Genomic DNA, 115,343 nt, shown 5'->3' with positions numbered 1-115,343 from the left:
AATAATATTCATAACTCCCCCTTTAAGCCATTCCCTTTAGTTTTGTCTCCAGAAACTTCATGTAGTAATTCAAGGGCAAAGTAATAATCAAATAAAAAATTCCTACAATAATATAAGAATTAAAACTATCAAAAGTCGTTGCAGCAACATTGTTCGCTGTGTACATCAGGTCGCCACCTGCCACAAAGGCCAAGATAGAAGAATTCTTAACGAGATTAATAAATTGATTACCCAATGAAGGGATAGCAATCTTAAAAGCCTGAGGGAGAATAATAATTCTTAAAGTCTGCCAAGAAGACAATCCATTGGCACGTGCTCCTTCGGTTTGACCAATTCCAACAGAATTAATCCCGGCACGAACGGTTTCGGCAATAAAAGCCGAAGTATAAAGCGTTAAACCAATCGTTCCAGCCGTGAAACCACCTATCTTAACAATTTTTGTGACCACTAGATAAAAGAACATAACAATGATTAAAAGCGGAATATTTCGGAAAACCTCTATATAAGCCCTAGCAATAACATTCGCCGTCTTGCTTGGAACAATCTGCAAAATCGCAAATAAGGTTCCCAACACAGTCGAAGCAATCAAAGCAATAATACTTGAAAGCAGAGTATAACCGAAAGCTACTAGAAAAGAATGAAAATTAGAAGTTAGTAAACTGATCATTTTTCAAGCGACCTCCAATCCAGTCCGGGAACACCCCGGAACCACTTTTTAATTAATTTATTATAGGTTCCATTTGCAATAATTGCTTTTAAAGCTTTATTGGTCTGTTTAACCATCTCCGGCTGATTATTATCAAAAGCGACTCCATATGGCTCCGATGTAAAAGTGCCGCCAACGACTGTATAACCAGGATTTTCCGTTGCAAGACCATAAAGTATTCCGTTATCAGTCGTAAGCGCCTGACCTTGACCAGCTTTCAAAGCAGCCATAGCCTGTCCATAATCCCCTAAAGCAAGAACTTTCGCTTTCGGAGCAAACTTTTTAACATTAATAACAGAATTAGAACCAGCGACACCAATAATGGTTGATTTGAAATTATTCAAATCTTTAATCGACTTTATTCCAGAACCTTTTTTAACAAGTATCGATTGCCCGGCTTTGAAGTAGGAATTAGAAAAATCAATTACTTTTTCTCTTTCCGGAGTAATTGTCGCCGTTGCAATAAAACCATCAATGTTCGCATTTTTTAAAAGCTGAATACGGGTATTTGAAGTAACAATCGTAAAATCAGCCTGCATCGGCACACCGGATTGCTTTGAAAGCTGAACCGTCAAGGCTTTGGCAATGTCAACATCAAATCCCTCCGGTTGGCCGGTTTTAGTATCCATTAAACCGAATAATTTTGTGTCAGCCTTTACTCCCCAGCGAATTTTGCCAAGTCGTTTAACACGTTCCCAAGTATCGACATGTTTAGAATTGTTTTCAGCAAGGGCGGATGCCGAAACCACGCCAAAAATAATTAACAAGGTCAAAATTATGGATGAAATTATCCCAATCTTTCTCTTTTTTGCCTTCTCCATAATTCCTCTCTTCTTTAATGATTTTGAACTTGATCAACAAATTGTTGCGCGCGGACACTTTTCGGTTTTTTAAAGAAATCACTCGTCTTTGAATCTTCGAGTACTTCTCCGTCAGCCATAAAAATAACTCGATTAGCAACGTTTTGGGCAAAATTCATCTCATGAGTAACTATCAAACTGGTCATATCGGAATCTTTTGCAATATTTTGAATAATTCTTAACACGTCGCCGATCATTTCCGGATCCAAGGCAGAAGTCGGCTCATCAAAAAGAAGTGCCGACGGCTTCATTGCCAGGCTGCGGGCAATCGCAACACGTTGTTTTTGTCCACCAGACAACATACTTGGCATTGAACCAGCTTTGTCTTTTAAACCAACGCGATCCAATAACTCCAAGGCATATTTTTCATTTTCTTCTTCCGGAATATGACTAACAATTCTCGGAGCAAGCATAACGTTTTCAATCACCGATTTGTTATTGTACAAATTAAAATGTTGGAAAACCATGCCAACACGTTTACGAATCTTGTTAATATCGGTTTTTGGATCATGAAGATCATATCCGTTAACAATCAAATGTCCTTCCTGAATTGGTTCCAATCCGTTTATCGCGCGAATTAAAGTTGATTTTCCCGAACCTGAAGGTCCGATTAAAACGACCGTCTCTCCCCGTTTGATCGTTAAATTAATATTTTTCAACGCATGGAAATGACCATAGTATTTTTCTACGTCCACAAATTGAATCATATTATCCTGATTATTTTCTACCATTGAAATCCTTTCAAAATTGTTTCTAATTACAAATAATTATACCGGCTTTCGATATTAATATTAAACAGAGACTAAAAAAGAAGTAAAGAAATCTTTTATTTCCCGGCATTTTCCATACTTTGCATCTTATAAAGGTCGTAATAATAACCCTTTTTGGCAAGTAATTGGCGATGAGTACCGCGTTCAACAACCGAACCTTTATCCAAAACAAGGATCAAATCGGCATCTTTAATCGTTGAGAGTCGATGGGCAATTGCAATAGTCGTTCGATTTGTCCGCATATTTTTTAAAGCCTTTTGAATTGCTGCTTCAGTCTGAGTATCAATATTGGCTGTTGCTTCATCAAGAATCAGAATTTTCGGATCACGAACAATTGTCCTAGCAAAAGAAATTAATTGTTTTTGACCGGCCGAGAGGGACGATCCGCCTTCCAAAACAGGTGTTTGATAGCCCTTTGGCAGAGATTCGATAAAATTGTCGGCATCGACAAATTTCGCAGCTGCTTTAATTTGCTGTTCGGTAATCGAGTCATCATACATCCTGATGTTGGAATTTATATCACCGAAAAACATAAAGCTGTCCTGCAGAACCAACCCTATTTTCTTGCGAAAATCATTTAATTCGATATCGCGAATATCATGACCGTCAATCAAAATCCGGCCCTTTTGAAACTCGTAAAAACGCATCAAAGCATTAATCGTCGAAGATTTTCCAGAACCAGTATGGCCAACCAGCGCAACGGTCTGACCGGGTTCGGCTGTAAAAGTCAAATCATGAAGAATCGTTGTTTTACCATCATAAGAGAAATCAACGTGCTGGAATTCGATTTTTCCTTTAGAAACCTCTTCAGCAGCTCCTTTATTTTGTGCCGGTTCGTAAGTCGTATCATCGAGAATCTTGCCGGCTCGATATCCAGCAACCATCCCATCTTGAAAAGTCGACAAATTTTGTTGAACATTGTTCAGAGGATTAAAAATGTTGGCAATCCAATTGGTAAAAGCATAAATTGTCCCGCCAGCTACTGCCGACGAAAAAGATTGATTACCCAAGTACCAAAGAATAAAGACAATCGACAAACCCAGGAGCAGTTGATTCATTGGGCCAAGCAAACGTGAATCCATCTTTACCATTTTAAATCGGGCATCAAAATATTCTTGATTTATAGATTCAAACTCGCCCATCATCCGTTGTTCCTGGCGAAAATTCTGAATTGTCTCGATTCCGTTGATCGATTCGGCTAACTTGGCATTTAAGGTTGATAATTTTGCACGCATATTTCGGTAGACACTGGAAGAGTATTTTTGATAAATCCAAATGGTAAATAAAGTAATCGGGATAATCAGAAGTAAACCAATCGATAATCCGGCATCGGAAAAATACATGAAGATATAAATACTGATGATCGAAATCACTGCATATAAAAGATTCAAAAAAAGCGTCCAAAAATCAAAAAAAGATTCTGTATCATTCATAACACGAGTGACCAAGGCACCGCCGGGAACCTGATCAAAATAACGCATGCCCAAGGAATGGAGTTTTAAATAAAGTTTTTTTCGAACATTATTCGAGGCTGTTTCAGAAGCCTGTGTATACCAAAAGTTTTGAAAATACAATAATATTGCCGAAAAAATTCGAATCGAACCAAAAATTAATGCAAAAGCGACAACTGTCTTTAATGGCGTACTAGGATCGTTAAGTTGCTTATTCATGAAATTTTCCAGAATATAGGGCAGGTAACCGTCGAAAACGATCGTAATAATTACAAAGAAAATCGAGCCACTAAAAAGCAGGTAAGAAGGCCGTGCCATTTTAATTAAACGCCAGACAACGGCAAGCTGGTCTCGAACTTTAATTGAATGAGCCCAAACACTGTTATTTTCAGTTGTTTCGGAAGTTTTTTTCTCTGCCATTAGTCACCTCCTGTCAATTTAGCTTCATAGTGAGAGGCCATTTCCTGCTGATGGAACGTCTTAGCATAGTAGCCATTCTGGGCTAAAAGATGGTGATGAGTTCCACGTTCGATAATTTTTCCGTGCTGAAAGACAAGAATTTCATCGGCATTGATAATTGAGGAAATTCTCGATGCCGAGATAATCGTCGTTTGGTCCCTGCTCTGATGCTGCAAGGCATTTAAAATATCTTTTTCTGTCCGTGCATCGACGGCAGAGAGCGCATCATCGAGAATTAAGATTGCCGGACTAACAATTAAAGCACGGGCGATCGCAACACGCTGCTGTTGGCCGCCGGAAAGACTAATACCGTTTTCACCTACTTCGGTATTGTACTGCTTTGGCATTTGCATGATATCATCGTGCAAGGCAGCCAATTTAGCAACTTTTTCAACTTCGTTCTGAGGCAGATCGGGGTCGGAAAAAGCGATATTTTTAGCAATGTTGGTTGAAAAAAGAAAATTATTTTGACTAACATAACCGATTTTTTTTAGATAAGAAGATAATCTGTAATCGCGAATATCATGACCGGAAAAATCTATTTCGCCATCATAAGAATCAAATTCACGCAAAAGAAGTCGCAAAATGGTCGTTTTGCCGGAGCCGACCGGTCCAACGAGCCCTAAGGTTTTTCCTTTGGGAACCTTGATATCAATATTTTTTAAAACAGCTTTTGGATCATCGGGGTAATTAAAGGACTTGATGCGGATATTCAATTCGCCCGCTTTAACAACGCTAACACCTCTTGGATCATCGTGAATCAGACTTTTTTCATTCATTAAATCCATTACACGATCATATGAGGCATTCCCACGTTCCAAAACATTAAAAAGTTGTCCCAGAGCAAACATCGGCCAAACCAGCTGACTCAAATAAGCCGTAAAACTGACCAATTGACCAATTGTGATCGTTTTGTGAAGGACAAATTCGCTACCAAGAATAATCATTGAAACGTAAGAAAAAGTCATAATAATAGTCGCTAAAGGATCAAACATCGAATCAACGCGAGCAACTCGCGCATTAATCCTGATTTGGCGATCTGTTTGTTCGTTAAAAGCCTGAATATCTTCTTTGGATTGACCAAGGGTTTTAATAACTTTCATACCGAGAAATGATTCCTGGGCATGGTCTGACATTTTGGAAAAACCTTCTTGGTACTGGGTAAAGGCTCTTCTTAATCGAGGCATAATCCACGAAACGCCAACTGCCAAAAAAGGAAGAGGCACAATCGCGATTAAAGTTAAACGCCAGTCAACAAAAATTATCATCGAAGCAACCACCAGCAGGATACTTACAGAAGAATCGAAAGCCATCAAAATCCCGCCGGAAGCGACTCTTTGAATTGCAGATAAATCATTTGACGCGTGACTCATTAAATCACCGGTACGATACTTTTGATAAAAAGGTGCGTCCATCTCCATATAGTGGTCGTAAAGACGCTTTCGCAAAGTTCTTTCTAATAGAGCTGCCCCTTTGATAATGTGGGTATTCCAACCATAACGAAATAAATAAGATAATAAATAAATTAAAGCCAGAATCGACAAAAAGACCAGCAAATAAATCCAGGTTAGTTTGCGATCGACCACTTCGTTAGTAAAAAGACCAATAATATATGGTGGAACCACATGTGAAAGGTCCGTTAGAAATAGCAATAACAATCCAATTGCATACATCCTCAAATTTTCTTTGAAGAACCATTTTAATTTTATAAAAATCCCCATAAAAATTCTTTCTCCAAAATAAAAAAAGCTGAGTAAACAACTTTTTAAATCAAATTAATTCCATCCTACTCTAAGATCCGGTCATTTACAAAGTCTCATACAGATAATCGGGATGGCGGGATTCGAACCCACGACCCCCACGTCCCGAACGTGGTGCTCTACCAAGCTGAGCTACATCCCGTAATTGTGATTACTCACAATAAACATTCTATCAGTCTCTGAGGTGATAGTAGTAAGAAGAAATCGTAATATCGTCACGAGAAACAAAAGCATTCCTTAATCTGAAAGCCGTCTGGTTGTGCATCGCGTTCTGCCACCAATGTTTTGGAACAAATTGCGGTACCATGACGGTCAATGACCAATTCCGTTTGGTTGCTTGTTTACTCATCGAATCAATAAATTCGCGAGCCGGTACAATCACGGAACGATAGCTCGAATGAATATCTACATAACGAATACCGGGAAAATATTTTTCAAACTCTTTAGCTGTTTTTCTTTCTCTTTTAATATCTGTATCAAAGGAAACATGCATTCCAATAACTTCATCGCCGATGGATCTTGCATAATCCATTGCTGAAATTGTAACACGAGTGACATTACCCATAAAAACAATCACCATCGCGCCATCGTAATCGTGACGGTGAACGCGCGCTTTGGCTGGTGTCAGTTTCAACTGTTTTGCAATACTGACATAATGAGAATGAACTCCATGGAAGAGACGCAAAAGCAAAGGCATAATAATCAAATAAGGCCAGACACCGGAAAAATGTAAAGTAAACATCGACACAACCAGGACCAGTGAGATCAATGCGCCGATAAAATTAATCAACGTTTTGAAAATCCAAAAACTGCCGCGCTCCCGCCACCAGTGAATTATCATTCCCGACTGGCTCAGAGTGAAAGGAACGAAAACTCCGACAGTATATAGAGGAATCAATGCTTCAACCTTACCGTCGAAAACCAATAAAAGAGCAATCGCACCAATTGAAAGACTGACAATTCCGTTTGAATAGCCAAGGCGATCGCCTTTATCCTTAAATAAATGCGGCATAAATTTATCATTAGCCATGTTGTATGCCAACATTGGAAAAGCAGAAAAACCTGTATTGGCAGCAACAGTCAAAATCAAAGCCGTTGCCAATTGAAAAACATAAAAAGCAATTCCGGTGCCGCCAAAAATAGCATCGGCAATTTGTGCCATAACAGTTGTCTGCCCGTTTGGAACAATACCAAGATAATAGCTGAAAAATGTGATCGAACCAAAGAAGAAACCAAGAATAAACACCAGAATCAAAAGTGTTTTAGAAGCATTTCGTTCTTTTGGTTTATTGAAATTAGGTACAGAATTCGAAATCGCTTCAACACCCGTCAAAGACGAAGAACCTGAAGAGAAAGCCTTCATAAACAAGAGAAAACCAATGGTCATCGTTGGCGATATTTTTTCAGCCAGTGTCGGCGCGTGATAAGCAATCTGCCCTAAGCCCATACGAACAAAACCGATAAGCAGCATAACAATCATCGCTGCTACGAAGAAATATACTGGAACCATCAAAAAATTGGCGGATTCTCGTAAGCCACGAAGGTTCATCAACATCAATAAAATAACAATTGCAATCGAAATAAGCAAAGAAAAATTATGAATTTCAGGAATTGCCGAACTAATTGCATCAGTTGCAGAAGCCGCCGAAACAGCGACGGTCAGCATATAATCAACCAGTAGAGAGCCGCCGGCAACCAATCCTATCCAATGGCCCCAATTTTGGGAGGCAACTGCATAAGCGCCACCTCCGGATGGGTAAGCACGAATAATCATCACATAAGATAATGCAATTGCAGCAAGCAAAATCAAAACCAGGCCGGCAATCGGCAACTGCAACCAAAGAGCAGCAGCACCGCCAGCCAATAAGGCCGTAGTGATCATTTCCGTTCCGTAAGCGACCGAAGATAGGGCATCCGAAGACAATAAAGCCAGCGCCTTGAAAATATTTAAACTTTGGGATCCGGTGTCATTCGTTTTTAGCGGCTTGCCAATCAGAACCCTTTTAACGTACTTCCACATAACTACATAATTATAGTAGCTAAATCATTTTTTTTCAAAAGAAATTGCAAATAAAATTTCTCACGAATAGTTATTGAGCGCCTTCCTTACCGACAATGATTTTTGTGATTTTAATTGCTTTCTTTGGTTCCGATTTCTCGGAAGTTACCGAATTGGTCTTAACGGCTGCAGAGGCAATCTTATCAACAACATCCATCCCGGAAATAACTTGTCCAAAGACAGTATAATTACCGTCCAGACTTGGCGTACCACCTTTTTTATATGCGTCGTAAATCTTGGTTGGATAAGAACTCTTATCGGTGATTTGCGATTGAACATTAGTACTACTTTGTTCGATAAAGAATTGAGAACCATTGGTATTGCTACCAGCATTAGCCATTCCAATTGCTCCTCGAATAAAGTAGAGGTTTGGGCTGATTTCATTTTTGAATCCCGATCCGGAATCGATTTTCTTATTCTTATGCGTGCCGGAAGCCCAAATAGATTTCCCGCCAAGACCAGTGTTATCCGGATCACCGGACTGAATCATGAAATCTTTAACAACTCGGAAGAAATCCAGATTATTGTAATAGCCCTCTTTAGCGTGGGTCAAAAAGTTTTCTGCTGCCAAAGGAGCATATTTGTTGAAAATTTTAGCAACAATTGTACCATCGGTCGTTTCGATTGTAACTTTCGTTTCTTCCGACCCGATAGTTGTCGAAAGTTGCGGTAGATCCAATTTATTTAACTCGCTCGTTGTATATTTTGCATTCAGAGTACTTGAAGAACTACTTGTCGAAGCCTGGCTGCTCGAACTAGAAGCAGCTTCGCTAGCTTGTTCCTGCTTAACCATAATAATGATTTCAAAAACAAAAAAAACCACCACTAATAAGCTTCCAATCCCAATTAAAATTTTATTTCTTTTAGTCATAACCCTTTTATCATACAGATAATAAAAAAAACTTTCATTAAACAAGAATAAAAAAATCAGTCAAGATTTAGACTGATTTTCAAAGCTTTGACAACATCATTTAAATTTTTTTCCTCAAGCGTATCAACGAAATCGTGTAATCGGCGTTTATCGATTGTTCTGATCTGTTCGAGCATAATAATTGATGGTTTTTTTAATTTCGTTGCACTTGCCGGAAGCCAAACGTGGGTGGGCAATTTTGTCTTGCCTAGTTTTGAAGTCATGGCCGCGATTATAACCGTTGGGGAATTAATATTGCCGGTATCATTTTGCAAAATCAAAACCGGCCGAACGCCTCCCTGTTCGGAACCAATAATTGGAGATAGATCAGCATAATAAATATCCCCGCGTTCAGGCACCTTTTTCCTAACCATAATTTGCACCGATTACTTCGGCTAAGTCGCCAGTATAAATCCTTTTGATCCGAGGTGCCAGAGTCGTCTGAATTTCATCAACGATTGTATGCGAATAATTAGCAACTTCCTCGACAGTGATTTGTTCGCCACCATCTTTCCCGATTAAAGTAACCCGCGTACCAATTGGATATTTACGATCCAATTTAACCATTGTCTGGTCCATTGTAATGCGGCCGATAATCGGCATTCTCTTTCCATTAATAATTACAGAACTCTTTTGCATTCGTCTCAACCAACCATCATTGTATCCGAAAGGTAATGTAGCAACGTAACCATCTTCAGGCATTCTTTCGCTGGCGCCATAACTCAAAGATTGATCTTTTTTAACAAAACGAACATCGGCGATCTCCGAACAAACAGAAAAAATTCTTTCCAAATGCAAATTCGGTGGCATTTTAAGTTCACCGTTACTTACATTAACACCAGAAATCAATTGGCCAGGACGAATTGCTGCAAAAGATATTCTTGGGTCGTCGTGATGCCAGATACAAGTGGCCGAATTGGCCATACTAAATAATGAAGGGTCGAATCCTTGATTAATGGTTAATTCCTGCCAACGCCGGAGCTGTTCTTCAAAATAAGCTTTGCTCTTTTCACCAGCTTCATCCGCTGTAGCAAAATGAGTATAAACAGAAAATAAATCCAGTTGAGGATTTTTATCGATAATTTTTTTGGCAGCTGAAATTTCGTCAGCTTTATCAAAACCAATTCGTGTCATTCCAGTATCGATCGCAAGACTGACTTTTAAGGTCCCCTCAAAATCAGGCAAGTTCTGCAGCCAAGCAAGACTTGGAATAGTAATGACAATATCATGGTCAATAAAAAGTTTTAAATCAGAATAATCCCAAGCTCCAAGTACCCAAATCGGCAAAGTCAAATCAGCCTGACGAAGTTCAAGTGCCTCATCCAAATTAGAAACAATCAGAGCATCTGCAGAAGCTGTTTCCTGAAAAGCTTTTGCTAACGGAATGGCTCCCAAACCATAACCATCCGCCTTTAAGACTGCATATACCTTTTTTGCTTTTGTCCACTCTCTAATCTCTTGTAAATTATGTGCGGCTGCGTCTAAATCGACGCTGACCCAAGTTGGTCTATGAATCGCTGTTACCATCTTCAACCTCAATTAATACTTCAGTAGCTACCAAATCTAATTTTATCTTATGTGAGATGGAAATTTGATAACTTTTTGCATTTAAAAAAAGAGACCTACCAGAAACTGAAAGTCTTGGTGCTCCATTTTCATCATCCAGGATTTCAATATCCGTGAAATTAACTTTGCTGCCAATTCCAAAACCAGTTGCTTTTGCGTAAGCTTCTTTAGAAGAAAAACGACCGGCCAAATAGGCATAGTATCCATTACCTTTACGACCAGCCAATTGCTTTTGTTCGGACTTCGTTAAAACCTTATCCAAGAATTGTTTATGCTTCTCGGCAGCAGCCTGAACATCACTAATTGATTCTATATCAATCCCAATTCGATAACTCATGACTTTTTGACAATTTTAAACTCACGTTTTTTCGGAGCCGCTTTCGCAACCCCTTTTGGACGTGCCTGAATTCGTTGATTGCGACGATCGGCCGGCTTATGGCCACGATCAATTACAAATTCTTTTTTAAATCCGCCACGACGACCACCGCGGTTGCCATTGCTATGACCATTGCGACCACGATTGCCATTAGAGCGTCCACTACGGAAGTTATGACCGTGGTCAGATGAACTATGACGACGCGGAAGAGGCTTTTCCTGTGCGATATCGACAGGACGAGTTCTTTCATCATCTTTGGACAGAGCGTGCAACAATGCAGCTGCGATTAACTTAGCATCGTATTGATTGGCAATTTCTGTTGCTTCGTCTTCGACGTTATCAATAGTTGTTTTACCCAAAACAGCATAAGTCTCTGCTTTGGCGTTCTTCAGACGGGCAATATGCGCTTCTTCAGCCGAAGGCGGCTTTAAAGCGGCCATACGCTTATTGATCAATTTTTCAATTGCCCGCAGATAATCAATTTCACCACGAACAACAAAAGTTACAGAAACACCATGGTGTCCGGCACGACCGGTACGACCGATCCGGTGAACGTAAGACTCGGGATCTTGGGGAACATCGTAATTATAAACATGCGTAACTCCGGAAATATCCAAGCCACGAGCCGCAACATCGGTTGCAACCAAGAACTGCAATTCTCCTTTTTTAAAGGAACGTAAAGTCCGCATACGGGCTGCTTGATCCAAATCGCCATGAATTCCGGCAGCTTTATAGCCACGGAGCTGCAAAGCTTTGGTCAATTCGTCAACCCGACGCTTTGTCCGACCAAAGACAATTGCCAGTTCAGGTTGTTCGACATCGAATAAGCGTGTCATCGCATCGAACTTTTCATATTCGCGAGTATTAACCAGATATTGGTCAACCAAATCGATAGTCAGACCCTTAGAAGCAATGTGGACTTCTTCGGGATCTTCCATAAATTTAACGCCTATTTTCTTAATGTCGTCAGGCATCGTTGCAGAAAAAAGTAAAGTTTGACGATCATCCGGCGTGTAATGAACAATCGTTTCGATATCTTCCAAGAAACCCATGTTTAGCATCTCGTCGGCTTCATCGATTACCAAAGTCTTAACTCCGCGAAAATCAATCGTATGACGATTCAAATGATCAATCAATCGTCCGGGAGTACCGACAAGGATTTGTGGATGTTCTTTTAAAGCATGGATCTGTCGGCGAATATCATACCCACCGAAAACAACTTGAGTTTTCACGTGTTTGTCGGAACCAAGCTTGTTGAGTTCTTCTTCGGTCTGCATAGCCAACTCGCGTGTTGGGCTGATAACCAAGGCTTGGATTTGTGGGTTCTTTGGATCCACTTCTTCTAAAATCGGCAAACCAAAAGCTGCCGTCTTACCTGTACCGGTCTGTGCTTGGCCAATGACATCAACTCCCTGTATAATCAACGGAATTGTTTTTTCCTGAATCGGGGTTGCTTCATCGTAACCATGCTTTTTGACCGCAGACAAAAGTTCTGGACTAAGTCCAAATTCTTCAAATTTCAATATTTTAATCTCCTAAATTTTGTAAAACGTATAAATGTGCCACTTGCAAAATCCGTTGCTCAAACGTAGCTAATCATTCTTCCTAAGTGTACGGGATTGTTAAACCTTTTGCAACTCAAATCAACGCTCGTTCTACTTTTTCTAAATGAATCCCGTGACTAGCTTTTAATAATACTACATCATTTTTAGACAAACTGCTTTGCAAATCACGGCTCAGGTCGGTTAAAAAAGCCTTATCATACCAGCGGGCCTGCATTTTCACAGCCAAACTTTTCATGATCGGACCAACAAGATAAACCTCATCAAAAGCCGCCCTTTCGATTGGAGCTTTTAAAGCAAGGTGCAAAGAAACTTCCTGGTCGCCAAGTTCAAGCATATCTCCCAAAACAAGAATCTTTTTTCCCTGGGTTGGGAAATCTTTTAAAATTTCAATCGCTTTAATAGCAGCGGTCGGGTTCGAATTATAGACATCGGAAATAATCGTTTCTCCTTTAGAACCAGTCAGCAGCTGCAAACGGTTTTTTGTGATTTGCAAATTATCAAAACCTTCCTGAATCGTTTTGCTGCTTAAATTAAATTCTTTAGCAACTGCCACGGCAGCAGCACAGTTGTCAGCATTAAACTTTCCTAAAAGATTTACCGAATAAGTCTCTTGGTTGACTTTAAAAGACAAGCGTTTTTTGTCTTCTATTTGGCTGACCCAAAAATTATTGGATTCTTTTTCGCCAAAAGTAACTTTTTCCCCGGAAAATAGATCGGCGCGTTCTTTTAAAAGAATCTCATCGCCATCGTAAATGAAAGTTCCGTCTTTTTTTAAACCTTTAATTATCTCCATTTTGGCGTCGGCTATTTTGTCTCTTGTTTTAAAAAACTCGATGTGAGCCTCTCCGATCATCGTGATCAGAGCGATGTTAGGTTCAAGCATTTTTGACAAAGCCGTTAATTGTCCCAGATGGTCCATCCCCATTTCAATAACCGCGATTTCGGTATCTGCCGGCATATTCAAAATTGTTGTCGGGACACCGATTTCGTTGTTATTGCTGGCTACAGTTCGGTGAACCTTGTATTTCCTTGATAAAACAGATGCAATCAGATCCTTGGTTGTCGTCTTGCCGTTGCTGCCGGTCACAGCAATTCGCTTGGGATTAATTTTATTCAAGTAATTTTTAGCTAATGCCCACAAGGCTAATTGTGTATCGGAAACAAGAATCAAAGGCAGACTCGTTTGGACAATATGATCGGCAAAGCTGGCAACTGCCCCGTTTTTCAAAGCAGAATTAATAAATTTATGACCATCCTTCTCGGCAATCGTATAATCCGAAAAGAGTTTGTGAACCGACGCATTATCATGGTCGGAAATCGGTAAAAACAAAGCGCCCTGTTTAATTTTTCGACTGTCGAAATCAAGACTGTCGACAAAAGTCTCATTAGCTTGCCGGTTGCTGATATTAATAAGTTTTCCATCAACAATTTTACAAATTTCCGCAATTGAATAATGCATTTTAATATTTTTTCCTTCTCTGTCCTAAATAAAATGAACGGTTCGAACCTGGAGATAGCTTGATTAATTTTTCTTTTCATAAAACTAACTAATCGGACTGGCGTATAATGATAGGCGCCAAGTGCAGCTGCAACATCTATTTTAATATACGTTCGTTGAAGCAGCGATCAAGCTTTTTTCTTTTCATTCATTTTAAAATCCGAAAAGACCATTTGGGCTTTAACCCAAGTTAATTTTTAATCAGCCAATACAATATCTGATTTCTTGAACAGTGCTGATCTTCATAAATTTGTCTCCGTTTAATAAATTATTTTAACCGGCAAGCCTCTGAATTATATGGAAGTTAGCAACTACTTTTCAAGTAATCAATTATAGATAATCGAAAAAAACGATTCGTTATCGACTGCTGATATTTTTTATTAAGAGGCAAACATGTTTAAAAAACTAAATGACCTGCCAAATTGGCAAAGAAATATATATATCCTGTGGTTCGGAACTTTCATGATTGGTGTCGGTTCCGGAGAGGTACTGCCCTTTTTAAGCCTTTTTACCGAAACTTTGGGAAACTTTACCAAAGCAGAAGTCAATCTTTACTCCGGAATTGCTTTTTCTTCGACCTTTTTAATGACGGCGATTGTCTCGCCGATTTGGGGAAAACTCGCCGATCGGGTCGGCCGGAAACCAATGTTGATTAGGGCAGCATTGGGAATGGCTGTCGTTTACACTTTGACCGGTTTTTCGACAAGTGTTTGGGTCTTAATCGGGCTAAGATTTTTAATGGGTTTTTTCAATGGTTATGTTTCCAATGCCAACGCTCTAGTCGCCAAAGACACACCAAAAATTTATTCCGGACACGCTTTGGGAATCGTTGTAACCGGTTATACGTCAGGCGCACTGATAGGTCCTTTATTAGGTGGGTTCTTGGCGAATATTTTTGGTTATCGGATGCCCTTTTTTATTACCGGGTCGATTTTCTTCCTGTTGACATTTCTAACTTTAATTGGCGTTCATGAAGATAAATCAACCCTGGTGACTGAAAAACCGACAGGAAAACAACCATCAGCTTTAAAATCGGCAAAATATCCAATGATGGTTTTTGGACTTTTCATTACCTCAATGATTGTTAATCTCGTGACGAATTCAATTAACCCGATCTTGTCACAATATGTCCGGCAATTGCTGGAACCAAATGAAAGCCATCTATCAATGATTGCTGGTTTAATTGCAGCGGCGCCAGGTATGACGGCGATAATTTTCGCACCCCGCTTCGGTCGTCTGGGTGATCGGATCGGATCGGAAAAATTGGTTATCGGCGGTTTTTTAATTGGGATTGTTTCAATGATACCGATGGCTTTCGTCTCAAATGTTTGGGTGCTGTTCGTTTTGCGTCTTTTCATCGGCTTGACAACGGCAGCAATGAATCCGGCCATCCAAGCAATTCTCGCTCACGAAACACCTCAAGAATTTACCAGCCGGATTTTTTCTTATAATCAAAGTTTTTTGGCAATGGGAAACGTCTTTGGTCCTTTATTGGGATCACTGGTAGCGAATATTTTCGACTACCGTGGAGTTTTCATTGTAAGTGGGATTATGATCATGATTAATTTAATTAGTTTCTTTACTTTTTCCAAACCGCTTCGGGTCAGTCGTTCAAATAGTTAACTGCTCAAAATCTGTGATTGTTTTTCAAAGAAGTCACTTTCTTCAAAGTGATGATTGAAGTTCGATTCAAATTGATAATCGGGCTGAAAATGCCTAAAATAAAGGTATGGACATTGCATATAAAACAATCTTAATTGCAACCGATGGCAGTAAAGAAGCAGGTGATGCTTTTAAAAAAGCCGTTACGATGGCTGCTGTTCATGGTAAAGAAACGAAATTGGTTATTGCGCACGTAATCGATACTCCTTCGCTCCAATCAATGGGAACTTTCGATGAGAAGTTCTTGGAGAAACTTACAAACGAGTCCTTGGACAGTTTGGAAAAATTGAAAAAACAGGCAATTGAATCTGGCGTTAAGAATGTTAAAACACATGTTGAGTATGGATCTCCAAGGCAACTGATTGCCTACAAACTTCCGGAGAAATTCAAAGCCGATCTTTTGATTGTCGGCGCTACCGGATTAAATAATATCGAAAAACTTCTAATTGGTTCAGTAACGTCCTTCGTTGTCAGAAATGCCAAGATTGATGTTCTGATCACAAAATAAAAACCTGCAATTTTATTTGCGGGTTTTTAATTTGCTTTTAAGGTCATTGCGTTAATTGCAACAATCACAGTTGAAAGAGCCATTAGAATTGCCCCGACAGCTGGAGACAGAATGATACCAATTGGCGCAAGCACACCGGCAGCCAAAGGAATCGCAATCAAGTTATAGCCGGCACCCCACCAGAGGTTTTCAACCAATTTTTTCATGGTCGATCTAGCTAATTTCAAAAAGCGCAAAATATCGAATGGATTTGATTTAACTAAAACAACATCAGCAGAATCGACCGCGACATCTGTGCCGGCGCCAATAGCAATACCGATATCGGCGCGTGTCAAACTGGGAGCATCATTAATTCCATCGCCGACCATTGCCAATTTGTTTCCTTTTCTAAGATAACTTTCAATTATTTTTTCTTTATCGTCAGGTAGTAATTGAGCGTGAAAATATTTAATGCCCAATTGATTGGCAACAGCTTTTGCCGAACCCTGATTGTCGCCGGTCAACATGACTACTTTAATATTTAAAGCTCCGATTCCAGAAATAAACCGTTTTGCTTCCGTTCTAATCTGATCTCCTTGCGCAACAAAACCTAAGACCCGATCTTGATAAATAAGATAGGAAATCGAGTTTCCTTCAGCAGATAAGCGATTATCTTCTTTTTTATCAAAGGAGATATGATGACTATTTAGATATCCACTCGAAACGAACAAATATTGTTTTCCATCGACGATGCCCTGCAAGCCGGCACCGCTAATATTTTTAACCTGATCGGCGGTTTTAAGTTTTAATTTTTTTCTGGTGGAAAAAGAAACAATACTTTTAGCCAACGGATGATTGGAATTTTGTTCCAAACTGGCAGCTAAAGTTAGTACTTGATCATTTGTATATTCTTTAACAGCAAAATTACCTTCAGTCAACGTTCCTGTTTTATCGATGGCCAAAATATTAATTTTCGGTGCATTTTCAATTGCCTGACGATTACGCACCAGTAAACCATTTCGAGCACCAATTGAAGTTGAACGAGCGATCACCAAAGGTATTGCCAAGCCTAAAGCATGTGGGCAAGCAATCACGAGTACAGTTACCAAACGTTCGATCGATGTACTGAAATCTCTTGTGATCGCATACCAGATTACAAAAGTAATCAAGCCAACAGCCAGAGCAATATAAAACAACCAAGAAGCAACTTTGTCAGCCAAGCTTTCCGATCGTGATTTTTGTTGCTGGGCTTTAGAGATCATCTCCATAACTTGAGAAACAAAACCAGAGTCTCCAGTGGCGGTGACCTTTATTTTTAAACTGCCATCCCCGTTCAGCGATCCGCCAATTACTTTGCTGTCGGTTTGTTTATTAATTGGCCGACTCTCGCCGGTGACCATCGATTCATTCACACTGGACTTTCCATCGACGACCCGGCCATCGACCGGTATCTTTTCACCAGCCTTAACAAGAACAACTTGGCCATTTTTAACTTCGGATAAGGGCATTTTCATCTGCATATCGCCATGCAAGACGGTTGCTTCGCTAGGCAAAAGCGCAGCCATCTCCTCAAAAGAATCACCGGCTTTAGCCGTCGCTTTTTGTTCAACCCAATGTCCTAACAGCATTATGTCAATCAAAGTTGTCAATTCCAACCAAAAATCCATTCCAACACCTGCGAAGGAAGTATAAATACTGTATAAGTAAGCGACGATGATTGCCATTGAAATCAAGCTCATCATTGCCGGTTTTTTCATTTGCAATTCCATTCGAGCGTGTTTGATAAAAATTCCGCCGCCGTAAAAGAAAATCACACTGGCAATAATGGCAGACAGCCAAACTGATCTTGGAAAACTGATAATCGGCTTACTCAATAAACCCATCAAATCAGACATAAGTAAAACTGGAATTGTCAGAACAAGCGAAACCCAAAACTTACTTTTAAAATCAGCTGACATCATCATATCTTCGTGACTCATTTGATGATCCATTCGAGAGGTTTCGTCCGACATTTTCATGTTTCCATGATCCATTTTCATGCCTTCCATGTTATCCATCTTCATATCCTTCATATCATCCATCTTCATTTACAGTCACCTTCTTCCCCAGGCAAACAGTTACAAGCAACCTCTTTGGCCGCATTCGGCAACTTTTTTTCCAAGGTTCCGATCATAATTTCAATATCCTTTTTAGATAGTTCCAATTCTTCAAGCAAATGGTTTAAAACCATACCATTTTTCATAGCGCACATTGAAGAAAACAGATTATCTCCAGCTTCGAGCATTGCCGAACTCTCGGAAATAAGAGCACTAAATTTTCTGCCTCGGCTGACCCCATCATCAGTCAAATACCCCTTCTTTTCCAAACGAAATACTAAAGTCTTAACCGTTGAAGGCTGCCATGTTTCTTTACGATTCAAATATTTAATTAACTCATTAGTTGTCGTTTGGCCAAGCGACCAGACGATTCTCATGACCTGCCATTCAGAATTGGAGATCTGTTCTTTTTTATAATCTACATTTGTCATCTACAAGTTATAGTCTACACTTGTAGACTTAAAAGTCAAGAAAAAACGCTCGAAAAAAGGAGCGTTGAAACTTTGAATAATTGATTTTTTTGTTTAGTCAGTAAAAACTCGGTTTAGCGAAGTTCGTGTTTGGTTCAACGACCCCATTTGACTCGCGAATTCCCAATTCAGGATTCTTAATCATATCAATTACGTATTGTGAAACTGCCTGACGAGTAACTTGAGCGCCAATCAAAGGTTGTCCCTTCTTTTGGGTTTCATAGTTGGTATTGCCGTCTTGGTCATAAAGCCAAGTCATTCGCATATAGGTATAATCCAAATCAGACTTCTCCAATTCGGTAACTGCTTGTTTATGTGGTAAATATCCGGAACCAATCATCATATTATTCCATTTACCAAAAGCACCGGCAACTTCATCGTAAACACCCAAAACACCGGCAACGATAAGACGTTTTTTCCCTAATTGGTCCATAACCTTGATAACATTTTTAACAGCCTCGGGATTGTCGAAATCCATGAAAACAACATCGGCATCAGTAATTGCTGTTTTAACATCACCGCTTTTGCTTGCATCTCCATCAACAATTCGAACTGTCGGTTTGGAATAATCAAGCAGGCGGCTGGTAGCATTCCGAGCGAATAAAGTTAATTCTGCATCGGTTTGTTTCTGTAACATTGGAATTAGAAAATGCGGGATTTGCCCGGCTGCACCAATAATTGTAACTTTCATTTTTTCCTCCTTAATCAGATACGAAAAACGTCGAACAAGACGTTCGACGTTTACAGATTTCAGAAATCAGCCCTGGTGGCTTTGAATTTCTTTTTTAGCATCAGCGTTTAAATTGTAGAAGGAATTTATTCCTTTATAAATCGAAACACCTTCTGGTTCGCCTTGGTTCAATTCATCTTCAATTCTCATTAACTGATTGTATTTAGCAATTCGGTCAGTCCGGCTCATTGATCCGGTCTTGATCTGACCAGCGTTAGTAGCAACAACCAAATCAGCAATCGTTGTATCCTCGGTTTCACCGGAACGATGAGAAACAATTGCAGTATAACCGGCTTCTTTAGCCATTTCGATCGCTTCAAAGGTTTCGGTTAAGGTACCAATCTGATTAAGCTTAATCAGAATTGCATTCGCAGCACCCATTTCGATACCGCGTTTGAGGTAATCAGTGTTGGTAACAAAGAAATCATCACCAACAATTTGGACTTTCTTTCCAAGCTCTTTTGTTACTTCAACCCAATCATCCCATTCGTTTTCATCCAATGGATCTTCGACGGAAACGATCGGATATTTAGCAACCAAGCCTTCAATATACTTCTCAAATTCAGGAGCCGTAAATTCTTCACCGGTAGACCACTTGAGTTTGTACTTCTTGGTATCTGCATCATATAATTCAGATGCAGCAACATCAGTTGCCAAAGCAATATCTTTGCCTGGTTTATAACCAGCAGCTTGAATAGCCTTAACTAAGTATTGTAGTGGCTCTTCATTATTAGCAAAATCAGGAGCAAAGCCACCTTCATCGCCAACACTGGTATTTTTGCCATCGGCTTCCAAAAGTTTCTTCAAATTATGGAAGGTTTCAGAACCCATTCGAATAGCTTCTTTAACTGTTTTGGCACCAACAGGCATAATCATAAATTCCTGAAAATCAACTTTATTGTCTGAATGCACGCCACCATTGATAACATTCATCATTGGTGTTGGCAAAACATAGGAATTAGGCCCGCCAAGATATTGATAAAGCGGCAAACCAGCTTCTTCAGCCGCAGCACGCGCTGTGGCGATCGAAACAGATAAGATCGCGTTAGCACCAAGCTTTCCCTTATTCGGCGTGCCATCCAAGGCAATCATCGCCAAATCGATTCCACGCTGATCAGCAACATCGAACTTGCCAATCAAGGCTTCAGCGATAGCTCCATTGACGTTGGCAACGGCCTTGGTAACTCCTTTGCCTAAATAACGACTTTTGTCGCCATCACGTAGTTCAACCGCTTCATGCTCACCGGTTGATGCGCCTGATGGGACAATTCCACGACCAAAAAAACCATCTTCAGAATAGACTTCAGCTTCAACAGTAGGATTTCCACGTGAGTCAAGAACTTCACGTGCGTAAATACTTGCAATTAATGACATTTATTTTCCTCCATGCAACAGTTAATATTTTAGCAGACCTAGACGGACTAGAATCTAAATGTAAATAAAAACACAATCAATTTAAAAATAGACTGTGTTTAAAAAAACGATTAATATTTTTCAGAAAACTTTTGTCCTTCCAGCGAGGTTCCCTTCGTATTGGCAACATCGGATTCCTGCCTCGTCGGACTTTTATAAACCTTCGCTTCCGGAGGAACAATTGCTAATTCTGTTATTGGATCGAAGAAATGAGCACTGGAAATCTGGAAAGTCAATTCAGCTTGATCCCCGGTCTGGGCAATTTCACGAGCACTGACCCGGGCAACGAACTGTTGATTATTAAGTTCAAAATAATACATCGTTTCAGCACCCAACGGCTCGACCAGATCCAATTTTACTTTGACTGTATCTCCCGGATAGGCATCTTTGGCAACTGATTCGGTATGAATGTCCTCGGGACGAATACCAAAAATGAGTTCCTTGTTTTCATAGCCCTTTTCCCTTAGAAACTTGGAATCTCCTTTAGGAATTTTCAGGTTGACTTTGCCATCCTTGGAAACTAGTTGGTCGCCCTTTAAAATTAGATTCAAGAAATTCATTGACGGTGAACCCATAAATCCGGCAACGAATTTATTACCCGGATTGTTATAAAGCTCTTCCGGAGATCCGACCTGTTGAATAACACCATGGTCAATCAAAACAATTCGGTCAGCCATCGTCATCGCCTCAATTTGGTCATGAGTTACATAAATGAAATTGTTGCCTAGTTCCTGATGAAGCTTGGCAACTGTTGAACGCATTTCTACTCGTAACTTGGCATCAAGGTTTGACAAAGGTTCATCCAACAACATCACTTTAGCATCGCGCACCATCGCTCGTCCAAGAGCGACTCGCTGACGCTGGCCACCGGACAGATTAGCTGGTTTACGATCCAAAAAATCCGTTAAACCCAATAATTCAGCTGCTTTGTCAACTGCTTCTTTGATTTTATCCTTTGGCTCTTTACGAAGTTTTAAACCAAAAGCCATATTGTCAAAAACCGTCATATGTGGATATAAAGCATAATTTTGAAAGACCATTGCAATATCGCGGTTTTTAGGCTCAGCATCATTCATGAGCCTGCCATCCATTTTGAATTCACCGGAAGTGATATCTTCAAGTCCGGCAATCATTCGCAAGACTGTCGACTTGCCAGATCCCGAAGGACCGATGAAAACCGTAAATTCTCCATCGTTAATTTTCAAATTGTAGTCAGGAATAGCAGCCACAATCTGGCCAGGATAAACCTTCCGAATATGTTCCAAAGACATTTCAACCATTTTTTCTCCTTGGGGAAGACATATATTTGCTAGCTGCGCCACCGCTTGGCAGCTTCCCATTCATCTCAGAGTTTTGCATTGGCAATTAATATGAACTTACAAGACTAAATGCTTGCTGCGTTGTGAAAGCTAATACCCTACAGCAGCTGTTTGTAAGCGATTTCATTATAGAGGAAAATTCAATTAATGTAAACGGTTTCATCGTTTCTATTAAAGCGAATTCTCAATAATTTCAACAAGTTCCCAAAAACTTTGAAAGTCCAAAGCAGCTTTACCGACTAAAACACCATCGATATCCTTTTGTTTGATTAAACTTTTTAAATTATCGCGATTCACCGATCCGCCATACAAAATTCTTGTTGAATCGGCGACATCGCTTCCATAGAGCTTTCTAACCGTCTTTCTAATTTGTTCGGCAACATCCTCGGCACCCTTAGTGCTGGCTGACATTCCGGTTCCAATTGCAAAGGTCGGTTCGAATCCGATGATAATTTGTTGCATCTGTTCTTCTGAAACACCTTCTAGGACCGGAGCAACCTGCTCCAGCTCCTCAACATCAACAATCACATCCATACCGTTATTCAAAGCTGTCCGAACTTTTAAATTAACAGTTGAATTAGTTTCGTTGAATAGTTCGCGTCGTTCAAAATGCCCAAGCATGACATAATCTACCCCAACATTGGCTAATGCTTTGGGAGAAGTTTCGCCCGTAAAGGGACCAAAATTTTCCCAATGAGCATTTTGAGCAACTATCGAAATGGGAGTATTTTCAGTTAGTTTAAGCAAATCAGTTAAAAAAAGATCCTGAGAAGCAATTCCAACTTCGATATTTTCTTTGTTACCAAGCTTTTTAATCAACTTTTTAACGTATAAATTAGCTTGATCGCGCAAAAAATTCATCTTCCAGTTTGCAATAATAATTGGTTTTCGCATAATTCCATTATAGTTGAGATATGAACTGGGTAACTCTAACTGATGAACCATGGATGCCGATCGGCGCTGATAAAGCCAAGGAAGATTTTGCAAAAATTGCTGAAAATATTGGTTTTGGAATTCTAAAAATAAATCGTGCGGAAAAAACAGTCGATTTATCGGTTATAAAACCAGGCGATTTGTTGGTTCATCAATATCCAAGTTATTTGGGTGATCAATGGGAATTGAATTTTCAAAAAGAGTTGAAAAAAGTAGGCAGTAGGACGGTAATTCTAATCCATGATTTTGAAACATTTAGAATTCATGATTATAAATCCAAAAAAATTGCTTTCCAAGTTTTATCAACAGCCGATTATCTAATTACTCATAATAAAAAAATGACAAATCGCCTTTTTCGAATAAATCAAAATATTTTCCAAATCGAATTATTCGATTATTTAAGTCCGGAAAAAAATAAAACGACAAAAATTCCGACTTCCTTGGTCTACGCGGGAAGCCTATCGAAATCATCTTGGATTAAAAATTACTCATTAAAAATACCAATAGATATTTTTGGCCGCCTGCCAAAAAAATGGTCGCTGGAAAAAAACGATTATCTGGTATTACACAAACCGATCATTCCCGACCAATTACCAATATTCTTAAACAATAAGTGGGGCCTAGTTTGGGATGAGGACCAAGAAAAAAATAAAACAAATTACCAAAATTATCAAAAAATTAATTCTCCGCACAAACTGAGTCTTTATCTGGCCGCGAATATTCCCGTCATTGTCTGGGAAAAATCAGCAATCACAAAATTTGTTTTGGAAAACAAAATTGGCATTGCAATTAATAACCTAGCGGAAATTCCGGACAAAATTAAAAAAGCCGAGATCGATTCCGATAATCTCGACAATTTATCAAAGAAAATTAGAGGCGGTTATTTTACAGAGAAACTGTTGAGGAAAATAATCAGCCTAGACGGTTGTCATTGAGAATCGCCTGCATTTCCTTTTGTATTTCTGGCGGTTTTTTCCATTCTTCCCATCTTTTCATTGAAAAACCGGGATCTGAATAATGATCATTGATATACCTCTCGACCTTCTCAACGTGATTTGAATGGGGGATGTTTAATTTCAAAATTCTAACTTGTTTGATGAAATTTTGTTCAGCTGCATATTCAGCTCGGCCGTTCATAACGATATTTCCCAATTCATCATAAACTGAGCCGTCTAAACGAGTGATCTCCTGAACGAGATCAAAAACCATATAATTAGCCATTACTTCCCTTCCGAACTGGAACTTGAACTTTTATTTGAACTCGAGCCGGTAATTGTTCGGGCCGTAATCGAAATTTCAACTGCCTTAGGGGTAATTTCATCGATTCCTTTTGGCAAAGACGGCTTAACCGTAATAACTCCGCCGGAAGTACTGATTTGGTTCATATCAACAGTTACCGGTACAGAATCGATCTTATCAACCGAACTTTTATCGCCGGTAATTTGAACACTCGAAGAACTTAAGGTGACATTATAATTCGACATTGATTTAGATCCGGTAAACTTAGGATTCAAAGAAACGGTCTTTGTTTCTTTACTACTATTTTTAACAGCAAACTCACTGGTAACGTCAAGCGTAGCAGCTACTGAACTGGGATTTATCTCAACCGAAACTACCGAACCGTTTTTATCGACAGCCTTCAAAGCAATATTTTTATTAATGCTTGATTGCGTATTCGCCGGAACATTCAGGCTCGTCGAGATATGATTGACAACTTTGACTAAATCCGAAGGACCAGTGACGGTTGCTTTTGTCTGTGAAATCTTGAAACCGGAAACAACATATTTGCTGGCGATGTTATCTCGATTATAAGTCGGAATAATCGGCACACTCTTGGAAATCTTCCTGGAAACATTAACAGTTAAACTTGATGGGTCGAGGGTCTTTGCCAATGTATCGGATAAGCCAGTTAATTTAAGTGAAACATTCTGAGAACCAATTTTCGGTTTCTCCAAATTAACTGTCGCCCGAATAGTTTGCGAATCTTGAGCCGCGGTAATTAATCCGGAAGGGCCGGTTATTTTGACTTTAATAGTTTGTGGGACTCCCGATACATAATATTTATTCTCATTCATATTGACATTAACCGGAACATTAATTTCGGTTGTTTGTGTTGTGATCAATTCATTTTGTTGACTTTTACTGCTTCGGACAGTGCCGGTTGTTCCGGTAACATACGCAAAAAGAACAATCGCCAAAATAAGGGTAACCAGTAGTTGGAACCATTTTTTCCGCAAAAGAGAATTAATGTACCTCATCAGAACCCGAGCCTCCCTTGGAATTATCATCATGGCGGTTGCCGTTTTTCTTTTTTGAGGAGCCGGCAACCCAACTGGCTAAATTAGCAAAAACATCACTATGATTTTTCTCGTTTTCTGTGATCAGTCGATCACGCAAAAATTGATCATATTTTTCCGGTTTGAGGCTACGATACAAAACACCCTTTTGAGCAATTGAAACTTCGCCGGTTTCTTCGGAAACGATGATAACAATCGCATCAGTTGATTCGGCTAAGCCCAATCCGGCTCGATGACGGGTACCTAAATCCTTGGAAGTTGACGGATTGCTTGAAAGAGGCAGATAAGCAGTTGCAGCGACCAAACGGTCGGAGCGAATGATAGCCGCTCCATCATGCAAAGGTGTATTGGGAATAAAAGTGTTAATCAAAAGAGCAGAGCTGACTTGAGCATCTAGGGTTATTCCGGTATCGATTATTTCGGCTAAGCTGGTCTCTTGTTCAATCGCAATTAAAGCACCGATTCGCCGACGGGACAGGTAAGGCAAGGCTTGATCTAAAGCTGTCATAACAATTTCTTCGGAAGGAACCGACGGCCCGGCAGGCCGGAAAAAGGATCTGGTACCTAAATTTTCCAAAGCCCGGCGAATTTCCTGTTGAAACAAAACAACCAAAGCAATCGGACCCCAGTTAATAACCTGATCCAAAATCCAGGAAACCGTATCAAGACCGATCCACCAAGCGATTAAACGAACGACAATTAGAATAACGATCCCGCGAACGAGCTGCATTGCCCGCGTTCCACGGACCCAATTAGCAATATTGTAAAGGACGAACCAAATAACAAGAATATCAATCAAATGAACGAGATTTTCATATGTAAAGATATCAATTAAGTTCATTGATTTTAGTATAACTTAACTACCGTTGTCCGAAAGCGCTGATATCTCGGCAAAATTTATTTCCTGCAATAATTTAATTCCCAAGTGACGAGGAATCCGTTTTGCTTCAAATAGTTGTTGAATTGAATCTCTTTCAGCATTGATTGCAATTAATGATAAACCCATCAAAGATGAATCGTAGCTCTTATTAAAAGTCTTGCTGGCTTTGATTCTCGCCAGCCAGCTTCGATAATTGATAATTATGTTGAAGGCTGCCTGGCGGCCGATATTATCGATTTTTTTGTTCTCTAAATGGGCAGCCAAAGTTTTGATGCCGGCCTTCGCTCTCGCCCGATGAACCATCAAATTTTGCTTTTTCGCTCGATTAGTTTTAACCCTTGTAACCCGCAACTCGACTAGTTGCAAAGTACGTCTAATCACACGCAAAAACCATTGAAAAGAGAAACTGCGCCGATGGCCGATATCTCTTAAGGACCATTTCACGCCCAACATATTCGCATGATAGACAGCTGGGGACAACTTTTTTTGTCTATACAAACCTTCGATTACCTCAATTTCAGCGTTTAAAGCGATCACTCGATAAGCCTGTTCTTTAGCAACCAATTTTTTAGCCCGTCGGTGATTAATTTTAACCTGTAAATCATTGATCTTCTGTTGACGTTCATAGACGAGATCGTAAACAGCCGCCTGGCGGGCATCGACAACCTCATCTCCAGCGGCAATATCGGTTAATTCTGATCGAAGAGCCTGAATACCCGATTGCAACTGAAAAATTCTGGCCGCTTCTTCGCTCATAAAATGAGTCTTCCTTTCAGTTTGGCCAAACTCGTTGATATTGAAATCGGATTCCTGATCGATCAGTTGAACATCGACTGGAAGATTGGAAACCGGCCCGGCCCGTTTTACTAAAATCGGCAACATGATCGAAGCAACGATTAAAGAAAGGATAACAACAACACCGGCAATAAAAACCATTAAATAATAATCAGGGAAAGTTTTCCCGGAAACAGACTGAATCGATAAAACGGCCGCCAGGGCAATTGCTCCACGGACTCCGGAAACAGCCATGATAGCTGATCCGATAATCGAAGGAGCGTTGGCATCTTTCGGATTTCGTTTGAAACTCAAATACTCGTTAGCATAAGTCCAGATGGCCCGGATAATGAAAACGACGAACCAAACCATAACACCATAAATAATTCCTCTAAAAAGATCCAAATCACCATCAATAATCGCATCCTTATAGACGTGTGGGAATTGCATCCCCAACAAAATAAAAATTGTGCCGTTAAGAACGAAAGCCAGCGTTCGCCGAATAGTTTCCGAAAGAACGTCAAACTCGAAACTGGAATTATAATCGGCATTGTTTCTCAAATTAGTTAAAATGCCGGCCACGACAACCGCGATAACTCCAGAAGAATGTTCGACATCTTCAGCAATATAAAATATCAAAAAAGGCACAAGCTCGTTGATAATGACCTGCAGAATCTCATCGCCGGCGCCACGCTTGCGAATAAATTCAGTTCCCCAATCAAGAATTGAAATCAGGATGAATCCGGTTAAAGCGCCAACCAAGGAAATATAAATAAAATTGAAAAAAGCATCATGCAGAACAAAAGAACCGAGCATTGTTGCCGAAACAGCATATTTAAAAGCAACCAATCCGGAAGCATCGTTCAATAAACTTTCTCCCATCAGTACGTGCAAAAGGTTTTGTGGAATTTTAATTCGTGAAAGAATTGTGCCAACAGCGACTGGATCGGTTGGTGATAAGGCTGCTGCTAAAGCGATACTAACCGGAAGCGGCAAAATCGGTATCAATAAATGAACCAGCCAGCCACCGCCGAGGACAGTTAAAAAAACAAGAATGATTGCATTGGCAATAATTGGTGCTTTCAGTTGCCAGAGTTCTCTTTTTGGAAATCTCCAGGCATCGTGGAAAAGCAAAGGGGCAATAAATAAAAGCAGAAACCATTCAGTATCCAGGCCGATACTTCCCTTAATATAAAAAGAAAGCCCAACTCCAAAAATAATTTGGAGCAGGCTTACCGGGATCAAAGGAAAAAAATGCGCGATTAAACTGCTAACAACAATTAAAGAGATAATAATTGGAAATAACAATAAGAGTTCCATTAATTCTCGGTAAATCCCTTTCCGATCATTTTTATTTCAAGTTCCATGTCGATACCATTTTTTTCTTTAATCGTATGTTTAACCAAATTAATTAAATTTAAATAGTCTTCGGTCTTGGCATGATCAATGTTAACAATAAAATTAGCATGTTTAGTTGAAAGTTGTGCACCACCGATCTGAACACCTTGCAACCCAGCATCGGAAACCAACTTTCCGGCATAATATCCGCTTGGACGTTTAAAGACTGAGCCATTCGATGGCAAATTCAAAGGCTGTTTATCAATTCTTCGTAAGTTGAATTCATCCATCCAGCGCCGAATTTCGTCCGGTTGATCGGGTTTAAGCTCAAAAGTAGCCTGAATAATATAATAATCATTCTTTTGAATTCCAGAATTTCGATAAGAAAAACCGAGTTTTTTCTTTGTTAAAACTGTTGGCCTGCCATTTCTGTCCAAAGCAACGACACTCTTAAGACAATCGGCTGTGTTACCGCCATAGGCGCCGGCATTCATATAGACAGCACCGCCAACAGACCCAGGCAGACCAGCTGCCCACTCCAAACCGGATAAAGCATGTTCATAGGCAAATTCGGAAACAGAAATCATATCAATCCCAGCCCCGGCAATAACATCGCGACCGTTGATTTCGATTTTCTTCATTTCGCTTGTAATAATTACCAATCCCTGAACTCCCTGATCGGAGATCAGCATATTACTTAACTGGCCCAGCACATGTACGGGAAGATCCTCATGACTAGCAGCAACTAATAACTTTTCCATTTCCTGTTCATTTTTTGGAAAAGCTAAATAATCAACTATTCCGCCAACTTGGGCAAATGCATATTCAGCGATCGATTTGTCCTTATATATTTCAATATTAGAAAATTGTTTAGTAAAGTCTTCGATATATTGATTTTATCATTGCTTGTAACCGTGATGGTTTAGACTAGCTTTATGAACTTTATTTCTTGGAATATCGATAGTCTAAACGCAGCTATTCAGCACAAATCTCCTCGAGGAGAACTCACTTATAAGACTCTTGAGAAAATTGCCGCTGCCAAACCGGATTTCTTTTCAATTCAGGAAACAAAACTGCCGGAAAACGGTTTAAACAAAAAGCAGGATGAAGTTTTAGAAGAACTTTTCCCCAACTATCTGCGTTTTGTCAAAAACAGCACTCCACCGGCAAAAAAGGGTTACGCCGGTGTAATGACTCTCGCCAAAGAGGCGCCGATCTCCTATGACAAACCAGTCATTGATGCGCCCGACACAATGGATCAGGAAGGGCGAATCGTTACTTTGGAATATCCTGATTTTTATCTATTGAATGTTTATACGCCTAATTCAGGTGACGGTTTGCGAAGACTACCGGCACGTGGAAAATGGGATGACCAATTCAGACACTATATAAGTGACTTGTCCGAACGAAAGATAGTTATTTTTTCCGGTGATTTAAATGTTGCCCATGAAGAAATCGATCTAAAAAATTCCTCAAGCAACCATAATTCGGCTGGCTTTACAGATCAGGAGAGAGAAAAATTCAGCAGGTTGTTATCTGCTGGCTTTATAGATACCTGGCGTTTACAGCACCCAAAAGAAATTGCCTACTCCTGGTGGAGTCAAAGAAACCAGCTTGCAAAAACAAACAACGCCGGTTGGCGGATCGATTACTACATTGTCAGCAACTCAGCCAAAGAAAAAATAGTTAAGACAGGAATGATCGACACAGGTACTCGTGCCGATCACGCACCAATTTATTTACAAATGAAGCTCTAATTGATTTTATGATCTTTTAAATCGCCAGTTGAATTACGATTATTCGAAATTCTTTTTAACTCTGATTTCATCTGGTCTTCCAGTTGCAATAAATCATTTTCTGCGCTGGCACGCCTTTCACGTCCATCGTTTTGAATCTGAATCGTTTGTTGAATCGTATCAATTAAATTCTGTTGAGATTTTTTTAAAGATCCAATATCAACCACGCCACGCTCACTCTCTTTTGCAGTTTCAAGAGAGGACTGTTTCAGCATTTCTGAATTCTGCTCTAATAAATGGTTGGTTGTCTCGGAAACAGCTTTTTGCGTATTGACAGCATCACGCTGTTTAAAAAGTGTCAGGGCAATCGCAATTTGATTTTTCCACAAAGGAATCGCTGTATTAATCGAAGATTGAATTTTTTCTGACAATTGACGGTTGGTTGTCTGAACCAGCCTAATTTGCGGAGCCTGTTGAATAGCAATCTGCCGAGTGAGTTTTAAATCGTAATTGCGCTTCTCCAAGGTCGTCAAAGTTTGATAAACATCTTGGACAGTCTGAGCATCCAACTGGTTTTGTGTCTTTGTAGCACGTTTTTGCGCTGCCGTTAGAATATTGTCGCGAATATCCTTTTCCTTAACCTCGGCTCCAGCGATGTACAAGTTTAATTGATTATAGTAATCAAGATTTTTTTGATAAAGACCTTCGAGCATTTTATTATCATTCATTAAGCCCTGCCACTGGCTGCTTAATTGAGTGGCGGCTTTATCAATTTGTTCGCCGACTTTTTCGTATTTTGCTTGAATTTCAAGAACCGAGCGACGCACACGACCAAAAATTTTCGAAATCAAGCCTTCTTTTTGTGGCGCCAACTCTTCCGGTTTACTTTCACCAATTGTTACAACCAAATCCCGCAAATTGTCGCCAATAGAACCAAGCTCTTTATTTGAAACTTGATTCAAAACATTTTGTGAAAAATCGGATATTTCTTTTTGAATATCAGAACCGTAATTAATAATCTGTTCCTGGTCGAGACCGTCCAATTGTTTAGATAATTCCCTGGCCTTCGCTTGTTGATCGGGACTTAAACTTGGCAAAATAGGTCTCTTCGGGTCAACTTGATTCGTTTCTCCAGTTCCGTTGTTTAAATTTGCCATTCATCCTCCTAAACGGTCATACTTTTATGTTTGCTATGCGATTTTAAAGTTTGAACTCGCAGGTATAATTTTTTGATTTCAAGTAGACTGATAAATTTCTGACCACTTTCGCTATCAGCAATCAAAAGATCTAAATCATATCCGTTGACTAGCTTCAAATTTAATTCTAACTGGCTTGGACGCTTTAAATCATCAACTTTAATATCACTTATATTTTTCCAAGGAACTTGGAAAATTTTCGTATCATTTTTTGAAATTATTAAGGGTTTGGAAAATTCAAATCCATAGGCAGTAAATTGACCAAAAGGTCGTTTACTTTTTCCTTTTTTCTTAAAAATGATAATCGGTGTTAAATCAATCGAAGTTCCCTCGTCGGCAAGCTTTGTTTGGTTTAAATATTCATCGAACTTATTTTTAGCAGTAGCTAGAATCGAATCGGTCGCGTCTAAGACCGAATCGGCAACATGATTTATTCCGCCAACAGTACCGCTATAATTATCATTTTGCTCATTCTCCCGGAAAATATCGGAATCATTCTTTGTCGTTTTTGATCGAATATACGAATCGACAATTTTCTTTAATTCGGGAATTGCAATCCCTTTTACATCGTTTTGTTTAATTGTAAAAGAACCGTCAAGAGTTGCAACATACAGTTGATAATTTAACCCCTCCGTAGAAACCTCGGTATAATAAATTCTCGACCAATCATAGATTAGTTTGTGACGAAAAAAATACTTGTGGTCAACGCGAACAAATCCAAAATCACTAATTTTCAAGTAGGTCCAGCGCCGAAAAGCTGTTATAAAAAAATATCCGGCAATCAGACAAAAAGTGAATATTAGTGTATAAGAAATCCAATTTGTCTGAATTTGAGCAAACCAGTAGAGCGGCAGAGCCGCCAAAAAAGAAATTATAAGTTTCCACCAATCGTGTTTGTATATCAAAACACCGGTTTTATTCTTGACTTTTCGGGCAATTCTCTTTGAAATCCGATTATGTCTTACTACCCCGCGATAGATTATATACAAAATGGTTAAAGGCACAATTAAAGAGAAAACTACTCCGAGCAGAGCCCCAAGTAGGTTGAAAAACAAATAGACGGCAACAATCCATAAGATAATTTTCCAAGGGTTCTTCATACCTACATTTTATCTGAATTTCAAGCACTTTTTTGGATCGTAATAAATAATAAACCCACTGTGTCCCAGTGGGTTTATTTATGCCTGCTTTTCTTTTTCGACATTTTCCTCTTCTTTTTTCTCGCTTAATTTAATTTTTGCAAAAAGACTATCCATGACCAAATCATCCCCATCAACATGAGAGGTACGAATCGACTCAAATTTTTCTTTTTTCTTTTTTGCCATATCATTCACCCGCATCTAATATAGTTTTAACTTGTTGACGAAAATCATCCATTGTTTTTCCGTAATATTTCCACCAATGCTCCGGATCTTTGTGATTAGTCGCGAGGCCAAGCAAAAACCTTCACGATGGCTAATAATTTTTGCCGGGTCAATTTGAAAGCGGCGACACAATTGAACCGAAAGCTGTATATCATTTTGCCATACTTTATTAAAATAGCTGGCAAACTTTTTTGGATCGTAAGCAATCAAGTTAAAGCTACCTACAGCATACTCAATTCCAGCTGGTTCGCAAGTCTCGATCCCAATACAATCATTATTTGCCGCTCCGCCGGCGTGCCAGCCACGCATGGTCCAGGGTAAATATTGAAAAACGCCTTTATCATCAACAAAAGCATGGACGGCAACTTCGCGGTCCATTTGTCCATGAGCAAAAGATTTGTTCCAAATCGAGAACCAATCGTCGGCCATAATTCCCGGTGTAGCAGTCGAATGAATCATTATTCCACTTGGTCGCAAAGGGTCGCCCTTTAAAAAACAATCATTTTTGATCATGTATTTTGTTGTAATTTTTAATGCCATTTTTTCGCCTAAACCAATTTAACAAAATCTTTCACTCGCTCTTCACCGAAATGTTCAATTTCATAGATAAGAATCTGGGCTGACGCCTGGGCATCATCGGATGCATTATGATGATGTTCCAAAAAAAGACCCAAATCGGAAACAACCGTATCAAGCTTGTGATTAACCATTCCCGGCTGGAACTTTCGCGAAAGAGAAACTGTGTCAAGGCTCAAATAACGCGGGGTTTTCAAGCCGTAATATTTTAGTGTTTGTTTTAAGACGTTGTTGTCAAAACGAACATTGTGACCGACTACAACTGGATAATCGTCATATAGATTCTTGATATCAGCCCAAACCTCGGTAAATTTCGGTGAATCGAGGACATCATCTGCAGTCAAACCATTAATTTCCGTATTCCAATAAGAAAAAGAAGTTTCCGGTTTAATCAATGAATACCAATTTTGTGCAATTTGATTATCACGAACAATTGTTAATCCTAATGAGACCGCCGACCACGGTTCACTACTGGCAGTTTCAAAATCCATTGCCAAAAAATTCATAGTTTCTCCAAAAGCTTCCTATAATGGTCTCCACTGGCCGAAATGGTAATGTCACGCTTATCCTTGTCGTAAACAAATTCGATTTTCAAATATTCACCAGGAAGAATATCAGCCATGAATTGCGGCCATTCAATTATAGTTAAACCATCACCGTTGATATAGTCCTCAAACCCCTGATCGGCAGCGCCAATATTCTCTAGACGGTAAGCATCAAAATGGTAGATTGGAAAAACTAGACCATGACCCTTATATTGCTGAAGAATCGTAAAAGTCGGCGAGTTAACAATGACATTTTTATCCGCCCCAAGTGCCTGCACCAGGGAACGAGTGAAGGCCGTTTTCCCGCTTCCAAGATCGCCATACAACAAAAGAAGGTCGCCAATCGACAAAAAAGCCGCCAAATTCTGAGCAAGCTTTGTTGTATCGGACAGAGATTGTTTTTCAAAAGTTAACATCGATTAAATTTTAGCTTATTTCAATCCGCTGTCAGCTTTTCCAAACCATTTTTCCTGCAAGGATTTCATTTTGCCGTTCTGTTGGAATTTTTTCAAAACAGTATTTACTTCTTCACGCAACTTTACATCGGATTTTCTAAAACCGACACCATTTTCGTCGGTAGGATAGCCACCATATATGATTTTGTAATCCTGTGAATCTGATAAGTGCTTAACATAATAACCGGCGTACATCGAATCAACCAGAATTCCCTGAATACGGCCGGCTTTCAAATCCATGAAAGCTTTGTCGAAAGTATCATATTTTTGTGGAGTTCCTTTAACATATTTTTTTAGAAGATTTTTGTATTGTTGAAATTGGGTTTGCGCTGTCGAACCGTTTTGAAGACCCAAAGTTTTTCCTTTCATATCTGCAAAAGAATTAATTTTATCTTTTGACAAAGTGACAAGTACCTGGGTACCTTTTTTATAGGGAATCGAAAAGGCCACCTTCTTTTTCCGCGCTGCGGAAATTGTATATCCATTCCAGATTGCATCGATTTGTCCATCATTTAAAAGCTGCTCTTTGGTTGACCAATTAATTGGTTCCCACTCAACCTTAATCCCAAGTTTTTTGAAGGTTGCATTCGCTAAATCAACGTCAAAACCAATTAATTTGCCACTCTTGTTTCTAAAACCCATTGGAATAAAAGTATCATCAAGCCCAATTTTAATTTCTTTGCTCTTTTTAATTCGATACCAATGATCGGAACTCTTCGTCTTGGTTTTGTTCGCAAAATATGTCCAGCCTCCGGCAATAATGGCAATTATCAAAACAATAATTCCGATATTTATAAAAGCCTTTTTCTTATCATTTGCAGTCATTTTGTTACTATCTCCTTTTTAAAATCAAATATTCGATCAGAAATTTTTTTAGCAAATGGCATGTCATGAGTAATGACCATCTGCGTAACCTCTCTTTTTTTTAATTCTTTGATAACTTCGACAACCTGACCAGTCGAAAATTCATCCAAAGCCGAAGTCGGTTCGTCGTAAGCAAGAATTTTTGGTTCCATTGCCAAAGCTCTGGCAATGGCTACCCGCTGCTTCTGACCGCCTGATAATTGATAAGGGTACAAATCAGCCTTATCTTCGATTCCAAGTTCATCCAAAATTTTTTTGGCTTTTGAATTCGCTTGATCAGTCTCGATATTTTTAACAATTCGAGGAGCAAGAGTGATATTGCCCAAGACGGTATATTGTGGGAAAAGATTGAAATCCTGAAAAATTACTCCGATTAAAGCGTTTTGATTTTTTTCAGTAACATTGATTTTCTGTCCGTCAATGACCATTTTTCCAGAATCAGCTCCGCAAAGACCGGCAATAATTTTTAATAAAGTTGTTTTTCCAATTCCTGAAGGGCCAACAATACTCAAAACCTCTCCATCGTTGATTTCTAAATTCAGCTCCTTAAAGACAACTTTATTCTCGTAACTTTTTGTTAGATTTTCGATTTTAAGCACTATTTCCACTCCCGATAATTAAATTCAATCCGTTTCATAATTAAAGTTGCGAGGGCCGTGAATATTAAATAAATTGCTGCCACGATTACATAAGGCAACAAAGTTACGTCCGCCACAGCGTGTCCTTGAGCAATGTATAAAATATCCACCAGACTGATGACATATCCCAAAGAAGTATCCTTAATCAAATTAATAATCTCGTTTCCAAAAGAAGGAAGGACAATTTTAAAGACTTGCGGCAAAATAATTTTTTGAAAGGTTTGTCGGCGATTAATCCCCAAAACACCAGCGGCATCGTATTGGGCTTGGGGAATCGCTTGAATTCCGCCGCGGAATATTTCTGCAAAATAGCCAGAATAATTAAGAATAAAGACAACAACGGCAGCGGTCATTTTTGGAAAAACAATTTCATTGTTGCTTGCAATTGGGAGTCCGAAATAGACAAACATCAATTGAAGCATCAAAGGAGTACCTCTAATTACCCAGACATAAGCATTTAAAAGCCAACGAAGAACAAAAAATTGTGATCGCATTCCAAGAGCCATTAAAATCCCAAGTGGCGTGGCGCCAATCAAAGTTAAAAAGAACAGACCCACAGTAATATTCAAGCCGCTCAAAATATCCGGTAAAATTGAAAAAATGTAATGCATTAATCCCTCCTTCTTCAAATAAATAAAAAAACGCCCTCAATCAATAAAGATTGAGAGGGCGTTTTGCGCGGTTCCACCTCTTAATGCCAACTAATTACTTAGTTAACCTCAGCGAGTCAATGACTCTTGACGATAACGGTGACCCGGCAGTATTTCGGCTGCACTCGCAGGTGTGGTTCGCTTGAATCAATGGCTGGCTTTTCAGCGTTGTCAGCTCTCTTTGCATCTCAAACAAGTTACTCTTCTGTTCGTTGTTTTATTTATTTGATTGATTAGTAGGGTACTCTGACTGGAATAATTTGTCAACCGTTTTTAATAAAAATATTTCAAAAGATTTTTGGAATGGTTTTCACAGCTAATTACAGCTAATTTATGAAATTTTATATCATGTACTATATTAATCTGCACAAAAATGATTCAAAATAATAAGGATAGGATTAACTGAATGGAAGAACATGAAAAACAATAAAAGAGCGACAATCAACGATGTTGCTGAAGTTGCCAGAGTTTCGATTACGACCGTCTCAAGATATGTGAACGGAAAATACGGCAAAATGTCAGCGAAAACGCGACAAAAAATTCAGCAGGCCATTAAGGATGTCGACTACCACGTTAACCGCCAGGCTCAAATGTTGAAAAGACAAAACAGTCATTTAATTGGCGTTGTCGTAGCAGATGTCGAGAATTTTTTTTCATCTCTACTTTTTAAAGGTGCCGACCAAGTTCTATCCGACATTGGTTTTCAAATTATTCTCATGAATTCCAACAACTCGCAGCTAAAGGAGCAAAGACAAATCGAACGCCTCTTGGAGCTGCAGGTGGACGGTATAATCCTTCAGCCGATGGGGCAACTGGCCGTCGACTATGAATTCTTAAAAAAACAAAATGTTCCGACTGTAATCGTCGATCGGAAAATAGAGCCGGAAATCTGGCCGGAAATTGTCACAGATAATTATGAATGTTCCAAAAAACTCGGTGAACTAATGCTCCAAATGCAATATCCGCAAATTTTAATTCTCAGTGAAAAAATTGACGAAAACACAGCCCGCCAAGACCGGTATAAGGCTCTCGATGATTTGCAAAAAAACCATTCTTTTAATTTGGGTCTAATCGAAATCAAAGTAACAAGTTCCGATGACGATATTTTTGTTTCACTAAAAAACAGAACAAACAATTTTAAAATAAAAACTGCCATCTATGCCCTAAAGGGACCTCTCTTACTAAGATTGATGAGAGTCCTGACTCAAAGGCATATAAGTGTTCCGGACCAAGTCGGACTGGCGGCTTTTGATGATTGGGAGTGGGCAAAACTCACGCACCCCCTGATCACAACCATTCAGCAGAATCCAAAATTAATAGGTTCAACAGCATCTAATAAGCTCTTGGAAGAAATTCAGGAATCGGAAACGCAGGCAAGTGTAATCACTGTAAAAAGCCAATTGATGGTCGGGCATTCATTGTGAAATTTATATTTAGAGATTGACAGTTGAAAAAAACTGTTGTAATCTTTGTTTGGCTCCTTAGGGAAAACGTTTTCATAAACTAGGAGCAAGCTATAAATTAAAAATCAGGAGGTTCTTCGTGCAAAATAATCAAATAGTCGCTAATACCCTGCTGTTACAGCATAAGCACAATGCTGGAAAGACACAAATTGAACTCGTTAAGCAATTGACAAAATTAGGAATTTGGAACATCGAAGTTCGCCGAGAGTACTTTTCAGACGATTTAAGGGAAATGGAGGCGCTTAATTGTGCAAAATTGGGAAAACGTTTGACCTTATTTTATTCAGTTCCCGATGTAATTTTCAAATCCGGCCAAATTAACCCAAAATTACTTCAATACTTCGCTGAAGCGTCCCTATTCGGGGCCAGTTATGTGAAATTGAATGTTGGCGAATTCGACGGTTACCGAGGAAATTTGGGACAGGAGCTTGGAACAATTGTTCCAAAAAGCATTCAGTTGAATGTTGAAAACGATCAAACAAAATTGAGCGGATCGGCAGAAAAAATTGTTATTTTTCTCGGCGCTGCAAAAAAAGCCGATTTAAATATTGGCTTTGTAAACGATTTGGGTAATTGGATTTTTACAAAACAAGATACCGTCTCTTCAAGTAAAATACTGCTTCCCTATACTCGTTATATTCATCTAAAAAATTACACGATTGAAAATCAACAAACCAAGACAGTTCCAATCGACGATGGCAAGCTGGACTGGAAAAAGTTACTTGACAATTTTGATGGAACATTGCCGATTGCTTTAGAATATCCGGTCGATTCGATTGAAAATTTAAAAAAAGATATCAAAAGTCTTGAAGAATATCTGGAAAAGCGGCGATTAAGATGACAAATTTAATCATTGGAATTCTTTTACTACTAACCTTTTTTGCCTTCATTTATTTCGTAATGCGGGGTGGCAATATCATGATTGGCTTTTTCTTCATGGCGCTTCTTTGGACTATCATTGGCGGTATTTCTTATAAAGTCGCGATTAATGATATTTTTTCCCAGCCGGCACTTGATTATGGTTCGACAATTGTTGTAATAATTTTCGGTTCTTGGTTTGGTCGTGTGCTCGTCGACACCCAAATCGCCGGATCGATCAGTGAACAAACAATTCGTGTCAGCCATAAACATCCGATTGTTGCGGCAATCCTGGTTTGCATAGTGACTGCTTTTATCTTTACAAGTTCCTACGGCGTCGGCGCTGTAATAGCTGTTGGCGTTATCCTGTTGCCTATTTTGGAATCGCTAGGCTTGGCTAAGAACGTTTCTGTCGCAGCCTTTGTTTTATCAGTCGGAGCGCCAATGTATGTCAATATCGTAATCATCAAACAAATTCAATTATTTTTCCCAAAAGTCCTGTATGGAAGCAAATATTTAGGTTATGGTTTCGCGGCAATGATTGTTCAAATGTTGGTCGTAGTTATTTTCATTCTCGTTCATGCAAAACTAATTCATGCCAACGAAGAAATCGTCGAGGAAAAAAATAAAAATGGTGATGATATTTTAGATAAAAAATCAGCGCCTATTTACAGTTATTTTATTCCAATCATGCCTGTCTTTATGAATTTGGCCTTCGGCTGGCAACCGATTCCGGCTCTGCTTCTTTCAATCATTCTGGCGCTTCTATTAACCGGAAACATGGTTTCCTACCGGCACTGTTTGAAATTAATTAACAGCACAATAAACAAATCCGTATCGGATATTTCCGGCTTATTGGTAATGCTGTTTATTTTGACAATGTTCAGTGCTGCGGCTGTCAAAAATACAGCCCGTTTCAGTGCAATCCTGCACAACATAATTCCCCACAGCCCTTTAATAATTGCAATTGCTTTTGCTATATTGGCTCCGCTGGCTTTGTTTCGAGGACCATTAATGGTCTGGGGAGCAGGTTCGGCAACGGCAGCCGTAATCGCCGGAACCGGATTTTTTAATCAATATTTTGGTTTTGCGCTGATAATCGTCCCGGCGGTTTCAATGGCTGTTTCGGCTTGTGTTACCCAGTCTTGGAATCTGTGGGCTTTAGAATACACGAAGCTAGACCCGAAAAAGTTCTTGGTGACTGGCGTACCTTGGGCTTGGGGAACATGCGCTTTAAATTTATTGCTTGCGGTTGTAATGTTTAACTGAATATTTAGGAGGATACAAATGAAAAATGTTGATAATTTTAATACAAATTGGTTTCGTTTAGATAATAAAAACGCGATTATTACTGGTGGTGCTTCCGGACTTGGCCAATATTATACTCGGGCTTTGATGAAATCCGGAGCTAATGTGCTTGTTGTCAGTCATAGTGAAAAAGGCTGGAAAGAGACAAGTGATTTGGTTAAAAATACCGGCCAAAAAATTGAATTTTTGAAAAAGGATATTACCGATCAGAATGCTCCAAAAGAGATTGTTGCAAAAGCAAAGGAAACATTTGGTCATATAGATATTTTGATTAATAACGCCGGACTACAAAAAAGAAATAAATGGCAGGAATTTAAAGATGAAGACTGGCAGGCAGTAATTAATTTAAACTTGAACGCATTGTATTTTTTGTCGCATGCCGTTGCAAAAGCAATGGCCGAACAAAAATCAGGCAAAATTATTAATATTGCTTCAATGCAGTCCTATCGTGCCGGCAAATTTATTTTCCCTTACACTGCCAGCAAACACGGCGTAGTCGGTCTAACAAAGGCTTATGCCGACGCACTGGCAGCGGAAAATATCCAAGTTAATGCACTGGCTCCCGGATATATCAATACACCAATGACGCAAGCTTTGCGTGACGACAAAGAAAGGAACACTGAAATCCTCAGCCATATTCCGGCTGATCACTGGGCAGATCCATCAGAACTGATGGGAGCTATAGTTTTCTTGTCCAGTTCGGCATCAGACTATATCACCGGCGTTACTCTGCCGGTTGATGGTGGCTATTTATTAAGATAAAAAGGAGAATTGAAAATGAAAGTTGTTGTACCAAAAGCATTATCAAAAGCAGGTAAAAATTATTTAAGCGAACATGATTTCGAATTAATCGAGGCCCCTGATGATAAACAGGAAACAATTTTAAAAGTCGGCAAAGACGCTGACGGAATTGTCTTGATGACCGATCCTTTCGATAATCAAACACTGACAAAATTTACAAATTTAAAAATAATTGCTCGACATGGAGTAGGGTTTGATAACGTTGATGAAAAATTCGCCGGTGAACATGGCGTATACGTCACAATTACGCCAATGGCCAATGCTTCAACAGTTGCCGAAACGACAATCGCCGAAATTTTGGATTTATCAAAGAACCTCACTAAAATATCAGACGAAATGCGTCAAGGAAATTTTGCCTACAAACTTGATCATATGGGTTTTTATTTATCTCATAAAAAGATCGGTGTAATGGGATACGGACGTATTGGCAGACAAGTTGCAGAAAAAGCTAATGCTTTGGGAATGGATGTTTTAATTTTCGATCCCTTCGTTAAAGAAACAAAAATCGGTAAACTGGTTGATCGCGACATTTTGATAAGTCAATCAGATGTGATTACTCTTCATCTGGCAGTCACCGATCAAACTATTCATGGATTTGGAAAACGAGAATTGGAAATGATGAAAAAAAGCGCCTCACTGATTAATTTGGGCCGTGGAGCTCTCGTAGATGAACAAGCCTTGATTGATGCCTTAAAAACAAAGCAAATTAACGGAGCGGCCTTGGATGTCTTTGACGAAGAACCGTTACCGTTAACAAGTGAATTTTATAAACTCGACAATGTTCTTTTAACACCGCATATTGCTTCAAACACAAAAGAATGCATGGAGCGGATGGCAGTCGATTCCGCCAGTGAAGTCGTTAGAGTCCTTTCGGGTGAAAAACCTAAATGGGCAGTAAACAAAATTAAATAACTTTTTTATCTCATTAAAAGATTTTAAAGTTTATAAAAAGACTCGATTATTAGCTTTCTGCCTCCAGCAGCCACAATAACCGAGTTTTTTAGTTATTACCAATCAACTATTCTTTTTACCAAGTTCATCAATCAAAGCAAAAAAACGATCATGGTTAACCTTTGTAACAAGTGTTACCGGTCGACCGTTTTCACTTTCAAATGTTCGGCCTGCAGATTCTCCAGCAATAGAAACATCGCTAAGAACTCGTTTTGTTTCCGCAACATCCAAAAACTGGCTGTATAGCGTTGTCAAAACATCCCACATAAAATAGGTTGAATTGGTTTCAAAGTGCTCCAATGGCGGCACCAAAGCATAACCCTGGCCAATCAAATCAATAATCGGGTATTGACGTTCAAGTGCCCAATGCTGTCTTACAGATCGAGTTAACGGGACCTGGCGGGTACTTTCCAAACCAACCATATGAATTGGAATCTTGGTATCCCAAACGATTTTGACAGCCTCCGGATCCCAATAGGCGTTCCACTCAATCGTTCCATCTTGTTCCGGCTCGGCCACATTGCCACGATTATCCATCGTGCCGCCCATCCAGTACAATTCTTCAATCCTATCGACAATCGTCGGATCACTTTTGATTGCCCGAGCCAAATCGCTTAGCGGACTGGTCATAATTAAAGTGGTTTTCCCCGACTCGGATTTTAACTTTTCAATCAAATCGAGATGGGCCGGATTAACAGCAACCGGAGTTTTAATCTTACCGCTCTCGTTTAAAATCGGAAAAGCATCAAACGAAAAAGCATCCATTCGCCAATCTTTTGGAAACGGATGAGCCGCACGCGAATTCGAAGCCGCCGGTGCGAGTTCGATCCCGTTGCCAAAACGGTCGATTATCTTCCTTGTGGCTGACAAAGCCGGCTCCAAGTATGAGTCTGCACCCATTACGCCAACTCCGGTGATCTTAATGTTGTCCATCTGCAACAAAAGCAAAAGAGACACCAAGTCGTCAACACCGCCATCATGATTAAAATACACGTTTTTCATCTAATCTCTCCTCTGAAAACCAATTATTCTAAGATTATCAAAATGGTGTTGAAAATCTTTATTTTGAAACAGATTCTTATTCTTTTTCAAAAACAGTAATCGATTCAACATGCATCGTCTGTGGAAATTGGTCAATTGGTAAAACCGCTTTGGAAATTCGATATCCCTGTTCTTTGATCAAAACAGCATCGCGAGCAAGTGTAGCAGGATTGCAAGAAATGTAAACGAATTTCAATGGTGCCATCACGCCTAATGATTGAATTAAATCGCTAGTCAGGCCCTTTCTTGGCGGATCAACAAAAACTACATCCGGTTTGACACCGGCATCGGCCCATTTAATAAATTGTTCTGCTGCATCGGCAGCAATATATTCGGCGTTTTCAATTCGATTAGCCAACATATTTTTTTTGGCATCTTCAACGGCCGGAACAACAACCTCGACACCAATAACTTTTCTAACTTGTCTGGCAATCGAAAGACCAATTGTTCCGATTCCCGAATAAGCATCGATTACCAATTGGTTACTCTTCAATCCGGCCAATTCGGCTGCCTTTGTATACAAAACAGCAGTCGTCTGCGGGTTGACCTGATAAAAAGAATTGATACCGATTTCAAAATCAAGTCCCAGCAAAGTATCATGAATAACCTGTTGACCGGATAAAACACGATTATCCAGCCCTAGTTGAACATTTGTCTGTTTGGGATTGTAGTTCAATAAAAAACTGGTTAAATCCGGAATTCTTTGGTTAATTTCTTTAATAATTTCTTTTTCATGCGGCAAATGTTTTTTTGTTGCCACTACCGCCAGCATTGTCTGGCCACTATGATAACCATGGCGAACCATCAGGTAACGCACAATTCCCTCCCGGGAAATTTCATTATAGGCGGAAATGTGAAAATCATTCAAAACATCCCGAGCAATTCCAACAACAACATCAATTTTCGGATCATTTAAATAATAATCTTCAATCGGAACCAGCTTGTGAGAACCACGGCGGTAAAAGCCGGTCACCAACTTCCCTGCTTGAAATTTTACCGGAACTACTGTTTTATTTCGATAATGAGTCGGGTTCTTCATCCCCAACGTCGGCAATATCTCAAGATCATCGATACCAACTTTATGAAACAATTGACGAATTTGTTTGCGTTTAAACTCCAGCTGAGCCGGGTAGGACAAATTTACCAGCGGAGCGATGCCACTAGCAATCATTTCCGGGTGATCGGCTCGAACCCGATCTGGAGATTCCTTAATAATTTCAAGCACTCGTCCAAATGCATAGGAATTTAAAACTCGGGTGATTGCAAACTTAATTCGTTCTCCAGGAAGTGAATTAACAATAAAAACCGGAAAATCGTCGACTTTGACAACACCTAATCCCTCAAAAGTTAGATCAATTACATCTCCGGTTAATTCTTGATTCTTAACTAATTTTGAATAAGTTTTTTTGCTCACTTATCCACTCCCGCCTTTTTCTTAATTTCTTTAGAAGCTGTTTTGAACTCTTCTTCGGCTTTCTTAGCCATTACCTCATCTGCAGTTTGAGCTCTCGTTCTTGAACCTGGTTTCATTCTTGAGGTGACCGAGATAAATTCAATATGCCGCTGCAAATTTTTAAAAGTCATTGGAGCAACGCCACCGAATTCACCGTCAAGATTAACTTTCATTTTATCGTTAGATAAAGGTTCGACTTTGACCTTACTTGTTTTAATGTAAGTTATTAATTTGTCTTTAATGTGGGAACCGTTATTTAAAGCCTTCGTAATTAAATTAAAAAGTTGAGCAATATTAGACTTTGCAACAATTAATAAGGAAAATTTTCCATCATCAAGTTTGGCATCAGGAACAATTTTTTCAAAACCGCCAACTGAATTCGTCAAGGCTAATAAAATAAGACTGACCTGTCCCTCGAATTTTCCTTCATCATAAGTTATCCGAACAGGAACCGATTGAATGCGTGTGATCAGTTCGGCACCCTTGGTAATATAAGCCAAATATCCATACAGAGTTTTCAACATCGAAGGAACTTCATATGTTAATTCAGATAAAGTGCCAAGTGCCCCAATATTCATAAAATAGTTAAGACGAGAATTACCGGAAGTGATTTCACCGATATCCATTTTAAGTGTCTCGTGTTTATTAATAACTTTAGCAGCTTCGACCAAATCATCGCGGGGTATTTTTAAAGCACGAGCGTAATCATTAGTCGTTCCCGAAGGAATCACCGCCATCAAAGGACGCTTTTTTAAAGGGGAAATACCGTTGACAACTTCATTGACAGTTCCGTCGCCTCCAGCGGCTACAATCAAATCAAAACCGGCTTGGGCAGCACGCTTTGCTTCATCGCGGGCTGAAAATGCTTTTGGGGTTGTCTCATAAACAGAAGTTTCATAGCCGGCACGCTCGTAAACTTTCATTATTTTTAGTAAATCTCGTTGAATCGCTTCACGACCAGAGGATGGATTATAAACAATACGGGCACGTTTCATATAAATTTATTATAGGCTATCAAATCAACATGCCGACTGGCTTATAAGCGATTGTAAAACTAATTCAAAATTAAAAGTCGCCACGTCCTTGTCAACTCTTTATCCAATTTAATAATTATTTAAGTTGTTTGGTTCAGGACTTAAAATATAAAGTACGATTTTTGCGATCCTTTTTCGGCAAAACCTGAATATCATTATAAAAGCCCTGATTAACTTTTCGCAAGAAGAGGTTGCCAGCCATGACACGATCGCCAATATAGATTTTTCTCCACTGATCTTCGCCGTACAAATCAGGTAAAGAAAAACTTGTTTCAGAGTACAATTTCTCCAATTTGGAGTCGATTATCTTAAAAATATCTGTAAGTTCTTCCTTCATTTAAAGTACCCCCCTACACGCCTAAAACTATTTGGCTATTTCTTTTTCAACATCAACCCAGCCAGCTGCTCGAGAATATTTTTCCAACTCGTCCAAAGATAAACGGATAGCAGCATTGAGATCGCCGGCGGCCGGGTAAAGTAAATCATGTTTTTTTAAAGAATAATCCAAATAAACCTTTACCCCATCGTTCAAAGCAAAAGGGCAAACACCACCAATTCGGTAACCGGTCATCGTTTCTACCTGATCGTGAGGAAGCATCCTCGGCCTTTGGTTAAAGACTTTTTTAAATTTTTGATTGGAAATTCTGGTCATGCCGCTTGTGACTACCACAAAGGATCGATCTTCAAATGAGAAAGCCAGCGTCTTAGCAATTTGATCAGCTTGAACGTAAAGTTTCCGCCGCCTGATCGACGGTTGCTGTCGGCCTGGTAAACATCTTGATTCGATCGTTTAAAGCGAACTGTTCAAAATATTTCCTCACTCTTTCTACAGTCATGATTGCCTCTAATCAATTAATAATTATTAAAATAATCTTAATACTAATCAGGAAAACTAAATAAAAAAAGAGCGCAAATTATGCGCTTTTTTTACTTCTCATAATTAGAGTTCAATCAAACAAGCTATCTCTTTTTAAAAACTAACTTATTGTTGAATTCAAAGTATCTTTCGAATTTTTAGATACTTCTTTTAGATTATTAGGTTCATCCTGAAAAAATTCTTTTTTCTGATCTTCGAATTGATAAGCTTCTAATGTCAATGAAATCACATAATCAACATTTTCACCATGTTCCCCAAAATCAAGCCCTTTTTGTTCTTCTTTAACATCGACCCGCATTTTCATGAATAATTTGAGAAACTTTATTATTAAAAAACAGATTAGAGCCGTGAAGATAACTGAAAAAAGCGTTGCAAATAACTGAACAGCAAATAATTTAAATCCGCCGCCATAAAATAATCCATTAATACTTATCGAAGAATTAACCGCCCGACTGGCAAACAAACCGGTTAAAATACTGCCAACTATTCCACAAACCCCATGGCAGCCAAAAGCGTCCAAAGCATCATCAATGCCAATTCTGGCTTTGAGAAAATTGACAAAAAAGTAACTGGCAACAGCCGCTAATATTCCAATCCAAAAAGATCCGGCTACAGTTACATAACCGGTAGCCGGTGTAATTCCAACTAATCCGCACAGGGTTCCGTTACATATCCCTGCCAAAGTCGCTTTACCTTTTAAAGACATTTCAATCAGCATCCAGGTAATCATTGAACAAGCTGTCGCGACCGTTGTGGTCAACACGGCCTGCACAGCAATTTGGTTGGCTGCTAAAGCAGAACCGGCATTAAAACCATACCAACCGATCCAAAGAATCGTCGTCCCCAAAAGTGCCCAAGGAAGACTGTAATGTCCTTCTTGTTTACCCTTGCGATAACCGATACGTGGTCCAAGAAAATAAGCCAGAACCAGGGCGGTTACACCAGCATCAATATGAACAACAGTTCCTCCGGCAAAATCAATTACTCCCATTTTGGCCAAAAATCCGTTTGCCCAAACCATATGCACTAACGGATAATAAATAAAAATTGACCAAAAAACAGTAAAAATTTAAAACGAATCCTGCCAACTACTGCTCCAACAAATAAAGCCGGTGTGATTACAGCGAACATCATTTGAAAAATTAAATATAAACTGGTTGGAATTTTTGTCGATGTCAGAGCGGTTAATTTCACCCCATGTAACAAAAGGGCACTGAGACTTCCAAAAACACCGCCGAAATCACCGACGAAAGATAGCGAATAACCGCAAATCACCCAAAGAACAACTGCAAGTCCACACATGACAAAGACCGACATCATTGTATTGACAACATTTTTCTTTGAGCCAAGTCCGCCATAAAAGAAAGCCAATCCAGGTGTCATAAACAAAACTAAAACACTCGATAAAATTAAAAAAGTTGTATTTGCCGTACTCATTATTTCAATAATGTATAACTTATGACAACTTTTTGGCAGTTTTGTGTTAACTAATATAACAATGATTTCTATTTTTTAATAACAGTCACTTAAAAAGTAATTATTCTTTGCCTGCCAGAATTTACCAAATAAATCACAATCTTTTTGCTTCTTTTAAACTTTTAGGTAGTATAATTATTCTGCGATTAAGATAATTAAATAAATTCTTCGGGGCAGGGTGTGATTCCCAACCGACGGTAACAACATTTTGTTGAAGTCCGTGACCCGCGCAAGCGGTTGACCCAGTGAAACTCTGGGACCGACAGTATAGTCTGGATGGGAGAAGAAATAGACGAATATTTCATAGATTCAGTGTAAATTTCATTACACTGAATTATGAGATTTTGTTTGAAGCGTCATCAGTTAAGCCCCATATTTATGGAGCTTTTTTTATTGGCTAATTTAAATAGAAAAAGAAATCGATTTATGAATTTATTTTTTTGGTTAATAAATATCGCGATGCAAAAAGAGATGATAAATTTCAATACCATCTCCGATATTTAATGAAAGGTTGAAAAATAAAACATGATTGAAAGCAGAAAAAAACTTAGAATCTTAATGATTACCGTTCTCTTCTCGGCTGTCAGCTTTATCTTAATGATTTTTCCACAAGTGCCGATTATTCCAGGAGCGAGTTTTTTAAAACTGGAACTCTCGATTATTCCCTTGCTTCTATTGGCTCATTTTTTCGGCATTAGATACGGACTACTTGGTGTTTTGCTTAGATCGGTCCTGCATTTGATTCTATTAAATCAGGGAGTTATAACTTGGATTGGTTTACCGATTAATATTGTTGCTGTCATTGTTTATATGCTGATTCTTAGTTACCTAAGAAGGAAGAACGTTTGGTTAGCGATTATTGCCTCGACTATTGTTCTAACATTAGTTGAAATATTTGCCAATATTTTCTTCGCTTTACCTTTATATGCTGAATTTATGAACTATAACATCGGTAAAATAATCGGTCTGGGGAAATACATACTATTAATGGTGCTTCCCTTCAATTTAATAGAAGGACTGGTTTGGGGATTCGTTTATTATCCAATTGAGAAAATTTTTGAGAAAATTTTCCCCAAACAATTATGATCGAATGATATACACATGTGTCGAGTAACAAAAATAAGAGATCAGTTTAGGATTTAATTGGAAATTATGAACGACGGAATGAATCTTCCAACTGTTCCAAGCTTCTTCCAGATGTTTCTGGAATAATAAAGAAAGAAATAATTATGCAAATCACACCGATCACGGCAAAAATCCAAAAAGTATTTGATAAACCAAAGATCTCAATTAAAATCGGGAAAAAGAAGCCAACGCCGAAGTCCATTATCCACATGCCGAAAGTCGCAATTCCGACCCCCAATCCACGCACATGCAATGGAAAAATCTCGGATAAAAGCAGCCAGCAAACCGGTCCAAGAGTCATTTGATCAACAAAGACAAACAGCATCGTACAGGTGATAACAATATAAGGCAAAATCGAAAGTCCAGCAGCATAGTGACTCAAAATCGCAATGGCAGCTAATATAGTCGTCGTGAAACAGAAGCCGCCAATCCAAGCAAGTCGACGTTTAATTCGGTTAGCAAGGAAGAACATATATATAGTGGTACCCAAAACAGATAGAACTCCGTTACCGATATTGGCAATCAAAGCTGCCTTCGTGCTGAAACCCGTTTTTTCCAAAATGGTCGTTCCATAATACATCATGATATTGATACCGGCCAGTTGTTGCATTACCGCAATCGTAATTCCAATAATTAAAATTCTTTTAATCCAAGGAGTGTGAAAATCGTGCAGGCTCGCATGCCCTCTTGAACTTTCTTTTTTAATGTTTTGTTCAATATGCTTTAAATCCTGATCAGCAGTTTTATCGTCTCTGGTATTTCTAAGAACGACTAAAGCCTGATCACTTTTTTTCTCGATTGCCAACCAACGGGGCGTCTCGGGAATAATATAAGTCCCTATCCAGAGGATAATCGCAGGAATCGCTGCCAGTGCAATCATAAAACGCCAGATATAGGAAACATTAAAGGCGTTTCCCAAAATGCCATTCATGACATAAGCCAGTAATTGTCCTAAAACAATCATCATTTGATCTTGGCATACCAGGCTTCCACGAATATTGGATGGTGCCATTTCTCCCAAATAGACCGGCACAATTCCGGCAACTCCGCCAACTGCTAGACCCATAAACAATCTGCCAATAATCAAAACGTATGAATTCGGTGCGATAGAAGAACCAAGTGTAGAAAAAAAGAAAATTATCGCCAAGACACGTAAAATTGATTTACGACCGTATCTATCAGCCAAACGGCCCCAAATAATGGCCCCAATTGCCGCTCCAAATAACAAAGAGCTGGTGACCAGTCCCTCCATAAACGGAGAGAGATTAAGCTCATCTCCTCGAGCCATAAAAGAAAGAGAGCCATTAATGACTCCCGTATCGTAACCGAACAAAAAAGCTCCAAAAGTGGCTAAAATGGCAATTTTCTTTATATATTTTAATTTTTTATTCGCTGGAATTGTCTCAATAGCTTGTTTCAATATCCCTCCTTTAAAAAATCAAAAACGTAATACGATAAATAAAAAAACAATTGAAGCATTAATACTGCTTTTAAAATCAACACTAAAACCTATTTAATACTTTGTCAATTAATAATGAACTTCTATAAGTAGTTATTGCAATTAGCTATTCAAAACAGCCAATGAAATTTCACCGATTGACCTTTTTTCTTGCCAAAAATTTTGCTTTTAAAAATAAGTATTCAAATAAATCGTTTGTTTCCGAATTCTTTTAAAATCAATTTTGGGAATTATTAGTTACTTGATTTTTTTAATGCAAGGGTTTACACTTAAAAACTGTTGAGCTTTTTATGGTTTGCAATTAATTAACTAATTATGGAAAGGAATTATTTTGAAAGCACATCATTTAAATATATTTTTTATTTTTGTTTTTGGTGCCTTGGGAGGTTTGCTCTTCGGTTTTGATACTGGGATTATTTCCGGTGCATCATCTTTAATCGAAAGTGATTTCAGTCTAAATATCGAACAAACTGGCTTCATTACATCTTCTGTTTTGATCGGATCATCGATTGGGGCCCTGTCTATTGGTTCTTTATCCGACAAGCTCGGTCGTAAAAAATTGTTAATTCTGGCCTCGGTTTTATTCTTAATCGGATCTGGGCTATCAATGTCGGCTGTCGGTTTTGTTTCAATGGTTATCGCTCGTATCATTCTGGGTTTTGCCGTGGGATCCGCTTCAGCCTTAACTCCGGCTTACTTGGCCGAATTAGCTGATGCCCCACATAGAGGATCATTAGGAAGCATGTTCCAGCTAATGATTACCCTTGGTATTTTATTGGCATATGTTTCTAATCTCGGCTTCCTGGGTCATAATTTGTTAGGGCTTCGTGATTGGCGTTGGATGCTCGGATCGGCATTAATACCGGCTTTAATTTTATTCATAGGTTCGATTGTCCTACCGGAATCACCACGTTATCTGGTAGAAAAAGGAAGAATCGATGAAGCTCGAAGTGTCCTTCACCACTTGCGTGAAAAAACCAACGAAGATCCTGATAAGGAACTAGCAGATATTAAAAAAGTTTCCAATCAGCCCAAAGGCGGTTTTAAAGAACTTTTTACTTTTGCCCGTCCAGCCGTCATTGTTGCGATTGGACTGATGCTTTTACAACAATTGGTTGGTATTAATTCCGTTATCTACTTTTTGCCACAGGTCTTTATTAAAGGATTCGGCTTTCAAGCAGGCAATGCTATCTGGATCTCAGTCGGCATTGGTGTTGTTAATTTTCTGTGTACCGTTTTGGCATACAATATCATGGACAAATTTAACCGTCGCACAATCCTCTTGTTTGGATCGATTGTAATGGCAGTATCAATTGGAATTTTGTCCGTGCTTAACTTTACTCTCAGTGTTAAACAAGCGGCCATTCCGACAATGATTCTCATTGCGATATATATCTTTGGTTTTGCCGTTTCCTGGGGACCAATTTGCTGGTTAATGATTGGTGAAATCTTCCCATTGAATATTCGTGGAGTCGGCACATCGATAGGATCAGCTGCTAACTGGATTGCAAACTTTATTGTTTCTCAATTCTTTCTCGTATTATTGGCAACTTTCCATTACAATGTCGGTGGGCCGTTTGCAATCTTCACTTTCTTTGCCATTCTTTCAATATTCTTCGTGATCTATCTCGTTCCAGAAACCAGAGGAAAATCACTTGAGCAAATTGAAATGGATATGCGTCGTAAGCCGCTGCCAAAGAAAAACTGAAAATCAATAAACGATTAAATGATTGAACTTTAAACGGTTCAATCATTTTTTATATTTAATTTATATGTAAACATGCGATAATTAGTCGAACTCTCTACACTTAAGCTATGGACAACCAACAGATACTTATAAAACTGGATCAAGGACTTATAAGTTTTGCTAATGCTTTTCGACAACAATTTCCCATTCGGTCGTCAAGCCCCGATCAAAAAATTATTAATAAGAATAATCATCGGTCTTCTATAGAAGATGCCGCACAAGTTTGTTATCAAACACTCAAACAGCTCCAAAAAAATCGAACGATTCAAAAACAAGAACTATTAAACTTCCGGAATCAACTTTATACATTAAAGGGCTCTTTGGAAGGGTCGTCAGTCTATTTAAGTATTGAAAAGCAGGCCAAGATTGACCAATTATTGAAGCAATTGAGAGAGTTAAGCACTTTAGCCGAGCAAATGAGACCCGACTGATTTGAGCTCAATTTTTTATCGCTTTAATCTGATTTAAATCTTCAATGATAAAATAAACATTTGTAAGCGTTTAGATAAACATTAGTTGTTTCGTTTAATAAGATATTTTCCTCAACCAAAATGAAGGCTTACAAAATCAAAAAATAAAGTTATATTTACTTACGATTGCGATACTGAACATAAAATAATTTCTATCGTGAGTTTTGCGTTTTTATGCCCGACACTAGAAATCTCGATAACAAAAAATCAAACCAAGAGGTTCATTAATGGAAAAATCAGATTTTAAAGTCACTAAATGGGAAGAGAAGGCAATCGAAAACGAAACAGATCTTTTTCCGGTCCATACAGTTGAAGTAGAGTATAAAATTTCCGGCATTTTAGAGGGGATTGCCTACCTGCAGTATCTCCTTTATTATCTTGAAGAGGACGTTGATGGCCAACAGGCAGAGGCCAGGGTTTCTGGTTTTTTTCACTTTAAAGGAATTTACAAAAACAGGGAAGGAACTTTTACCGCTTGTGAAAACGGCACCTTTGAAGAAGGAAGACTGAATATTAACGCTCAAATAGTTAATGCGACCGAACAATTAAAGGGTTTGGATGGAACTTATAAATATAATTTCCAAGGTAAATCAAGCGAACTTTTGCTTGATTTCAAACTTAGTGATCAGGATTGAAAAAATAGTAAATTCAACGGAAAACTTGACCGAAATCCAACTCGTTATAATAATCTTTTTGGAAAATAATTAATTCCTCTTTAATAAAAAACGTGTGGTTATATGAACTGATCAACTGTTTAAAACACCGCAAAAGCAACTAAAACTGCTTTATTCCGCGATTATAATCCGGAACATAAAGATTTAATATTTAATTATCGTTATTTTAATTTGACCTCAAAAAAACCGGTAACAGTATTTTATCGACAATTTCTGTGAGAGATTCTTTAGGCACTATTCCGCGAGTTGAAATTACTTCATTCAATAATAATAAAAACGGAAGTTCTAAAACTCTTTGAGATAGCTGATTGATTTTTAATTCTCCGCGTTTCTCTGCCCTTTGAAGAATAATTACAATAAATTTTTGTAGGGCGTTATTTTCGTCCACTCTTCCAAAAACCTTATCGATAGACGTGTCACGTAAACGGTCAAGCAGCAATCCCTCGAATTTTCCGCTAGTTAAGAATTCTAACTGATTTACCAACTGTTCAAATAGTTTAACAAGATCGTCACGCAAATTTCCGCTATTGGGAATGTGCATTTTTGGTCTGGGTACGAACTTAGAAAAAGCACTAACTACAAGCAAAGATTTGTTTGGCCAACGCCTATAAATAGTTGTTTTGTTCGTACCGGCTAAACTAGCAATCTCTGTAATGGTTAAATCTTTATAACCAACTTTATTTAATTGATCCCAAGCTGCAGTTAGAATCGTATTTTCTAATTTCTCACCACGACGACGAGTTTGTTTTTGTGTTTCCATCTGAAAACTCCTCCTTGTATTCTTAAAAACAATGAGTTATATTACTTAAGGTACTTAAGTACCTTAAGTAATAAAGTAAATGAGGTTGTAATAATGAACAAAGAAAATAATCGTCACGAGATTGTCAAAATTGCCTTTATCTTAATATTAGGCGCTATCGCACCAATGCTTGACACAACTATGACTAACGTAGCAATTAACACCATTATGAATGATTTAAACAGTTCTGTCCACGTCGTCCAATGGGTCACGACTGGCTATATACTTTCCCTTGGTATTACCGTTCTTTTTACGGGCTGGGCTTCAGATAGATTCAGTGGAAAAAATCTTTATATAGCCGGCATTATTTTGTTTTTAATCGGTTCGATATTTTCCGGAATTGCTTCAAATATTGATATTTTAATCATTGGTCGATTAATTCAAGGTGCTGGATCAGGAATAGTTGTTTCCTTGTTATCGACATTGATTGTTCGCGCAGCAGGTGGGAAAAATTTGGGAAGTTTGATGGCTATCGTGGGTTTGCCCGCCGTATTAATACCTATATTAGGACCAACGATTGGTGGATATATTATTGATCAATTAAACTGGCGCTGGATTTTTTATGTTAATATTCCAATCGTTGCCGTTTCGATTGCTTTAGTAATTTGGCTCATGCCAAAATTTCCTGCTTCTAAAAAATATGGTAAAAGTTTTGACTGGATTGGTTTTCTGATATTAGGAGGAATGTTCTCTTCTTTAATTCTAGGTATTGTTAAATTCAGTAATTATGGCAATCTATCGTCTGCAAACGTTCTAATACCACTATTTATCGGAATTGATTTACTAGTTGCTTATGTTATTTACGCACAAAAGTTCTCCAAACATGCATTAGTTAGTCTAAGTTTGTTTAAATCAATTAACTTTTCAGGAGCTACAGTGATTCTTTTAATGTCTGGAATCACGGTTAATGGTGCCATGTTTCTTCTGCCTCTGTATTTGCAAAATGTTCGTGGCTTAAGCGTTGTCTGGTCAGGAACCTACTTAATTTTTCAGGGAGTTGGTTTGTTGGTGTCGAGGACCCAAATAGGCAAACTAACCGATCGTATTGGAACTCGTTGGGTTGTTCTGGTCTCCGTTGTTATTGCAGTATTAAGCACTCTGCCTTTTGCTTTCTTTGATGATAATACCAGTAAATATTTAATTTGGCTGATGCTTTTCTTTCGTGGGATTGGCCAAGGTGGATTAACGATTCCAGTTATGTCCGATTCCTATAGCGGCATAGCAGCTGAGCAGGTTCCCGAAGCCACCACAGCAACCAGGACATTACAAAATGTCGGAGGCGCTTTTGGATCGGCAATTTTAGCAACAGTTATTCAGAGTCAAACAAACGGACTAGTACCAACAGTTTCAAATCTGTCGAATGCCTATCACATGGCTTTTATCTGGTCAATTGCAATAACGGCGGCGGCTGCTATTCCAGCTTGGTTCCTGTCCCATCATAAAGACCTAAAAAAACAAGAAAACAAAAACATTGTAAAAGGAGCAGACCGATGATAATTATTATCAGTTTAATCTGTATTATTGGAATTATTCTATTAGCTTTATTAGGAAACATTCCACACCGAATAACTATTGGAGCCATTTTAATAATTACTTTATTAGCCTCCCAAACTTTGTTGATCGCCGATACACATTATCACTGGGGAACAGAATTAAAGGTAATGAGTTCTAAAAAAACTATTTATCCATTGGTTAATTTTCCAGGATCAAATCACATTTTGGTTTATCAAAACATCAACCAAGGCAAGGAACAAAAACAAATTTATGTCTACAAAGGCAGTACTCAATCGCATAAAAGCCAAACAACCTATTCAAACGGTATAACTGTTAAGCTGCTTATCAATCAATCTCAAAAAAACGCTTCAAGAATTAAATCAGTTAGTCAATACCGTTACACAAATAAAGCCGATCAAATACTTTTTGCCGGAATAATCAACAATCATCAAATTAAAAAAAATACCGTTAGTTTCGTTCTTCCCCGCAATTGGTTCGTAATTTCTAAAACAAATCTAGTTAAAGCAGGAAAAGATATTAAGAAAAATACGAAAAAAACGGTCTCAAAACAATTGAAGGACTATTTGCAAGAGCATCCCAAAGAAGCTACTAATAAATCAGCCATTCAAAGAGAAGAAAACGAGTTACTGAAAAAATATACTAAAAAAACATTAGTCAAATATTCTAAAAACTGAACAGATAGTTTTTTAGAATTTCTTTATTTTTAAATTTAAGAGTTTCAACAGAAAAATATAAATTACGCGAAGTAAAAAATAGAACTTTTAATTTCTTTGCTATTCATTCGATTTCAGTGCCGATACCATATCAATATTTTTTAATCGCTGATGTGTAATAAACATGACAATCACGGTAAATAAAATCATCAAAAATGTTGACGCAATATAACCAAATAAATGAATCGTCAATGGAAAAATTACTTGATCGGTTTCTGCCTGCTGAAGAATATACCAGGTAAGCAAATTTCCGACAATATAGCCGGTAAAGATTCCAATAATAGTTAAAACAATGTTCTCCCGCACAACATACATGGTTACTTCCTTATCATAAAAACCAAGTACCTTAACGGTTGATAATTCACGTATACGCTCGGAAATATTAATATTCGTCAAATTATACAAAACAGCAAAAGACAGTATTCCTGATAACAAAATAAGAATCAAAATAATCGGAATTAAACTAGAGGACATATTTGAAACAGTATTTTTTTGATCCTCTGAATAAGTGACACCCAAAACATCATCTTTTTCGATCAATTGATTAGACAGCTTGTTACGCTGCTTTTCTGTTTGTGTTTTTAGCCTAATTAGAAAGCTGTTCCAGTTGGCCTTGTGGCTAAATAGTTTTGTATAAGAGGACTGGCTCATATACATAAAATTACCAACAAAGTTTTCAGCAATAGCCTTAACTTCAGCCTGGGCCTTTATACCGCTGCTAGTGGTGATTCTAATTTTATCGCCAACATTTATATTTAGAACAGCAGCAATTTTTTGAGTAATTACGACACCTTTCTTTGGCAAAGTTATTTTTTGATTGGAATTAACTCTCCTAAGGTTAACGTACTGATAAAACCGACTATTTTCTTTCGGGACATAAATGCCAGTATCGCTCACCTGTTTCCCATTTGCTTGAATTTTGCCAATATCAGAAGAAATATCAACGTGACTTTTATAGCGTTTATTTTTTTGTAAGGTTCCAAGAACCCGATTTTCGCTTTTTGCACTTTTCAGTCTAATGAGTGCTTGATATTTGGTTAGTTCGTTGAATTGACGCGTACCACTGGCAGCAATTGAATTTTGTATCCCAAAACCGGTGAGGATCAGTGCTGTTCCACCGGCAATTCCGATAATTGTCATAAACATTCTCGATTTGTATCGAAAAAGATTGCGGTAACTAATCTTCTGTTTAAAATTTAACGATGACCAAAGAGGTTTAATCTTCTCCAGCAAAATTTTTTTAGCCGATTTAGGTGATTTCGGCTGCATCAATGCTGCTGGTTTTTCTGATAATTCGTTAAAAACAACAATTATAGCAGCGTCCGTGGTTGCGATTAATGAAAATAAAATAGATAAGGCAAAAAATCCCCATTGAAATTTCACAACAGCAACGATTGGTATGTAATTTTTATACAAAGACAATACAATTCGTGGCAAAAAATTATTACCGATTAGTGCACCAATAATTGTACCGGCCATTCCTGCCATTAAAGCATAACCAATATAATTGCGGGCGATTGAAAATTTAGAGTATCCCAAGGCCTTAAAAATGCCAATCTGTCCACGAGCTTCTTCGATCATTCTCGTAATGGTTGTGAAAGTAATCAGGGCAGCAATCAAGAAAAAGAACGCCGGGAATACATTTGCGATTGCTGAAATTCGATTCGAACTGTCTCCATAAGTGGAAAATCCCGGCAAATCTTCACGTGTTTGCCAAGTATAAACCGTTTTGGAATTTTGATTGGCCTTTTTTAAAAGTCCACTAAGTTTCTTCTGCTGAACATTCAATCTTTTTTCTTGTTGATCCAGTTTAGGTGTTGTTTTGACAAGACCACCGGATTTTTCGACCAATTGTTTTTTCGCTTGATCAACTTCATTTTTGGCCTGATTCAGTTGTTTTTGTTTTCCTTCTATAACGCTAAGTGTTTTATTTAAGATCTGGCTGCTTCGTATTTTTGAGCGAGTTTTAAAAAGTTTTTTTAATTGAATTATTTTCTTGTTAATTTGGTCCTGGTAGTGATTGCCAAAACTGCTGTATTTTTGCAAACTGTCGAATCTAATATTCAACAAAGTCGCAGAATCAAGGTTCATTTGATTATCAGGTATATAGGCAAAAAAATGAACCGTTCCGTCACCGATATTGGTTGTTCCTCTTTCTGTATTGTCAATATACATTGGCGAATCAGCGAAACCAACAATCTTATATTTCCGTTGTTTTAAATTTGCTGATTTAAGAAAAGTAAATGTTTGCCCTAACTTATATCCATATTTTGTTTTGGCTCTATTATCCAAAACAATTTCATTTTTGGACTTTGGCAATCTTCCGCTGCGCAGAATTAATTTATTTTGCTTTTGCTGAGACTGGTATCCAAACAAAGCCACTGCAGACTTGTCTTTACCTGCTAAAACATATTTAAATTTAACGGCTTCGGCTTTTGCATCGGAAAGCTTCTCGGCAATTTTAATATCTTTTTTGTCAAAGCCGGTTGTTGAAAGGACTTGGATGTCGCTCAATTTAGTATTAAGTAACGTTTTACTCAAAGAATCATTTAAGCTGGGTCCTGAAGCTTTCACGCCGACAAAAATTAAAACTCCAAGCATAATAATTAAAACAATCGCAATAAATCTTCCCAAGGGGTTTTTGATGGCACGCCACATATTTTTAGTTAAGGGTTTCATTGAAATTTCCTACCACTTTATATCCGAAATCGGAATCGGTTTTGCATTATCCTGAACGGAAGCTACTTTGGCGTCATTGATTCTAATAACTCTGTCGGCCATTTCAGCGATTGCTGAATTATGTGTAATCAACAGAACGGTTTTATTATATGTTTGGCTGGCACTTTGTAATAAATTCAGAATTTGTTTGCCAGTTTCATAATCCAACGCGCCGGTTGGTTCGTCGCATAAAAGTATCTTGGGATTTTTAACCAAAGCTCGCGCAATAGCAACGCGCTGCTGTTCGCCACCGGACAATTGGGAAGGAAAATTGTCCAATCGTTTCTCTAAACCGACATCTTTCAATACTTCGGAGGCATCAAGGCCGCTTTTTACAACCGAAGAAGCTAATTCAACATTCTCTTTTGCCGTAAGATTCGGTATTAAATTGTAAAATTGAAAAACAAAGCCAATATCCTGACGCCGATATTCAGTTAATTGTTTCTCATTGAAAACAGCAATATCAGTGCCATCTACAATGACTTTACCCTCGGTTGGCGAGTCCATACCACCCAAAATATTTAAAATGGTTGACTTTCCAGCACCGCTTGGTCCAAGAATAACGGTTAGTTTTCCTCGTTCAGCCTCAAAAGAAAGATCGTCATTGGCGACGATCTCGATTTCACCCATTTTATAACGTTTAAATTCGTTTTTGACCTGAATATAAGCCATATTAAGTTCCCCATTAATTATTAAACAGACTATCTAATAAAAAACATTATCCTGGATTAATAATCAAATCTCAATATAAAAAACTTTAGTCCATGAAATATTGAGCAAAAAAATAATTTATTAAAAATAATTTTATAAGTTCCTTTCATCTAAGAAAAAAATATTGAACTGTTATTAAAAAAAGAAATAAAAATGACAATATAATTGCAAATATTCTGCTATTTCGATAACTACAAAAAATCTGATTCAAAAGTACTGTAGGTTAAGGAATTCCAATAATGTACGCAAATTGGTTTAGACCAAAGACGTTTTGACTTCCAAAACATACTCTGAGCAGTTAAGAGCGGTGTTAGAATGATTTCTTGTAAGCGCTTGCAGGGTACTCTTTATTATCCGATTCAAAATAACTCCTCTTCTTGAAAAACGGGCGCTTACACATTACTAAAATCATTGAAATAACTCATAGTGAAGCTTCATAATCGTATCTTTGCTGTGAGTTTTTAATTTGACAAAAAAGCGCCAGCTAATGAACTGGCGCCTTATCATAATAAATATTGTACTGGGAAACTTAAAGTTTTCTCATGAAAAATATATCAATTTCAAGTATTGAAGCTATTTAATTATGCTGCTGCGATTGTAGCCAGCTGAAAACTGGCTACAAAACATAAGATAACGCCGATTAGTTAAAGCTAAGTAAATCAAATATTAAATAAAAATAAAGTTAAACCAAAGTAATCCTAGAATAATTAAATCAAGCATACACACAAACCGCGGTGCAACAATATCAGTCAAAAGAAACAACAACTTTGTCCGCTGCGCCGGGCGTTGCGGCGGTTTTCAAAGCCTTTAAGGCATCCGAAAACGGGAAAACATTGCTGATAATTTTAGCGTATAGTTCCGGGTACTTGATTATATTATCAGTTACCTGAAAAATTTCAGTTGGATAGCCGACTGAAAGTCTGATGTCCAACTCTCTATCGAGTAGATCGCCGAAATTCACAGGAACTTCTTTTTTGTGCACAGCAACAATTGTATAAACAGCACGGTATTGGGCAATTTTAAAAACTGTTTTTGGAACAATCGAAGCTCCGGCTGCATCGATATAAATATCGGTAGCCGAACGTTTATTTCCGCTTGGAACTTTTTCCAGCCCTTGACCATGAAACTTAATTAATTGTTCCAATACGTCTTCTTTGCCGGAATCAATGATTGAATCGGCACCAACATCCAAAGCCTTTTGTAATCTTTCAGGAATAATATCGATCGCGACGACGTTCTTAACTCCTAAAGCCTTTAAACTAATAATTGCTCCCAGGCCAATTGGTCCTGCCCCAAAAACAGCAACTTTACTATCAGCTTTCGCTTTGGAACGATTCACAGCATGCTGCGCAACCGCCATCGGCTCATTTAAAGCAGCAACTTACCAAGGAATATTTTTTGGAATAATTCGGAAATTCCGGTTAGCTTTGGCATTAATTAAATTGACATAGTCTGATAAAGCACCCTGTACGCCACCATTACCAATAATGCCATCTTCAGCCGCCATCGGATTGATCACCACGTGATCTCCGATGGAAACGTCATCTACATCCGAACCGATATCGGCCACAATACCAGCTGCTTCATGTCCCAATGGAGTATGGCCTTGGCGTGGTGGAATTCCACCAATTGAAGTGTAGAAGGTATCAGACCCACAAATTCCATTAGCCTTAATTTTAATTAAAACATCCTGTCGACCCACTTGTGGTTGGTCGACATCAACAAACGAATTTTCTCCGACAGCAGTAACTTGAACTTGTTTCATACAAATCACACTTTCCTTATTAATAATAAGTTAATTGTACTTCCTTTATCATACAAATGAAAGCGCATCCACTTTTCAGTTAATCCAAAATTCTAAGAAGTACTTGAATATTCGAAATTTAAACAGATTAAGCAAAGAAAATAAAAACGATTTATGTCGGTTAATAGTCAAAGGAAGGAAGCTCGTTTAAAATGAACATAAAGTTGTTAAAGAAAGAAAACCGTCTATGATTACAAATAATTTAATAAAGACTTTCGCTAATTATTGGCAAAAATTCAACTGGGAAATAATTGGCCCTAAAATTCTCGATTCGATCATACAAATAATAATTTATTCAATCATCTTTTGGATAATTAATCGACTGGCTGTTTTTCTGCTCGATCGAAGTTTCGATACCTATTTGAGATCGCGCCGAATCAACAAAAAAAGAGCAGATACGCTTCACACTCTAACACGTAATACTGTTCGCTATTTCATTGTTTTCTTCTATTTATATACAATTTTAAGCGCACTGGGTTTCCCAATTGGCACTTTAGTTGCCAGTGCTGGGATTGTAACAGTCGTGGTTGGGTTGGGAGCCCAAAGCATTATTCGCGATATTATTTCCGGATTTCTAATTTTGCTCGAACAACAGATGGAAGTTGGCGACAGCGTCATAATAAACGGTAATATCAGCGGGCGGGTGGTCGCTTTTGGTTTACGGATCACCACTATTAAAGACACCGACGGCGGTTTAAACTATATAACTAACAGCAGTATCACAACCATCAACAATCAATCCCGAGCCAACATGCGTGTCCAAATTGACATTCCGATCAAAAATGTTCAGCAAAGCCCTTTGGCAATCAAAGCTATCAAAAATGTAAATGAAACTATTTTGAATAAAAATAATTCAATCATAAGTCAACCGCAAATACAGGCCCCGGTTGTATTAGAAAACAACAATACTTTTGGCATTACGATTATTTTGTTTGTTAAAAACGGCCAACAATCAAAGATCAAGGCTCAATTGACAAGCAGCTATCTAAAAGCAATTGAACAAGAAGAATTGAAAAAAAGATCAGCAGAACAAAAAAACGAAATCAAAACAAATAAATAATAAATTTAAAGCTATTAATTTTTTAATTTTCTCTTTAAAATTCAAGGTGGAAAGCATATCTGTTTTAATGGTTCTAATAGGGGGTAGAAATTCTTTTATTAATTTATTATTTATTGTATTGGCAACGGATACAATGATTCAGTTGATGAAATTAGAAGCAATATCAATAAAAATCCCAACTATCAAAAATACCAGTGCCAAATAGAATAAGAAACTCTTGCCAAAAACAACATTCACTATCATTAATAACAAAGCTACCAAATAGAAAGCCAAATATGTATAAGTCAATATATTAAATAGTTTCTTCTCTTCGTGATTGTTTTTATTCATTCCCAAACCCCATTTAAAAATCTCTACAATTTCTTCCTATTGATAATTGTCTTCGTTTAGCAGTTAATAATCTAGAGTGATCGAACATGATTTAAACTTTCTCATATTAATATCGATTAACACAGATCACTTATTAAAGAATCCTTAAATTAAGAACCAAATAAAAACAATTTTTTACTTAAAAAGCCTTAGAAATAAATCTAAGACTTAAACATGCTTTTATTAATTTAATTACTAATTATCTTTTTTTAAGCTCGGCCAGCAAAATTTCGTGAACAATTTTTGGATTGGCATTGCCGTGAGTTTTTTTCATGACCTGCCCAGTCAAATAACCAATTGCACGATCTTTGCCGCCTTTAAAATCATCAATTGACTGTTGATTATCATCCAGTATTTGATTAATGATCGGCGTTAGCTTGTTCGGATCCGATAGCTGAACCAGACCGTTTTTCTCGACATAGGCTTTTGGTTCTTCGCCATCCGTAATTGCCGTGAAAACCTTCTTTGCCTGCTTGGTTGAAATTGTTCCGTTGTCGATTAATTTAATCATCCCGGATAGATGTCCAGGCGTCAATTTTGTGTCCTGCAAATCAAGTTGGGTTTCATTCAAATAGGCGTTTACATCCCCAATCAAGTAATTCGCAGTTCGTTTTGGATCAGCACCATCATCAACGACTTGATCGTAAAAATTAGCCATCTCAAGTGTCTGGGTTAAAACAGCGGCCTCCTTTTTAGAGAGAGCAAATTTATTAATGTAACGGGCGATACGATCATCGGCAGTTTCGGGCAAACTCGATTTAACCGCTTTAATCCATTCATCGGAAACATGAATCACTGGAAGATCCGGTTCCGGAAAATAACGATAATCGTCCGCGCCTTCCTTAACCCGCATCAAAATTGTCGACTTCGTTGGTTCGTCGAAACGACGGGTTTCCTGACCAATTATATGACCAGCCATCAATTCGTCACGTTGGCGTTGTTCCTCATAGGCCAAGGCATTTTTCGCATATTGGAAAGAATTGACGTTCTTAATCTCAACCTTAGTACCATACTTTTCTGCTCCAATCGGGCGAACAGAAATGTTAATATCAACCCGCATCGATCCTTCTTGCATCTTAACATCGGAAATGCCCGTAAATTGAATTAATTGACGCAGTTTCTCCAAATATAGATAAGCTTCATCGGGACTGGAAATATTTGGTTGAGAAACAATTTCGACCAATGGCGTCCCTTGACGATTAAGATCCACCAAAGAATAGCCCTTACCGGAATGAGAATTTTTTCCCGCATCCTCTTCGACATGTAATTCTTTAATACCAATTCGTTTGCTCGTACCGTCTTCTTTTTTTATTTCAACGTAACCATCATGACCGATCGGTGTTTGCTGTTGGGTAACTTGATAGGACTTTGGATTATCTGGATAAAAATAGTTTTTCCGGTCCCAATGAACATCGCGGGTAATTTGTGCATTCAAGGCCAGAGCTGCCATCATACCGGATTCCAAAGCGCCCTTATTGGCGCTTGGCAAAACACCGGGATAGCCCCAATCGATTACATTGGTATTCTCGTTAGCTGGATCACCAAAATTAACCGGTGAAAGAGAAAAAGCCTTCGATTTCGTTTTTAATTCAACATGGACTTCAAGTCCGATCGTGGTTTCAAAGCTCGACATTAGAAATTCACCCCCGGATGTTTAGTAAATAATTGACTGTCCTGCTCAAAAGCGTAGGCTGTTTTGTAAATTGTACTTTCATCAAAACGTTTGCCGATAATTTGCAGGCCAACCGGCAAACCGTCGGTGAAACCGGCATTAATCGACATTCCTGGCAAACCGGCCAAATTGAGCGGAATTGTCAACAAGTCATTCATATACATTTTCACAGGATCGTCATTTTCTGAACCAAGATCGAAAGCCGGTGAAGTCGTTGTCGGTCCCAAGATAATATCGTGATTTTCAAAAACTTTGGCAAAATCATTAACAATCAAAGTACGCACTTGAGCTGCTTTTTTGAAATAAGCATCGTAAAAACCAGCCGACAAAGCAAAAGTGCCTAACATAATTCGGCGTTTTACTTCATCACCAAAACCTTCGGAACGAGTTCTAACATATAAATCCTCCAACGTTTGACCATCCTGACGAGCAGAAAAACCATAGCGAATACCGTCAAAACGTTCCAAATTAGAAGAAGCTTCCGATGAAGCCAAAATATAATAAGCGGCTATTCCGTATTTGGAATGAGGAAGAGAGACTTCATCAACTTTTGCCCCCGATGATTCATATTTGGCAATCGCCTTTTTAACGACATCTTTGACCCCTTCATCGATGCCCTTGGCGAAGTATTCTTTGGGAACACCAATTCGCAAGTCTTTAACACCCTTCTTAATTCCCTTTGTAAAATCAGGAACCGATTGATCCTCAGTCGTTGTATCCCGTTGGTCTTTTCCGGAGATTGCCGCTAAAACACGAGCATTATCTTCAACGGTTCTTGTTAGAGGACCAATCTGATCAAGACTAGAACCAAAGGCAATCAAGCCCCAACGCGAAACGCGACCATAAGTGGGTTTTAAACCTACGATTCCATTAAAGGCTGCTGGTTGTCTAATCGAGCCACCAGTATCCGAACCCAAGGCAACCGGGATAACTCCCGAAGCAACCGAAGAAGCCGATCCACCTGATGAACCACCAGGAACTTTTGTATGGTCCCAAGCATTAGCAGTTTTACCAAAATAAGAGGTCTCAGTTGAGCCGCCCATCGCAAACTCGTCCATATTGGTCTTGCCGATTGTGACAATCCCCAATTCATTCAGTTTTTCGATAACAGTCGCATCATAAACTGGCACGAAATTATCAAGAATATGCGAAGCTGCCGTTGTTTTTAGGCCCTTGGTAACGATATTATCTTTAATCGCAAAGGGAATACCGGAGAGGATATTATCCGGATCTATTCCAACAGCATCAATTTCAGCAGCTCGTTTCAAAGCCCCTTCATCATCAATCGTGATAAAGGCATTGATTTCGCTTTGAGAACTTTTCGACTTATTAAGGGCTTCTTTTGTAAGCTCAGTCGCAGAAATTTCCTTATCGACTAATTTTTTGTGTAAACTTGTTAAATTTTCATTAAAAAAATCAGTCATTTTAGCTTTCCTCGTCAATAATTGCTGGAACTTTAATTTGGCCATCCTGGGTTTCAGGCGCATTAGCCAATAATTCGTTCTTTTGATTGGACTTGACGGCAACATCTTCTCTTAGAACATTGATATTATCAGAAACAGTATAAGTTGGTTTAACGCCGTCGGTATCAACTTCGTTTAATGTTTCTACTAAATCCAAAATATTTGCTAACTGACCAGTGAAAAGATTTAATTGCTGATCGTTAAAATGAAGTTTTGCAAGCTTGGCTACATGAGCTGCATCTTCACGTGGTAATGATTCTGACATAGTTCCTCCTTGATAAAATTTTAACAGTTTAACCGCGAAGCAAAAAGAAAAAGCGGAATTAGATTCCGCTTACGACTTATCACTTTTTGCGTTTTACAAGACTTTTATACCGCGAATACCAAAGATCAACATATTCTTGTGAAAAAGGACCGGCATTGCTATTGATCATCTGAATGAGGATTTTCGTGTGAGCCTTTAAAATCTCATCAATTTCCGGAGGATAATTCCAAAGCTGCCCATGAGCAATATATTCATCTGCATCCAAAAGGTGCTTAGTCCCATTTGTTAAGACTTTAATATCCAAATCATAATCGATATACTTTAAAGCTTCTTTATCCATAACGTATGGGCTGGCAAGGTTGCAGTAATAACTAACACCATCATTACGAATCATCGCGATAATATTAAACCAATACTTATTGTGAAAATATACAAGTGCCGGTTCATGGGTAACCCAACGCCGACCGTCATCTTCGGTAACAAGTGTATGATCATTCAAACCAATGAGAGAATTTTCACTGGTTTTCAAAACCATCGTGTCACGCCAAGTCCGATGTAAATGGCCGTCGTGCTTGTAACTTTTGATCGTGATAAAGTCGCCTTCCCGCGGATTGCGAGCTGCGTCTTTAGTCATAATCCTACCTCAAGACATTTCGTCTTCGATTAAAGTTTATCACAGTGAAAGGAGCGAAAATTTCGACTAAAGTTTCTCAAGAACTTCCGGGTGCATTTTCATCCACTGGTAACCGATAATTCCAGGGGCTGTGGTAATTTTTTTGGAAAGAATTTTTTCTTCCAATTCTTCAAATGAAAAGAAAACAGTTTTCACAAACTCACTTGGATCGAAATTTTTGTCCGTCTTTCCCTGTAAATCGGTTAGAAGCATTAAATGGGTCGCTTCGTTTGTAAAACCTTCGCTGGTACTGATACAAAATATCTCCTGTGCATCGCGATATTGCAACCCGATTTCCTCGCGAGCTTCTCTTAAAGCAGCCGTTTTCGGATCTTCACCGGGATTGATCAAACCAGCCGGGAAACTGGTTCTTTCTTGGTTAAGCCCAGCTCGATATTCGGTCCCTAAAGCAAATTTGATTTGATTATCAACGGGCACAGGAGCAATAAAAGCAACCGCATTGCCGTGTAAAACAACCTGCCGCTCAACTGTCAGGCCATCCGGAGTCTTAATCTTTCGGCTGACAACGTCAAAAATAAATCCATGAAACTCTTTTTTTTCATTTAAAATCCGACCCTGTTCCGTCATTTTCTTTCTCTCCAATTACCTGATCAATGATTTCAACCGGGAAACCTTTCCCATATAAATAACTGCGAGCACGATAAGCTTTCTCGCGACCATATTTATCATAACGAGACCAAATGTGATTAATTGTCCGGCGTGCATTCTCTAATTGCTGCTGATTATCTTCCTCGAAAACCAATTTATCAATTGTCGCCTTAATTAAATCCGAATCGTAGCCTTTTGCATAAAGTGCTTGATTGATTTTTTGTTTCTGCTTGATAATCGAATTCTTGGAATAATGTTTTTGATATTTCTCAGCTAGAGAAAGAGCATTTTCCATTTGATCGTTAGTTTCATAAACCGCCAAAGCCGCTTCGATATCGGTATTGGGAATACCGACTAATTTTAATTTCTGCGAAATAACCAACGGCCCGGCCGCCTGTAGATTAGCCTGTGTGCGGACAAAATTCTCGGCATAAATCTTATCATCGAGATATTTTTCATCTTTCAAACGTGCGATCGCCGCTTTGATCGTTGCATTATTAAATTCCAAACTGCGTAATTTATCAAAAATTTCTTTTTCAGTTCTTAAATGGTGTGATAAATAATTCAAAGACTTGGAAATTGCCCGGGCAATATCTTCGTACTTTTTTATTTCATTGATTTTTTTTTCGTTCAGTTCGCGATTTTTCGCCAAACCAAATTTAATCAAAGTCATCTCTGAAATCCCAAAAGCAAATTTACCGTCTAAATCCAAGTTATAACGGCCTTTACTCTTTTGAGCTGAAATTTTTGTTATTTTTTTTGTCATTTAGTTAATGCACTGAGAATAAAAAAATTATATTTCGAAATTATCCCAATTTTTGATCAAATATTTATCGTCAATTTCCGGGTCCTGAGAAGTGAGAATCTTGGGACCGTCATGTGTAATAACAATCGTATGTTCAAATTGAGCCGACCAGCCACCATCTTTGGTCGCCACAGTCCAACCATCGCCTGCATAATCGGTTGTGACTTCCCAGGTACCGGTATTTACCATCGGTTCAATCGTAATCGTCATCCCCGGGCGGAGACGCAAACCATGCCCGGCAACACCAAAATGAGGAACCTGAGGATCCTCGTGCATCGTCGGTCCAATACCGTGGCCGATATATTCGCGAACGTTTCCGAAGTGGTTTTCGTCAGTTACGAAATGATCGATCGCTGCGCCAATATCGCCAATTCTATTTCCGACAAGCGCATGATCGATCCCGACATAAAGTGCTTTATGGGCAACTTCGTATAAGCGTTCGATTTCCGGGCTGACAGTCCCGACCCGATAAGTCCAGGCCGAATCGGCCAGACCGTGATCCTTTTCGACAACAGTATCAACTTTAACTAAATCACCATTTTCCAAAATAAGTCCTTTGCGCGGAAAGGCATGGGCAACTTCGTTATTAACAGATACCGTAACAGCATATTTGAAGCCTTCAAAACCGATTTGGCTGGCAATCGCGCCATGGTTTTCTATATAGGCCCGTGATTTTTCTTCGATTTCCCAAGTATCGAGTCCTGGTTTAATCAAATCACGCAGCATGTGATGCATACCGGCAATTACTTGACCGGCTTGATCCATTTCCTTTATTTCATTAATACTTTTCAAAGTAATCATACTTCCGATTATATGCCTTCTTTTTGACCTACTTGCTCTCTTTCTCGACATAAATCGGCCTTCTCTTCGACTCTAAAAAAATCGCTGAAATATATCTGCCGACAACTCCGAGACTGAACATTTGCAGACCGCCAAAAAACATAATGATAACCGTAATCGTTGTCCAGCCGCCAATTGCAATTGCCGGATCAAGTAATTTACGAACAATTACAAAAATACCGCCAACCACTGCAAGCAAAGTTGTTAAAAAACCCAATACAGTTACCAACGTTAAAGGCACCGTCGAAAAAGAAATAAGTGCAGAAATTGCGTATTTAAAGAGTTTCCAAAAACTCCATTTTGTTTGTCCTTTCTTTCTTTGAACGTTTTTATAACTGATATATTCGGTTCTAAAACCAATCCAAGTGAAAAGTCCCTTGGAAAAACGCTGATTTTCCGGCATCGACAAAACAGCTTTAACCATTTGTCTACTCATAATTCGATAATCGCGTGCTCCACTGACGAGTTTTGTCGATGAAATCTTGGAAATAAATTCATAAAAGAGATTTGAAAAGAAACTAATTAACGGCTTTTCTCCCTTGCGGTCCAACCTTCTGGTAGCAACGCTATCCAATTGTTCATTGACTAATTTTCCAAGCATCTTCGGTAAAAGAGCTGGTGGATCCTGCAAGTCAACATCCATCAAAACAACATAATCATATTTTTTTGCATAAGTCAGACCGGCATAAATGGCGGCTTCCTTACCAAAATTTCGCGAGAAGGAAACGAAGTGGACCGAGGAATCTTTCAGTTGAAGTTGTTTGATCTCAAGTAAGGTTCGATCAATCGAACCGTCATCGATATACCAAAAATCATATTTTAAATGCTTAAAGGCGTCCGGCAATGATAGCAAACCTTCGGCTGTCAAATTTTTTTTAACAGTGTCATAAAAAATATGAATATTTTCCTCTTCGTTATGAACAGGCACAATGATTGCTAACGAAGGATAAACTGTTTCCTGCATACTTATAGTTTATAAGACTTCCTTAAGTAATAAAGCGGAATTCCAAGTGCAACAGTTAAAAGCGAGATTGTAATTCCGAAAAGCTGTTCCCCAGTTGAATCATTTAATGCATTGACAATCGTCGAAATCTCAATGAATAGAGTACCGGCAATCGCCAAAATTGGAAAAAGCGGATGCAAAGGAGCTGCGAAATGCGGTTTGCGTTTTAACTGATGACGCAAAATAAAGACAGCCACAAAAGTCAAAAGATAAAAGAGAAAACTGACAAAAACCAACCAATCGGAAAGATCCTGAGAAGAGGAAAAAGCATTCAATAAGAGCGCCGCAATCAGGATTTCAAATGCCGTCGCATAATTGGGTGTTTTTGATTTTTTGCCCAAAGTATGGAAAAAACTCGAAAATGGCAATTGCCCGTGATCGGCCATTTCAAAAACGACCCTGGGGAAACTTAGAATTTTCGAGTTCAAAGTCCCAATCACCGAAATCATAACCCCAATATCCATGAGCCGGCCACCAAGCGAACCAAAGGCTTCCTGCATAATATGAAAAGGAGCATGATCGCCAAGAGAAACAATTTCTTTTCCTGGCAAAGAGCTGAAAACACCAAAAGAAACACCCATATAAGCCAGCAGAACGATAAAAATCCCAATTGTGACTGCACGAGGCAGATTTTTTTGGGCATTTTTGATCTCGCCTCCAAGATTGGAAATAATTACCCAGCCACCATAAGCAAACAATGTAGACAAAACAGCAACACCAAAATTGCCCTTATCAACCTGTTCGGATAGAACTGAAATTGCGCTTCCAGTCGCGCCGGTCTTACCAAAAAACAGACCGAACAGAATCAAAGCAAAAATAGGAATCATCTTAATAACAGTCGTCGTAATTGCAAAAGTCCGACTAACTCGGTTTTCCAGCATATTCATCAGTGCAATCAAAATGCACGCAAGTATCGAAACAGCCACAACACTTCGCATCGAAAAATAAAAAAACGTTATTTTTGTCGGCAGCTTAAAAAAAGTGACAAACAAAGTCGAAAAAAAGTAAGAGACGGACGCAATCAAAGCCGGTCCATAAAAAGAGATCTGCATCCAACCAGCCAAGAAACCCCAGAATTTTCCAAATATCTTACTAATATATATAAATACCACCAGTCTGTGGCATTTCCGAACCGAGTTCGGCAACCGACATCGCTGAAGAAAGGGTTAAAACCCCACCAACGAACCAGGCCAAAAGCGCCATTTTAGTGGATCCGGCTTCCTGCAAAACACGTCCTTGCTTAAAAAATATACCGGAACCGATGACTGTTCCAATAACAAGAGATAAAGTACCAAAAAAGCCGAAGTTTCGTTTGAGTTGTTTTTCGTTTTCGATCATGATTTTCGATTAAGTATAAAGGCTCCAGCAACCTCAAAGCAAGTACTTTCTTAAATTATTTTTGCATTACTTATTGTAAGTAAGTACAATGAGAACTAGAGAAGGAGGAATTATATGGCAATCTCAGTATTAAATTCTGATTCGTTTGAAGAAGCAACCAAATCCGGCGTGACTGTGACTGATTTTTGGGCCACTTGGTGTACCCCTTGTAAAATCCAGGCACCTATCTTGGAAAAACTTTCTAATGAAATGTCGAGTGTTAAATTCGGCAAGATTGATGTCGATCAAAACCAGGAAACGGCAAATGGACTTGGAATTAAAGCGATCCCTACCTTGATCGTTAAAAAAGACGGTGAAGTCGTTGATCGGATCGTTGGCGTACACAACCAAAAACAGTTGACTGATATTATTGATAAATATACAAAATAAAGTTTGTGAAACTATATACTTTATTGAAGAAAAGCCTGTTTAAAGCAGGCTTTTTGTTGTCAATGAAAATTAACAAGTGTTAAAATACAAAAAAAGACAGAGGTGAATTTATTTATGACAGAAAAGAAATGTTTTGGGGCCGATCTGGTTCTTGAGTCCCTATTAAATCATGACGTTAAATATGTTTTCGGCATTCCCGGAGCCAAAATAGACCGGCTTTTTGAAGTAATTGAAAATAATTCCAATGCTCCAAAACTCGTGATCACAAAACACGAACAAAACGCAGCTTTCATGGCTCAAGCGGTCGGACGTCTGACCGGAAAACCCGGTGTAGTGCTCGTAACATCCGGACCGGGAGCATCGAATCTGGCAACCGGAATTTTGACGGCACAGACTGAAAATGATCCGGTTGTCGCAATCGCCGGCCAAGTTCAAAGACAGGATCTTTATCGCCGAACACACCAATCGACTCCTTCAGTACTTTTGTTCAATGGAATTACAAAATTCACGACCGAGGTACAAGATGCAGAAAACTTATCCGAAGTAATTGCAAATGCCTTCGATATTGCCAGCGCGGCCCCTCAGGGAGCCTCTTTCATCAGTCTCCCACAAGACGTTGACGACAGTCCGGTATCGAGTCAAGCCTTGGAAAAAGTAGAAAATATTTCTGCTGGTCCGGCCAGTCCGGAACAAATCGAGTTCCTGGCAGGTAAAATACGTCAGGCAAAATTGCCGGTTATTTTGGTTGGCCAACGCGGTTCCGACGAAAAAACCGTCAAAGCTCTCCATGATTTTTTGCACGCAACTAAATTGCCGGTTGTCGAAACATTTCAAGGTGCCGGTGTTATCGATCGGTCTTTGGTAGAACAATCGTTTTTTGGGCGTGTTGGTTTATTTGCCAACCAAACCGGCGATCAACTCTTAAAAGCTTCCGACTTGGTAATTGCACTCGGTTATGATGCCGTTGAATATGAACCGCGTGTTTGGAACAAGAATAATAAACTGCCGATTGCAACGATCGATTCGATCCATGCCCAGATCGATGCACATTATAATCCGAAAATTCAATTAGTCGGCGACATGCCGGTAACAATTAATCTATTGGCCAAACAGCTCAATAATTATTCGCTGTCAAAAGAAAGCAATTCTTTGCTTAATAAATACCGTGAACAGCTTAAAAGCGAGCCTGGCGGCCCAAAATTTGTCGCAAAAGTCGGTCTGTCCCATCCTTTGGATGTTGTTCACGCCATTCAAAAACAAGTCGACGATAATATGACTGTTACTTTGGATGTTGGCTCGGTATATATATGGATGAGCCGTTTCTTCCGTTCATATCGTCCGCGTCATTTTTTAATTTCCGACGGCATGCAAACCCTGGGCGTTGCTTTGCCTTGGGCAATTGCGGCAGGTTTGGTTCGTCCAAATGAAAAAATTGTCAGTGTATCCGGGGATGGCGGCTTTATGTTTTCCAGCGCGGAATTGGAAACAGCTGTTCGACTGAAATCAAATCTGGTTCATATTATTTTTAACGATCATGGACATTACGATATGGTTAAATTCCAAGAGGAAATGAAGTACGGCAAATCAGCCGGAGTCGATTTTGGTCAAGTCGATTTTGTGAAGTTTGCCGAATCCTTTGGAGCAAAAGGCTTGCGTGTAGATGATCCTACAAAAATCGACCAAGTTTTGACTGAGGCGTTTAATTGGGATCAAGGACCGGTTTTGGTCGATATTCCAGTCGATTATTCGCACGATACCGAACTTTATTCGGAATTGATCGAAGGAGGTATGGATTAAAAATGAAAGATTTAACAAAAGCTTATCAACATGGCACTTTGGCTCAAATTATGGATGGCCAATATGATGGGACAATACTGCTTAAAGATCTTCTCGAACACGGCGATTTCGGTATTGGTACAACAACCGGAATCGGGGTCGAATTAATAGTTTTGGATGGGGTGGCTTATGGAATCCCCAGCAGCGGAAAAGTCCAAAAAATGGACATCGAGCACGAAAAAGCACCCTTTGCAAATATTAACTACTTCGATCAAAAGTTGAAGAGCGAAAGCCTAATTAATCTTGATTCCGATAGTTTTCGAAAAAGGGTTGAAGAAGAATATAAACTTAAAAATGTCTTTGCCGCAATTAGAGTACACGGAGAATTTACAAATGTTTTGGCGCGATCAGCCGATAAACAAGAAAAACCATACCCGCCATTTTCAAAGGTCGCGGCAGCGCAACATGAATTCCATGTTGATTCACTGACGGCAACGATGGTTGGCTATTATTCAGCAGCGATGTATGAAGGGACAACCGCGGCCGGCTTTCACCTTCACATTCTCTCCGATGATCGTCAATTCGGAGGGCACCTATTAGATTTTAAAATCAAAAAAGCCGACCTCCAGGTTCAGATTTTTCAGGATTTCCAGTTGCATCTACCAATTGAAAATCCCGATTTTCGCCGACGCGAATTAGACTTGGAAACTTTAAAAAAAGCGATTGAAAAGACAGAATAAATAATAAAAACGGACCGTTATTTGATCCGTTTTTTTAAAACTTATTTTTGAAAAATCAAAGAATCTGACAAAATTCAATTGTTTCTTCATTTGGCCCAAGAATATTGAAGAAACGAATTCCACGATCCCAGAACGAAGGGATTGATTGAATTTCATCATTAACCAAACGTAGGCCTTGTTCTTTAGCAGCGCTAAAAGCTTTTTCGATATCCGTTGTATTCAGGGAAATGTGATTAATTGCACCGGCCTTCATAACCGCTGGATCGCCTTCCCATGTTTCAATCGTTAAATTGCCAAAGCGCATAAATGCACAACGATTCTTGCCGTTTTTGAACAATCCGGCTTCTTCAAAACCAAGCGATTTATAGAAATCGATCGTTTTATCCAAATCAGCCGAAGGAATACCCACGTGTTGAATTCCGGTAAAGAAATTTTTTAATGCCATGTTGAAATTCTCCTTTTTATTAATTAATTTGTTTTCCAACATCCAGTGCCTGGTGATGGAGATGGAGAAAGACCCGCTTATCGGCAAAACCGGTAATTCCACCTTGAAAGAGAAAGGCGAAAATCGTGCCCAAGCCCAAATTTGTAAACTGGTGATCGATAATTAAAGCAATGATTGCCAGAACCGTTGGTGGAATATAGGATACCCACATCGCCGCTGCAGCATTGCCTTTGAAATATTTAAAACGCAGAACCTGCATTAAATCATCCGCCGGATGCAAAATCAGATTAACTCTTTGATAAATCGAGATAGCAGTTGCGATCAAGGCAACACCGAAGAAGTTTAAAACGATATAAAGAATGATCATTCCTAAACTGTGGGCTTCTGGCAAGCCTTTGAATACCGGATAAACACCATTGAAAAAATCAGCGAAAACCTGAATCAATGCTGAGAAAGGAACCATAAAAATCATATTTCCGATTGCTCTTGACCAAGACCAATGACCGATCAGAATCGCGTTCAAAATTACTGTTAGAACACCAATAATAATAAAGGCCCAGAAAAGATTCCAATTAAGCGCATCTCCGAAATTTGCTGTTGCAGCGGTCCAATAAGCAGCTCCTAAATAAGAAGGATGGATTTTAGCACTTGTTACCAGTGTCAAAACATTTCCAGCTGAGTTAATAACCAGCGATAAGATGAAGTAAGCAATTGAGCTCTGCATTGAAATTGTTCGTGTTTTTTGTATTGGTTCTGTTTTTGATGTTGCTGAGATATTAGAAGACATCGATTAAGCACCTACTTTAACAACAGCTTTGCTGACATTTTTAACACTGCCATCAAGATAATCGGAAACTTTATCAAGTGATGGTTCATTACTAATCAAAGACAATACGTCCAATTTCCCGCTCGACAACAATGCCAAAGAATCTTCAAAAGCATTAGGGTTGATAAAGGAACCTTGAATTGTAAGTTGCTTTTGATAAACCTCGTAAGTATTCATTTTGAATTCCTGATTTGGTTTTCCGACACCAAACATCAAGACTTGCGCTCCTTTGACAGTTGCATTAACGGCTTGTTCTTGTGTTTCGGGAAGACCGACTGCTTCGATCACAACATCATAATCAGCCGGAATCTTGTCGCGAGTCGTATTGTAAGTATTGGTAACGCCAAATTTTTCTTTGTTCAGAGCCAGCTTTTCATCGATAATACCGGCAAAATCCACTTGATGAACTCCGTAAGCACACAGAAGTTGAACAAACAATTGACCCATAAAACCATCACCGATTACCAGAGCCTTTTGATAAGGCGTTAACTTTAACAACTTAACACCGTGAACAGCACATGAAATCGGTTCGGTTGTGGCGGCGGCTTTTAAAGAAACGTTGTCAGGAACCTTGTAAACCTGTGTCGAAGGTGCTGTGAAGTATTGTTCCAAACCTCCGTTACGGGTAACACCGACGGCCGACAAATTATCACAAAGTTCTGGACGGCCAGTCCGGCAATAGAAACAGTGGCCACAGTATATGTTCGGATCAACCGTTACCCGGTCGCCGACCTTGACGCTTGTAACTTTCTCACCAACTTCGGAAACAACCCCGGAATTCTCGTGTCCCAAAACAATTGGTGGAACCGCAGCGGCCGAACCCGGCAAACCATTGTAAAGAGCATGGTCGGTTCCACAAATTCCGGCGTATTTGGTCTCGATCAAAACCTCATTTGCCTTCACTTGAGGCTTGTCGACTTGTTCAATTTTCATATTCTTAACGGCAGTTAATACTAATGCATCCATCGTTGCCATAATAAAATCTCCTTTTTTCAACGATTGTCAATTTAAGAATCAACAAAGGAATCATTATTCAAAATGGGAAATAATCTTTAATTCAAACCCTTTTATGTGAAATAATTGACTTATTGTATTATATCACTATTAAAATAATTTTTTCACTAACTTTATTTACGATATTCCAAAAGTGCCAAAGCAAAATCGCCTAAAGTCGCTGATCCGTTCTCCTTGATTGCCGGCATCACAATATAATCTTCCAGTTTTCCAACATCGACGTAATCATTTAACAGCTCTTTAAACTGGACACGAACCTTTTTCAAAAATTCCTCGCTAACGACGCCGCCGCCAAAAACAATCTTTGCCGGGCGAAGTGTCAAAGTAACTTGAATCGCTGCTTGAGCAACATAATAAGCCACTATGTCCCAAACATGGTCAGTCAGTGGAACGTTTTGACCTTTTTTACCGGTTCGCGCTTCAAAAGTCGGACCGGAAACGAGTCCCTCAAGGCAATCGCCGTGAAAAGGACAAATTCCTGGAAAGTCCAAATCATCCGGATGACGCTTTAAACGTACATGCCCCATTTCCGGATGGCCAAGATCACCGATAAATTTGCCATTCACAATCGCGCCGGCACCAACACCAGTTCCGATCGTGTAATAAACCAAAGAATTAATATGCTCGTTGAATAAAGTCGAAATAACATATTCTCCATAAGCCGAACCATTAACATCAGTGGTCCAATGAATTGGTACATCAAAATCTTTTTTTAAACGACCTACGAAATCAACATCGGCCCAACCGGGTTTTGGCGTATTTGTTATGTAACCATATTTTGGCGAATTGCGACGCAATTCAATCGGTCCAAACGAAGAAACGCCAATCGCTTTTACATCGTCAAATTTCTTAAAATATTCGACACATTTTGTCAATGTTTCTTCTGGTGTAGTCGTTGGAAAACGAACAATATTTTTTGTCCGGTAATCCTCATTGCCGACGGCACAAACAAATTTGGTACCGCCAGCTTCAATGCTTCCTAGTAACACTCGCATCTCCCTCTGGTACAAAAATAAGAATTGATATAAAAAACAATCAATTATTTCACTCTGAAGGATAAATAAATCCAATTCAGAATCAGTTCGATCAAGTTTTTTCCGATCCAACCAGATTTATAAATCCTTCATTAACTTGATGTTGTCGTTTTCAAAAAAGCAATCAAGTGAAGTTTTCCACAAAATTCAATTAGTTTGTGGAGAGCTTTTTGACTGTTTTTAGGGATTGATTTAAATTATTTTTAAAAGTTTAATAAAGAATTTCATTCTCGATATGTTTGCCTTGAGAAAGGGCAATCGCATCGTTTAAAGCTATTTCAACCATATTTTTAACGGCCAGGTTCGTATAAAAAGCCACGTGTGGCGACAGTAAAACGTTGTCCCTCGACATTAATTCCTGAACATCAGCCGGAAGTTTGTCAGGATTTTGGATTTTGCCCATAAACTCGGTTTCATTGGGCAAAACATCCAGAGCTGCTCCAGCTAATTTTCCGCTACGCAAATTTTCCAATAAAGCCGAAGTTTGAATAATCCCTCCGCGGGCAAAGTTTAAAATGTATGCATTCTTTTTAACTTTTTGAAAAAAATCTTTGTCGGCCATACCATTGGTCTGCTTGTTTAAAGGCGTATGGAAAGTGATAACATCAGCCCTTTTCAAAGCATCGTCAAGATTTGTATAATCCAAAAAAGCTTCATTTTGAGCATGGTAAACCGGATCAACTGCCAAAACCTTCGCGCCAAGTACATGAAGCATCTCAGCCAGAGCCGAACCAATACGTCCAGCGCCGATAACAGCGACCGTTAGATCATGGATTTCTTTCCCCTGAGGGGCTGCAGACCATAACCAATTACCCGATTCTGTGGCCTGATAATATCTCTTGTTGTTACGGATCAGGTTTAAAAGTTGTGTCAATGTGTATTCGGCAATCGCTCTTGGCGAATAAGCTGCGACATTTGACGCACGCAGTCCGGCTTTATGAATCGCATCGATATTTAAAATATCGTAACCAACCTGACGGATACTGATTTGCCTGATACCTAATTCAGCCAGACGAGAATACACCATGTCAGGAATGTTGACCGTCTGTTGGGTAACAACCGCATCGAAACCGGCTGCCAAATCGACATTTTTTTCGGATAAATAATCGGTTTCCTGAACGATTTCATGGCCAGTACGATTGGCAAACTCTTCAATATAAGGTACTTCATCTTCGAAAACAGCATACATTAGGATTTTCATATTGTTGCAATCTTAACAAAAAAATCCTCAATAACAAACTAAAAGATATCGGATTATGAAAAGGAAAACAAAATCTTTTTCTTGACTTTTAATTTTAATAAAGTTATTATGACATGTTGTCATATGACAACATGTCATAATAAAAACAATCTGTATGCCGAAAGAAACTTTTTACAATTTAAGTGAAGAAAAACGTCAAAGGATTATTAATTCCGCTGAAAAAGAGTTCTTCCGCGTGCCCTTATCAAAGGCAAGTATTGCCAATATAGTTACTGGAGCCCAAATCCCTCGGGGAAGTTTTTATCAATATTTTGATGATTTGAATGATTTGTATCATTATTTTTTTGAAAAAAAATTTCAGGGCTTTCATGAAAATTTCAAAAAAGAACTCGAAAATCACCAAGGCGATTTGATTGAGGCATGGCGGCAAGTCGCAAAAAAAGTCTTGAGAAGAATTGTGAATGGCGAGAATTCGATTTTTTTCGAAAATGCTATTTTCGGTTTGAATATTCAACGAGATCAAAATATTATTGATAGTTTTGCGAATTTTCATCATCCGGAAAACAAAGCACCGGAATATTTCGATGAGATAGATTTCTCTTTTTTGAAAATAAAATCAAAAAAGGATCTGATAACTTTGCGGCACATAATGTCGGGAATCATCATTCAAGCAGCAACGGCCTACTTTTCAAAATGCGATTCCGGTCAAAAAGTGGATTTAGAAGAGATCCTGGAAGGAATAGACAAACAAATAGACTGGTTAAAATACGGAGTATATAAGGAGAAAGAGCATGATTAAATTAGCCAAAGGAAGAATGAGCATATGGGCAGTTGCAGCATCAGTCGTTTTTATGATCATTCAGGTTTATACGATGCTGCTTTTGCCTGATTTGACTTCTAATTTAATCAATAACGGCGTTATCAAAGGCAATATAAACTACATATATCATACAGGTGTCTGGATGGCCTTATATTCGTTCATCTCGGTTTTAGCCGGTGTGGCTAATGTTTATGCTTCAGCGATTGCCTCACAAAAACTTGGGATGCTCTTAAGACGCGATATCTATAACAAAGTAATGAGCTTTTCCAACAAAGAATTCGACCAAATCGGCACTTCGTCTCTAATTACAAGAACAACCAACGACGTCGTCCAAATTCAAAATGTCGCCATGATGTTTTTAAGGATGATGCTTATGTCTCCGATCATGCTGGTGGCGGCCAGTATTATGGCCTATAGCAAGTCGCCTCAATTAACAAAAATTTTTCTCGTATCGATTCCGGTTTTGGTGATTGTAATCGGTATTGCGATGTACTTTGCGATACCACTTTTCAAAGCAATGCAGAAAAAACCGACCGAATCAATCTGGTTTTTCGTGAGGGACTGACTGGTGTCCGGGTTATTCGTGCTTTTGGGCGAGACAAGTTCGAACAGTCTCGTTTTAAAGATGCTAACGATGACTATACAGACAATGCCATAAAAGTCTTTACAATTATGTCGGCAATTTTTCCTTTGGTAACCTTGATAATGTCTGGAACAAATGTCGGTATCACTTGGTTCGGAGCAAAATTAATCTCCTATCAGGCAATGCAAACCGGTGACCTGGTTGCCTTTATGACCTATGCAATGCAGGTTATGATCAGTTTTATGCTTCTGTCAATGATCTTCGTAATGGTTCCTCGTGCCCAGGCCTCGGCGGATCGAATCAATGAATTATTTAATTCCAAATCAACAATTATAGATCCCAAAGAATCAGTAAAAGCCCTTGAGAAACCGGAACTGTCTTTCAAAGACGTTGAATTCTTTTATGATGGTGCTGAAGAAGCAGCACTCAAAAACGTAAACTTCTCTGCCAAAATTGGTGACACAGTCGCAATTATTGGTGGAACCGGCTCTGGAAAAACGACTTTGATTAATTTAATTCCGCGTTTTTACGATATTGACAAAGGATTAATTACAGTTAACGGTCAAAATATCAAAAACTACCGTCAACATGATCTTCGCGATTTAATAGCTCTTACGCCACAAAAAGCAACCCTCTTCACCGGAACTGTTCGCGATAATCTTAAATATGGAAATCCGAATGCCAGCGACGAAGAACTCTGGCATGCCTTGGATGTTGCCCAAGCCAGTGATTTCATTAAAGAACTGGACGGCGGTCTGGACGGCCACGTTGAACAAGGGGGCTACAATTTCTCTGGAGGCCAAAAGCAGCGCTTGGCAATTGCCCGTTCTCTAGCCAAAAAAGCTTCAATTTACATCTTTGACGATAGCTTCTCGGCCTTGGACTTTAAAACCGATGCCAATTTGCGGGCTGCTTTGAAAAAAGACCCAGAAATTAAAAAATCAATCGTTGTTATCGTTGCCCAAAGAATTTCAACGGTTGTCGATGCCGATACTATTCTAGTTCTTGAAGACGGAAAAATGACCGGTGTCGGCACGCATCAGGAATTAAAGAAAAAAACAAAGCATATCACGCAGATTCGGAAAGGAGATCAATAATGGCCGAAAACAACAAAACGACTCAAAAACATCCTGGCGGCCCGCGCGGTTTCGGACCGCATGGTGGCCCGGGTCTGGTAGAAAAACCAAAACATTTTTGGCCAACCACAAAACGTTTATTCGGTTATATGAAAAAGCGTTGGCTGGCTGTCAGTTTTGTGGTCGTTTTTGCAATCGGATCAGCAATTTTCCAAGCACAAACTCCAAAAATTCTTGGAAAAGCAACGACTCAAATTTATGAAGGGGTTCTCTCGGGAGCTGCCGAAATAAAAGCCGGGATGCACATTTCCACTTTGCCGATGAATTGGGACAAAATTATCAGTATCGTGATTGAAGTTATTGTCTTATATATACTGGCGGCAATTCTTTCTTTTGCACAACAATTTATCATGACGCGTGTTTCCCAGCATACCGTTTTCGATCTTCGACGCGACTTGAAAAACAAAATGCGGAATCTTCCGATCAGCTACTATGACACACACTCCAATGGCGATATTATGTCCAGAGCAACCAATGATATGGATAATATTTCGTCGACTCTGCAACAAAATTTGACCCAGCTGATTACCTCGATTGCAACCTTTTTCTCGATTCTTTGGATGATGATCTCAATTTCGATCCCATTAACTTTATGGGTTTTGATTATCGTACCTGTTTCAGTTGTTATCATCGGAATCGTCGCACCCCGTTCACAAAAATATTTTTCCGATCAGCAACGCCACTTGGGATTATTGAACAATCAGATCGAAGAAACTTATGCCGGATATACAATCGTCAGAGCCTATAATCACGAAGACAAAGAACGACAAAGCTTTGCAGCAGAAAACGATCAAATTTATAAAGCCAGCTGGAAAGCCCAATTTATTTCCGGCATGATTATGCCTCTAATGACCTTTATCAATAATTTGGGTTACATCGGCATTGCAATTCTCGGTGGGATTAAAGTCGCTAATGGCAAAATTCCAATCGGTGATATTCAGGCCTTTCTTCAATATACCGATCAATTCAGTCAACCGATTTCTCAAATTACCAATCTTACAAACCAAATTCAATCAACAATTGCTTCTGCAGAGCGTATTTTTCAAGTTCTTGATGAACCGGAAATGAAAAATAATAAGCAAAATCTTCCGGTCAAAAAAGAAAAAGAAATAATTAATTTCGATCACGTTCAATTCGGATACAATCCCAATGACGAATTATTGATGACCGATTATAATTTGCCGGTTAAAAAAGGCGAAATCGTTGCGATTGTGGGACCGACCGGGGCTGGAAAAACGACTATGATCAACCTTCTCGAACGCTTTTACGATATAAAAGCCGGTTCGATCCGTTTCAACGGCCAGGATACACGTGATATGAGCCGCGAAAAATTACGTTCCCACTTCGCAATGGTACTTCAAGACACCTGGCTTTTCACTGGAACAATCTATGACAATATCGCTTACGGAAAAGAAAATCCATCAAAAGATGAGGTTATTAAAGCGTCAAAAGCCGCCCACGTCGACACTTTTGTAAAGCAACTGCCAAAAGGATATAAAACAATTCTTAATGAAGAAGCGTCAAATATCTCTCAAGGGCAGCGGTAATTGATTACAATTGCGCGAGCTTTTCTTGCCAATCCGGAAATTCTGATTCTCGATGAAGCGACTTCTTCTGTTGACAGTCGAACAGAAGTCCAAATTCAACATGCAATGGAAACTCTGCTAAAAGGAAGAACGAGTTTTGTCGTCGCACATCGTCTTTCAACAATCCGCGATGCTCAGCATATTGTCGTTATGAACCACGGATCAATTGTTGAAACCGGAAATCATGACTCGTTAATGAAGAAAAACGGTTTTTATGCCGATCTGTATAATAGCCAATTTTCCGGAAAGGTGGTTATCTGATGAAGAAGTCAACGAAAATAATTTCAGAGATAATCCTTCTCCTTTTAATAGTTTCCGGTGTCAGATATTATATCTTTCGCCCAGCGAAAGTCGAACCGGATAAAACAGTTTACAAAGCAAGTGGTTTGTCCACGAATATCAAGGGAACCGCAACTAAAAATAAATTTATCAGCTATTCAATTAATGACGGAAAAAAGCATTCTGTTCGAATCAGATCGAATTCTTTTGCAATAAATATTCCAAGTTCGAATAAAGAACAGAAAGTAACGATTTATAATGGCAACGTATCTGCCAAAATAGTTGTTAAAGCAAGTAAACAATTGGCTGACTACCAAAAATTCGCCAAAAAATATAATCAATCTTTAATTGCCAGTTCCCTACCGAAAAGCATTATTAAAAAAGCAAACGAATTAAAAAAAGCGCAAGCGGCAAAACAAACAACGGCCGCCGAAATCGCTCGAATGAGTCGGACCGAACAACTTCAATTGGAAGAAAAAAACAAAGAATTAAAGCAGGACGCCAAAGAAGTTCAAGCGGCAACAGCGAAGTTGAAATCAGAAAACAAGGATAACCTTCTACCGAAAAAGCTTAAAAATGCGATTAAAAATGCTGTTAGCAATAAAAATTATATTATAAGAGTCAACGTCGCTAATGGTCGATTAATCGGAATATCCTTAATCGTCCCGGCTAAATTGCTTTCAAGCGGAAGCAATAAAAAATCAGCTCAAACTTTCGCAACAACTTTCGCCTTGCTGGCTAATTCACTTGGCGCCAATTCAAAAAACGTTTTAGAAAAGTTCACAAAGTTTGCCAAAGAAGCAAAAACATCGCAGACAACCTCTTTGAAGACAATCAGCTCAAAAGGAATTAAATTTGATACCGGCTTTTCAACCAAGAAAATCTATATCTTCATTACTAGATGAGAATTCTAATTTTTAAAATTGGGACTTTTTTCACTTGAAAGGGGTTACCAATTATTCTATAGTTAAAAGGTTGTTTTAAACGTTTTACAAAATAAAAAAATAAGAAAGGTATTTTATGGGAATTTTAATTGCCTTGATTCCTGCCATAACTTGGGGATCAACTGGCTTAGTTAACACAAAAATGGGTGGATCAGCTGCCCAACAAACACTCGGCATGACTTTCGGCGCATTAATTTTCGGTTTGGCAGTAATGCTGTTTTATGTGATTCCAAATCATATTTCGCTTGATTACCGCATATGGATAGTCGGCCTATTTTCCGGAATTTTTTGGGCAGTTGGTACAGCTGGACAATTCGTCGCCTATAAAGATATGGGCGTTTCTTCGGCTTTTCCGCTTTCAACTGCCGGACAAATTGTTTCAAACGCAATAATGGCAGCAGCCGTTCTTGGCGAATGGACAACAATTCAGATGTGGATTTTCGGTGCAATTGCCATTACATTGGTTACAACTGGCGCGCTTTTGACTTCCGCTCGTTCAAAAGCTTCCAAGTCTACCAGTACCCAAAGACCGGCTGCCTATTCACACGGGTTGATTGCTCTTCTGCTTTCAACAATCGGCTACATGCTTTACTTTGTTTTTCCAAACTTGATGTTCAAAGTCGGCTTTATCAGCAAGGCCGTCCATGAAGCTAATAATGGCGCCAGCTACATGACGGCAATCATTGGTCCTCAAGCAATCGGCCAGGTTATAGGTGCTTTTATTATCGTAATTTTTGTTTTCCACGAATCCGAAAAAATGTTTCAAAAAGCAACTTGGAGAAATATCTTAACCGGTTTAAACTGGGGAGTCGGAAATTTATTTATGTTTATTTCAACGGCCAACCCGGCAATCGGGCAAGCAACGGCCACAACCCTTTCACAGATGGGTGTGATTGTCGGAACCTTCGGTGGAATTTATCTTTTACACGAAAAAAAGACTCGCGATCAAATGGTTAAAATAGTTATCGGCTCTGTTCTTGTCGTGATTGGCGGAGTTTTGATCTCAAATTTAAGCAAACTTTAAAAGTTTTGCAAATAAAAAAGCATTCAGATAGAGAATGCTTTTTTATTTATCCAAGTTTCAATTTTTCAAAAGTTTCTTCTGGTGAAAAACAAATTACTTAAACATCTTCTTTGTGGCCCTTGCAATCACTTTTGGATCTTTTTCATAATGATGAAGTTTGGTTAATTTACTAGAAGGAATACCGAGGAATTTGTAAACGGCCACCTGCGCCGCTCGAATCGAATATTGTTCGGTAAAGACCATATCGAAGGGCATTTCAGCAAATTGACTAATAAAGGCTAAATTTTTAGAATTCTTTGGTACAACCGCAGGACGGTCCCCAACTGCGCGCCGGTTAAAAAGAGCACTGGCATAAGGCATATAAACCGGAACCACGTTAACAACCGAATCCCAAATCTGGTCAAGATGATCACCGATTTTATCAGCTGCCCCATCGACTTCATTTAAATGACCAATCAATTCACTAAGAATTTCCCGACCGGTCATTTCAATAAATGTTTTGTCAACATAGTCCCCTTTCTTTCTAGGAAACATTGCATAGCCCCAAAAAACGGTCTCATTTTCTTTTTGAGCTTTAAAGTGTGGCTGATGATGAACAACGATCGAAAGCAAATTATTCGAATCGACCCAAGTATTTAAGGCATTGCCGGGTTCCTGCTGAGTAATTCGGGTAATTTGATTCAACAAGAAATGATTATTGGTTGTCACCGTGAAGCTCATCCATTCGGATTGCGAACGGTCGTTGAAAAACTTATCCGGATGGCCAAGGGAATAAAAATGCTCGGTTGCTTGTTTCCACAAAGCTGCTGATGGAGCATATTCTTTGTTTTCGACAATTGCTGTGTCGATATCACCGATACTTGCCGAATCAGTAATCGCACCGTTTGTATCAAAAATAAAATCATCTTTTTCAACGTTGATTTTTGATTTCTTTCCAGAATCAACATTTTCCAACTCCAAGCCGGTCACGATAATGTCATCGCGAAAAGGCGTATCGGCAAAATCAAAAGCAGTAACTTTAGTATCATTTACAAATTCAACCCCGCTATTTTCCAAATACTTCCGCATTGGCAAAATAATCGATTCATATTGATTGTAAGGAGTTCGCGTAACGCCTTCCAGAGTATTAATTCGGGAAAACTCTAAAATCATTCGGTTCATATAACGGCGAAGTTCCATCGCCGAAGATTCTTTTTTAAAAGCAAAAGTCGTTTCCCACATATACCAGAAATTAGTTGTAAAGATGTGCGGACTTGTCTTAAACCACTCCTCAATCGAGATGTCGTTTAATTTTTCTTCATCCTTTTCCGGCATCAGCATTAATTTGGTCAAAAAACTTCGATCGCGCATATTAAACTGCATCTTTTTGTAATCATTTTTACCGTTAATTCTCAAACCATTGACTTTGTCCATCAAACGAGCAACATCGTGGGTTGGATGGGCGTGATCAAAATGTAAAATATCGTCGGTCACTGACTGACCAGGATTATCTAAAGACGGAACGCTTCGCAAAATGTCCCAGAGATTTTCATAAGTCGCCTCATTAAGCATGCGACCACCCTCGGCCAAAAAGCCCTTTGTATTGCTTAATTTAGGCCCCCGGTATTCCTTGGTATATTCTTCAACCAAATTACCATCATTTGCGCCGTGGGTATTTAAACCATACATTGTGATTTGTTTGCCAGACCATTTGCCATCACGAATTAAATATATTCCAGCAGACAGATTTCCAATTCCAGTTCCGATCATATAAACATGTTGTGTCATAAGATTACTCCTTTAACAATTTCGGAATGAATATTCATTCAAAACTTTATATGAACTATTTTACACCCCTAAAAAAACTTTTTCTTAAATAAGAAATAAGCCAATAAATTCATCAAAATTTCTTCTGTCCACAAATATAAATTAGCAAGATATTTATCTTGCACCATTTGCTCCTAATAAATAAACGCTAGATCTGTTTTGTGTCTCTCTTTCTTTTTTTAAAAATGTTTGACAAAGCAATCGGCCCTTGTTATATTGTGTTACGTAGATTTCAAACGAATTGATCTGGAAAGTACTTTTCCAGTAATGTCTAGAGAGTCGGTACTAGCTGTAAGCCGATCTTTACTAAGAAAAGGAAAATGGCCGGTGATTGGTTGATACGAACGGTTTACCGAAAGTATCAAACGGAATGGTCCTCGTTATCGGACACGCCATTGCTGTTAGCCCATCTGCTAACAAAGATGGTTAGTAAGGTTTATTTGTGCAAGCAAAGAAACAAATCAGGATGGTAACGCGACAAGTCGCTTCTGTATTAATTTACAGGAGCGATTTTTTTGTCGGGAAATTCCGCGAGAAATCACTAAATTTTGGGATCGGAGATTTATTTATTATGAAAAGAGCAATTAAAAAGGCAGCCTATTTTTCACTTTCAAGTCTGGCCGTGAGTACCTTAGCACTTGTTTTGCCGGCAATTAATTCAAATACAGTTGCATCTGCCAAGGCCAAAGCAATCACAGTTAAAGTCGGTGTAATGACAATGGATGACGAGGCCAAGGCTGAATGGAAAGTCATCAGCAAATATGCTAAAAAGCATGGAAATGTCACAATTAAATATGTTCAATTTACCGATTATTCCCAGCCCAACAAGGCTTTAGAAGACGGCAATATCGACTTGAACGCTTTTCAGCATTATGATTTTTTGGATAATTGGAACAAAGAAAATCACGGTGATATCAAGGCAATCGCTAAAACAGTCATCGCACCGATTCGTCTTTATACCAAAAAAGGATATAAGAGTGTCAAGGATCTTCCAAAAGGGGCACAAATTGCCATTCCTAATGATGCAACCAACGAGGGTCGCTCCTTGGTTGCCTTGCAGACAGCTGGTTTAATTAAATTAAAGAAGGGTGTCACTTTGGCTACTCCAAGTGATATCACAAGTAATCCAAAAAAGATCAAAATAACTCTGGTCGACGCTTCGCAGACCGCCCGTTCTTTAAGTTCAGTCGATGCTGCTTTTGTAAACAACACCTTCGTTTCATCAGCCGGATTAAAATTCAAATCAGCCATATACGTTGAACCGGTCAACAAAGCATCAAAGAAGTGGATCAACGTGATCGCTGCCAAACCAAATTACAAGAAAAACAAAGCCAAATACGCTGCCTATAAAGAAATCATTAAAGGCTATCACCAAAAGAAAGTTAAGCAGTTAATCAAAAAATATTCTGACGGTACTGAACTGGCAGCTTGGGATATCAAAATAAAGTAAGGAGAAATTTAAGATGTCGGAAAATACAAATATTACATTGACAAGGCCACCATTCCGGGCCGACATTGTTGGCAGTTTTTTAAGACCCGAGAATTTAAAAATTGCGCATAAAAAATTTAGCGCCGGTGAAATAGACCAGGAAAAGCTACTTGAGATTCAACAGAAAGAAATTAAAAAAATTGTCGATAAACAAGTCGAACTTGGTTTAAACGATGTTACCGACGGAGAATTTTCCCGCAGTTGGTGGCATTTGGACTTTCTTTGGGGATTTTCCGGAGTTGGTAAATATGACTACGAAAAAAGTTATAAATTTCATGGTAGCAAAACGAGAACCGATAACGCGGAATTAGTTGGAAAAATTGCTTACAATCCAAATCATCCTTTTTTCGCTGCCTTCAAATATTTAAAATCAATCACACCATCTAATATCCTGCCTAAACAAACAATCCCATCTCCGAGCTTGCTGTTTAGGGATAATCGGAGTGACAATTGGCATCATTTTTACGAAAATTGGATTGATTATTTGGCTGACATCGCAGCTGCCTATCATAAAACAATTCTTCATTTTTACGAATTGGGGGCTCGCTATATTCAACTAGACGACACAACTTGGGCCTTTTTAATCAGTAAATTAAATGACACAAAAAACGATCCCGAAAGTCGTCAAAAATATGAAAAAATAGCCAACGATTCAATCCAAGTAATTAATAATCTTTTAAAGGATTTACCAGAGGATCTAACGGTAACAACTCACATCTGTCGTGGAAACTTCAAGTCGACTTACCTTTTTTCTGGAAGCTATGACGTAATTGCTAAATATTTAGCACAACTGAATTACGATGGATTATTTTTGGAATACGATAACGACCGTTCTGGTGGATTTCAACCATTAAAACAAATTTGGAAGCAAGATTCGAATAAAAGAATAATTCTTGGAATAGTGACTTCTAAACTGCCCGCATTAGAGGAACAGACGAAACTAATCGATCGCATCCAAGAAGCCAGCGAATATGTCCCCTTGGAAAACCTCGGAATCAGTACTCAATGTGGGTTTGCTTCAACCGAAGAAGGTAATCTGCTGACAGAGGATCAACAGTGGGAAAAATTAAAACTGGTTATTTCAACTGCTAAAAAAGTTTGGAAGGAGTAAAAATGGTTGCGACAACAAAAATTAGACAGGATTATTTAGAAAAACTGGCACAATTAATTAAAATTCCAAGCGTTTCGGCCAAAAAAACAGGTCTAAAAGAAGCCAGCGAGTTGATTGGGAGTTTTTTTAAAGAATTAAAAGCCGACCAGGTGATTATTGACGATCAATATGAGTTTCCGCTTGTATTAGCTCAATTTAAAGCCACAAAGGATAATGCAAAAACACTTTTAATTTACAATCATTACGATGTCCAACCGGCTGAGCCTTTTGATCTTTGGCATAGCGACCCATGGATTCTGACCGAACGCGACAACAAGTTCTTTGGTCGCGGCATCGATGATGACAAAGGAAATTTGTTGGCTCGTTTAACAGCGTTGGCCGAATATCTAAAAGAAAACAATCATTCTTTACCGGTAAACATCGATTTTGTTGTTGAAGGTTCTGAAGAAACAGCTTCCCGCGGTCTCGCTAATTATTTAAAAAAACATGCTCAATTTCTGAAAAACGATCTCGTAATTTGGGAATCCGGCGGATACAACAACAAGGGTCAGCAGGAAATCGGCGGCGGGACCAAAGGAATTGTAACTTTAGATCTGAAAGCAAAAACTGCTGGACGGGATTTGCATTCCAGTTTTGCCCCTGTAATTGATTCAGCTGCCTGGCAATTGGTTGCAGCAATTAATTCCCTGCGTAATTCTGACGGCACAATTGCAATCAAAGGGGTTTACGACACGGTACGCAAACCAAGCGAACGAGAACAGGAATTGGTCAATCAATATTCGACCATTGACGAGCATTTATTAGTCGACAGTTTTCAATTAACAGCTCCGCTTTTAAACAGCCAAACAAAAACTGAATTATTAAAAGCTTTATATTTTTCACCCGCTCTAAATATCGAAGGAATTCAATCTGGTTACCAGGAAGATGGTGTTAAAACGGTTTTGCCAGCTGAAGCAACTGCAAAATTGGAGATCCGACTAGTCCCAGATCAGGACCCACACGATATTTTTCAAAAAGTTGTCGACCATTTAAAAAATAATCATTTTGATAACGTTCAAGCCGAATATACTTTGGGAGAAACACCATACCGTTCCGATCTATCTGCACCAGAAATTCAGCGAGTTATTAAAACAGATAAACAAATCTACGGTAACGATATTTCATTGCTGCCAACGACTCCTGGAACCGGCCCAATGGCTTACTTTTACAACAACTTTAAATCGCCAATCGCTGCCATCGGAATCGGTTACAGCGATTCAGCCGATCACGCCCCTGATGAAAATGTCCGAATAAAGGATTATTTTGATCACGTCGACTTTACAAAGGAATTAATTAAAAGTTATGAGTGATTCGATCATTGAACTGAAAAACATCAGTGTTCATTTTCAAAACGGAAGCGAGTCGATTGATGCGGTAAAAAATATTAATTTGGCAATCGAAAAAGGAGAAATTTTTGGAATTGTCGGCTATTCTGGTGCCGGAAAATCCAGTTTGGTTCGTTTAATTAATTTGCTTCACCATCCGAGTAGCGGAGATATGATGATTGGTCAGACAAAAACTGTAAAAAACGGTAATGTTCTGATCAAAGGAAAAGAATTACGTAATTTGCGTCAAAAAATCGGGATGATTTTTCAGCATTTCAATCTTCTGGATCAATCAACAGTCTTAGGGAACGTCCTCTTTGCTTTGAAGCATTCCAAAATGTCCAAAGAAAAGAGACTGGAAAAGGCCAAAAAACTGGTGGAAGAAGTTGGCCTCTTTGACCGCATCGATAACCATCCTTCTCAATTATCCGGCGGTCAAAAACAAAGAGTTGCAATTGCGCGAGCATTGGCTAATGACCCGGAAATTTTAATTTCCGATGAAGCGACTAGCGCCCTTGATCCAAAAACAACCAAGCAAATCCTCGAATTGTTGGCTGATTTAAATAAACGAACCGGCTTGACAATCGTCTTGATTACTCACGAAATGCAGGTAGTCAAAAATATTGCCAATCGGGTTGCCGTGATGAGAGATGGTGAAATCATCGAAAAAAATTCGACTTATAGCATCTTTGCCGATCCACAAAAACCTTTAACGAAAGAATTTATCGAATCGGCTTCCGGTAATCAGGAAGCTCTTGAAAAAATTTTGAGGCAACCGGAAATCGCCCGATTGCAAAAGAACGAGTTTTTAATCCAACTGGGATTTAGTGGCTCTTCGACTGACGAACCATTAATTTCTTCATTGGCAAAAAATTACGGAGTTTCAGCCAATATTCTTTACGGAAATGTCGAAACAATCGAAAATATTCCAATTGGAACTTTGATTGTCGTTTTGTCGGGTACAGCAACAAAACTCAAACAAGCTCTGGATGAAATCAAAAAACAAAACGTCAAATTGGAAATCATCAAGGAGGGAAAATGATTAATTGGTTAATTAAAGTCCTGCCGAATGTTGTTTCAATGGGCTGGAGCGGCGACTATGGCTGGTGGGCGGCAATATATCAAACCCTATACATGACATTTTTCTCAGCCATCATCGGCGGTGCAATTGGTTTAGTATTTGCAATTATTTTGGTTATTTCCGACGACGATGGAATTTTGCCGAACGGAAAAATTTTCTGGTTAGCTGATAAAATTGTTTCCATTTTTCGAGCAATTCCATTTATAATTCTTCTATTCGTGATTTCGCCCTTTACACAAGTTTTAATCGGGACTACGCTCGGCGCAACAGCCGCCTTGGTTCCTTTAAGCCTCTCGGTCGCTCCATTTTACGCACGACAGATTCAAGTAGTCCTTAAATCGGTTGATACAGGGAAAATCGAAGCGGCCCAGGCTCTTGGTGCAAATAATTGGGATATTCTGGTCATTTACATGAGAGAAAGTTTCCCGGAAATAATTCGCGTTTCAACAGTAACCCTGATCAGTTTGGTCGGTTTAACGGCAATGGCCGGTGCAATCGGATCAGGCGGTCTGGGAAACACCGTTGTGACCTTCGGACAACAATCAAAATACGATGTCGTTTGGATCGGCACGATTGCTTTACTGATTTTAATATTTGCGATCCAGGGAATTGGCGACTGGTTGGCAAAAAGAATTAATCATGCCGACATGCAATGAAAAATAATTTCTTTCAATAAACTTAGTGATCTTTTTAATAATTAAGTGATACACTTGTTTTAAACATTTTTGAGGAGGTTATGAATTATGAATAAATTTATCAATATTTCAATGAATAATTTTTCATACATGATCTCTTTAAAAGCCTTGTTGCTCTGATATAGGACTCTGACAATTATTATTTGTCGAGCCCTATTTTGTTGTAGAAATGGGGCTTGTCGAAAAAAGTATCCCATTTTGTTGGGATACTTTTTTTATTCCAAAAAAAAGATTATTCAAAATGATTAAAAAAATTCAGTTTTTTGATACAACTTTAAGAGACGGCGAACAAACAATTGGCGTTAATTTCAGCATCGAAGAAAAAATAGCTATTGCGCAACAACTAGAAAAACGGGGTATCGATGTAATCGAGGCGGGTTTTCCCGTAGCTTCGAAGGGAGATTTCCAAGCAGTTCAAGCGGTAGCTTCATCAATTAAAAAGGCTCGAGTAACTGCTTTGGCCCGCGCTAATAAAAAGGATATCGATGCCTGTGTACAGGCCACTGCGCCGGCAATTCATAAACAAATTCACATTTTTATCGCTACCAGTCCGATTCATCGTCAATCCAAACTACATATGACAAAAAAAGAGGTTCTTGAAAAAATCAAAGGCAGCATTGAATATGCCCATCATTTTTTTGAAATCATTGAATTCTCACCGGAAGATGCGACCCGCACGGAACGAACTTTCTTAGTCCAAGCGATTGAAACAGCTATCACAGCAGGCGCAAGTGTTATTAATATCCCCGATACAGTCGGTTATACGAATCCCGCCGAATTTGCCGATTTATTCACATATCTTCGAAAGAATATTCCCACTTTTGACGAAGTTATCTTTTCCGTTCATTGCCATGATGATTTAGGTATGGCTGTCGCGAACAGTCTGGCATCAATCGAAAATGGAGCCACACGAATCGAGGGAACAATCAACGGCATTGGAGAAAGAGCTGGAAATGCTGCATTGGAAGAAATTGCGGCAGCCCTATATGTTCGTAAAGACTACTATCATGCGACCGATAATATCAACTTAAAAGATACCCAAGCAACCAGTGAAATGATTAGCAGGTACTCCAAAATGCCTTTGCCAAAAAATAAGGCAGTCGTCGGTAATAATGCCTTTGCCCATGAATCTGGTATTCATCAAGACGGAATATTGAAAAATCCCCAAACATACGAAATCCTAAGGCCGGAAACAGTCGGCGGAAAATCTACTAGACTGCCCCTGGGAAAACTATCCGGTTCACATGCCGTAATGGAAAAGCTAAAGGAAATGGGTTATCCGTTCGATCACGAATCAATGAAAATTATTTTTCCAATTTTCAAAGAAAGAGCCGACAAAAAAGCTCTTATCGACGAAAAAGATTTACAGGTAATAATGCAGCAAATTAGTGAGGTGAAAAGATGAATGGGCGGAGCTTTGAAATCGCTGTTTTGCCCGGAGACTATATTGGCCCTGAAATAATGCGAGCCGGATTAGCTGTTTTAGCAGCTGTTAGTAAAAATAAAAATTTTGATTATAAAATCAAGGAACTGCCCTTTGGCGGTGCAGCAATTGACAAAGACGGTGATCCACTGCCAGCGAATACGCTAAAAGAATGTCAAGATAGCGACGCGATTCTGTTGGCTGCAATCGGCGGCCCCAAATGGGACCAAGCTTCTAAAAGACCAGAGGCAGGATTGCTAGAAATTCGTAAAGCTTTAAATCTCTTCGCAAACATTAGGCCGACGGCCATTAGTCCCGCTATGCAAAAGTATTCGCCCTTAAAACAAATTAAAAAAATTGATTTTTTAATCGTTCGAGAACTGACCAGTGGAATTTATTTTGGAAAACCACGAGAAGAGTCTGAACAAGCAGCTCTCGATACCATGCGTTATAGCGCAACATAAATAAGACGAATAGTGAAAATTGCTTTCCAAACGGCTGCAAAACGCAACCATCATGTCACTCTAGTCGATAAAGCCAATGTCTTGGCAACCAGCAAACTATGGCGGAGAATTGCCAACCAAGTTGCCAAAGAATTTCCCGAGATTAGCTTTGACAGCTGCTACGTCGATGCCGCAGCAATGAAAATTATCTCCGCTCCGGAAAAATTCGACGTAATCGTAACCGAAAATTTATTCGGCGACATCTTAAGTGACGAAGCGGCCCAAATTACCGGCTCTTTGGGAACAATCCCTTCGATAAGCCGGGGGGCGATCACGGCCCAGCCCTTTACGAACCAATCCACGGATCAGCGCCCGATATCGCAGGAAAAGGAATTGCCAATCCCTTATCGATGATTAATTCAGTTGCCATGATGCTTGACCACAGTTTTAATCGAAAAGATTTGGCCAAGCGAATCACAGATAGTGTCAATAAAACAATAGAAGGTGGTACAACAACTCCCGACTTAGGTGGAAACAGCAAAACAACTGTTGTTACGAATGCAATTATCAAAAGAATTGAGGAAAACTAGAATAAATATGAAAAAAACAATGTTCGACAAGATCTGGCATCAACATGTAATTACCGGAGAACCCGGCGAACCACAATTGATTTACGTTGATCTGCAACTACTTCACGAAGTCACATCGCCACAGGCTTTTGAAGGATTGCGGGAAAAAAATCGTCAGGTCAGACGGCCGGATCGAAATTTTGCCACAATGGATCACAATGTTCCCACGGTCGATATTTTCAATATCAAAGATTTAATTTCCAAAAAACAAATTGAAACCTTAGCTAAAAACACAAAAGACTTCGGAATTCGTTTGGCTGGAATGGGATCAAAAGACCAAGGAATTGTTCACGTTATTGGTCCGCAACTGGGCCTAACCCAACCAGGAATGGTAATTGTTTGCGGAGATTCACATACGGCCACTCATGGAGCATTTGGTTCGATCGCTTTTGGAATCGGAACCAGTGAGGTCGAGCATGTTCTCGCCACACAAACGATTTGGCAAACAAAACCAAAAACAATCGGAATCCATGTCCACGGAAAGTTGTCGAAAGGAGTTTATGCCAAAGACATTATCATGGGTATTATTGCTCGTGAAGGTGTCTCCTTTGGAACTGGTTACGCAGTTGAATTTTACGGAGATACAATTCGGAATATGAACATGGAAGAGCGAATGACTCTTTGCAACATGGTCATCGAAGGCGGTGCCAAAATGGGAAGTATTCAGCCAGACCAAACAACCTTTGATTATATCGCCGATCGAAAATATGCGCCGGGCAATATGGAAAAAGCAGTTTCTTACTGGAAACAGTTTTACACGGACAGTCCGGATGCTTTTGATAAGGTAATCGATTTCAGTGTTAACGAATTGGCACCTTTTGTCAGTTGGGGAACAAACCCAGGGATGGCTGTACCAATAGATCAGCCTTTTCCAAAAATTAAAAACGAAGAAGACAAAAAAGCTTATGAATATGTCGGTTTGAAAGCTGGCGAAAAAGCAAACCAAATACCAATTAAATTTGTCTTTTTTGGTTCCTGTACCAATGGTCGCCTTTCCGATTTGATTATTGCTGCAAAAGTTCTAAAAAACAAACATATCAAAAACGGAATTACTGCATTAGTCGTTCCTGGATCACGAAAAATTAAAGAAAAAGCCGAAAAAATCGGCTTGGACAAAATATTCAAAGAGGCTGGTTGTGAGTGGCGCGAACCCGGTTGTTCGGCATGCCTGGGGATGAATCCCGATAGAGTACCAGCAGGAATTCATTGTGCTTCGACATCCAACCGTAATTTTGCCGGTCGCCAGGGAGCCGGTTCAAGGACTCATTTAGCAAGTCCGGCAATGGTTGCCGCTGCAGCAATCCACGGTCGTTTCATTGATATCAGAAAGGAGATAATTTGATGAAAAAAATTACAACAATTAACAGTGGCGTAATTCCCTTAATGAGGGACAATATCGATACTGATCAGATTATTCCAAAACAGTTTTTAAAAAATATTCTTAAAAGTGGCTACGGACGCAATTTATTTTATGACTGGCGTTACAAGGCCACTTCAAAAGAGGCCAATCCGGACTTCATTTTAAATAAGCCGGAATACAAGCAGGCACAAATTTTGGTAACGGGAGAAAATTTCGGTTGTGGTTCATCGAGAGAACACGCCGTCTGGGCACTAAAGGATTATGGCTTTCAAGTCGTAATCGCCGGGAGCTACAGCGATATTTTCTATATGAACAGTACAAAGAATGGTCTTTTGGCGATCGAGCTTCCTAAAAAAGATCGAACAATCCTGGCTTCAATTCCAGCTAAAGAAAAAATCATTGTTGATCTTCCAAGGCAACAGGTACGATATGAAAAGTATCAGTTTGATTTTTCAATTAATCCGCTTTGGAAACACAAATTCATCAATGGCCTCGATGACATCGCGATCACAATGAATTACGCCAAAAAAATTGAAGCTTACGAAAAAGAGATTCCTAATTTTAATTAAGAAAGTGCTGAGAATTAAGAACGCATTAACGCTTAACACCAGAAAAACCGATCGATTTAACGAAAGTATCGCCATTATTTTATAAAATTTTCGGATTGGTATCGAACGGTATATTGCCTGAACGCCGTACCAGAATAACCAATGAGATCACTAAACTGTTTGGCATTACAATGCTAATCACGGTTTGGCGTTTTGGCAATGAAAGCAGTCAAAAAGCGATTAAATGAGTATTTACCAAAAACATTAATGCTTTTCAAGATAAAAACGGTATCGGTCTCCAGCGTAATAGGTTTTTACAAATTCAAACGGTTTGTCATCAGTAAGGTAAGATGTTTGACGCAAAAAAAGAGCTGCCTGGCCAAGAGTTAAATTTAATCGTTTACAAACGATTTCGTTTGGTACGACCGCTGAAATCTCCTGAACAGCTTTACCAAAATGAAAGCCCCGGTCCTCTAAATACTCATAAAGTCCGTGAGCCATTTGGCTGCGGTTGATATTGCCGACTAAAGAAACCGGAATTGTCGTAATTTCAAAAGCGATCGGTTCCTCGTCCCCATAACGAACTCTCTCGATTGTGATAACTTCTTCATTTCGATCAATTTCAAGATTAGAGGCCTCAATCGCCGACGGCAAGTGACGCTTAAAAACTATGAACTTTGATTGAGCTTTTTTACCCTGAGATTGCATAATCTGAGTAAAACTGGTGATACCCTTCAGATTTTCCGAAACTTCTTTTTCCTGATCGGATACATAAGTTCCCGAACCGGGTTTTCTAATCAATTTACCTTGGTTAACCAATAATGCAATCGCTTGGCGTAAAGTCATTCGAGAAACTTTGTACTGTTCAGCCAAAACTCTTTCGGCTGGCAAACGACTTCCACCCTTAAAATGCTGTCTACGGATTTTTTCGGCTAAATCATCGCGGATTTGAAGAAAAATAGGCATATCGCTCATTTTTGATCAACTGCCTTTAAACCATCTCCGTCGAGAAAGTTTTCTAATAAGTCCTGATCGGAATTCAGCAAATTAAAGTTTGCCCGTTTGCCAACTTCCAGACTGCCGACATCATTCAAGCCAAATTCTCGCGCTTGATTTACTGAAGTCATTAAGACGGCCTCTTCAATGCTGGCACCAGTGAATTTTTGAATATTTCTGAAAGCCAAAATATACTTAAGGACCGAACCTGCCAAATGGCCGTTTTCCAAACGAGCAGCTCCGTTTTTAACAATAACCTTCTGACCGCCTAATTCTGAAACTTCATTTTCTTTTTGGCCTTTGGCTCTCATCGAATCAGTGATTACTTCAATATTTTTGGCACCCTTCAACTGATAAGCCAATTTAATCATTTCAGGAGAAACATGTACCCCGTCAGCAATTACTTCAACCTTGATAGACGGCGTTAAGACACCATATCCTGTGACACCGGGTTCACGGCCTTCTAATTGCGACTGGCGATTGTATAAATGAGTTACATGGGAAGCCAAGGTTTGGCCCTTATTCATTTTGAAATAAGATTGATTTGTATGGCCAGCCGAAAGCACAACACCCATATTATGCAAACCGGCTTCAAAAGCCGATCCGGATTTTTCTGGAGCGTAAGTAACTAATTTTATCAAACCATCAGCATCTTTTTGCCAGTTTTTAAACAAAGCCAAATCAGGCCTGATCACATACTCGGCCGGTTGCGCCCCGTTCATGTCGGCATTAATAAAAGGACCTTCCAAATGGATTCCCCGGATCATTGAATTATTTTTTGCTGCTTCAGCAACCGAAACAAGAGCTTTTTTAATGTTGTCTTTTGTTTGCGTAATCGTGGTCGGAAAAACACTTGTCAAACCTTCCCTTCGAAGATTTTCCATAAAACGATTAAAGCCATCGACATCAGCATCCATCGTATCAAAACCATAGCCTCCATGGGTGTGGACATCAATAAAACCAGGTACGATAATTGCCCCCTTTGGAACAGTGATTACTTGATCGTCACCTTTAGTAACAAAAGCTTTCGCTTCGCCGATTTCTTCAATTTTATTAGAAAAGCGCAGAAAACCGTTTTTCACGACTCCTACGCCAGTATAGATATCAATATTTTTAATTAATTTTGCCATACTTCCATTATAGGTTTGGTATAGCCCAATTAATAATAGAATTAAGATGCTAATGCTTTTTTGGAAGTGGAAATAATCTTAGGCTGAGCTTTGCCATCAACTGCCGCTTTAGTCACCAGAACTTTGGCAACATCCGGTTTGGAAGGAATTTCGTACATTGTTTCTTTCATAGTCGATTCCATAATCGAGCGTAAGCCACGAGCACCTGATTTTTTATCAATTGCAATTTTGGCCATTTCTTTAAGAGCTTTCGGATCAAAATCAAGCTGAACGCCATCCAAAGCCAATAAGGCCTTATACTGCTTAACTAAGGCATTTTTAGGCTTCGTCAAAATTTTTACCAAATCGTCTTCGTATAATGGATTCAGAATCGAAATGATTGGTAAACGACCAAGGAATTCTGGGATTAAACCAAACTTTATCACATCCTGATCAGTAAACTGAGTTAATGGATTCTTCTTGTTGAACTGTTGTTTTTCCTGTTGGTCCTCATGTCCAAAACCGATCATCGATTCACCGAGACGATCTCGAATAACATCTTCGATACCATCAAAAGCTCCACCGACAATAAAGAGAATATTACTGGTATCAACCTGAATATATTCCTGTTGCGGATGTTTGCGTCCACCTTGAGGCGGTACCGATGAAATCGTACCCTCCAAAAGCTTCAAAAGGGATTGTTGAACGCCTTCGCCGGAGACATCACGTGTAATACTAACGTTTTCAGACTTCTTGGCAATTTTATCAATTTCATCGATGTAAATGATGCCGCGCTGAGCTTTTTCAACATCGAAATCAGCAGCCTGTAATAATTTCAAGACGACATTTTCAACGTCTTCGCCAACATAACCAGCCTCGGTTAACGTTGTAGCATCAGCAATTGCAAAAGGTACATCGAGCATTTTTGCCAGCGACTGAGCCAAATAAGTCTTACCGGAACCAGTTGGCCCGATCAACAAAATATTCGATTTTTGTAACTCGACATCGCTTTTATGCTGCAAGGACTCGTTAACACGCTTATAGTGATTATAAACAGCGACCGCTAAAGTCTTTTTAGCTTCTTCCTGACCAATGACATATTCATTTAAATGCTTAACCAGTTCGATTGGCGTTGGTAGGTCGTCAAGAACCAAAGCCTGTTGTTCATGCTCCAGTTCTTGATCAATAATGTGCTGCGCAAGGGCAACACATTCGTCACAAATATAAACACCCGGTCCTGCGATTAATTTTTTAACCTGATCCTGGCGTTTACCACAAAAAGAACAAGCTAATGTCGGTTGTATTGATTCTACGTCCATGTTTTTCATTATAACAAAGTTTGCATAATACAAGTTTTCTAAAGCAAAAGAAAAACCGTTCTTTAAAAACGGTTTTAAAAATTACTTTTTTTCAACTGCTTGAGCGCTGTTAACAATCAATTCAACCGCTTGCTGAACCTTCAAATCGTGGCTAAGCATGCCGGCAGAAACCGATTTCTCAACTTCGCTTTCCTTAATATTGTATTCGGAAGCCAAGCTCTTGATTTCTTTATCTATCTCTTCGTTGCTTGGATTAATCTTTTCGACACGAGCAATCTCTTCGAGAACCAAATTAGTCTTAACCCGGTTGGGTGCGCCTTCCGTCATTTGTTGCTTTAACTGCTCCTGGCTGGTTCCGGTAATCTGGAAATACATTTCCGGCTTGACCCCTTGACCAGCTAAATTATTGAAAAATGTCTGCATCTGACGAGAAACATCATCGTTAATCATTTCTTCAGGCAACTTTTCGGGATTTATTTTTGCCCCATCGACAACTTTTTGGATTGCGGCATCTTCAAAAGCATCCTTGTTCTTTTCCGCTTTATCTTTTGCCAACTTTTCTTTGGTCTTGGCCTTTAACTCTTCTAAAGAAGAAACCGAATCATCAACATCCTTAGCAAATTCGTTATCCAAAGCTGGTGTTTCCAATTTCTTTAACTCATGAATCGTAACTGCAAAGACAGCTTCCTTGCCAGCCAAATTTTTAGCTTGATAATTTTTAGGGAAAGTAACTTTAACATCAACGTCATCCCCGGCTTTATGGCCAACCAACTGGTCTTCAAACCCAGGAATAAACTGTCCCGATCCCAGACTCAAACTAAAGTTTTGTGCCTTGCCGCCGTCGAATTGTTTTCCATCGACAGAACCGTCAAAATCAATCACGACCGTATCGCCTTTTTCAGAAACCTGATCCTCTTTAGCAGGTACCAGCTCAGCCTCGCCTTTTTGCAAACGCTCTAATTCGGCATTTAACTCTTTATCGCTGACTTCGTCGGATTCCTTTTCAACTTCTACGCCCTTATAATCACCAAGTTCAACTGTTGGTGCCAAAGTAACTTCGGCATGAATCTTCCATGGACCGCCATGTTTCAAATCATCAGGAATGATTTGTGGTTGTCCAACGACAGTGATATCAGCTTCATTAACTGCTTGATCATAAATATCAGGCAAAATTGCATTCAAAGCGTCTTCATAAAGAGCTTCTTCGCCAAAACGAGCCAAAAACAACTCTTTTGAAACGTGTCCCTTACGAAAACCGGGAATGTTAATCTTGTCTTTTTGTTTATTGAAAGCCTGGTCAATTCCGCTTGATATTTGTTTTGCTGGAATTTCAAAGCTCAAAGTTCCTTTATTGCCTTTGCCGGCTTTAAAAGTGGCATTGGTCTTAATAATATCTACCATTATTCCTCCAGATACGTACTATAAAATTATAGCGTAAAGCACATTAAAACTAATCGTATCACTTTAAATCTTCAAAAGATGCTGGCAATAAATGGTCTAAATCGGTTTTGACAACTTTTCCGGATGTATTGGTTAAATATATCGGCATTTTTTTATCGAACCATTCTACCATCACCTGACGGCATGCCCCACAGGGAGCAATTGCGCCCTCGGTTCGCCCGGAAATAACCAGAGCTTTGAACTGGTGGCAACCAGCGGCAACAGCTGAAAAAATTGCCGTCCGTTCGGCACACATTGTTGAACCAAAAGCAGCATTTTCAATGTTGCAGCCGGGAAAAATTCGATCATCAGCCGATAAAAGAGCAGCGCCAACAGCGAAATGGCTGTAAGGAATATAAGCTTTATCTAGTTCTTGGTCGGCAACCCTTTTTAATGCCGAATATTCCGCTTCAGTCATTTTAAATACTTCTCCAATTCATTATGAACCCGAGTTTTTTCCGCCTGGCTCATCACCTGCATCGATTGCCCATTAATCGTCTCACCTGTACCAACCATTTGATCGGACTTAACAGTCCCAAAAGCAGCACGGTACTTTAAGGCAAGATTTTTAAAACTGCTCCAAGACAAATCGGTCAAAATATTAGAAGACAATCTTTTGATAAACTTCTGATTGAAAATTGTTGTCGGATTGGAAACCGCCTTGCTAATAACCGCCCTTAGGACCTGCTGCTGACGGAGCTGGCGACCATAATCACCACGAGGATCTAAATGCCGCTCTCGAACATAGGACAGCAGTTGATTTCCCTTCATATTGTAGACAGTGCCTTTAACAAAAGAATGACCAAATTCTGTGAAAGTTAAATTGGAAGTAACAGTAACTCCGCCGAGAGAGTCGACAATCGACTCTAAACCACCCATATTAATTAAGGCATAACCATTTAACTTGATATTAACGAGTTTTTCAACTTGTTTGATAGAAGAACTAGCTGAACCATATGCATAAGCGGCATTCAATTTAACTGTTTGTCCATCAATTGTAATCGGAGTATCCCGTTCAAGGCTTAAAAGAAAGGTCTTTTTTGTCTTCGGATTAATCACCGCAATCATCATTGAATCAGTCCGACCTTTATAGCTCCGATCAAGGGCTCCGGTATCAGTGCCCAAAAGCAAAATAGCAATCGGCTTGCCGGATTTGGTCAACGTGTCGGCCTTGTCGGACGTCTTAATAGAACTATCCTTATGGATCTTTTCGATTGCTCCATGAGTTGTCCAAACAGCATAAGAGGCTATACCAACAACACCCACAATTAGAATTGAAAAAAGCCCGATTAAAAATCTTTTCATTTAAATTTCCTCGCTAATATGACAAAAATTAGTCCAAATCACTGTCTATAATAACAAAAAACTTCGGAACGATTATGAAAATAGTAATCTTTATTATCGATTATTTTCCAAATCGGTCAATTTCGTCGGGCTGACTACTCGTTTGGCTAATTGCTGAGTATAATCAAGACTACTTGACTGACCGTAATAGTCATTAATCGCCTGAGTTAGCGAGACTGTAAAAGCCGCAGTGATTGGCCGAACAACCGTAATTTGATTGTTTGAAATTGTAATTTTTGCTGATAATAGATCAGAAATACCAGAAAAACTATCGGCATTAGGCACATAACGATTAATAACTCCATTTGAAATAGATCCGGTCATATCCCAATAGTTTTTATCGAATTGGAATAAATCATTTGGTTTCCCGTTGTCGCCTTTGAAAGCGACTTGAATTAAAATCGCGACCTGATTAGTCAAGCTGAGCGAAGCCCATTTAGTCTGAACATTCGAAGAACTTGTCGATGTACTGGAATTATTATTAACGCTGGACGAAGAACTTTGAGATTTTGCAGAAGACTTACTTTTATTCTGACTTGATTTTTTACTGGAATTTTTGCTTGAAACTGTTTTCTTCTGACTGCTTCCCTTTTTTGATCCGCTTGGTTGATCCAAAGCCTTAACTGCAAATACGGCTCCTCCAATGATGAACAGAAAGACAATAATCGAACTGATTATAATTGTTGTTTTTTTTGATTTCATTTATTTTTCCTTCCAAATAACTCTCTTAAAAATTAGCCATAAACAAAAAGCTCCTTTAATTATCTCCTAGACAAATAGCTGGAAACTGGAAATTAAAGAAATTACTTGGTCTGTAATATCACAAATTGGACCGGAGCCTATATTTAAGCTTTTCTGCAAATATAAATTTACAAAAAAGCCTTTATCAGGCTTCTAAATTTAAAGAATAATCTGAGCAAATCAGTCTAAGTTATAAAGCTTATAACTGTTTATAAGATTAATTAATTTTGTCCATAAGTCAGATCGGTTGCATATCCGTCGCTGACAAGATTTTTTGCTGCTTGGCTATAGCTTCCAGCAACCGAACGAAAGACGTTATGATACAAAGAAGTATTCCAAGTAACCCCATGATTCATCTTGTATAAATAGTCATAAAAAGAATTAGTTACCGAAGAATAAGTATTGAATGAAGCTTTGACAGTAATGTATTGGTTGCCAACATATTCAGTAGTAGAGAAACTAGCATAGCCACTTACATACGGTGAGTAACTGGCTTTTATTCCGAATAAATTATTATAAGGAGCAGCTGCTAATGCGCTCGTACCAAAGCTGGATTCGAGAATTGCCTGAGCTACCATGACAGAAGCATAAAGGCCATTGGAATCGGCAACCTCGGCTGCCGCTGGAACGATGCTGTTTAACCAATTTTTCTGTGCTGTTGTTAAGCTACTTGTTTTTATATTTAGAGCCTTCTGGTTAACAGCCCTTGCATCAATCCAAAAAGTTGAAGAGCCGTCTTTTATCTGATAATAGGTGTAAACCAATCCATTGGAACGTTTAGTAACATCCGATTTGAGAATTGTTACCAAATCGCCATTGAATTGAGCAGCATTTTACTTGCGGTTAATCTACTCGTGCCGGTAATTCTATCATAATAAACACCATCTCTGCACTTGGTTCGATTTATGTAAGAATAATTATTGCTTAATATTCGACTAGATGTAACTGAATCGGTTATCATTAAAGATATTAATTAACTCTCGCGACCAAATTAGCCTTCCGAAAATTATCTGCTTTAAGAATATTAAAAAATTATGGATAGCAAAAAGCCAATTGTAAATCTTAAAAAGAATTAAAAAACAACTTTTCTAAAAAATTTATTGTTTTTTCTTGACAAAATACATAGTTTAATTTTCCAAAAATACTATAAAAAATCATTCTAACAATCTGATTTTGCAAATAAAATATAATAAAATTAAAAATAATTATTAATTTTTAAAAATAATATTGAAAACAAAATAAATTTCTTTAGTAATTATTAGACCGATTAAATCAATAATCCAGAAAATTAAGCTCGTAATAAGTAATTCCCAAAAAATACCATGTAGATCTATAGCCATTGAATTCCAACCAATTACTGCTAAAAAAGCAATAAAAGCAATCACCGCTGGTTTCAAGATAAGCTTTAAAACCTCAGTTATAGATGATTTCAGGGCCTTTTTCATTAATACGTAAAAATTAAAAGTAAATGTCACATAGAAATTAGCTGCAATAAAAGCTGCAAAATGGTTAATATTCCCTGATAAAATTCCAATGATAATAAAAAAAATGGTGATACATGTTGAAACAATTCCCGTTTTCATGAGCATTTTAGTCATGTTTCTAGATTGATAGATTCCACCAATTGTTGTTGTAATAAGTTGAACCCATGTAGTAAGAGAAAGTATTCTAAATGGCATAATAGCACCATCCCATTTGCTTCCAAACAAGAATCTAATTATCAAGTCAGAATCGACCGATAAGTATAACGATAAAGGAATACCAACAATCAAAAGAAAACGCAATACCTTTAAATATACTTTTTTAATGGTTTGGATATTCTCCTGATAATTAGCTAAAACCGGTTGCATCACTGGAACAATAACATTAGTAAAAATATTATTTGGATAAGTAATCATCTGATAGGACTTGCCATAATTTCCGAGAGCAGTTTGCCCAAAAAATTTTCCAACTAATAAGTTGTCCAAGTTCCTGGAAAAATAATTGATAATTCCAAAAACAAATTGATAGGATGAAAAAGAACGAATTTTACCAAAAGAATACTCATTGATGCCCTTAAATAACTTTAACTTTGAAAAATAGAAATAAGCAATAAAATTCAAAAAAACCGGTATCAAACTTGTCAAAATAAGTGAATAAACTCCTAATCCCATATAAGCTGCGACAACACCCACTACCCCACCAACTACATATGCAAATAAACTCGTAATATTAATATGCTTAAATTCCTGCCTTTTTTGCAATAATGACAAAGGAACTACTGACATCATCGAAAAAATCAGGTTCGGTGCGATCATCCAACTCAACAAAATGTAGATCTTATCATCATAAAAATAGCTCACAGGAATCCCTAATAAACCAAAAATAACACCAATAATCAATGACCAGAAAGTTAAAATTTTAAAAAGCGATGAATAGTCCTCGTCGTCTAATTCGTGGCTTTGAACAATGGCCGGTCCTACACCAAGCTCGGAAATCAAAGAAAAAAAAGGCAAAAAAACTAAAATAATGCTTAACACACCATAAGTTTTAGGACCTAAAAGACGGGATAAAATAATCGTCACAATAAAGTTTGCAATAACACTTGCATATTGTCCAATTGCCGTATAAACGACTCCGTGCTTAAATTGTTGTTTAATTTCTTGCATTAATTTAAAATAGTAGCCCATTCGTCAATGATATGGTTCATCATATAATTTTTGGACCTCGCGATTGACCTTTCCTGCCACTGTTTACGCAAATTAATATTTCTGGTTAATTCAATTAGATATTTGTCCATACCCGTAAGATCACCAGGTTGGATTATTTTTCCAAACTCTCCACCGTTAGTTACCGCTTTAGCACCGGTTTGATCAAATAAAACAATTGGCAGACCACAAGACATCGCTTCAGTGATGACCAAGCCAAATCCTTCCCAACGTGAAGTCATTAAAAATATTGAACTATTGACATAGTGCTGCACTAAATCTTTTCCTTTTAAAGGACCCTTATAAACAATTTTTCCTCGGGCACGTTCGATATCACCTTGATTTAATACCTGATCCATTTTTAAGGGATCAACATCTCCGGCAACAGAAATGATCCAATCATCAGGCAAATGTGCGGCTATTTTTAATAAATAATCTGTCCCCTTATGCTGCCAATCTGATGCTCTACCTACCCAGGAGATCACGTGTTTTTTCAGATCAGAAATATGATTAGCAGAATTATTAATTGTAATAGGATTTGGAATTTCTAAGGAACGCTCGTTAAACTTCCTGAATTTTTTTGCATCAGATTTAGTTAAGGAAACCACAACGTCTGAAAATCGTAATCCTTTTATATATTGCTGTTTAATAACAACGAAATAATTATTCATATAAACATCAAAACTATTATGTTGCCAGGAAATAACTTTTAAATGTGGAAACCTGTTTTTAATAAAAGGAGCATAAGACGTATAATCAGCCGTAAGAACAACTGTGAAATAATTATTTTTTTCAATGACATCTAGTAAAGATCCAATAATACGTCTATTTCTTAAACGGAATCTTAAATATTTGCCTATGCGATTTTTTTTCAGAGTTTTCTTAACTGCTCTAATCATTCCGGGCTTTTGATAAAAAGGTACAACAATGTTATTTTCTTTTGTAGTATCCTTCTGAGAATCTAAGATAGTAGATTCAGTCTGATAAAAAACCGGTATATCGCTTTGAACAACAAAAATGGATGACTGAAAATCATCCAACTTGTTAATAGCATCAGCAACAATAGATACTACACGTTGCAAACCGCCAATGTCTAAATCATTAATTACAAAAAGAATTTTTTTCAAAAGTAAATTAGTCTCTTTCCCATTGATCCCTAGTGTAGAGTTTATCTGCCGAGTCTTTAATTTCTTCAGTGACCCGATTGGCAATGATTAGATCAACCCTATTTTTAAAATCAGTCAAATCGTTATCAACCTCTTTCCCTTGAAAAAGTTTTGTTTTTAGAGTTGGTTCATAGATAATGATTTCAATATTGTTTTCAGCCAAGTAATTCATAACATCAATAATCGATGACTGGCGGAAATTGTCGGAGCCAGACTTCATAGCCAATTTATAGATTCCAACTGTTTTCGGTTTTTTCGACAATATTCGTTTAACAATAAACCGTTTCCTGGTGTCATTGGATTTCACGATTGCTGTCATCAGTTCCTGTGGAACTCCCTCATAAGAGGCTAATAATTGCTTGGAATCTTTTGGCAGGCAATAACCGCCATAACCAAAACTCGGGTTGTTGTAAAAATCACCAATCCGCGGATCCATCCCGACACCTTTGATAATCTTTGCTGTATCAAGATTGTTGCTGACGGCGTAGGTATCCAATTCGTTAAAATAAGCCACTCGCATAGCCAAATATGTATTCGAGAAAAGTTTAATTGCTTCGGCTTCTTCACTGTTGGTAAACAAAATCGGAATATTTTCTTTAATTGCCGCCTGCTTCAACAACTCGGCAAATTGATGAGCCTCTTTGGACTGAGAGCCGACAATAATTCGACTTGGATATAGATTGTCGCTTAAAGCCTTACCTTCACGCAAAAATTCAGGAGAGAAGAGAATCTTTTTAAAATCAAAATGCCGAATTGCCTTATCAACAAAACCAACCGGAATTGTAGATTTAATAACAATTTGCGCCTGTGGGTTGATTTCGATTGTTTCTTTGATAGCAGCTTCAACGCTGGATGTATCAAAATGATTTGTTTGCGGATCATAATTGGTTGGCGTTGCGATGATAACAAAACTAGCCGCTGTAATTGCTTCTTTAGGATCCAGAGTCGCTTGAAGCTTTAAATTTTTGTGCTCAAAAAAATCCGTAATATCATGATCGACAATCGGACTGACTTTTCGATTAATTTTCTCAACTTTTTCGGCAATAATGTCCAATGCCTTAACTTCGTTTTGTTGAGACAAAAGTGTGGCTAATGAAAGACCAACATAACCTGTACCGATAACTGCAATTTTCATAAAAAAAGTACCTCGACTAGTCAATTATAGACAACTAACTATCTAATTGCTAAATACAAATAAAAATAATTAAATACTCGATTAATTTATTTCAGGGAACTTTTTATTTTTTATATCAGAGAGGTACATGATTCTCCAGTAAAAGAATAAAATAAAGAAAATCGACCATTTAAATAAATCGAAAGAAAGTATAGAACTAAAAATTATAACGAAAAGAGTTATTTCTGAACTATTAAGCATTGAAAAATAAAAGTCATCTCTTCTAACTCCCAAATTAAAATAGTGTTTCCTTTTCGCAGATAAATTAAATATATATTTAGAAAAGAAAAACAAGAATGGAACCATAATTACAAGGCCATACTGAGCAAAAGCACCAAAAAGGCCACTCAAAACTGGGTATCCTAATTTTGAATATATGTATTGATATTCCCAATTATGAGTTGACCACAGTGGGACATTTTCATTTATAAAATATCCAGCAAACCCTTGCCCTGTGCCAAATATAGGTTTAGACAAAAAAGTTAGAATTAACCCTATAGTCCCTCCAATACGATTTGATGTTCCTTGTTTCTGAAACAAAAACTGGTTAAGGATAGTGTGAACAGGATTAATAAAAATATAAGAACAGCCTATAATTAATAGACCAATAATTCCCATAAATAAAAGAAATCTTCGATCCTTTGAATTCGAAAAAAATAACCAAGAAATGTAGAGAAAAATAATTGTTAAAATTCCGGTAGTCGTCTTTGCCATTAAAAGAAAGACCATACTAAAAATAACAAGCGGCCATAAAATAAATGCTGGTTTTTTGAATACCGAATGATCCTTCCCAATGATTAACCCAATAAAAATCGGAATATAAACCACACCTAACAAATTTGCAAATACAGGAGATTCACCTTCAAAACCATTAACCCTTCCTTGGGTTACAGCATAGCTTCCTAAGTCGTAAAAATCTGTTCTTCCAGTCCACCTCGTTTCAAATATCGATGCCAAAAAATTGATATATCCATCAAAAAAATGAAAACCCAAAGTTATAAAAACTTCAGGAACGATTACGAGAAAAGAATATAAAATATAACCATAAATTGCCCATCTAATAAATTTAACAGCATCAATTTTAGAAACAATAAAAAGTTTTGAAAATGCATACACCATCCAAATCATCAAAACTTCTTCCAAAATAAGAGAAAAGGATTTAAACATACCTATTGGAATATTGGCTTTTGCAGAAAAAGGAAAACTCAATAACATTGCTAAAAATTGAAATAGAATCATCACGGACCAAAAAATGAAAGTTTTCCAAGACGGAATAATCTTAGGAATGTCTTCTGGTCTCTTGAAGAGTGTCCACAAAATAACGAGAAAAACTAAAAAGAAACCATATACATCGAAAAACTTAGATAAGAAAGTCAATGGTAAAAGAAGAAATTGCATAACTAAAAATTACTCCGATTTACCTATTTTTTTATAATTATCATAAATAGCGATAATTAAAGAAATAATTATTCCGCATACAAAGCCAAAACCAGCGCCAAAAACAATTCCTTTTTTATGAATTGAATGAATGGATTTAGCTGAAGTAGCTAATTTAGTGTTCTGGGCTTTCGACATTAGAATTGGTTTAGGCATCGAAGAGACCAATGTAGGCCCAAGTTTTGCAAATGATTCCGAATATACATTTACTAATTTAGCAGAAACATTTTTTTTTGGAGAATTTGCACTAATTTTAATAAAAAGAGTACCTTTAATCGAATTAATACTAACTTCTTTTTTGATTTCTTTTTCTGAAATCTTGGTCCCATCTTTTAATAATTGTTTTTTTGTAGCGCTTATAATCTTATCATCACTTGCCACAACAATATAACTGTTAATTAAGGACCAGTCGGCTTTAATTGAAGAATATTTATTATTTTTGCTCTTTATAAGCACATTTCTTGAAGCCGAATATAAATTTCCGGGATAGGGCGAAACCTTATTTGTATATATATAGGTCCCTCCTGCTCCAATAATTACTAAAATAAGAGTTAACCAGGAATATTTGATCAGGTGTTTAACCAGGTCTTTCAATGTAAATTGAGTTTTGTTCATTTTTGTCCTTTACGTTCCAATCCGGTATAATAATAAAATTTTATATTTTCTTAAAATCTGTAAAAATAATAAATTATTGAAATCAATATTTCAATAAAAATTTAAAACATTATAAGTTTACATTATTTAATTCACATAATAATTAATTTAATAGATATTACAATTTTTTGATAAGAATCAACTATCTTTGTTAGGCAAGTACTTTGGATTTTTACCAAAAGAATGTTTTTTTGCATCGATAATAGCATCTGTAACTTGACGCATTCTATACAATCTATGGCCCTTAAATCTTTTATGCGTAACCTCTAAAATATTTTTGATCCAGACAGCAATTGGATAAAACTTCCGACGAAAAGATTTTCCATGAACATCACACATATCTATTTTATTTCTAACTCCATAATAATCACGCCAATCAGGTTTAAAATTACTTTTAAAGTCCATCGCAGAAATGGGAGTGTCATGAATCACAGTTGCATCAATTAGATTAATGATATCTGTTTTTTCTCTTACCCTAACGGAAAATTCTAAATCATCCATCCAGATAAAATATTTTGAATTGATATTGCCAATACTATTAATAATATCTTTGTTAATAACACTCCCAACAAAGGTGAACATATCAATGGAAAAATCTTTTTTGTAATAACTTAAAGGGATATAACTATAACGAAGCATACCCCAATCCTTTATATGTATTCGATGAGAAATATCTATTCTCCCATCATTCAATTTTACAGTTCCTGTAAAAGCTTTAATATTAGGATGTTTGTCTGCAGCCTCAGAAATGGTTTTGAAGAAACCAGGTTGATAGTATGCGTCATCATCTCCAAAAGCAATCCAATCAACATCAAGTTCTCGGACTTTTTTCAAGGCATAGGAAAATCCTCCCGACCCGCCAACATTTTCGGGTAACTTAAAATATAAGATTTCTTTTTGATCAAGAATTCCTTGGCTTTTAAGATATTCATTAGTTCCATCGGTCGAATTATTATCAACTATAACTATATATTTGGGAGCCGGATTTTGGTTAAGAATAAAACGAATAGCGTTAATAAGTTTATCTTTTCTATTAAATGTAACTATTAAATTTGCATACGAAAAATGTGAAATCATTATTCCTCTTTTTTACTTGGATACTCTATTTTTGGATTAAAGAAAATTCCATCTTTCGTTCCTTTGACAATAAGCTTTATTTTTTCAGATTTATATTTTGTTTTTCCGAAAATAACCTTAGAAAAATCAATAAAAGTATGGATAAAGGGACGAATGATAATAAAGAAATTTTTTCTCCTTTTGCCTGTTACAAGGCGGTTTCTATATTCATAATAATACCTAGATATTCTGTCAGGATTATTTTCATGAAAAATATCGCCAGAAGCAATATTGCTATTAATTTCATGAATAACTTTACTCGATGTAACAAAACAACCAGGAGAAAATCGCGAAAGACGTTCTGTGTATTCCATATCGTCTCCCCAAATAAAATATTCTTTTTGTGGAAAACCAACTCTGGTAATAAATTTCCTGGGAATCATTAAAGAAACAAAAGTAGCCTTTTCGATTTTTTTTAAGCCATTACCAAAATCACCAGTTTTTCTTACCACATTCATCAAAGCGGGGGAACCATCTACCCACCGAACATCACTGGAATAAAAAGAAGCTTTTATTAACTTGGTAGCTTCAAGCAACTCTCTTAGAGAATTCTCAGTAACAATAGTATCATCATCCATTAGCCAAGCGAATTCCGTTCTAGATTTTTCATAAAAATAACGAATTCCGGCATTAAAACCGCCAGCTCCACCAGTATTTTCTGATAAATCAATAATTTTAATTCTTTTATTTTGAGAAAAACCATATAAATAATCTTTAGTTCCATCATTGGAAGCATTATTGATAACAATAATGTTAGTTAATAAATTGCTAGGAATATTTGTTAATGCCGTTAAGCTTTTTCTTAACTCGTGTAACCTGTTATAAGTAACAATTATTGCAGAGACAGAATTACTCATTTTTTTCCTTTACTTTATCAGATATTTTAAGATGTTTACCTATAAAATGATTAAACAATACAAAGAACATTCTTTTTAATAAGTACCAATTGAAAATTCCAAAATTAAAATCTAAAGAAACTATTAAGTAAAAATAAATTTTATTCAATATGCCTAATTCATGATCGCTTATGAGGCCTGGCAATACCTGGTCTTTATCAAAAGAAGCAATGACTTTTTTTGAAATTAGATTATTAAAACCAATAATCCAATTATGCGAAAATTTCCAGTCAATCACAGAAGAAACACTATTGTTTCTGCCAGAATATTGCATTCTATACCAAACTAATGGTTCGAAAATTTGAATCATACGGATACCATTAATTAAATTGGAACGGAAAATAAGATCCCAATCTTGATGTTTTTTTAATCCATTCTTAAATCGTATATTATTAAAAGTTTCAAACGGAATAAGAAGACTGGAAGTGGTTATATATCCTTGTCGCAAAAAAATAAAATCAGCAGCACTCTCATTATTAGAAATACGATTAATGGGTCTAATTTTTTGACCATCGGGTTCATCATATACAACATTTGTAAAGATAAAATAACGGCTATCAGTCTGTTTTAAAGCCTCATTTAACTGTTCTTTTAATTTATTTTGATACCACTTATCATCATCATCTAAAAAGGCAACAAATTGATCATTTACATCCAAAGAATCAAATCCATTATTTCTAGCCTTGGAGCCACCAACTTTTTCAACTGATTCAATAATTTTAATCCCTTTAAAATTATTTTTAATCAAAGATTTAATATTAGTCGAACTTCCATCTATAGAGACAACAATATCATTAACGGGTACAGTTTGATCTAAAACGCTTTGAATCGCTTCCAAAACAAAACCATTTGCCTCACTATGATCCGGTCTCTCATAAGTTGGTATTACAACGCCGACTTTAGGTATATTATTTCTCATATAATCGATTTTATCATTTGTGGTTAAGCGAAAAATATCTTCGATAGTGGACAAGGCCGATTATGTCGGCATCGGAATTCTTCCAAGCCCAATAAAGAGCTGTTAATTCATTAAAAGAGGAATTTTTGTCGCTAATATTGTCACCGCTGTCATCGCCAATCCATCCAGCCGGTAAATCAAAAGGATTGCTTGATTTACTATGTCCAACCCAAATCGGCTGATATAAAGGGTCACTAGGCATCTGATAAAGTTTGTGAGATGCCACATATATTTTTGCTTGCATCAATATGCCCCCGCACGAGAAAAAATAGCCTTCATCGTCAAATAAACAATATACCAGTCATACCAAAAACCAATGTGTTCGACATACTCAAGGTCAATCTCGGCACGCTCGGGATATTTAATGTCGGAACGTCCGGTTGCCTGCCACAAACCCATCGCCCCGGGTAAAACGCTTAAAAATTTGTCAACATTCGAACCATAGTAGCGCAATTCCGGTTCGGTAACCGGGCGTGGACCAACAATCGACATCTGGCCGGCGAAAATATTAAAAAGCTGAGGCAACTCATCAAGGCTTGTCCGCCGTAAAATCCTACCAAACTTCGTGACCCGGGGATCCTCACCGGCCGGAAACTTGTAATCGTTTTTAACAAAAGTCTGATAGTCTTCCGGGTGACGCTTGAAATAAGTATCCGCATCAGCCCGCATCGAACGAAACTTGATCAGCTTGAAATGCTTATGGTTTTTTCCAACCCGGTCATGTAAATAGAAAATCGGCCCGTGCAGGTCATTTATTTTCTGCAAAATAATTAGAATTAAAAAAAGCCAGGACAATAAAACAATGCCAACTAAACTTCCGGCAATGTCTATCATTCTCTTAAAAGGTATGTAACGTTTTTGCGGTTCTGTCATTCTCTGTCTAATTATAACTAAATTTATTAATTCAACATTTATTCTAAATTACTTATTAACAAAAACCTAACCGGGAAGATTTGGGCTAAAATTAGAAAGTCTGATTATGAAAAATTTTTTTAATAAAAATTACGAAATTATTCTTTACCT

At 38.3% G+C, this 115,343-nt stretch carries 107 protein-coding genes, 1 tRNA gene, 7 pseudogenes, 1 riboswitch and 1 other annotated feature (1 of these 117 running past the window's edge); of the genes and pseudogenes, 34 read left to right on the top strand and 81 right to left on the bottom strand.

Annotated features, from left to right (window positions below):
• The 14 genes from A3G9_RS0100575 to A3G9_RS0100510 form a co-directional block, all read right to left on the bottom strand.
• Window positions 1-12: the start of an amino acid ABC transporter permease gene (locus tag A3G9_RS0100575; protein ID WP_002821667.1), read on the bottom strand. The gene continues 657 nt to the left of window position 1, outside the view; only the first 12 of its 669 coding nucleotides appear in the window; the start codon lies at window positions 10-12; the stop codon falls past the left edge of the window.
• 10 nt (window positions 13-22) lie between these two features.
• Window positions 23-667 (bottom strand): amino acid ABC transporter permease, encoded by a 645-nt coding sequence (locus A3G9_RS0100570; protein WP_002819452.1) that lies wholly within the window; start codon window positions 665-667, stop codon window positions 23-25.
• Complete coding sequence (locus A3G9_RS0100565) at window positions 664-1,527, bottom strand: transporter substrate-binding domain-containing protein (RefSeq protein WP_002821666.1); 864 nt, start codon at window positions 1,525-1,527, stop codon at window positions 664-666. The genes A3G9_RS0100570 and A3G9_RS0100565 overlap by 4 nt, the downstream gene beginning before the upstream one ends.
• Before the next feature lie 14 nt (window positions 1,528-1,541).
• Window positions 1,542-2,297 carry an amino acid ABC transporter ATP-binding protein gene (locus tag A3G9_RS0100560; protein ID WP_002816537.1) on the bottom strand — a complete coding sequence of 252 codons (756 nt, stop codon included), beginning with the start codon at window positions 2,295-2,297 and terminating at the stop codon, window positions 1,542-1,544.
• Between the two features lie 95 nt (window positions 2,298-2,392).
• Entirely contained in the window at window positions 2,393-4,207 is a 1,815-nt protein-coding gene (locus A3G9_RS0100555) for an ABC transporter ATP-binding protein (RefSeq protein WP_002821665.1), read from the bottom strand.
• Complete coding sequence (locus tag A3G9_RS0100550; protein ID WP_002821664.1) at window positions 4,207-5,967, bottom strand: ABC transporter ATP-binding protein; 1,761 nt, start codon at window positions 5,965-5,967, stop codon at window positions 4,207-4,209. Before A3G9_RS0100550 ends, A3G9_RS0100555 begins: the two co-directional genes overlap by 1 nt.
• Window positions 5,968-6,074: 107 nt before the next feature.
• Window positions 6,075-6,148: transfer RNA gene (locus tag A3G9_RS0100545), tRNA-Pro, on the bottom strand.
• Window positions 6,149-6,178: 30 nt separating this feature from the next.
• The gene (locus A3G9_RS0100540; protein WP_002821663.1) at window positions 6,179-8,026 is read right to left on the bottom strand and encodes an APC family permease; all 1,848 of its coding nucleotides are present in this window, start codon (window positions 8,024-8,026) and stop codon (window positions 6,179-6,181) included.
• 70 nt (window positions 8,027-8,096) lie between these two features.
• Window positions 8,097-8,936, bottom strand: a complete 840-nt coding sequence (locus A3G9_RS0100535; RefSeq protein ID WP_002821662.1) for a peptidylprolyl isomerase — start codon at window positions 8,934-8,936, stop codon at window positions 8,097-8,099.
• 56 nt (window positions 8,937-8,992) lie between these two features.
• Entirely contained in the window at window positions 8,993-9,349 is a 357-nt protein-coding gene (locus tag A3G9_RS0100530; protein WP_002825582.1) for a type II toxin-antitoxin system PemK/MazF family toxin, read from the bottom strand.
• The gene (gene alr / locus A3G9_RS0100525; RefSeq protein WP_002821661.1) at window positions 9,342-10,502 is read right to left on the bottom strand and encodes an alanine racemase; all 1,161 of its coding nucleotides are present in this window, start codon (window positions 10,500-10,502) and stop codon (window positions 9,342-9,344) included. Before alr ends, A3G9_RS0100530 begins: the two co-directional genes overlap by 8 nt.
• On the bottom strand, window positions 10,483-10,878 hold the full coding sequence (gene acpS / locus A3G9_RS0100520) for a holo-ACP synthase (RefSeq protein WP_002819461.1): 396 nt from the start codon (window positions 10,876-10,878) through the stop codon (window positions 10,483-10,485). Before acpS ends, alr begins: the two co-directional genes overlap by 20 nt.
• Window positions 10,875-12,440 (bottom strand): degradosome RNA helicase CshA, encoded by a 1,566-nt coding sequence (gene cshA / locus A3G9_RS0100515; RefSeq protein WP_002821660.1) that lies wholly within the window; start codon window positions 12,438-12,440, stop codon window positions 10,875-10,877. Before cshA ends, acpS begins: the two co-directional genes overlap by 4 nt.
• Window positions 12,441-12,555: 115 nt before the next feature.
• The gene (locus A3G9_RS0100510; RefSeq protein ID WP_002821659.1) at window positions 12,556-13,941 is read right to left on the bottom strand and encodes a UDP-N-acetylmuramoyl-tripeptide--D-alanyl-D-alanine ligase; all 1,386 of its coding nucleotides are present in this window, start codon (window positions 13,939-13,941) and stop codon (window positions 12,556-12,558) included.
• Window positions 13,942-14,373: 432 nt separating this feature from the next.
• On the opposite strand from A3G9_RS0100510, the gene A3G9_RS0100505 reads away from it, so the two are divergent.
• Window positions 14,374-15,603, top strand: coding sequence for an MFS transporter (locus A3G9_RS0100505; RefSeq protein ID WP_002821658.1), 1,230 nt, complete (start codon window positions 14,374-14,376; stop codon window positions 15,601-15,603).
• A 106-nt stretch (window positions 15,604-15,709) separates the two neighbouring features.
• Window positions 15,710-16,150: a universal stress protein gene (locus A3G9_RS0100500; RefSeq protein ID WP_002816475.1), complete on the top strand. Its 441-nt coding sequence runs from the start codon at window positions 15,710-15,712 to the stop codon at window positions 16,148-16,150.
• 26 nt (window positions 16,151-16,176) lie between these two features.
• On the opposite strand, the gene A3G9_RS0100495 is transcribed toward A3G9_RS0100500, so the two are convergent.
• The 6 genes from A3G9_RS0100495 to tpiA all read right to left on the bottom strand — a co-directional run bounded on the left by A3G9_RS0100495 (window position 16,177) and on the right by tpiA (window position 23,051).
• Window positions 16,177-18,216 carry a copper-translocating P-type ATPase gene (locus tag A3G9_RS0100495; protein ID WP_002821657.1) on the bottom strand — a complete coding sequence of 680 codons (2,040 nt, stop codon included), beginning with the start codon at window positions 18,214-18,216 and terminating at the stop codon, window positions 16,177-16,179.
• Complete coding sequence (locus A3G9_RS0100490; protein ID WP_002816476.1) at window positions 18,213-18,656, bottom strand: CopY/TcrY family copper transport repressor; 444 nt, start codon at window positions 18,654-18,656, stop codon at window positions 18,213-18,215. The genes A3G9_RS0100495 and A3G9_RS0100490 overlap by 4 nt, the downstream gene beginning before the upstream one ends.
• Before the next feature lie 97 nt (window positions 18,657-18,753).
• Window positions 18,754-19,386 carry an NAD(P)H-binding protein gene (locus A3G9_RS0100485; RefSeq protein ID WP_002819468.1) on the bottom strand — a complete coding sequence of 211 codons (633 nt, stop codon included), beginning with the start codon at window positions 19,384-19,386 and terminating at the stop codon, window positions 18,754-18,756.
• Between the two features lie 66 nt (window positions 19,387-19,452).
• On the bottom strand, window positions 19,453-20,799 hold the full coding sequence (eno, locus tag A3G9_RS0100480) for a phosphopyruvate hydratase (protein ID WP_002819470.1): 1,347 nt from the start codon (window positions 20,797-20,799) through the stop codon (window positions 19,453-19,455).
• A 110-nt stretch (window positions 20,800-20,909) separates the two neighbouring features.
• A complete protein-coding gene (locus tag A3G9_RS0100475; protein WP_002821656.1) occupies window positions 20,910-22,118 on the bottom strand; it encodes an ABC transporter ATP-binding protein in 1,209 nt (402 codons plus the stop codon).
• Window positions 22,119-22,328: 210 nt separating this feature from the next.
• Window positions 22,329-23,051, bottom strand: coding sequence for a triose-phosphate isomerase (gene tpiA / locus A3G9_RS0100470; RefSeq protein ID WP_002821655.1), 723 nt, complete (start codon window positions 23,049-23,051; stop codon window positions 22,329-22,331).
• Window positions 23,052-23,071: 20 nt separating this feature from the next.
• On the opposite strand from tpiA, the gene A3G9_RS0100465 reads away from it, so the two are divergent.
• Window positions 23,072-24,025, top strand: coding sequence for a sugar transferase (locus A3G9_RS0100465; RefSeq protein ID WP_002819474.1), 954 nt, complete (start codon window positions 23,072-23,074; stop codon window positions 24,023-24,025).
• Here the strand turns inward: A3G9_RS0100465 and A3G9_RS0100460 are convergent.
• The 5 genes from A3G9_RS0100460 to murB are packed head-to-tail and all read right to left on the bottom strand — an operon-like array spanning window position 24,003 to window position 29,230.
• Window positions 24,003-24,311: a hypothetical protein gene (locus A3G9_RS0100460; RefSeq protein WP_002821654.1), complete on the bottom strand. Its 309-nt coding sequence runs from the start codon at window positions 24,309-24,311 to the stop codon at window positions 24,003-24,005. The two genes, A3G9_RS0100465 and A3G9_RS0100460, sit on opposite strands and share 23 nt — an antisense overlap.
• A complete protein-coding gene (locus A3G9_RS0100455; RefSeq protein WP_002821653.1) occupies window positions 24,311-25,348 on the bottom strand; it encodes a CdaR family protein in 1,038 nt (345 codons plus the stop codon). The genes A3G9_RS0100460 and A3G9_RS0100455 overlap by 1 nt, the downstream gene beginning before the upstream one ends.
• Complete coding sequence (gene cdaA / locus A3G9_RS0100450; RefSeq protein WP_002821652.1) at window positions 25,335-26,228, bottom strand: diadenylate cyclase CdaA; 894 nt, start codon at window positions 26,226-26,228, stop codon at window positions 25,335-25,337. The genes A3G9_RS0100455 and cdaA overlap by 14 nt, the downstream gene beginning before the upstream one ends.
• Before the next feature lie 15 nt (window positions 26,229-26,243).
• Window positions 26,244-28,361: a cation:proton antiporter gene (locus A3G9_RS0100445; RefSeq protein ID WP_002821651.1), complete on the bottom strand. Its 2,118-nt coding sequence runs from the start codon at window positions 28,359-28,361 to the stop codon at window positions 26,244-26,246.
• Entirely contained in the window at window positions 28,361-29,230 is an 870-nt protein-coding gene (murB, locus tag A3G9_RS0100440; RefSeq protein WP_080111451.1) for a UDP-N-acetylmuramate dehydrogenase, read from the bottom strand. Before murB ends, A3G9_RS0100445 begins: the two co-directional genes overlap by 1 nt.
• 84 nt (window positions 29,231-29,314) lie before the next feature.
• Between murB and A3G9_RS0100435 the strand changes: the two genes are divergently transcribed.
• Window positions 29,315-30,136 carry an exodeoxyribonuclease III gene (locus A3G9_RS0100435; RefSeq protein ID WP_002821649.1) on the top strand — a complete coding sequence of 274 codons (822 nt, stop codon included), beginning with the start codon at window positions 29,315-29,317 and terminating at the stop codon, window positions 30,134-30,136.
• Here the strand turns inward: A3G9_RS0100435 and A3G9_RS0100430 are convergent.
• The 9 genes from A3G9_RS0100430 to A3G9_RS0100390 form a co-directional block, all read right to left on the bottom strand.
• Window positions 30,133-31,272 (bottom strand): toxic anion resistance protein, encoded by a 1,140-nt coding sequence (locus tag A3G9_RS0100430; protein ID WP_002821648.1) that lies wholly within the window; start codon window positions 31,270-31,272, stop codon window positions 30,133-30,135. The two genes, A3G9_RS0100435 and A3G9_RS0100430, sit on opposite strands and share 4 nt — an antisense overlap.
• Window positions 31,273-31,280: 8 nt before the next feature.
• Window positions 31,281-32,411, bottom strand: a complete 1,131-nt coding sequence (locus A3G9_RS0100425; protein WP_002819481.1) for a hypothetical protein — start codon at window positions 32,409-32,411, stop codon at window positions 31,281-31,283.
• Between the two features lie 78 nt (window positions 32,412-32,489).
• Complete coding sequence (locus tag A3G9_RS1000000110200) at window positions 32,490-32,636, bottom strand: hypothetical protein (RefSeq protein WP_002819482.1); 147 nt, start codon at window positions 32,634-32,636, stop codon at window positions 32,490-32,492.
• 15 nt (window positions 32,637-32,651) lie between these two features.
• The gene (locus tag A3G9_RS01000000109325; protein ID WP_002821647.1) at window positions 32,652-33,215 is read right to left on the bottom strand and encodes a peptidoglycan recognition protein family protein; all 564 of its coding nucleotides are present in this window, start codon (window positions 33,213-33,215) and stop codon (window positions 32,652-32,654) included.
• A gap of 8 nt (window positions 33,216-33,223) precedes the next feature.
• A complete protein-coding gene (locus tag A3G9_RS0100410; RefSeq protein WP_002821646.1) occupies window positions 33,224-33,757 on the bottom strand; it encodes a 3'-5' exonuclease in 534 nt (177 codons plus the stop codon).
• Window positions 33,754-34,212 (bottom strand): tRNA (adenosine(37)-N6)-threonylcarbamoyltransferase complex ATPase subunit type 1 TsaE, encoded by a 459-nt coding sequence (tsaE, locus tag A3G9_RS0100405; RefSeq protein ID WP_002819485.1) that lies wholly within the window; start codon window positions 34,210-34,212, stop codon window positions 33,754-33,756. Before tsaE ends, A3G9_RS0100410 begins: the two co-directional genes overlap by 4 nt.
• Window positions 34,213-34,227: 15 nt before the next feature.
• Window positions 34,228-35,076 carry an amino acid ABC transporter substrate-binding protein gene (locus tag A3G9_RS0100400; protein ID WP_002821645.1) on the bottom strand — a complete coding sequence of 283 codons (849 nt, stop codon included), beginning with the start codon at window positions 35,074-35,076 and terminating at the stop codon, window positions 34,228-34,230.
• The gene (locus tag A3G9_RS0100395) at window positions 35,073-35,714 is read right to left on the bottom strand and encodes an amino acid ABC transporter ATP-binding protein (RefSeq protein WP_002819488.1); all 642 of its coding nucleotides are present in this window, start codon (window positions 35,712-35,714) and stop codon (window positions 35,073-35,075) included. The genes A3G9_RS0100400 and A3G9_RS0100395 overlap by 4 nt, the downstream gene beginning before the upstream one ends.
• Window positions 35,714-36,364 carry an amino acid ABC transporter permease gene (locus A3G9_RS0100390; protein ID WP_002821644.1) on the bottom strand — a complete coding sequence of 217 codons (651 nt, stop codon included), beginning with the start codon at window positions 36,362-36,364 and terminating at the stop codon, window positions 35,714-35,716. The genes A3G9_RS0100395 and A3G9_RS0100390 overlap by 1 nt, the downstream gene beginning before the upstream one ends.
• Before the next feature lie 455 nt (window positions 36,365-36,819).
• Between A3G9_RS0100390 and A3G9_RS0100385 the strand changes: the two genes are divergently transcribed.
• The 5 genes from A3G9_RS0100385 to A3G9_RS0100365 all read left to right on the top strand — a co-directional run bounded on the left by A3G9_RS0100385 (window position 36,820) and on the right by A3G9_RS0100365 (window position 41,745).
• A complete protein-coding gene (locus A3G9_RS0100385) occupies window positions 36,820-37,827 on the top strand; it encodes a LacI family DNA-binding transcriptional regulator (protein WP_002821642.1) in 1,008 nt (335 codons plus the stop codon).
• A gap of 118 nt (window positions 37,828-37,945) precedes the next feature.
• Complete coding sequence (locus A3G9_RS0100380; protein ID WP_002821641.1) at window positions 37,946-38,707, top strand: sugar phosphate isomerase/epimerase family protein; 762 nt, start codon at window positions 37,946-37,948, stop codon at window positions 38,705-38,707.
• The gene (locus A3G9_RS0100375) at window positions 38,704-39,993 is read left to right on the top strand and encodes a hypothetical protein (protein WP_002821640.1); all 1,290 of its coding nucleotides are present in this window, start codon (window positions 38,704-38,706) and stop codon (window positions 39,991-39,993) included. Before A3G9_RS0100380 ends, A3G9_RS0100375 begins: the two co-directional genes overlap by 4 nt.
• An 18-nt stretch (window positions 39,994-40,011) precedes the next feature.
• Window positions 40,012-40,794, top strand: coding sequence for a glucose 1-dehydrogenase (locus A3G9_RS0100370; RefSeq protein ID WP_002821639.1), 783 nt, complete (start codon window positions 40,012-40,014; stop codon window positions 40,792-40,794).
• 15 nt (window positions 40,795-40,809) lie between these two features.
• A complete protein-coding gene (locus tag A3G9_RS0100365; RefSeq protein WP_002821638.1) occupies window positions 40,810-41,745 on the top strand; it encodes a phosphoglycerate dehydrogenase in 936 nt (311 codons plus the stop codon).
• 102 nt (window positions 41,746-41,847) lie between these two features.
• Here A3G9_RS0100365 and A3G9_RS0100360 read toward each other — a convergent pair whose 3' ends face one another.
• From A3G9_RS0100360 to A3G9_RS01000000109315, 6 genes and pseudogenes are all read right to left on the bottom strand, one after another.
• A complete protein-coding gene (locus A3G9_RS0100360) occupies window positions 41,848-42,786 on the bottom strand; it encodes a nucleoside hydrolase (RefSeq protein WP_002819498.1) in 939 nt (312 codons plus the stop codon).
• A 76-nt stretch (window positions 42,787-42,862) separates the two neighbouring features.
• A complete protein-coding gene (gene rlmD / locus A3G9_RS0100350; protein WP_002821637.1) occupies window positions 42,863-44,239 on the bottom strand; it encodes a 23S rRNA (uracil(1939)-C(5))-methyltransferase RlmD in 1,377 nt (458 codons plus the stop codon).
• A complete protein-coding gene (locus A3G9_RS0100345) occupies window positions 44,236-45,273 on the bottom strand; it encodes a diacylglycerol kinase family lipid kinase (protein WP_002821636.1) in 1,038 nt (345 codons plus the stop codon). Before A3G9_RS0100345 ends, rlmD begins: the two co-directional genes overlap by 4 nt.
• Window positions 45,274-45,406: 133 nt before the next feature.
• Entirely contained in the window at window positions 45,407-45,649 is a 243-nt protein-coding gene (locus A3G9_RS0100340; RefSeq protein ID WP_002819501.1) for a single-stranded DNA-binding protein, read from the bottom strand.
• A gap of 27 nt (window positions 45,650-45,676) precedes the next feature.
• Window positions 45,677-46,012 carry a YbaK/EbsC family protein gene (locus A3G9_RS01000000109320; protein WP_236608179.1) on the bottom strand — a complete coding sequence of 112 codons (336 nt, stop codon included), beginning with the start codon at window positions 46,010-46,012 and terminating at the stop codon, window positions 45,677-45,679.
• A 277-nt stretch (window positions 46,013-46,289) separates the two neighbouring features.
• Window positions 46,290-47,626, bottom strand: a pseudogene (locus A3G9_RS01000000109315) (ammonium transporter).
• A 199-nt stretch (window positions 47,627-47,825) separates the two neighbouring features.
• A riboswitch (FMN riboswitch) is annotated at window positions 47,826-47,957 on the top strand.
• Window positions 47,958-48,190: 233 nt separating this feature from the next.
• Here A3G9_RS01000000109315 and A3G9_RS0100325 point away from each other — a divergent pair.
• Window positions 48,191-48,751, top strand: a complete 561-nt coding sequence (locus tag A3G9_RS0100325) for an ECF transporter S component (RefSeq protein ID WP_002821634.1) — start codon at window positions 48,191-48,193, stop codon at window positions 48,749-48,751.
• Between the two features lie 64 nt (window positions 48,752-48,815).
• Here A3G9_RS0100325 and A3G9_RS0100320 read toward each other — a convergent pair whose 3' ends face one another.
• A complete protein-coding gene (locus A3G9_RS0100320; RefSeq protein WP_002821633.1) occupies window positions 48,816-50,210 on the bottom strand; it encodes a sugar porter family MFS transporter in 1,395 nt (464 codons plus the stop codon).
• 370 nt (window positions 50,211-50,580) lie between these two features.
• Here A3G9_RS0100320 and A3G9_RS0100315 point away from each other — a divergent pair, with 370 nt between their 5' ends.
• The 3 genes from A3G9_RS0100315 (at window position 50,581) to A3G9_RS0100305 (ending at window position 53,101) form a co-directional block, all read left to right on the top strand.
• Entirely contained in the window at window positions 50,581-51,957 is a 1,377-nt protein-coding gene (locus A3G9_RS0100315) for a sugar porter family MFS transporter (RefSeq protein WP_002821632.1), read from the top strand.
• Between the two features lie 107 nt (window positions 51,958-52,064).
• Window positions 52,065-52,427 carry a hypothetical protein gene (locus A3G9_RS0100310; RefSeq protein WP_002821631.1) on the top strand — a complete coding sequence of 121 codons (363 nt, stop codon included), beginning with the start codon at window positions 52,065-52,067 and terminating at the stop codon, window positions 52,425-52,427.
• A 266-nt stretch (window positions 52,428-52,693) separates the two neighbouring features.
• Window positions 52,694-53,101 (top strand): DUF3224 domain-containing protein, encoded by a 408-nt coding sequence (locus A3G9_RS0100305; RefSeq protein ID WP_002821630.1) that lies wholly within the window; start codon window positions 52,694-52,696, stop codon window positions 53,099-53,101.
• Window positions 53,102-53,306: 205 nt separating this feature from the next.
• Here A3G9_RS0100305 and A3G9_RS0100300 read toward each other — a convergent pair whose 3' ends face one another.
• Window positions 53,307-53,900: a TetR/AcrR family transcriptional regulator gene (locus A3G9_RS0100300; protein WP_002819515.1), complete on the bottom strand. Its 594-nt coding sequence runs from the start codon at window positions 53,898-53,900 to the stop codon at window positions 53,307-53,309.
• A gap of 93 nt (window positions 53,901-53,993) precedes the next feature.
• Between A3G9_RS0100300 and A3G9_RS0100295 the strand changes: the two genes are divergently transcribed.
• Both A3G9_RS0100295 and A3G9_RS0100290 read left to right on the top strand, forming a co-directional pair.
• Window positions 53,994-55,433 carry an MDR family MFS transporter gene (locus A3G9_RS0100295; RefSeq protein ID WP_002821629.1) on the top strand — a complete coding sequence of 480 codons (1,440 nt, stop codon included), beginning with the start codon at window positions 53,994-53,996 and terminating at the stop codon, window positions 55,431-55,433.
• Complete coding sequence (locus A3G9_RS0100290) at window positions 55,430-56,128, top strand: DUF4811 domain-containing protein (protein WP_002821628.1); 699 nt, start codon at window positions 55,430-55,432, stop codon at window positions 56,126-56,128. The genes A3G9_RS0100295 and A3G9_RS0100290 overlap by 4 nt, the downstream gene beginning before the upstream one ends.
• 99 nt (window positions 56,129-56,227) lie before the next feature.
• Here A3G9_RS0100290 and A3G9_RS0100285 read toward each other — a convergent pair whose 3' ends face one another.
• The 4 genes from A3G9_RS0100285 to A3G9_RS1000000110300 all read right to left on the bottom strand — a co-directional run bounded on the left by A3G9_RS0100285 (window position 56,228) and on the right by A3G9_RS1000000110300 (window position 61,361).
• Window positions 56,228-58,846, bottom strand: coding sequence for an ABC transporter permease (locus A3G9_RS0100285; RefSeq protein ID WP_002821627.1), 2,619 nt, complete (start codon window positions 58,844-58,846; stop codon window positions 56,228-56,230).
• Between the two features lie 9 nt (window positions 58,847-58,855).
• Window positions 58,856-59,557 carry an ABC transporter ATP-binding protein gene (locus A3G9_RS0100280; protein WP_002819521.1) on the bottom strand — a complete coding sequence of 234 codons (702 nt, stop codon included), beginning with the start codon at window positions 59,555-59,557 and terminating at the stop codon, window positions 58,856-58,858.
• Between the two features lie 784 nt (window positions 59,558-60,341).
• Window positions 60,342-60,956, bottom strand: a complete 615-nt coding sequence (locus tag A3G9_RS1000000110305; protein ID WP_236608173.1) for a zinc-binding dehydrogenase — start codon at window positions 60,954-60,956, stop codon at window positions 60,342-60,344.
• Window positions 60,957-60,977: 21 nt separating this feature from the next.
• Window positions 60,978-61,361 carry an alcohol dehydrogenase catalytic domain-containing protein gene (locus tag A3G9_RS1000000110300; RefSeq protein WP_236608172.1) on the bottom strand — a complete coding sequence of 128 codons (384 nt, stop codon included), beginning with the start codon at window positions 61,359-61,361 and terminating at the stop codon, window positions 60,978-60,980.
• Window positions 61,362-61,587: 226 nt separating this feature from the next.
• On the opposite strand from A3G9_RS1000000110300, the gene A3G9_RS0100270 reads away from it, so the two are divergent.
• Complete coding sequence (locus A3G9_RS0100270; protein WP_002821626.1) at window positions 61,588-62,460, top strand: mechanosensitive ion channel family protein; 873 nt, start codon at window positions 61,588-61,590, stop codon at window positions 62,458-62,460.
• A 138-nt stretch (window positions 62,461-62,598) separates the two neighbouring features.
• Here the strand turns inward: A3G9_RS0100270 and A3G9_RS0100265 are convergent, their stop codons facing one another.
• The 10 genes and pseudogenes from A3G9_RS0100265 to A3G9_RS01000000109305 all read right to left on the bottom strand — a co-directional run bounded on the left by A3G9_RS0100265 (window position 62,599) and on the right by A3G9_RS01000000109305 (window position 71,497).
• Window positions 62,599-62,790: a hypothetical protein gene (locus tag A3G9_RS0100265; protein ID WP_002819524.1), complete on the bottom strand. Its 192-nt coding sequence runs from the start codon at window positions 62,788-62,790 to the stop codon at window positions 62,599-62,601.
• 238 nt (window positions 62,791-63,028) lie between these two features.
• The gene (gatB, locus tag A3G9_RS0100260; RefSeq protein ID WP_002819525.1) at window positions 63,029-64,462 is read right to left on the bottom strand and encodes an Asp-tRNA(Asn)/Glu-tRNA(Gln) amidotransferase subunit GatB; all 1,434 of its coding nucleotides are present in this window, start codon (window positions 64,460-64,462) and stop codon (window positions 63,029-63,031) included.
• On the bottom strand, window positions 64,462-65,925 hold the full coding sequence (gene gatA / locus A3G9_RS0100255) for an Asp-tRNA(Asn)/Glu-tRNA(Gln) amidotransferase subunit GatA (protein ID WP_002821625.1): 1,464 nt from the start codon (window positions 65,923-65,925) through the stop codon (window positions 64,462-64,464). The genes gatB and gatA overlap by 1 nt, the downstream gene beginning before the upstream one ends.
• A 1-nt stretch (window position 65,926) precedes the next feature.
• Entirely contained in the window at window positions 65,927-66,229 is a 303-nt protein-coding gene (gatC, locus tag A3G9_RS0100250) for an Asp-tRNA(Asn)/Glu-tRNA(Gln) amidotransferase subunit GatC (protein WP_002819528.1), read from the bottom strand.
• Window positions 66,230-66,308: 79 nt separating this feature from the next.
• Window positions 66,309-66,863, bottom strand: a complete 555-nt coding sequence (locus tag A3G9_RS0100245; RefSeq protein WP_002817031.1) for a DUF402 domain-containing protein — start codon at window positions 66,861-66,863, stop codon at window positions 66,309-66,311.
• 66 nt (window positions 66,864-66,929) lie between these two features.
• A complete protein-coding gene (locus A3G9_RS0100240; protein WP_002821624.1) occupies window positions 66,930-67,490 on the bottom strand; it encodes an NUDIX hydrolase in 561 nt (186 codons plus the stop codon).
• On the bottom strand, window positions 67,462-68,277 hold the full coding sequence (gene recX / locus A3G9_RS0100235; RefSeq protein ID WP_002821623.1) for a recombination regulator RecX: 816 nt from the start codon (window positions 68,275-68,277) through the stop codon (window positions 67,462-67,464). Before recX ends, A3G9_RS0100240 begins: the two co-directional genes overlap by 29 nt.
• A gap of 27 nt (window positions 68,278-68,304) precedes the next feature.
• Window positions 68,305-69,117, bottom strand: coding sequence for a type I methionyl aminopeptidase (gene map / locus A3G9_RS0100230; RefSeq protein WP_002819533.1), 813 nt, complete (start codon window positions 69,115-69,117; stop codon window positions 68,305-68,307).
• Between the two features lie 28 nt (window positions 69,118-69,145).
• Window positions 69,146-70,120, bottom strand: coding sequence for a glycosyltransferase family 2 protein (locus tag A3G9_RS0100225; protein WP_002821621.1), 975 nt, complete (start codon window positions 70,118-70,120; stop codon window positions 69,146-69,148).
• A 2-nt stretch (window positions 70,121-70,122) separates the two neighbouring features.
• Window positions 70,123-71,497: pseudogene (locus A3G9_RS01000000109305) on the bottom strand (APC family permease).
• A gap of 114 nt (window positions 71,498-71,611) precedes the next feature.
• Between A3G9_RS01000000109305 and trxA the strand changes: the two are divergent.
• The 3 genes from trxA (at window position 71,612) to budA (ending at window position 74,442) form a co-directional block, all read left to right on the top strand.
• Window positions 71,612-71,926: a thioredoxin gene (gene trxA / locus A3G9_RS0100215; RefSeq protein ID WP_002819541.1), complete on the top strand. Its 315-nt coding sequence runs from the start codon at window positions 71,612-71,614 to the stop codon at window positions 71,924-71,926.
• A gap of 114 nt (window positions 71,927-72,040) precedes the next feature.
• The gene (alsS, locus tag A3G9_RS0100210) at window positions 72,041-73,723 is read left to right on the top strand and encodes an acetolactate synthase AlsS (protein WP_002821620.1); all 1,683 of its coding nucleotides are present in this window, start codon (window positions 72,041-72,043) and stop codon (window positions 73,721-73,723) included.
• Window positions 73,724-73,725: 2 nt separating this feature from the next.
• Complete coding sequence (budA, locus tag A3G9_RS0100205) at window positions 73,726-74,442, top strand: acetolactate decarboxylase (protein WP_002821619.1); 717 nt, start codon at window positions 73,726-73,728, stop codon at window positions 74,440-74,442.
• A gap of 55 nt (window positions 74,443-74,497) precedes the next feature.
• On the opposite strand, the gene A3G9_RS0100200 is transcribed toward budA, so the two are convergent.
• The 5 genes from A3G9_RS0100200 to A3G9_RS0100180 all read right to left on the bottom strand — a co-directional run bounded on the left by A3G9_RS0100200 (window position 74,498) and on the right by A3G9_RS0100180 (window position 78,950).
• Window positions 74,498-74,887: a VOC family protein gene (locus A3G9_RS0100200; protein WP_002821618.1), complete on the bottom strand. Its 390-nt coding sequence runs from the start codon at window positions 74,885-74,887 to the stop codon at window positions 74,498-74,500.
• Window positions 74,888-74,906: 19 nt separating this feature from the next.
• On the bottom strand, window positions 74,907-75,674 hold the full coding sequence (locus tag A3G9_RS0100195) for a DUF6198 family protein (RefSeq protein WP_002821615.1): 768 nt from the start codon (window positions 75,672-75,674) through the stop codon (window positions 74,907-74,909).
• Between the two features lie 3 nt (window positions 75,675-75,677).
• Window positions 75,678-76,688, bottom strand: coding sequence for a zinc-dependent alcohol dehydrogenase family protein (locus tag A3G9_RS0100190; RefSeq protein WP_002821613.1), 1,011 nt, complete (start codon window positions 76,686-76,688; stop codon window positions 75,678-75,680).
• 152 nt (window positions 76,689-76,840) lie between these two features.
• Window positions 76,841-77,716 (bottom strand): fructokinase ScrK, encoded by an 876-nt coding sequence (gene scrK / locus A3G9_RS0100185; protein WP_002819554.1) that lies wholly within the window; start codon window positions 77,714-77,716, stop codon window positions 76,841-76,843.
• Window positions 77,717-77,972: 256 nt separating this feature from the next.
• Window positions 77,973-78,950 carry a D-2-hydroxyacid dehydrogenase gene (locus A3G9_RS0100180; protein ID WP_002821611.1) on the bottom strand — a complete coding sequence of 326 codons (978 nt, stop codon included), beginning with the start codon at window positions 78,948-78,950 and terminating at the stop codon, window positions 77,973-77,975.
• Window positions 78,951-79,116: 166 nt separating this feature from the next.
• Between A3G9_RS0100180 and A3G9_RS0100175 the strand changes: the two genes are divergently transcribed.
• From A3G9_RS0100175 to A3G9_RS0100155, 5 genes and pseudogenes are all read left to right on the top strand, one after another.
• The gene (locus A3G9_RS0100175; RefSeq protein WP_002821610.1) at window positions 79,117-79,761 is read left to right on the top strand and encodes a TetR/AcrR family transcriptional regulator; all 645 of its coding nucleotides are present in this window, start codon (window positions 79,117-79,119) and stop codon (window positions 79,759-79,761) included.
• Window positions 79,754-81,462 (top strand): annotated as a pseudogene (locus tag A3G9_RS01000000109300) (ABC transporter ATP-binding protein). The gene A3G9_RS0100175 and the pseudogene A3G9_RS01000000109300 overlap by 8 nt, the downstream one beginning before the upstream one ends.
• Window positions 81,462-83,348, top strand: a pseudogene (locus tag A3G9_RS01000000109295) (ABC transporter ATP-binding protein). Before A3G9_RS01000000109300 ends, A3G9_RS01000000109295 begins: the two co-directional pseudogenes overlap by 1 nt.
• Entirely contained in the window at window positions 83,348-84,271 is a 924-nt protein-coding gene (locus tag A3G9_RS0100160) for a hypothetical protein (RefSeq protein WP_002821609.1), read from the top strand. The pseudogene A3G9_RS01000000109295 and the gene A3G9_RS0100160 overlap by 1 nt, the downstream one beginning before the upstream one ends.
• Before the next feature lie 115 nt (window positions 84,272-84,386).
• Complete coding sequence (locus A3G9_RS0100155) at window positions 84,387-85,334, top strand: GRP family sugar transporter (protein WP_002820910.1); 948 nt, start codon at window positions 84,387-84,389, stop codon at window positions 85,332-85,334.
• Window positions 85,335-85,427: 93 nt separating this feature from the next.
• On the opposite strand, the gene A3G9_RS0100150 is transcribed toward A3G9_RS0100155, so the two are convergent.
• Complete coding sequence (locus A3G9_RS0100150) at window positions 85,428-87,101, bottom strand: oleate hydratase (RefSeq protein ID WP_002821608.1); 1,674 nt, start codon at window positions 87,099-87,101, stop codon at window positions 85,428-85,430.
• Window positions 87,102-87,372: 271 nt separating this feature from the next.
• Window positions 87,373-87,633: a binding site (T-box leader), on the top strand.
• 78 nt (window positions 87,634-87,711) lie between these two features.
• Between A3G9_RS0100150 and A3G9_RS0100135 the strand changes: the two genes are divergently transcribed.
• The 10 genes and pseudogenes from A3G9_RS0100135 to A3G9_RS1000000110620 all read left to right on the top strand — a co-directional run bounded on the left by A3G9_RS0100135 (window position 87,712) and on the right by A3G9_RS1000000110620 (window position 97,531).
• Window positions 87,712-88,590, top strand: coding sequence for a MetQ/NlpA family ABC transporter substrate-binding protein (locus tag A3G9_RS0100135; protein ID WP_002825616.1), 879 nt, complete (start codon window positions 87,712-87,714; stop codon window positions 88,588-88,590).
• A 13-nt stretch (window positions 88,591-88,603) separates the two neighbouring features.
• Window positions 88,604-89,740 (top strand): vitamin B12 independent methionine synthase, encoded by a 1,137-nt coding sequence (locus tag A3G9_RS0100130; protein ID WP_002821303.1) that lies wholly within the window; start codon window positions 88,604-88,606, stop codon window positions 89,738-89,740.
• Window positions 89,741-89,742: 2 nt separating this feature from the next.
• Complete coding sequence (locus tag A3G9_RS0100125) at window positions 89,743-91,089, top strand: M20/M25/M40 family metallo-hydrolase (RefSeq protein ID WP_002821302.1); 1,347 nt, start codon at window positions 89,743-89,745, stop codon at window positions 91,087-91,089.
• Entirely contained in the window at window positions 91,082-92,146 is a 1,065-nt protein-coding gene (locus A3G9_RS0100120) for a methionine ABC transporter ATP-binding protein (protein WP_002821301.1), read from the top strand. Before A3G9_RS0100125 ends, A3G9_RS0100120 begins: the two co-directional genes overlap by 8 nt.
• Entirely contained in the window at window positions 92,143-92,841 is a 699-nt protein-coding gene (locus A3G9_RS0100115) for a methionine ABC transporter permease (protein WP_002819575.1), read from the top strand. Before A3G9_RS0100120 ends, A3G9_RS0100115 begins: the two co-directional genes overlap by 4 nt.
• A gap of 280 nt (window positions 92,842-93,121) precedes the next feature.
• A complete protein-coding gene (locus A3G9_RS01000000109290) occupies window positions 93,122-94,285 on the top strand; it encodes a 2-isopropylmalate synthase (protein WP_080111452.1) in 1,164 nt (387 codons plus the stop codon).
• Window positions 94,282-95,336: pseudogene (gene leuB, locus A3G9_RS01000000109285) on the top strand (3-isopropylmalate dehydrogenase). The gene A3G9_RS01000000109290 and the pseudogene leuB overlap by 4 nt, the downstream one beginning before the upstream one ends.
• Window positions 95,337-95,343: 7 nt before the next feature.
• A complete protein-coding gene (gene leuC / locus A3G9_RS0100100; protein ID WP_002821299.1) occupies window positions 95,344-96,717 on the top strand; it encodes a 3-isopropylmalate dehydratase large subunit in 1,374 nt (457 codons plus the stop codon).
• A complete protein-coding gene (leuD, locus tag A3G9_RS0100095; RefSeq protein WP_002819581.1) occupies window positions 96,717-97,304 on the top strand; it encodes a 3-isopropylmalate dehydratase small subunit in 588 nt (195 codons plus the stop codon). Before leuC ends, leuD begins: the two co-directional genes overlap by 1 nt.
• A gap of 95 nt (window positions 97,305-97,399) precedes the next feature.
• Complete coding sequence (locus A3G9_RS1000000110620) at window positions 97,400-97,531, top strand: hypothetical protein (RefSeq protein WP_257608664.1); 132 nt, start codon at window positions 97,400-97,402, stop codon at window positions 97,529-97,531.
• Between the two features lie 16 nt (window positions 97,532-97,547).
• On the opposite strand, the gene A3G9_RS0100090 is transcribed toward A3G9_RS1000000110620, so the two are convergent.
• The 19 genes and pseudogenes from A3G9_RS0100090 to A3G9_RS0100005 all read right to left on the bottom strand — a co-directional run bounded on the left by A3G9_RS0100090 (window position 97,548) and on the right by A3G9_RS0100005 (window position 115,193).
• Window positions 97,548-98,258, bottom strand: a complete 711-nt coding sequence (locus A3G9_RS0100090; RefSeq protein WP_002817711.1) for a GntR family transcriptional regulator — start codon at window positions 98,256-98,258, stop codon at window positions 97,548-97,550.
• Window positions 98,255-99,409: an N-acetylglucosamine-6-phosphate deacetylase gene (gene nagA, locus A3G9_RS0100085; RefSeq protein ID WP_002821298.1), complete on the bottom strand. Its 1,155-nt coding sequence runs from the start codon at window positions 99,407-99,409 to the stop codon at window positions 98,255-98,257. Before nagA ends, A3G9_RS0100090 begins: the two co-directional genes overlap by 4 nt.
• Before the next feature lie 41 nt (window positions 99,410-99,450).
• The gene (clpX, locus tag A3G9_RS0100080; protein ID WP_002821297.1) at window positions 99,451-100,716 is read right to left on the bottom strand and encodes an ATP-dependent Clp protease ATP-binding subunit ClpX; all 1,266 of its coding nucleotides are present in this window, start codon (window positions 100,714-100,716) and stop codon (window positions 99,451-99,453) included.
• A 72-nt stretch (window positions 100,717-100,788) separates the two neighbouring features.
• Entirely contained in the window at window positions 100,789-102,108 is a 1,320-nt protein-coding gene (tig, locus tag A3G9_RS0100075) for a trigger factor (protein ID WP_002819585.1), read from the bottom strand.
• Window positions 102,109-102,166: 58 nt separating this feature from the next.
• Window positions 102,167-102,565 (bottom strand): cytidine deaminase, encoded by a 399-nt coding sequence (locus tag A3G9_RS0100070; RefSeq protein WP_002821296.1) that lies wholly within the window; start codon window positions 102,563-102,565, stop codon window positions 102,167-102,169.
• Window positions 102,562-103,452 carry an LCP family protein gene (locus A3G9_RS0100065; protein WP_002817706.1) on the bottom strand — a complete coding sequence of 297 codons (891 nt, stop codon included), beginning with the start codon at window positions 103,450-103,452 and terminating at the stop codon, window positions 102,562-102,564. The genes A3G9_RS0100070 and A3G9_RS0100065 overlap by 4 nt, the downstream gene beginning before the upstream one ends.
• A 93-nt stretch (window positions 103,453-103,545) precedes the next feature.
• On the bottom strand, window positions 103,546-104,193 hold the full coding sequence (locus A3G9_RS0100060; RefSeq protein WP_002817705.1) for a hypothetical protein: 648 nt from the start codon (window positions 104,191-104,193) through the stop codon (window positions 103,546-103,548).
• A gap of 260 nt (window positions 104,194-104,453) precedes the next feature.
• Window positions 104,454-104,864 carry a glycoside hydrolase family 73 protein gene (locus A3G9_RS01000000109280; RefSeq protein ID WP_372865727.1) on the bottom strand — a complete coding sequence of 137 codons (411 nt, stop codon included), beginning with the start codon at window positions 104,862-104,864 and terminating at the stop codon, window positions 104,454-104,456.
• A 75-nt stretch (window positions 104,865-104,939) separates the two neighbouring features.
• Window positions 104,940-105,047, bottom strand: a pseudogene (locus tag A3G9_RS1000000110725) (GW dipeptide domain-containing protein); the annotation flags it as partial.
• Window positions 105,048-105,440: 393 nt separating this feature from the next.
• Window positions 105,441-106,880 (bottom strand): lipopolysaccharide biosynthesis protein, encoded by a 1,440-nt coding sequence (locus tag A3G9_RS0100050; RefSeq protein ID WP_002821294.1) that lies wholly within the window; start codon window positions 106,878-106,880, stop codon window positions 105,441-105,443.
• Window positions 106,880-108,046 carry a glycosyltransferase gene (locus tag A3G9_RS0100045; protein WP_002821293.1) on the bottom strand — a complete coding sequence of 389 codons (1,167 nt, stop codon included), beginning with the start codon at window positions 108,044-108,046 and terminating at the stop codon, window positions 106,880-106,882. Before A3G9_RS0100045 ends, A3G9_RS0100050 begins: the two co-directional genes overlap by 1 nt.
• A gap of 7 nt (window positions 108,047-108,053) precedes the next feature.
• A complete protein-coding gene (locus A3G9_RS0100040) occupies window positions 108,054-109,220 on the bottom strand; it encodes a nucleotide sugar dehydrogenase (RefSeq protein WP_002821292.1) in 1,167 nt (388 codons plus the stop codon).
• 81 nt (window positions 109,221-109,301) lie between these two features.
• The gene (locus tag A3G9_RS0100035) at window positions 109,302-110,657 is read right to left on the bottom strand and encodes a hypothetical protein (protein ID WP_002821291.1); all 1,356 of its coding nucleotides are present in this window, start codon (window positions 110,655-110,657) and stop codon (window positions 109,302-109,304) included.
• 9 nt (window positions 110,658-110,666) lie between these two features.
• On the bottom strand, window positions 110,667-111,311 hold the full coding sequence (locus tag A3G9_RS0100030; protein WP_002821290.1) for a YveK family protein: 645 nt from the start codon (window positions 111,309-111,311) through the stop codon (window positions 110,667-110,669).
• Between the two features lie 177 nt (window positions 111,312-111,488).
• Window positions 111,489-112,427, bottom strand: coding sequence for a glycosyltransferase (locus tag A3G9_RS0100025; protein ID WP_002821289.1), 939 nt, complete (start codon window positions 112,425-112,427; stop codon window positions 111,489-111,491).
• Entirely contained in the window at window positions 112,427-113,323 is an 897-nt protein-coding gene (locus A3G9_RS0100020) for a glycosyltransferase family 2 protein (RefSeq protein ID WP_002821288.1), read from the bottom strand. The genes A3G9_RS0100025 and A3G9_RS0100020 overlap by 1 nt, the downstream gene beginning before the upstream one ends.
• Window positions 113,316-114,281 (bottom strand): glycosyltransferase family 2 protein, encoded by a 966-nt coding sequence (locus A3G9_RS0100015; RefSeq protein WP_154079625.1) that lies wholly within the window; start codon window positions 114,279-114,281, stop codon window positions 113,316-113,318. Before A3G9_RS0100015 ends, A3G9_RS0100020 begins: the two co-directional genes overlap by 8 nt.
• Window positions 114,282-114,297: 16 nt before the next feature.
• Window positions 114,298-114,564 (bottom strand): annotated as a pseudogene (locus A3G9_RS0100010) (DUF4422 domain-containing protein); the annotation flags it as partial.
• Window positions 114,564-115,193 carry a sugar transferase gene (locus A3G9_RS0100005; protein ID WP_002821177.1) on the bottom strand — a complete coding sequence of 210 codons (630 nt, stop codon included), beginning with the start codon at window positions 115,191-115,193 and terminating at the stop codon, window positions 114,564-114,566. The gene A3G9_RS0100005 and the pseudogene A3G9_RS0100010, both read right to left, overlap by 1 nt.
• Window positions 115,194-115,343: the final 150 nt, after the last annotated feature.

Origin of the sequence: Oenococcus oeni DSM 20252 = AWRIB129 (assembly GCF_000372485.1) — a bacterium.
Classification (GTDB): Bacteria; Bacillota; Bacilli; order Lactobacillales; family Lactobacillaceae; genus Oenococcus; species Oenococcus oeni.
The sequence above is the reverse complement of the archived record's forward strand: the minus strand, read 5'-3'. Positions and strand labels throughout refer to the sequence as shown.

Coding starts and splice junctions, on each gene's coding strand:
- A3G9_RS0100570 (WP_002819452.1), bottom strand. CDS start 667: ATGATCAGTTTACTAACTTCTAATTTTCATTCTTTTCTAGTAGCTTTC.
- A3G9_RS0100565 (WP_002821666.1), bottom strand. CDS start 1,527: ATGGAGAAGGCAAAAAAGAGAAAGATTGGGATAATTTCATCCATAATT.
- A3G9_RS0100560 (WP_002816537.1), bottom strand. CDS start 2,297: ATGGTAGAAAATAATCAGGATAATATGATTCAATTTGTGGACGTAGAA.
- A3G9_RS0100555 (WP_002821665.1), bottom strand. CDS start 4,207: ATGGCAGAGAAAAAAACTTCCGAAACAACTGAAAATAACAGTGTTTGG.
- A3G9_RS0100550 (WP_002821664.1), bottom strand. CDS start 5,967: ATGGGGATTTTTATAAAATTAAAATGGTTCTTCAAAGAAAATTTGAGG.
- A3G9_RS0100540 (WP_002821663.1), bottom strand. CDS start 8,026: ATGTGGAAGTACGTTAAAAGGGTTCTGATTGGCAAGCCGCTAAAAACG.
- A3G9_RS0100535 (WP_002821662.1), bottom strand. CDS start 8,936: ATGACTAAAAGAAATAAAATTTTAATTGGGATTGGAAGCTTATTAGTG.
- A3G9_RS0100530 (WP_002825582.1), bottom strand. CDS start 9,349: ATGGTTAGGAAAAAGGTGCCTGAACGCGGGGATATTTATTATGCTGAT.
- alr (WP_002821661.1), bottom strand. CDS start 10,502: ATGGTAACAGCGATTCATAGACCAACTTGGGTCAGCGTCGATTTAGAC.
- acpS (WP_002819461.1), bottom strand. CDS start 10,878: ATGAGTTATCGAATTGGGATTGATATAGAATCAATTAGTGATGTTCAG.
- A3G9_RS0100510 (WP_002821659.1), bottom strand. CDS start 13,941: ATGCATTATTCAATTGCGGAAATTTGTAAAATTGTTGATGGAAAACTT.
- A3G9_RS0100505 (WP_002821658.1), top strand. CDS start 14,374: ATGTTTAAAAAACTAAATGACCTGCCAAATTGGCAAAGAAATATATAT.
- A3G9_RS0100500 (WP_002816475.1), top strand. CDS start 15,710: ATGGACATTGCATATAAAACAATCTTAATTGCAACCGATGGCAGTAAA.
- A3G9_RS0100495 (WP_002821657.1), bottom strand. CDS start 18,216: ATGAAGATGGATGATATGAAGGATATGAAGATGGATAACATGGAAGGC.
- A3G9_RS0100490 (WP_002816476.1), bottom strand. CDS start 18,656: ATGACAAATGTAGATTATAAAAAAGAACAGATCTCCAATTCTGAATGG.
- A3G9_RS0100485 (WP_002819468.1), bottom strand. CDS start 19,386: ATGAAAGTTACAATTATTGGTGCAGCCGGGCAAATCCCGCATTTTCTA.
- eno (WP_002819470.1), bottom strand. CDS start 20,799: ATGTCATTAATTGCAAGTATTTACGCACGTGAAGTTCTTGACTCACGT.
- A3G9_RS0100475 (WP_002821656.1), bottom strand. CDS start 22,118: ATGGTTGAAATGTCTTTGGAACATATTCGGAAGGTTTATCCTGGCCAG.
- tpiA (WP_002821655.1), bottom strand. CDS start 23,051: ATGCGAAAACCAATTATTATTGCAAACTGGAAGATGAATTTTTTGCGC.
- A3G9_RS0100465 (WP_002819474.1), top strand. CDS start 23,072: ATGAACTGGGTAACTCTAACTGATGAACCATGGATGCCGATCGGCGCT.
- A3G9_RS0100460 (WP_002821654.1), bottom strand. CDS start 24,311: ATGGCTAATTATATGGTTTTTGATCTCGTTCAGGAGATCACTCGTTTA.
- A3G9_RS0100455 (WP_002821653.1), bottom strand. CDS start 25,348: ATGAGGTACATTAATTCTCTTTTGCGGAAAAAATGGTTCCAACTACTG.
- cdaA (WP_002821652.1), bottom strand. CDS start 26,228: ATGAACTTAATTGATATCTTTACATATGAAAATCTCGTTCATTTGATT.
- A3G9_RS0100445 (WP_002821651.1), bottom strand. CDS start 28,361: ATGGAACTCTTATTGTTATTTCCAATTATTATCTCTTTAATTGTTGTT.
- A3G9_RS0100435 (WP_002821649.1), top strand. CDS start 29,315: ATGAACTTTATTTCTTGGAATATCGATAGTCTAAACGCAGCTATTCAG.
- A3G9_RS0100430 (WP_002821648.1), bottom strand. CDS start 31,272: ATGGCAAATTTAAACAACGGAACTGGAGAAACGAATCAAGTTGACCCG.
- A3G9_RS0100425 (WP_002819481.1), bottom strand. CDS start 32,411: ATGAAGAACCCTTGGAAAATTATCTTATGGATTGTTGCCGTCTATTTG.
- A3G9_RS1000000110200 (WP_002819482.1), bottom strand. CDS start 32,636: ATGGCAAAAAAGAAAAAAGAAAAATTTGAGTCGATTCGTACCTCTCAT.
- A3G9_RS01000000109325 (WP_002821647.1), bottom strand. CDS start 33,215: ATGGCATTAAAAATTACAACAAAATACATGATCAAAAATGATTGTTTT.
- A3G9_RS0100410 (WP_002821646.1), bottom strand. CDS start 33,757: ATGAATTTTTTGGCAATGGATTTTGAAACTGCCAGTAGTGAACCGTGG.
- tsaE (WP_002819485.1), bottom strand. CDS start 34,212: ATGTTAACTTTTGAAAAACAATCTCTGTCCGATACAACAAAGCTTGCT.
- A3G9_RS0100400 (WP_002821645.1), bottom strand. CDS start 35,076: ATGACTGCAAATGATAAGAAAAAGGCTTTTATAAATATCGGAATTATT.
- A3G9_RS0100390 (WP_002821644.1), bottom strand. CDS start 36,364: ATGCATTACATTTTTTCAATTTTACCGGATATTTTGAGCGGCTTGAAT.
- A3G9_RS0100385 (WP_002821642.1), top strand. CDS start 36,820: ATGAAAAACAATAAAAGAGCGACAATCAACGATGTTGCTGAAGTTGCC.
- A3G9_RS0100375 (WP_002821640.1), top strand. CDS start 38,704: ATGACAAATTTAATCATTGGAATTCTTTTACTACTAACCTTTTTTGCC.
- A3G9_RS0100370 (WP_002821639.1), top strand. CDS start 40,012: ATGAAAAATGTTGATAATTTTAATACAAATTGGTTTCGTTTAGATAAT.
- A3G9_RS0100365 (WP_002821638.1), top strand. CDS start 40,810: ATGAAAGTTGTTGTACCAAAAGCATTATCAAAAGCAGGTAAAAATTAT.
- A3G9_RS0100360 (WP_002819498.1), bottom strand. CDS start 42,786: ATGAAAAACGTGTATTTTAATCATGATGGCGGTGTTGACGACTTGGTG.
- A3G9_RS0100345 (WP_002821636.1), bottom strand. CDS start 45,273: ATGAAACGTGCCCGTATTGTTTATAATCCATCCTCTGGTCGTGAAGCG.
- A3G9_RS0100340 (WP_002819501.1), bottom strand. CDS start 45,649: ATGAAGGAAGAACTTACAGATATTTTTAAGATAATCGACTCCAAATTG.
- A3G9_RS0100325 (WP_002821634.1), top strand. CDS start 48,191: ATGATTGAAAGCAGAAAAAAACTTAGAATCTTAATGATTACCGTTCTC.
- A3G9_RS0100310 (WP_002821631.1), top strand. CDS start 52,065: ATGGACAACCAACAGATACTTATAAAACTGGATCAAGGACTTATAAGT.
- A3G9_RS0100305 (WP_002821630.1), top strand. CDS start 52,694: ATGGAAAAATCAGATTTTAAAGTCACTAAATGGGAAGAGAAGGCAATC.
- A3G9_RS0100300 (WP_002819515.1), bottom strand. CDS start 53,900: ATGGAAACACAAAAACAAACTCGTCGTCGTGGTGAGAAATTAGAAAAT.
- A3G9_RS0100295 (WP_002821629.1), top strand. CDS start 53,994: ATGAACAAAGAAAATAATCGTCACGAGATTGTCAAAATTGCCTTTATC.
- A3G9_RS0100290 (WP_002821628.1), top strand. CDS start 55,430: ATGATAATTATTATCAGTTTAATCTGTATTATTGGAATTATTCTATTA.
- A3G9_RS0100285 (WP_002821627.1), bottom strand. CDS start 58,846: ATGAAACCCTTAACTAAAAATATGTGGCGTGCCATCAAAAACCCCTTG.
- A3G9_RS0100280 (WP_002819521.1), bottom strand. CDS start 59,557: ATGGCTTATATTCAGGTCAAAAACGAATTTAAACGTTATAAAATGGGT.
- A3G9_RS1000000110305 (WP_236608173.1), bottom strand. CDS start 60,956: ATGGCGGTTGCGCAGCATGCTGTGAATCGTTCCAAAGCGAAAGCTGAT.
- A3G9_RS1000000110300 (WP_236608172.1), bottom strand. CDS start 61,361: ATGAAACAAGTTCAAGTTACTGCTGTCGGAGAAAATTCGTTTGTTGAT.
- A3G9_RS0100270 (WP_002821626.1), top strand. CDS start 61,588: ATGATTACAAATAATTTAATAAAGACTTTCGCTAATTATTGGCAAAAA.
- A3G9_RS0100265 (WP_002819524.1), bottom strand. CDS start 62,790: ATGAATAAAAACAATCACGAAGAGAAGAAACTATTTAATATATTGACT.
- gatB (WP_002819525.1), bottom strand. CDS start 64,462: ATGTCGAGCTTTGAAACCACGATCGGACTTGAAGTCCATGTTGAATTA.
- gatA (WP_002821625.1), bottom strand. CDS start 65,925: ATGACTGATTTTTTTAATGAAAATTTAACAAGTTTACACAAAAAATTA.
- gatC (WP_002819528.1), bottom strand. CDS start 66,229: ATGTCAGAATCATTACCACGTGAAGATGCAGCTCATGTAGCCAAGCTT.
- A3G9_RS0100245 (WP_002817031.1), bottom strand. CDS start 66,863: ATGACTAAAGACGCAGCTCGCAATCCGCGGGAAGGCGACTTTATCACG.
- A3G9_RS0100240 (WP_002821624.1), bottom strand. CDS start 67,490: ATGACGGAACAGGGTCGGATTTTAAATGAAAAAAAAGAGTTTCATGGA.
- recX (WP_002821623.1), bottom strand. CDS start 68,277: ATGACAAAAAAAATAACAAAAATTTCAGCTCAAAAGAGTAAAGGCCGT.
- map (WP_002819533.1), bottom strand. CDS start 69,117: ATGATTACTTTGAAAAGTATTAATGAAATAAAGGAAATGGATCAAGCC.
- A3G9_RS0100225 (WP_002821621.1), bottom strand. CDS start 70,120: ATGCAGGAAACAGTTTATCCTTCGTTAGCAATCATTGTGCCTGTTCAT.
- trxA (WP_002819541.1), top strand. CDS start 71,612: ATGGCAATCTCAGTATTAAATTCTGATTCGTTTGAAGAAGCAACCAAA.
- alsS (WP_002821620.1), top strand. CDS start 72,041: ATGACAGAAAAGAAATGTTTTGGGGCCGATCTGGTTCTTGAGTCCCTA.
- budA (WP_002821619.1), top strand. CDS start 73,726: ATGAAAGATTTAACAAAAGCTTATCAACATGGCACTTTGGCTCAAATT.
- A3G9_RS0100200 (WP_002821618.1), bottom strand. CDS start 74,887: ATGGCATTAAAAAATTTCTTTACCGGAATTCAACACGTGGGTATTCCT.
- A3G9_RS0100195 (WP_002821615.1), bottom strand. CDS start 75,674: ATGTCTTCTAATATCTCAGCAACATCAAAAACAGAACCAATACAAAAA.
- A3G9_RS0100190 (WP_002821613.1), bottom strand. CDS start 76,688: ATGGCAACGATGGATGCATTAGTATTAACTGCCGTTAAGAATATGAAA.
- A3G9_RS0100180 (WP_002821611.1), bottom strand. CDS start 78,950: ATGTATGCTGTTTTCGAAGATGAAGTACCTTATATTGAAGAGTTTGCC.
- A3G9_RS0100175 (WP_002821610.1), top strand. CDS start 79,117: ATGCCGAAAGAAACTTTTTACAATTTAAGTGAAGAAAAACGTCAAAGG.
- A3G9_RS0100160 (WP_002821609.1), top strand. CDS start 83,348: ATGAAGAAGTCAACGAAAATAATTTCAGAGATAATCCTTCTCCTTTTA.
- A3G9_RS0100155 (WP_002820910.1), top strand. CDS start 84,387: ATGGGAATTTTAATTGCCTTGATTCCTGCCATAACTTGGGGATCAACT.
- A3G9_RS0100150 (WP_002821608.1), bottom strand. CDS start 87,101: ATGACACAACATGTTTATATGATCGGAACTGGAATTGGAAATCTGTCT.
- A3G9_RS0100135 (WP_002825616.1), top strand. CDS start 87,712: ATGAAAAGAGCAATTAAAAAGGCAGCCTATTTTTCACTTTCAAGTCTG.
- A3G9_RS0100130 (WP_002821303.1), top strand. CDS start 88,604: ATGTCGGAAAATACAAATATTACATTGACAAGGCCACCATTCCGGGCC.
- A3G9_RS0100125 (WP_002821302.1), top strand. CDS start 89,743: ATGGTTGCGACAACAAAAATTAGACAGGATTATTTAGAAAAACTGGCA.
- A3G9_RS0100120 (WP_002821301.1), top strand. CDS start 91,082: ATGAGTGATTCGATCATTGAACTGAAAAACATCAGTGTTCATTTTCAA.
- A3G9_RS0100115 (WP_002819575.1), top strand. CDS start 92,143: ATGATTAATTGGTTAATTAAAGTCCTGCCGAATGTTGTTTCAATGGGC.
- A3G9_RS01000000109290 (WP_080111452.1), top strand. CDS start 93,122: ATGATTAAAAAAATTCAGTTTTTTGATACAACTTTAAGAGACGGCGAA.
- leuC (WP_002821299.1), top strand. CDS start 95,344: ATGAAAAAAACAATGTTCGACAAGATCTGGCATCAACATGTAATTACC.
- leuD (WP_002819581.1), top strand. CDS start 96,717: ATGAAAAAAATTACAACAATTAACAGTGGCGTAATTCCCTTAATGAGG.
- A3G9_RS0100090 (WP_002817711.1), bottom strand. CDS start 98,258: ATGAGCGATATGCCTATTTTTCTTCAAATCCGCGATGATTTAGCCGAA.
- nagA (WP_002821298.1), bottom strand. CDS start 99,409: ATGGCAAAATTAATTAAAAATATTGATATCTATACTGGCGTAGGAGTC.
- clpX (WP_002821297.1), bottom strand. CDS start 100,716: ATGAAAAACATGGACGTAGAATCAATACAACCGACATTAGCTTGTTCT.
- tig (WP_002819585.1), bottom strand. CDS start 102,108: ATGGTAGATATTATTAAGACCAATGCCACTTTTAAAGCCGGCAAAGGC.
- A3G9_RS0100070 (WP_002821296.1), bottom strand. CDS start 102,565: ATGACTGAAGCGGAATATTCGGCATTAAAAAGGGTTGCCGACCAAGAA.
- A3G9_RS0100065 (WP_002817706.1), bottom strand. CDS start 103,452: ATGAAAAGATTTTTAATCGGGCTTTTTTCAATTCTAATTGTGGGTGTT.
- A3G9_RS0100060 (WP_002817705.1), bottom strand. CDS start 104,193: ATGAAATCAAAAAAAACAACAATTATAATCAGTTCGATTATTGTCTTT.
- A3G9_RS0100050 (WP_002821294.1), bottom strand. CDS start 106,880: ATGCAAGAAATTAAACAACAATTTAAGCACGGAGTCGTTTATACGGCA.
- A3G9_RS0100040 (WP_002821292.1), bottom strand. CDS start 109,220: ATGAAAATTGCAGTTATCGGTACAGGTTATGTTGGTCTTTCATTAGCC.
- A3G9_RS0100035 (WP_002821291.1), bottom strand. CDS start 110,657: ATGCAATTTCTTCTTTTACCATTGACTTTCTTATCTAAGTTTTTCGAT.
- A3G9_RS0100030 (WP_002821290.1), bottom strand. CDS start 111,311: ATGAACAAAACTCAATTTACATTGAAAGACCTGGTTAAACACCTGATC.
- A3G9_RS0100025 (WP_002821289.1), bottom strand. CDS start 112,427: ATGATTTCACATTTTTCGTATGCAAATTTAATAGTTACATTTAATAGA.
- A3G9_RS0100020 (WP_002821288.1), bottom strand. CDS start 113,323: ATGAGTAATTCTGTCTCTGCAATAATTGTTACTTATAACAGGTTACAC.
- A3G9_RS0100015 (WP_154079625.1), bottom strand. CDS start 114,281: ATGAGAAATAATATACCTAAAGTCGGCGTTGTAATACCAACTTATGAG.
- A3G9_RS0100005 (WP_002821177.1), bottom strand. CDS start 115,193: ATGACAGAACCGCAAAAACGTTACATACCTTTTAAGAGAATGATAGAC.